A 113275-nucleotide genomic window follows, 5' to 3' on the forward strand; every position below is an offset into this window, starting at 1 on the left:
TTTTCAAAGTTTCCTTTGCAACTTCAACCACTTGCGCTTTCGATCTCTCGTTAGCGGGAGGCGAATTCTACAGCGTTACTCGCTGCTGTCAACACCTCTTTTACACCGCTGCCGACCGAGAAGATCGAATCGTCAACTAGGCAAAAACAGACCGCCTGATCAACTCCTTCTGGGCTTCGATGACCTGAAGCAACTCGCTGTCGAAAACCGCATAACTCATTGTTTACCAATGAGTTTTCCGTTTCGACTGCGCCGGAAGTGGGGCGAATTATAGACTTCCAGAATCTGCCGTCAACCCTTAATTAAGCTTTTCTATCAAACACTTGCAGAACGCCGGAAAACAGCCCGTTTTGCTCTCTATATAGGAGAGTAAAACCACTCCCCTATATAGAAGAAACCCTCAGAGCACCCCGGCCTCTTTGAATGCGGCCACAACGCCAGCATCCAGACCCAACACCCGCTGCAAAACCTCCAGCGTATGCTCCCCTAATAGAGGAGGCGCATTGCGATACTCCACAGGCGTTTCGGACAGACGAATCGGACTCGCCACTTGCGGCACCATCCCGGCCAGCACATGGGGCAGCTCGATCGCCAACCCGCGCGCCTTAACCTGAGGATCCGCAAACATCTGAGCCAGATCATTGATCGGCCCGCACGGCACACCTGCTTGCTCCAACTGCAGCACCCACTCAGCAGTCGTCTTGAACACAGTCGCCTGGCGAATAAGTGGAATCAACACCGCACGATTCGCCACCCGCAACTTGTTGGTCGCAAAGCGTGGATCATCTGCCCACTGCGGCTGACCAGCGACTTCAGCAAACTTGCGAAACTGCCCGTCATTACCCACGGTGAGGATGAAGTCTCCATCCGCCGTAGGAAAGTCCTGATAAGGCACGATATTCGGATGAGCATTACCCAGGCGCTTCGGAGCATTGCCCGTAGTCAGGTAATTCATTGCCTGGTTAGCCAGACATGCCACCTGAACATCCAGCAGCGCCATATCAATATGCTGGCCACCACCGTCATGATCCCGATGCGCAAGCGCTGCAAGGATCGCCACAGTCGAATAGAGACCGGTCAAAATGTCCGTCAGCGCCACGCCGACCTTCACCGGCCCGGCACCCTCATCCCCTTCGGGTCGCCCCGTCAGACTCATCAGGCCGCCCAGCCCCTGGATCATGAAGTCATAACCCGCGCGCTTGGCGTAAGGGCCTGTCTGGCCAAACCCGGTAATCGAGCAATAGATCAGATTCGGATTGATCGCCTTCAGAGACTCATAGTCCAAACCGTATGCCGCCAGCCCACCGACCTTGAAGTTCTCGATCAGGATGTCCGACTTCGCCGCCAGATCGCGCACCAGCTTCTGCCCTTCAGGCCGAGTGAAGTCGATGGTGACCGATTGCTTGTTGCGATTGGCCGACAAGTAATAGGCGGCCTCGCTAGTGTTCTCGCCATAGGCGTCTTTAAGGAAGGGAGGCCCCCAGGCGCGGGTGTCATCGCCATTACCCGGGCGCTCGACCTTGATCACTTCGGCGCCAAGGTCAGCAAGGATCTGCCCGGCCCAAGGCCCGGCCAGCACCCGCGATAAATCCAGTACCCGTAGATGCGAAAGCGCGCCCATGGCCGTTCTCCTATTAATAGAACGCCTGGATGCCAGTCTGCGCACGACCGAGGATCAGCGCATGGACGTCATGCGTACCTTCATAGGTATTCACCACTTCCAGGTTGACCAAGTGGCGAGCAACACCGAACTCATCGGAAATACCGTTACCACCCAGCATGTCGCGCGCCATGCGAGCAATGTCCAGGGACTTGCCGCAAGAGTTACGCTTCATCATCGAAGTGATCTCGACCGCTGCAGTACCCTCGTCCTTCATACGACCCAGACGCAGGCAGCCTTGCAGCGCCATGGTGATCTCGGTCTGCATGTCGGCCAGCTTCTTCTGGATCAGCTGAGTGGCGGCCAATGGGCGACCGAACTGCTTGCGATCCAGAGTGTACTGGCGAGCGGTATGCCAGCAGAACTCGGCAGCACCCAGCGCACCCCAGGAGATGCCATAGCGTGCGGAGTTGAGGCAGGTGAACGGACCTTTCAGACCACGCACATCCGGGAAAATGTTTTCTTCAGGGACAAACACGTTGTCCATGACGATCTCGCCGGTGATGGAGGCACGCAAGCCGACCTTGCCGTGAATCGCCGGAGCGCTCAGGCCTTTCCAGCCCTTCTCCAGAACGAAGCCACGGATGTCACCCGCATCGTCCTTGCCCCATACGACGAACACATCGGCGATCGGGCTGTTGGTGATCCACATCTTGCTGCCGGTCAGGCTGTAGCCGCCTTCCACTTTGCGTGCACGAGTAATCATCGCGCCTGGGTCGGAGCCGTGGTCAGGTTCGGTCAGACCAAAGCAACCGATCCATTCACCCGAGGCCAGTTTCGGCAGGTACTTCTGCTTCTGGGCTTCGGTACCGAATTCATTGATCGGCACCATGACCAGCGAGGACTGCACGCTCATCATCGAGCGGTAGCCGGAGTCGACGCGCTCGACTTCACGGGCGATCAGGCCGTAGCTGACGTAATTCAGGCCGCTGCCACCATACTGCTCAGGGATCGTCGCGCCCAACAGACCTACTTCACCCATCTCGCGGAAGATCGCCGGGTCAGTCTTTTCATGGCGGAAAGCTTCGAGAACACGCGGCGCGAGCTTCTGTTGAGCGAATTGCTCAGCGGTGTCGCGGATCATGCGTTCTTCTTCGGTGAGCTGTTGATCCAGCAGCAGGGGATCGATCCAGTTGAAGCTAGCTTTACCGCCCATGAGTGTGTCCTCTCGAATCGGGTCAAATAACGTGGGCTGATCCTAGGCCGGGTTCGGCGTTACGGCAAACGAGGATTTTGCATACTGTTGTGCTAATTTCTCACTCCGAAACATCGCAAAATAGCTTTTATGCGATGTATTAGTGAGGTTGACGTACATGCGCAGGAAAATCCCCAGCACAACGGCCCTGATCAGCTTTGAAGCGGCGGCTCGCCACGAAAGTTTTACCAAGGCAGCCCAGGAGCTTTCGCTCACTCAGGGCGCCATTTGCCGACAGATCGCCAGCCTTGAGGAGTTCCTCAGCGTAGAACTGTTCCGACGCTCGCGACGCGGGGTCAAGCTGACGGAGGCCGGTCTTTCCTACAGCCGCCGGGTGGCCACCCAACTCGATGCCGTTGAACGGGACACCTTGTCAGTGATGGGCCAGCAAGGTGCCAACGTGATCGAGCTGGCGGTGGTTCCAACCTTTGGCACTCAATGGCTGCTGCCAAGACTCAAGGATTTCCAGCAAAAACACCCGGAAGTGACGGTCAACCTCACCAACCGAACGCGCCCCTTTCTGTTTGCTGATACCGACTTCGATGCCGCGATCTATTTTGGTGACGCGGACTGGTCGGGTACCGAATCCCACAGGCTGATGGGCGAAAATCCGATGCCGGTGTGCAGCCCCAATCTCATGGGGAAAAAGACAACCCTGTCTCCCGGCGAAATCGCCGAATTACCCCTGTTACAGCAAACCACTCGCCCTTATGCCTGGCGCCAGTGGTTCAACTCTCAAAACCTAAATATTCCGCGAGACATGACAGGGCCGCGCTACGAGCTATTCTCCATGCTTGCTCAAGCCGCCATGCACGATATGGGTATAGCGCTGATTCCGCCGTTCCTGATTCAACGCGAACTGGCCGAGAAGCGCCTGGTCATTGCCAACAGCCAGGCGCTATCAAGCATCAAGGCGTATTACTTGATGATTCCCGAGCGAAAGGTCGAATCGGCCTCTTTAAGGGCATTTCGCGATTGGCTGGTCAATCAGGCACAGAGCTACAGCCTAGAAGGATAAAGGATTTTCGCCATTTACTGACTCCGTAGTCAACAAAATCAAAGCACTACAGATATAAGTATTTGTCGCGTATTCGAAAACTGTATGGACAAGCAGTACAAACGTCCCACAAGGGCCTGAAAACGTGGCCTTGAGCCTCTATTACAGAGCAATAACGACTCATTCACCTGACCGATGCGTAAATTCTTCAATTTTCACAAGAATCCTTACAAGGCACGGCCTGCAAGGGATTGAGCCGGTCAGTTGCGACATTCGGTCACGGGGTGACTTGTAGTTAATTTTCCGTCACCCGTCATAAACCCTTGAAGGGCACTAAGTTCGCCTGCAAAATGCCGCGCCCCGCCCTGATTTGGCGGGATCGTGCTGATCGGCCGCCCCAGCCGCACCATCCGAAGTGCCTGGGTTTACTCAATAAGATCACGCAGGAGATTTGACGTGCACATTGGTGTTCCTCTCGAAACCCAGACCGGTGAAACACGGGTTGCTGCAACCCCGGAAACCATCAAGAAGCTGATCGGCCAGGGGCATAAGGTCACTGTGCAAAGCGGCGCCGGCATTAACGCCAGCGTTGTCGACAGTGCCTATGAAGCGGCAGGCGCAATTATTGGCAGCGCCAACGATGCGTTTGGTGCCGAGCTGATTCTCAAGGTGGTCGCCCCCAGTGACAGCGAGCTGACGCTGATAAAGAGCGGCACCGTTGTGGTGGGCATGCTCAACCCGTTCAGCAATGAAACCATTGCCAAGCTGGCTGAGTGCGGCATTACCGCGTTTGCGCTGGAAGCCGCGCCGCGTACTTCCCGCGCTCAGAGCCTGGATGTGCTGTCCTCCCAAGCCAACATCGCCGGCTATAAAGCCGTGTTGTTGGCCGCTCACCACTATCCACGCTTCATGCCGATGCTGATGACTGCTGCGGGTACCGTGAAAGCGGCACGCGTGCTGATTCTCGGGGCTGGCGTGGCCGGTTTGCAGGCGATCGCTACGGCGAAACGTCTGGGTGCAGTGATCGAAGCGTCTGACGTACGTCCTGCGGTAAAAGAGCAGATCGAATCCCTTGGCGCCAAGTTCGTCGACGTGCCTTACGAAACCGATGAAGAGCGCGAATGCGCCGTTGGTGTCGGCGGTTACGCACGACCAATGCCTGCCAGCTGGATGCAACGTCAGGCCCTGGCCGTGCACGAACGCGCCAAACAGGCTGACATTGTCATCACCACCGCACTGATCCCGGGCCGCAAGGCACCGACGCTGTTGAGCGCGGAAACCGTGGCGCAGATGAAGCCGGGTTCGGTGGTCATCGACCTCGCGGCAGCCCAGGGCGGCAACTGCCCGCTGACCGTGGCTGACCAGGTTGTGGTCGAGAATGGCGTGATCATTTGCGGCCCAACCAACCTGGCCGGCGCAGTCGCGGCAGACGCTTCGGCGCTGTACGCACGCAACCTGCTGGACTTCCTGAAGCTGGTCTTCAACAAAGAAGGCCAGTTCGAGATCAACCTCGAAGACGACATCGTCGCCGCGTGCCTGATGTGCCGCGACGGCCAAGTCATCCGCAAAAACGCCTAAGCAGGGATTCAGACGATGGAAGAGCTTATCTCCCCCGGTATCTACAACCTGATCATCTTCGTGCTGGCGATTTATGTCGGTTATCACGTGGTCTGGAACGTTACACCTGCACTGCACACGCCTTTGATGGCGGTGACCAACGCGATCTCGGCGATCGTGATCGTCGGCGCCATGCTGGCCGCGGCTTTGACCGTAACGCCACTGGGCAAAACCATGGGCACCCTGGCGGTAGCTCTGGCAGCGGTGAACGTATTTGGTGGCTTCCTGGTAACCCGCAGGATGCTTGAAATGTTCAAGAAAAAAGCCCCAAAAGCAGTAAAAGAAGAGGCGCCTAAGTAATGAGCATGAATCTTGTAACGACGCTCTACTTGATCGCGTCGATCTGCTTCATCCAGGCGCTTAAAGGCCTGTCGCACCCGACCACGTCGCGGCGCGGCAATGTGTACGGCATGCTCGGCATGGCGCTGGCGATTCTCACCACCGTGGGCCTCGTCTATAAGCTGGGCGCCGAGTTGGCCACCGCCGGCATCGGCTACGTCATCGTAGGTCTGTTGGTCGGCGGCACCGCCGGCTCGATCATGGCCAAGCGCGTTGAAATGACCAAAATGCCGGAACTGGTCGCCTTCATGCACAGCATGATCGGTATGGCCGCGGTGTTCATTGCCATCGCTGCTGTCGTTGAACCGCAATCGCTGGGCATCGTCAAGCAACTGGGTGATTCCATTCCTGCCGGTAACCGCCTGGAACTGTTCCTCGGCGCGGCCATCGGTGCAATCACCTTCTCCGGTTCGGTGATCGCGTTCGGCAAGCTGTCGGGCAAGTACAAGTTCCGCCTGTTCCAGGGCGCACCCGTACAGTTCGGCGGTCAGCACAAGCTGAACCTGTTGCTGGGCCTGGCGACACTGGGCCTCGGCGTGACCTTCATGCTGACCGGTAACCTGAACGCCTTCGCGTTGATGCTGGCCCTGGCCTTCGTGCTGGGCGTGCTGATCATCATCCCGATTGGCGGCGCAGACATGCCGGTGGTTGTGTCGATGCTCAACAGCTACTCCGGCTGGGCAGCGGCGGGCATCGGCTTCTCGCTGAACAACTCGATGCTGATCATCGCCGGTTCGCTGGTGGGTTCGTCCGGTGCGATCCTCTCGTACATTATGTGCAAAGCGATGAACCGTTCGTTCTTCAACGTACTGCTTGGCGGTTTCGGCAATACGGCGGACGCGGCCGGCCCTGCTGGCTCGAAAGAAGCCCGCCCGGTGAAATCCGGTTCGGCTGATGACGCGACCTTCCTGCTGACCAACGCCGACACCGTGATCATCGTTCCAGGCTACGGCCTGGCGGTAGCGCGGGCGCAGCACGCGCTGAAAGAACTGACCGAGAAGCTGACCCATCGCGGCGTGACCGTGAAGTACGCGATCCACCCGGTCGCCGGTCGTATGCCTGGCCACATGAACGTATTGCTGGCCGAGGCCGAAGTGCCTTACGACCAGGTGTTCGAGATGGAAGACATCAACTCCGAGTTTGGCCAGGCCGACGTGGTGCTGGTGTTGGGCGCCAATGACGTGGTCAACCCGGCCGCCAAGAACGATCCGAAATCGCCAATTGCCGGTATGCCGATTCTCGAAGCGTTCAAGGCCAAGACCATCATCGTCAACAAGCGCTCGATGGCCAGCGGCTATGCCGGTCTGGACAACGAACTGTTCTACCTCGACAAAACCATGATGGTCTTCGGCGACGCCAAGAAAGTCATCGAAGACATGGTTAAAGCTGTCGAGTAAAACCTGCTCCAGCGCAATACCCAAAACCTCAGCCTTTAGTAGGCTGGGGTTTTTTATTGCCCGCTAAAAACCGACCAAAGGCTCTAAATCAAGGCTCTGCATTCGACCATGGTAGCGGGAGGAATTTTTTTGAAATCACTAGACTGCATACCTTGCTTTCGTTGCCCGAGATAACAATCCATGTACCGTGATCGTATTCGCTTGCCTTCGTTGTTGGATAAGGTGATGAGCGCCGCTGACGCTGCCGCTCTGATTGAGGACGGCATGACCGTCGGCATGAGTGGTTTCACTCGCGCCGGTGAAGCCAAAGCCGTGCCCCACGCATTGGCCGAGCGCGCCAAAATCACCCCGCTGAAAATCACCCTGATGACCGGCGCGAGCCTGGGCAACGACCTCGATAAACAGCTGACCGAAGCTGGCGTATTGTCACGACGCATGCCCTTCCAGGTCGACAGCACCCTGCGCAAGGCTATTAATGCCGGCGAAGTGATGTTCATTGACCAGCATCTGTCGGAAACCGTGGAGTCGCTGCGCAATCAGCAACTCAAGCTGCCGGACATCGCGGTGATTGAGGCCGTGGCGATCACCGAGCAGGGCCATATCGTGCCGACCACGTCGGTGGGTAACTCGGCCAGCTTCGCGATTTTCGCCAAACAGGTGATCGTCGAGATCAACCTCGCGCACAATCCGAATCTCGAAGGTCTGCACGACATCTATATCCCGACCTATCGGCCGACCCGCACACCGATTCCGCTGGTAAAGGTCGACGATCGCATTGGCAGCACTGCCATCCCGATTCCGCCGGAAAAGATCGTCGCTATCGTGATCACCAATCAGTCTGACTCGCCGTCCACCGTACTGCCGCCGGACGTTGATACCCAAGCCATTGCCGACCACCTGATCGACTTCTTCAAGCAGGAAGTGACTGCAGGGCGCATGACCAACAAGCTCGGCCCGCTGCAGGCCGGGATTGGCAACATCGCCAACTCGGTGATGTGCGGCCTGATCGACTCGCCATTCGAAGACCTGACGATGTACTCCGAAGTGCTTCAGGACTCGACCTTCGACCTGATCGACGCCGGCAAGCTGAGCTTTGCTTCAGGCAGTTCAATCACCTTGTCGAGCCGTCGCAATACCGATGTTTTCGGCAACCTTGAGCGCTACAAGGACAAACTGGTCCTGCGCCCGCAAGAAATTTCCAACCACCCGGAAGTGGTGCGCCGGCTCGGCATCATCGGCATCAACACGGCGCTTGAGTTCGACTTGTACGGCAACGTCAACTCCACCCACATCTGCGGCACGCGGATGATGAACGGCATCGGTGGCTCGGGCGACTTTGCGCGCAATGCGCATTTGGCGATCTTCGTGACCAAATCGATCGCCAAGGGCGGCGCAATTTCCAGCGTGGTGCCGATGGTCAGCCACGTTGATCACACTGAGCATGACGTCGACATCCTTGTCACCGAGATCGGTCTGGCGGACTTGCGGGGCCTGGCGCCGCGAGAGCGTGCTCGAGTCATCATCGATAACTGCGTGCATCCGGACTATCGCCAAGCCCTGAATGACTACTTCACAGCCGCGTGTGCACTCGGCGGACATACGCCGCATATCCTGCGCGATGCCCTGAGCTGGCACATCAACCTGGAAGAAACCGGGCGAATGCTCACGGTGTAATTGGTACAGATAGCAGCTGACGCAAACACAGTTTCGTCAGCTTGCTGTTGCCAGATCAAATCCTGAATAAAACTGTACTGCTGTACCGGTCTTTTCCTACCGTAATTGCCTACCTTTCCGAGTCAATCAAGCAAAAACGCACGATATTGGTGCGGACAAGTACAGTTGCCTCAATTTAGACCAGTACACCACCCTTTAACAGTTAACTGGTACCTCACAATACAGGTGAACTGTATCTAGAGAGACTGGCCAAACGAGAGGATCATTGGCATCAGTTAAACCACTACCTAATCCCGCCATAAGCGGAAGGATGTCAACCATGGAACGTACACTCAGTTCCGAGCTGTTTTTCGAAGACAACGCCGTAAAAACCCAGGCTTCCACGCCTCTTCGCGTTCTCGCCAACCTGATGCTGTGGCAGCGCCGCATCTCCAGCCGCCATCAACTGGCTCGTCTGGATTCGCGTCTGCTGGCTGACGCAGGGATTAGCGAAGCACAACGCTACGAAGAGCTGAGCAAGCCGTTCTGGCGCTAAGTTAGCGTCGCTGGCTCTGACCCACCGGGTCCACCGCCAGCACTCCAAATTGAAAAAACAAAGCCCGTCGTGGGAAACCACGACGGGCTTTGTCGTTTTGGACCCTCAACATGGGTCATACAGTAGAGATTCCGTTTAACAGGTACAGTTTTACTATTTACACAACTGAACCAGTACAATTTCAGCGCAGTGTGTCTGTTGCGACAGAGCGGACGGGATCACCATGAACTCCCGAACTGCCAGCAAAAGGACCGCGCCATGAATCACTTACTGGATGTTTCCGTTTCCACGCGTCAATCAACACCTCGTTTCCTTTGGTTTCGCAGGTTGCTGAGGGGCGTTGCCAACAACCTGGAAAGGGCCCGAACCCGGCGTTTACTGGGCCAACTTGATGACCGGCAACTCTCGGATCTGAACATCAGCCACGCGGATCGTCTCAACGAATTGGATAAACCGTTCTGGCGTTAACTTCCTGCTTGAACAGACGGGACTGTGCGAACCGACACTCATAGGCCTAATATCCAGATGAAACGTGGCGAACGCTGCATGATAGGCGTCTGACTCAACAGACACTGCGCCACCTCTCAATCGGTTTCCAAAGGAGTTTCACCATGTCCCGTCTTCGTCTGCTCAGCGCTGCAGCCCTGCTTGCCGTGGCTGCCAATTCCCACGCCACCAGCTTCATCGTGACTACCGACGCTGTCGTCGGCGCGCTCAAGGCCACGTCCGATGCAACCTCCGATGTCACGTCTTCCTTTCGTGATGACAAAATCGTACGCGCCGCCCGTGACGACGCCGCCAGCTTCGTGGCCAGCGAAGGCGCCATTCGTGGCGTGAAACTGGAAAGTGCACTCGACCATATTCGTCACCAGGCACCTCAGCTGAACGCGACTGATGCACAACTGGCGCAAGCCATACTGACTATCTAAGCGTCATCACTGACGAGGGACACGCCCGCCGTGTCCCAATGTTTCGGCGCTGGCTCTAGACCGGGCGTTGCGCTAGCCTTGCGACTCGCCTTCAGCTATCGAGTCTCATGCGTTTTCTTTCAAATCTGCTGATCTCTCCGCTTTTCGTGGCGGCCTGCTGGGTGGGCTCGGCCCATGCCTATGACGCCTTCAATCTGTCTACACAAGGCATCGTGGCTACCGGCTACGCCACAAGCATGGTGACCTCCGCCCCCTTCGACCGTAAGCTGCTAGTCGCGGCACAAGATGATGCTGCGGCGTTCATCGCCAGTGACGGCCAACTGCGGGGAGCACAATTGGAGTCCGCCCTGAATTATCTGCGCCGCACCCAGCCAAAACTTCATGCAAGCGACCTTGAACTGGCGCAGACAATTCTCGTCCAATAGTTATCCTTGTTCTTGCGGAGTCGTTCCATGCGTAGCCCACTGATTGCTGCCACCCTAGGCCTGTTGTTGTTGGCCGATGTGGCCCAGGCGCAAACCCTGGTAGCCACCAGTAACATCCTCATCAACGCCACCCGGCGCACCCTTGATTTCACCTCCGATACCACGACGTCCATCCGTGACTCGAAGATCGTCCGTGAAGCTCATGACGATGCGGCCAGTTTCGTCGCCAGCGATGGCGATATTCGTGGCGCGCACCTGGAGGCGGCCTTCAACACGTTGCGCACCCGCGTACCGGAAGCTCGCGACGCCAGTGATCAGGTTCTCGCCGAAGCCATCCTCGCACTGTGAGGTCGCCAGGCGCCTGGCTGTTGGCCGGGGTCATGTTGCTGCTCGGCAACACGGCCCAGGCTGACTTGCAATTAAGGCTTAAAACCGAAGGCCTCAGCCCCGCTCAACAGCAGGCCAGTCAGGCGCTGCTCGATGAAGCCATGCAGGCGCTGCCGCCGCGGTTCATCGAGCAGCTCGACCGACGCATCGACGTCGGCTGGACCGATGACATGCCGAGCAACGCTTACGGCCAGGCGTCGCTGGTGTCCGAGCTCGACCTGAACCGCAACCTGCTTGCCGGCCTCACTGACGGCAGCGCCGCGACCAAAAAGACTTATCGCCCCCATGGCACCGTGCGCCGCGAAATGCTTGCCACGGTGTTGCACGAACTCACCCACATTTATGATCGCTCGCGCCTGTGGCCCGACGCAGAGCGCACGCTGATTCAGCGCTGCACCCGGCGCAACAGCAGCTCGGGGCTGGTTGGTATCCCGGATCAATGCCGCGGCCAGTCCGACCGACGCTTTACGCTCAGCGACGACCCGCACCTGCTCGACCTCGCCGGCTGGCCACAGTATGTCGGCCGTCGTGGCGAACGCGAACAGTACAACCGGCAAATTGCCCGCAGCCCGGACATTTACGAGACGAGCAGCCCCAAAGAATTCGTCGCGGTCAACATGGAGTATTTCCTTCTCGACCCCTCCTACGCCTGTCGCCGTCCGGCGCTGTACCGCTACTACAAAGAACATTTTGGCTGGGCGCCCGCCGCTAAAGACACCTGCGGCAAAACCTTCTCCTTCCTCAACGCCGGCAATGATTTCGCCAAAACACCACTGGGCCAGGTCGATCCGGAACGGGTCTACGCCGTCGACTATCTGCTGGCAGAAGCCAACCAGAACTGGGTCAGCCGCTGGGGTCACAGCATGTTGCGGCTGGTGATCTGTGCACCCGGCCGGCCACGCGGGCCGGATTGTCGACTGGATCTGGATCAGCATCTGGTGCTGTCCTACCGCGCCTTCGTCGGTGACGTGCAGCTGTCGAGCTGGGACGGACTGGTGGGCAAATATCCGTCACGCCTGTTTGTCCTGCCGCTGGCCCAGGTCATCGACGAATACACCAAGACCGAACTGCGCAGCCTGGCCTCGGTGCCGCTGAACCTGTCGCGCAGTGAGATCGAAGACGTGGTGGAACACGCCGCCGAAATGCACTGGAGTTACGACGGCAACTACTTCTTCCTGTCCAATAACTGCGCGGTAGAGGGCCTGAAGTTACTGCGTAGCAGTACCAACAATACAAAACTGGTCGGGTTGGACAGCATCATGCCCAACGGTTTGCTGGAAGTGCTCAAGGGCCGCGGACTGGCGGACACCAGCGTGCTGGATGATCCCCGCGAAGCGCTTCGCCTGGGTTATCGTTTCGACTCCTTCCGCGATCGTTATCAAGCGATGTTCGAAGTGCTGAAGAAGCACTTGCCGATCAAGCAGGAAAAGGTCGAAGACTGGCTCGCATTGAAAGCTGAAGAGCGTCGGCAATGGATCGATCAAGCCGATTTGCGCACCAGCGCAGCCTTGCTGTTATTAGAACAGGCAGCCTTCCGCCAACAATTGGTGCTGGCCCAGGACGAAGTAAAGCAACGCTATCTGGGCGCTCGGGAATTGAAGAACGGCGGCATGGACAAGGCCAACGCAACTTTGCAGCAAATCCTTGCCAACAGCGGCTTCCTCAGCCGTCCGGCGGAGCTGCTCGGCACCGGTGGTTATGGATTGCCGCAGCCGAGTGAGTGGCAGCGTCTGGAATCGGAAAGCAGTCTGCGGCAGAAGCAGCTTCAGGCACTGACAGGCGATCTGGACAAAGAGGTAAGAGCGCTGCTTGAACCGAGTCGTGCGGCTGAGATGGCCGCCAATGAAGCCAATGTGAAGCAGGTGGGTGAGCATCTGAGAAAGCTGCACAAAGCGTCAGGCGGGTTGGAGTTGCCATGATAGAAACACCGCAGGACTTGTAATTGAATGGACTCGCCCAAGCTGACGCGTCTGTGCGCCGCGTTGGCATTCTTTTAGAAGCCAACGGCAGCCGGCCCAACGCCCGGTTATCCAGGCGTTCGCCGTAATAGCCGTGAGGCAGCGGTCGGCCACGCACCAGATGAACAGCAAAAAGGGCTTCAGAACGTAGTCCTGAAGCCCTCGGCCTTGCTGTTTAGTCTGTACCGCGAGGCTCTGATTCCTCTGTATCAGGAACTTTACCTTCAGCTGACGCGGGCTTTACGCACGCCGTCTGCCAGCGCCGAGCAAAGGCTCAACACGCCATCAACTGCCTGATCCGGCGTCGATGCATTGGCGATGTGATCGATCAACGCCGACCCCACCACCACACCATCAGCCAGACGCGCGATGGACGCCGCTTGCTCCGGTGTACGAATGCCGAAACCGATGCTGATCGGCAAATCGGTGTGGCGGCGCAGACGGGCAACGGCTTCTTCAACGTGTTCCAGCGTCGCCGCGCCCGCACCGGTCACACCGGCGACAGATACGTAATAGACGAAGCCTGAACTGCCGTTCAGGACGGTCGGCAGGCGTACATCATCGGTCGTCGGGGTGGTCAGACGGATGAAGTCCAGACCGGCAGCCTGGGCCGGGTCGCACAGCTCGCCGTTATGCTCGGGTGGCAGGTCGACCACGATCAAACCGTCAACGCCGGCCTCTTTCGCGTCAGCGATGAAGCGCGGCACGCCATACATGTGAATCGGGTTGAAGTAACCCATCAGCACCAGCGGCGTCTCGGTATTGCCTTCACGGAACTCGCGAACCATTTGCAGGGTTTTCGCCAGGTTCTGCTTGGCGCCGAGGGCGCGGATGTTGGCCAACTGAATTGCCGGGCCATCGGCCATTGGATCGGTGAAGGGCATGCCCAACTCGATCACGTCGGCACCCGCGCCGGGCAAGCCTTTGAGGATCGCCAGCGAGGTGTCATAGCTCGGGTCGCCAGCGGTCACGAAGGTCACCAGGGCGGCACGATTCTGTTCCTTGAGTTCGGCAAAACGCGTTTGCAGGCGGCTCATCAGTGTTTCTCCTGCTTGGATTGTTCCATGTGGTGCATCACGGTTTGCATGTCTTTGTCGCCACGACCGGACAGGTTGACCACCATCAGGTGATCTTTCGGCAGGGTCGGTGCACGCTTGAACACTTCAGCCAGGGCATGGGCGCTTTCCAGTGCAGGAATAATCCCTTCCAGGCGGCAGCATTTGTGGAATGCGTCGAGGGCTTCGTCGTCGGTTACCGAGGTGTATTGAACGCGGCCGATGTCATGCAACCAGGCGTGTTCCGGGCCGATGCCTGGATAGTCGAGGCCGGCAGAGATCGAGTGAGCGTCGATGATCTGGCCATCGTCGTCCTGCAGCAGGAAGGTACGGTTGCCGTGCAGTACGCCCGGTACGCCGCCGTTCAGGCTGGCCGCGTGTTTACCGGTTTCAATGCCGTAACCTGCCGCTTCAACGCCGATAATCTCGACGCTCTTGTCGTCGAGGAACGGGTGAAACAGGCCCATGGCGTTGGATCCGCCACCGATGCACGCCACCAGGCTGTCCGGCAGACGACCTTCCTGGTCTTGCAGTTGAGTACGGGTTTCTTTGCCGATAACGGCCTGGAAGTCGCGAACCATCGCAGGATAAGGGTGCGGGCCGGCCACAGTGCCAATCAAGTAAAAGGTGCTGTCGACGTTGGTCACCCAGTCACGCAGGGCTTCGTTCATCGCATCTTTCAGGGTGCCGGTACCGGCCACGACCGGGATCACTTCGGCGCCCAACAACTTCATGCGGAACACGTTGGCTTGCTGACGTTCGATGTCAGTGGTGCCCATGTAGATCACGCAATCGAGGCCAAAACGCGCAGCCACGGTGGCGGTCGCCACACCGTGCATGCCAGCGCCGGTCTCGGCGATGATGCGTTTCTTGCCCATGCGCCGCGCCAGCAGGATCTGGCCGATGCAGTTGTTGATCTTGTGCGCGCCGGTGTGGTTCAGCTCTTCGCGCTTGAGGTAAATTTTCGCGCCGCCGCAGAACTCTGTCAGACGTTCGGCAAAGTAAAGTGGGCTTGGACGACCCACGTAGTCGCGCTGGAAGTAGGCCAATTCTTCTTTGAATGCAGGATCATCCTTGGCCAATTCGTATTCACGGGCCAGATCGAGGATCAACGGCATCAGGGTTTCAGCGACGTAACGGCCGCCGAACGCGCCAAACAGGCCGTTGGCGTCGGGGCCGTTGCGCAGATTAGTCTGGGTCATGGGTCGCTCCAGTTGAATACGTGGGGTGATGCTTTTGAAGAGAGAGTGGGCTTCACTCTACCCCTGACGCCTCAGGCTGAAAACCGATAAGATCGCTGCAACCTGTCAGGAAAACTCACATATCCCATGAGCCATGACCTTCCCCCGTTGAACGCCCTTCGGGCCTTCGAAGCGACTGCCCGCCTGAACAGCGTCAGCAAGGCCGCCGAACTGCTGCACGTCACCCATGGTGCGGTCAGTCGGCAACTCAAGGTGCTTGAAGAACACTTGGGCGTAAGCCTGTTCATCAAGGACGGACGCGGCCTTAAACTCACAGATTCCGGCATTCGTTTGCGCGATGCCAGCGGTGAGGCGTTCGAGCGTTTACGGACTGTTTGTGCAGAGCTGACCCAAAGCACCGCCGATGCACCGTTCGTACTGGGTTGCTCGGGAAGCTTGTTGGCACGCTGGTTTATTCCCAGGTTGGGACGATTGAATACCGACCTGCCGGACCTGCGCCTGCACCTGTCGGCTGGCGAAGGTGATCTCGATCCACGTCGCCCGGGGCTGGACGCCTTGCTGGTGTTTGCCGAGCCACCGTGGCCAGCGGACATGCAAGTCTATGAGCTGGCGAGCGAACGGATCGGCCCGGTCATGAGCCCACGATTTGCGGGCTACGAACGTCTGCAAAACGCACCGCCCGCAGCGCTGCTGAGTGAGCCATTGCTGCACACCACCTCACGCCCGCAGGCCTGGCCAAGCTGGGCACAGCAAAGCAGCCTCGACACCAAAGCATTGAAGTACGGACAGGGTTTCGAACATTTGTATTATTTGCTGGAGGCTGCAGTGGCCGGCCTGGGTGTGGCGATTGCGCCCGAGCCGCTGGTGGCCGAGGACTTGAAGGCTGGTCGCCTGGTTGCGCCTTGGGGCTTCAGTGAAACCCCGGCGCAACTGGCGTTGTGGCTACCCAAGCGCGCCGCGGACGGGCGCGCTCGGCAACTGGCGCAGTGGCTCAAAAACGAGCTGCGCCAGACGGATTAGTCACCGCGTTTGAACAGCAGATAAGCCGCGAGCAGACCCAATGCACCGACAGCCACACCCGCTGTCGTCCAAGGGTGTTCCTGGGCGTAGTCCCGCGTGGCAATCCCGGTTTCACGGGTTTTGACTTTGACTTCTTCGTACGCATCGCTGAGCAGATGGCGCGAATGCTTCAGCGCGTTCTCGGCGTTGCTTTTCAAGGCTTTAAGGGTTTTACGCGACTCGTCCGAGGCGTCGTCCTTCAGGTTTTCCAAAGACTTCAGCAGACTCTCGATTTCGGCTTCCATGCTTTGCAATGAGGCTTTACGTAAAGAGGTGTTGGCCATGGTGGCTCTCCTGCATTGATTGAGTTGCGTGTGTTGGTTGGGACTTCAGGGGTTCGAGAAAGTGCAGTAAATCTGAACTTCCACTTCAGATTGGCTGACAGAAGTAATACGAAAAATCACTGCTAGGCTGTATTTCACACCCTGAGGAGAACGCCATGACTGACCATCACACCTACAAGAAAGTCGAACTCGTCGGTTCGTCCACCAGCAGCATTGAAGACGCCATCAACAATGCACTGGCCGAGGCCAGCAAAAGCCTCAAATATATGGAATGGTTTGAAGTGACTGAAACCCGCGGGCACATCAAGGACGGTAAGGCAGCGCACTTTCAGGTGACGCTCAAAGTCGGGTTCAGGATTGCCAGTAGCTGAGTTTGAGCTAGTCTTCTGAGCCTGCGCGCTGGCCGAGCGCCATAGGGAATGGCAAAGCGCTACATATTTACATCCGGCTGATTGCTGGGTGGCCCTATTGATCCGACCAGGGAATGCGACCCGATGAAGAATTTTATTTTAACGGTAGGTTTGTTGATTTTTGCGGGATCAGCCCTGGCCCAGGGCAAGTCGTGCGAAGAGCTGAAAGCCGAAATCTCGGCGAAACTTGATGCCAAGGGCATTTCTAATTATTCACTGGAAATCGTCGATAAAGGCACTGCTGCCGGTGGGAAAGTCGTCGGCACCTGTGAGAAAGGCTCCAAGCAAATCGTCTACAAGCAGGGCTGACCTCCCTCGAAAATGAAAAAACCGACGCAATGACGTCGGCTTTTTTGGGCTCGCTGTTTGAGCGTCAGCCCTTCATGACCTGGGCCAGCAGCTCATAGGAGTGCACGCGATCGGCATGTTCGTACAGGTCGCAGGTAAAAATCAGCTCGTCCGCCTGGGTCTGCTCGATCAGCACTTCCAGTTTGGCGCGGATTTTCTGCGGACTGCCAACCATCGCCAAGCCAAGGAAATCGCCGACGGCTTCTTTTTCATGAGGCAGCCACAGGCCGTCCATGGTTTTTACCGGTGGACGTTGCACCAGGCTCTGGCCACGCATCAACGCCAGGATGCGCTGATAGACCGAGGTCGCCAGATAATCGGCCTGCTCGTCGGTGTCGGCAGCCACCAACGGCACACCGAGCATCACGTAGGGCTTATCCAATACCGCTGAAGGCTTGAAGTGATTGCGGTAGACGCGAATGGCCTCATGCATGAAACGCGGTGCGAAATGTGAAGCGAAGGCGTAGGGCAAACCGCGTTCACCCGCCAGTTGTGCACTGAACAAGCTGGAGCCCAGCAGCCAGACCGGGACATTGGTGCCGGTGCCTGGCATTGCGATGATCCGTTGGTCCGGAGTGCGCGGGCCGAGGTAGCGCATCAGTTCCGCCACGTCTTCCGGGAAATCGTCGGCGCTTCCAGAGCGTTCACGACGCAAGGCGCGGGCGGTCATCTGGTCGGAACCGGGGGCACGGCCCAGGCCCAGGTCGATCCGGCCCGGGTACAGACTTTCGAGCGTGCCGAACTGCTCGGCGATCACCAGCGGCGCGTGGTTTGGCAGCATCACACCGCCCGAACCAACACGAATGGTCGAGGTGCCGCCCGCCAGGTAGCCAAGCAGTACCGACGTCGCCGAACTGGCAATGCCGTCCATGTTGTGGTGTTCGGCAACCCAGAAACGGTTGTAGCCGAATTTTTCGACGTGCTGCGCCAGGTCCAGGGAATTGCGCAGCGACTGGGCCGCGCTGCCGTTCTCCCGCACGGGCACCAGATCGAGGGTCGAGAACTTGATATCGGACAGTCGTTTCATAAGCCTGCTTCTCCAATTGAGGGCGCAGGTTTTTCTTACAAACGAAAACCTGCCGAATCTATAAGCGTGATTCATGCAATGAGGGCATATACCCGAGTTTCAATAGCAGAGGCAAAATTCCTACCGAATTTGAAGAAAGATCAGATGAGGTGAACTTTGCAGCGCGGTCTATCCTCAGAACCCTAGCAACCGAAAACCACAAAGGCGCGACCCTTCGCGCCGGATCTTGAGGAGGCATTCATGGCTATCACAAAGAAAGCATCGGCTCATTGGGAAGGTGATCTGAAAACCGGCATCGGCTCTATTTCCACGGAAACCGGTGTCCTCAGAGAAGCACCCTACGGCTTCAAGGCTCGCTTCGAGGGCGGCAAGGGCACCAATCCGGAAGAGTTGATCGGCGCAGCGCACGCAGGCTGCTTCTCCATGGCGTTTTCGATGATTCTCGGCGATGCCGGTCTCAAGGCTGACAGCATCGATACCAATGCCGAGGTCACCCTGGACCAGGTGGACGGCGGATTCGCGATCACAGCAGTGAAACTGATCCTCAAAGCGAAGATTCCTGGGGCGACTCAGGCTCAATTTGAGGAACTGAGCAATAAAGCCAAAGAAGGCTGCCCGGTTTCCAAAGTGCTGAATGCGAAAATCAGCCTGGATGCAACATTGGTCAGCTGATAGTGGGTTGTCGCGCTTCCCGATTAAAGGTCGCAGCCTCGGCCGGCTGCGATCTTTTTTGCGCTGAAACAAAACCTGGCTGGCGAGATTGTGGTCGAATAAATGACAGCAGCTAAAACGCATCATCGTGCGCGCTGCCTCAAAGGAGCTTCAACCATGAAACGTTTTGCCTTGGCGGTTATCTGTTGCGCGCTGGCCACATCGGCCCTGGCGGCAACGAAATCCTGTGAAGAACTCAAGGCCGAGATTGAAGCCAAGATCCAGGCCAATAACGTCTCGTCCTACACGCTGGAAATCGTCACCAACGAGGAAGTACACGATCAGAACATGGTCGTCGGTTCGTGCGAAGGCGGCACGAAGAAAATCATCTACCAGAAGAACGACCGCTGATTCACCTCACATGAGGCAATAGGACTCTCGATCTTCAGCGACAATCTCCCGCTTGGCGTTGTACAGCCGGGCACCGGGAGTAAACGCTATCGACTGACCTACCAGCACATAACGTTGGCCGGCTTCGAAATGATCGTAGTTGATGGTCAGGTAGCACAAGCGTTCCGTGGGGCCGTTCATCAAGCTCAGCCCCCCACCACCGGGCACTTCAAAGTCGAATCGAACAATCAGCTCATGGCTACCGGGGGTGACCTGGAAAAAACGCCCGTCGCGCAACCGCTGATTGTCCAGGCGTTCGGCCATCAGCAATTTATCGTTGGGGAATGGCGTAGAAAACTCGACCCAGGCCATCTGCGGATTAACCGCTGGCAACGGGCTCTGACAGCCAGCAACGACGCTTGCAGCAAGTAACAGCATTAACCTGCGCATGTTGATTTTCTCAAGGACTCGTCCTTTAGAATAACGCCGATCAGGTGCGTTGGCAGCCAGCCGGCACACCTTGGCCAATCACTTTTCGCTGCTGATCATAGAGCTTTGCCCACGGCCGAAAGCCGATATTCCCTGCTTTCAGCTGATACCGTTCGCCGGCGTTGAAGTCGTTGAATTTTACGTTTAGCTGGCAGTCACGCCATAGCGTCTCGGCGTCTGGTCCGATGTTGGTTGGTGCGACCGGGAATTGGTAACGGACTGTCAACTCATGGCTACCCGGCTGAACCTCGAAATAGCGCTTGTCGGTGGCGGCCTTGTCATCGACTTCCAGCGCTTGCAGCGCCGTGTCTTCCTGCTTCGAATCCAGGTCGATCCACGCTTGAGCCGGATCATGGGGGGGTAATCCGAATCCAGCACAACCTGCCAGCATCAACAGGCTTCCTGTCAGCATCAACGTGCGCATAGCGGAGCTCCAGTCAGGCGGGATAGTCTTGCGGGCAGACTCTCCAAGGATGATTCATTTTGATCAGGCCGCTTCCAAGCCTTGGGTTACTTGATCGCGTTTTACGCATTTTGTTTCCGGGTGTTCTGTTTTTGTTTCTCAACGGTTGCGCCGGCGTCAGCTATTACGGCCAATTGGCCAGTGGTCAGCTGCAATTGCTGCGAGCACGCGAGCCGATTTCCAGAGTGATTGCCGATCCCGGTCGCGATCAACTATTGCGTGCGCACCTGATTCAATCGCAAAAGGCCCGCACGTTCGCCAGCCAACAGCTGCGGCTGCCGGATAACCAGAGTTACCGCTTGTACGCCGACATTGGCCGGCCGTTCGTAGTCTGGAACGTGTTTGCCACGCCGGAATTTTCCCTGACACCACAAAACCATTGCTTCCCGATCGCCGGTTGCGTCGCCTATCGCGGTTATTACAGTCAGAGCGCGGCCCGCGGTGAAGCTGCGTTGCAACGATTACAAGGTATGGACGTGTCGATCGGCGGCGTCGAGGCTTATTCGACGCTCGGCTGGTTCAACGATCCGATTATCAGTTCGATGATGGCCTGGGGTGACGAACGATTGGCCACGCTGATCTTCCATGAACTGGCGCATCAACGTTTTTATGTGAAGGACGACACCGAGTTCAATGAGTCTTTCGCCACCTTCGTCGAACAGGAAGGCACCCGCCAATGGCGTGCATTCCGCGGCCTGGCACCGGACAGCGGCGCGCAGGTGCAGCAACGGGACCAGTTCATTCAATTGGTTCTGGAGACCCGCACGCGACTCGAACGGCTGTACACCCTGCCCCTGCCCGCCGACCAGATGCGCCAGCGCAAAGCCGACGAGTTCGAACGACTGCGCGGTGAATACCGGCAACTGCGCGACAGCCGATGGGCTGGGGACAAACGCTATGACGCGTGGATCAATGCGCCGATGAACAATGCCCGGCTGTTGCCATTTGGGCTGTACGACCAATGGGTGCCGGCGTTTGCGGCGTTGTTCAGACAAGAGGGGGGGAATTGGGTGAAGTTTTATGCGGCAGTCGAGCAGCTTGGCGCGTTGCCGGTGGGTGAGCGCAAGGTGGCGTTGAAGGCATTAGCAGACAAAATCTCCGTCGACTGAACTGCCGCCATCGCGGGCAAGCCTTGCTCCTACGGGGCCCGTCGTGCCCACCATTGCGACTTGACGAGAATCTGTAGGAGCAAGGCTTGCCCGCGATGGCGTCCGCAAGGATTCGCTAGCGTTGGTTCACAACCAAATAGCATCCCACAACGGATAATCCCCAACCCTCTCGACCAATCCCGCTCGCAATGGATTGGCGACGATGTATCGCGCAACCGCCTGTAGATCTTCTTCCTTACGAATGGCGCGATCGTGGAGTCCCGGCTGCCAAATCGGACCTTCTCTCTGAAGCGCCCGGTTTAATGTGACCGTTGTACGTGATTTCGTGCGGGCCATCAGGGTCGGCAAGGAAATGTTTTGAAGTTCGATCAGCCAATGGAAATGATCCGGCATGACAACCCAGGCCAATGAGTTGGCGAATTGCTCTTGTTGAGCCTTTTGAAATGCATCGACTACTAATCGACCCGTTTGAAAACTGGAAAAAACAGGCTGGCGGTTTCGAACGACAGCTGTCAGCAAATAGATTTGTCCCTCCTCGGAGTAACGTCCGGAACGTAGTCGGTGGGCATGATGCTGGCTTGGCATTGATGATCCTCCTTGATCGTGGCCTGAGTCAGAGAGGCTAGAACGGCAAAAGAGGATAGGGGGTAAAATAGTTGCTCAGGATGTGTCGGCAAAGACGCCATCGCGAGCAAGCTTTGCTCCTACGGGAGGCGACTTGACGAGAATCTGTAGGAGCAAGGCTTGCCCGCGATGGCGATAGACCTAACGCTGCAAAAACGCCTGATGCATCTCTTCCAGCGTCTCGAAGTGCCAGGTCGGGGCTTCTGCGCTCAACTCTTCCCGGCTGCCAAAACCATAACCAACAGCCGCTGCATCCAGCCCGTTACTGCGCGCACCGATCAGGTCGTGTTTACGGTCACCGATCATCAGGGTGCTGGCCGGGTCCAGGCCTTCTTCAGCCATCAAGTGGGCGATCAGCTCGACTTTGTTAGTCCGGGTTCCATCCAGTTCGCTGCCATAGATCACTTTGAAGTACTTGGCGAAGTCGAAGTGCCGGGCAATTTCCCGGGCAAAGATCCACGGTTTGGACGTCGCGATGTACAGCTGTCGCCCTTGCCCGCCGAGGGTTTCCAACAGGGGTGTGACGCCGTCGAATACGCGGTTCTCATACAGGCCGGTGACCTTGAAGCGTTCGCGATAGAAGTTCACCGCTTCCCAGGCCTTGGGCTCGTCGAAGTCGTAGAACTGCATGAACGCCTGCAACAGCGGCGGACCGATGAAGTGTTCAAGTTTGCTCAGGTCGGGCTCATCGATGCCCAGTTTGCTCAAGGCGAACTGGATCGAACGGGTGATGCCCTCGCGCGGATCGGTCAGGGTGCCATCGAGGTCGAACAATACGGTTTGGTAATGCATGTTGAATCCTGAATAAGGGCGCAGGGTCAGAGCTGGTCGTAGCCTTCGGCCAGATGCAAATTCTTGAGCTTCACGTAGTTCGCCGCGCTGTAGGTGAAAAAGGCTTTTTCCTTGTCAGTCAGTGGCCGGACCTGTTTCACCGGGCTGCCCACATAAAGGAAGCCGCTTTCCAGGCGCTTGCCCGGTGGCACCAGACTGCCAGCGCCGATGATCACATCGTCGTCGACCACCGCACCGTCCATGACGATGCTGCCCATGCCGATCAGAATCCGACTGCCCACGGTGCAGCCGTGGAGCATGACTTTATGCGCGATGGTCACATCGTCGCCGATCAGCAACGGAAAGCCATCGGGATTGAATGGCCCGGCGTGGGTGATGTGCAGCACACAGCCGTCCTGCACGCTGGTGCGCGCGCCGATACGGATGCGGTGCATGTCGCCACGAATCACCGTCAGCGGCCAGACCGAGCTGTCTTCGCCGATTTCAACGTCGCCGATCACCACCGCCGAACCGTCGACAAAGGCGCCTTTGCCCAGTAGCGGCGTGTGGTTCTGATACTTGCGAAGGGTCACGATAGGGTTTCTCTCTGTTGCTGATAGCTGCGGTGAGCGTCGATTGTAATTAAGATGGCGCAATGTTTCTTCCAGCCAAGGTGCCAACCGTGAGCGTGAACAACCCTCTTTTGCAGTCCTACGACCTGCCGCCGTTCTCGGCGATCCGTGCCGAACACGTGCAACCGGCTATTGAACAGATCCTGGCTGACAACCGCGCCGCCATTATCGAGATCCTCAAAGTCCAGGGCAAACAACCGACCTGGGCCGGCCTGGTGCTGGCGATGGACGAACTGAATGATCGACTGGGCGCCGCCTGGAGCCCGGTCAGCCACCTGAATGCTGTGTGCAACAGCGCCGAATTGCGCGAAGCCTACGAGTCCTGCCTGCCGGCCTTGAGCGCCTACTCCACCGAATTGGGCCAGAACCGCGAGTTGTTCGAGGCGTTCGAAGCGCTGGCGAACAGTCCCGAAGCTGCCGGTTTCGAGGTGGCGCAGAAAACTATCCTGGAACACTCCCTGCGCGACTTCCGTCTGTCGGGTATCGACCTGCCGGAAGCCGAACAAAAGCGTTACGCCGAAGTGCAGAGCAAATTGTCGGAGCTGGGCAGCCGCTTCTCCAACCAACTGCTCGACGCCACTCAGGCCTGGACCAAGCACGTCACCGATGAAGCCGCCCTCGCCGGCCTGACCGATTCGGCCAAGGCGCAAATGGCCGCGGCGGCACAGGCCAAAGGCCTGGAAGGCTTCCTGATCACCCTGGAATTCCCGAGCTACTACGCGGTGATGACCTACGCCCAGGACCGCGCCCTGCGCGAAGAAGTCTACGCCGCCTACTGCACCCGTGCGTCGGACCAAGGCCCGAATGCCGGTCAGAACGATAACGGCCCGGTCATGGAAGAAATCCTCGACCTGCGTCAGGAACTTGCAAAACTCTTGGGCTTTGCCAGCTTCTCGGAGCTGAGCCTGGCCACCAAAATGGCCGAATCCAGCGATCAGGTGCTGAGTTTCCTGCGCGATCTGGCCAAGCGCAGCAAACCGTTCGCCGTCCAGGATCTGGAACAGCTCAAGGCGTACGCCGCCGAACAAGGCTGCCCGGACCTGCAAAGCTGGGACAGCGGTTTCTACGGTGAAAAGCTTCGCGAGCAGCGCTACAGCGTGGCCCAGGAAGCCCTTCGCGCGTACTTCCCGATCGATAAAGTGCTGGGCGGTCTGTTCGCTATCGTTCAGCGCCTGTACGGCATCGAAATCGCCGAACTGAAAGGCTTCGACACCTGGCACCCAGATGTTCGCCTGTTCGAAATCAAGGAAAACGGCCAGCACGTCGGCCGCTTCTTCTTCGACCTCTACGCCCGCGCCAACAAGCGTGGCGGTGCCTGGATGGACGGCGCCCGCGACCGTCGCCGCACGATCAGCGGCGTATTGCAAAGTCCGGTGGCGAACCTGGTGTGCAATTTCACCCCGGCCGACAGCGGCAAGCCAGCGCTGTTGACCCACGATGAAGTGACCACCCTGTTCCACGAATTCGGTCACGGCCTGCATCACCTGTTGACCCGCGTTGAACACGCCGGCGTATCCGGCATCAACGGCGTGGCCTGGGATGCGGTCGAGCTGCCAAGCCAGTTCATGGAGAACTGGTGCTGGGAGCCGGAAGGTCTGGCGCTGATCTCCGGTCACTACGAAACCGGCGAACCGCTGCCTCAGGACCTGCTGGAGAAAATGCTCGCCGCGAAGAATTTCCAGTCCGGTCTGATGATGGTCCGTCAGCTGGAGTTCTCGCTGTTCGACTTCGACCTGCACGCCACCCACGGTGACGGCCGTAGCGTGGCGCAGGTACTTGAAGGTGTGCGCGACGAGGTGTCGGTCATGCGTCCACCTGCCTACAACCGCTTCCCTAACAGCTTCGCTCACATCTTCGCCGGCGGTTATGCGGCGGGCTACTACAGCTACAAATGGGCTGAAGTGCTGTCGGCGGATGCCTTCTCGAAATTTGAAGAAGAAGGCGTGCTCAACGCCGAGACCGGCCGCGCCTTCCGCGAAGCGATCCTGGCGCGCGGTGGCTCCCAGGAACCGATGGTGCTGTTCGTCGACTTCCGCGGACGTCCGCCGTCGATTGACGCACTCTTGCGCCACAGCGGCCTGAGTGAGGTCGCGGCAGCATGAGCGAGGGTCCTGTGATCACGAAAAAACGCTTTATCGCCGGGGCAGTCTGCCCGGCCTGCAGCGAGCCGGACAAGTTGATGATGTGGAACGAAGACGAAGTCCCACACCGCGAGTGCGTGGCCTGCGGTTATTCCGACACGTTGAATGAACAAGGCCTGTCGGTACCCAAGGAATTGGGCACGCGGGTCAACACTTCAGCGCTGAAAGTGCCGGACGCCAAGGTTCAGGCCGTGCAGTTTTTCCCGAACCCGAAGCTGAAGAAAAAGCCTGACGAGCAACACTGAGCCAACACCACCTTCCACTCCTGAATCGAGTGGAAGGTGGTATCTATCTACCACCTTTGCCCTGCGCTTCCTTTATAGGCTGACCACATTCAGCCTCTACTCAAGGAAGACGCCATGCCCGACACCAATCCGCTTTTGCAGGCCTGGGACCTGCCGCCCTGGTCGGAGGTCCGCACCGAACACCTCGTGCCGGCAATCACAGCCATCATTACCGACAACCGGCAGGTCATTGCCGAAACCATCATCAGCCAATCCGTACTCCCCAATTGGGATGACCTGGTTCTGGCCATCGATGAAATCGATGCGCGCCTGAGCGAGGCTTTGGGCATCATTCAGACCTTGTCGATGACGAAACACAACGATACCGCCTGGAACACGGCGGCTGCTGCATGCAACGACGCCGGAGCGCAGTACCGATCCGAAAGATTGAGCAATCGTCCGTTGTTTGAGGCATACCGGCGATTGGCGAACAGTTCGATCGCCCTCAACTTCGATGCACCGCGCAAGGCCGCACTGGCCAAGATTCTGCGCAAATTTCAATTGTCGGGAATCGAATTGCCCCTGGCGCAACGGGAAAAGCTGGCCCGGTTGAACCTCGACATTGATCGGCTCGAAAAGCTGTTTCTCATCCATCTGAAAAGCGCCAACGCTGCCTGGACCAAGCACGTCGATGACGTTGCGGTACTGGAAGGTTTATACCCCACCGTAAAAAATCGTCTGAGACACCTGGCCAAAGAAGCAGGACATGAAGGCTGGCTGATTCCCCTGGATGAAAACACCTGCCAGCAAATCATGAGGTACGCCGAAAATCGGGCATTGCGAGAAGAATACTTCGTGGCGTACTCCACGCGTGCGTCCGATCAAGGCCCGCATGCCGACGAATTCGATAATGATCCTGTACTGACGTTGCTGCTTTCGCTGCGCCACCAGAAAGCCGAACTGCTAGGTTTCGATAATTTCGCGCAACTGCCTCTGACCACCGCAGCGGCCGAGTCCACCGATCAAGTTCATCGCTTTCTGCGTCGGCAAGTGACATTGAACACACCGTCCCTTGCACAGGATTCAAAGGAGCTACAAGCGTTTGCGCTCGAACGTGGCATCTCTGAAATACACGCCTGGGACCACGAATTTCTCGCTGAAAAACTGCGCCACCATCGTTTCCCTGAAGCCCTGAAGAATCTGCGCGACTATTTTCCCCTGGACGGCACCTTGCGACGATTCTGCCTGTTCTGCGAACGCCTGTTCGGGATCCGGATCCTCGAGCAGGTTGAATTCAGTCGCTGGCATCACGACGTGCGCCTGTTTGAGATCAGCGAGCATGGTCAGACCATCGGGCATATTTATCTTGACCCGTTCCACCGCAAAGAAGCGCCGGATTATGCCTGGACCGGCACGCTGCGAAACCGACGAAGAAACGCCGAAGGCCGCGTAGCGCTACCGATTGCCGATCTTCACTGCAACTTCACGCCTGGGGTCGACGGCCATCCGTGCCTGCTTGAGCACAAGGATCTGCGGGTGCTTTTTCATGAGTTCGGTCACTGTCTGCAACAGGTGCTGACGAGTTCGCCGCATCACAACCTTTCCGGCATTTCCCAACTGGGGCGCGATACGGCGGAGTTCGCAGGGCAAGTATTCGAGCAGTGGTGTCTGTCACGGGAGTTTCTATTATGGCTGGGTGCCCACCACCAAAGCGCTGAACGCTTGACCGAGGTGCAGGTAGACGCGGCACTGTCAGCCCTCGAAACCCAGGCCAGCCGACAAGCCGCACTCTTGCTGACGGGTGCAATGTTCGATTTCGAAGTGCACCACAGCCAAGGCGATGGTCGTAGCACCCAGCAAGTATTCGAAGACGTTCAGCGTGAGGTTCCCCACGTGCAACTGCCGTCTTATTGTCGGTTCGCAAACAGCTTTGACTACATGGTGACCGGTTACGCAGCCTCCGTTTACGCCTACACGTGGTCAGGCGTACTGGCCATCGAAGCCTTCAAGCGATTCCGTCAGGATTGGGTCTTCAATGCGCAAACAGGGCGAGCCTTTCGCGAGGCGTTTTTTTCTCCGGGCGATTCGCGCTCCTTGCTGACTGCCCTGGAAGCGTTTCTTGAACGGCCGATCGCCGAAGATCTGTTCGCGCTTTCGTCAGAGACCGTTACCCGCTGAGGCAACGGTTTACTCGACGTGGGCCGATTTGAACCAGCTCTTCATCGAGCAACTGGCGAACGGGCTCGTGCTGCAATCGCCGTTGGCCAGCGCGGTGCGGAGCTTGTCGACATCGGCCTGCATCATGTAACGGATGCCGTCCTTGAAATGAGTGCTGTCACCAAAGCCGCCCTGGGTCATTTCGTTCAGGGCGTCTTCCTTGCTCCAACCCTGCACAACAACCCGGTACATAGCCGCCATCAGGCCCGTGCGGTCCGAACCATGCTTGCAGTGCATCAGCACCGGTCCCTTGGCTTCGGCAGTCTTGATCGCGCGTAGGGCTTTGAGTACATCCGCATCATCCACATGGTTGGTGCGATAGGGCAGCTGTACCTGTGCGATTCCTGGCGTCGATAACCAGCTTGAATCCGACTCGGGCAGGAAATTGATAACGGTCCCGACCTTGAGTTTTTCCAGTAACGGCACAGCGCCTCTGTCGGGCAATGCACTGCGATAGAGCGTCGGGGACATTTTGAAGAGGTTGTACTGCACCTCGACCGATTGAGCCCACTCCGCAGGTCGGGGCAATGCACTGTCGTCGGCAAGGGCCAGCGTCAGGTTTAAAAGTGCGGCCAGCGACAGGCAGATCGCTGGGATACAACGCGATAGAGACATGCTCGGGGTGACCGTTCAGGAGAGTTGGAAAGATGACGCCGAGCTTCCCCCCCTAGCAGTCAAAGGCCTGTGAGCCGTCTGTCAAAGAATCGTGAATCAGCCGATCGCTTTCGTCGCAAAACCGAGGTTTTTTAGCTGAATCGGTTCATCTTTATGCTTAGCCTGCTACCATTTGTTTCTCCATATTACCGATGCGCCCTATTGCTCCCCGCTTGCTGGCGATCTTCATCGGTGCCAAAACGAAAAGTCGTCCTGCAAGACGGCTGAAAAACCGCTATGCCTGATGAGGTGCCCCCCCTATGTCCGATCAAGATCGAGACAACCCGCGGCGTGAGTTTTTGCGCAAATCCCTGACCTTGATCCCGGTGGTCACCGTTGCCAGCACCGGTCTGGGCAGCACGGTCCTGATGGCCGCGCCCGAAGCAGCCCCGGCCAGTTCCGGCAAAGCGCCGGTCAGCACCAGCACCTATGAACCCAGCTACTTCACCGCCGAAGAATGGACGTTCATCAAAGCAGCTGTCGCGCAGCTGATTCCGAGCGATGCCCAAGGGCCAGGCGCCCTGGAAGCCGGTGTGCCCGAATACATCGACCGTCAGATGAACACGCCTTACGCGGCCGGCGCGCTGTGGTTCATGCAGGGACCGTTCAACGCAGACGCCGCTCCAGAAATGGGCTGGCAGAGCAAATTGGTGCCCAAAGAGATTTATCGACTGGGTATCGCCGCCACGGATGCTTGGTCGAAAACGCTCAACGGTAAAGTATTTGCTGAGCAAGACAGCGCTACCCGAGACGATTTACTCAAGCAACTAGAGGTCGGAAAACCTCAGTTCGACAGTGTTCCAGCAAAGATTTTCTTCAACCTGCTGCTGCAAAACACCAAAGAAGGGTTCTTCTGCGACCCCATTCATGGCGGCAATAAAGGCATGGTCGGCTGGACCATGATCGGCTTCCCCGGCGCCCGCGCCGATTTCATGGATTGGGTGGAACGCAACGAGCAATACCCCTTCCCGGCAGTTTCGATTCGCGGCGAGAGGGCGTAAGCATGGCAACGGTAATGAAGAAGGTCGACGCAGTGATCGTCGGTTTTGGCTGGACGGGCGCGATCATGGCCAAAGAGCTGACAGAAGCCGGCCTGAATGTGCTGGCGCTGGAGCGCGGGCCGATGCAGGACACTTACCCCGATGGCAACTATCCACAGGTGATCGACGAACTCACCTACAGCGTGCGGAAAAAACTCTTCCAGGACATTTCCAAGGAGACCGTGACCATTCGCCATAGCGTGAATGACATCGCGCTGCCGAACCGCCAACTGGGCGCCTTCCTGCCCGGCAATGGTGTCGGCGGCGCCGGTTTGCACTGGTCCGGCGTGCACTTTCGGGTCGACCCGATCGAGTTGCGCATGCGCAGCCACTATGACGAACGCTACGGCAAAAGCTTCATCCCCAAGGACATGACTATCCAGGACTTCGGCGTCAGCTATGAAGAGCTGGAGCCGTTTTTCGATTACGCCGAGAAGGTCTTCGGTACGTCGGGTCAAGCCTGGACCGTGAAGGGTCAATTGGTCGGCGAAGGCAAGGGCGGCAACCCTTACGCGCCGGATCGTTCGAATCATTTCCCGCTGGAATCGCAGAAGAACACTGTTTCCGCACAGCTGTTTCAGAAAGCGGCCACCGCAGTGGGTTACAAACCCTACAACCTGCCCTCGGCCAATACGTCAGGCCCCTACACCAACCCTTACGGCGCACAGATGGGCCCGTGCAACTTCTGCGGTTTTTGCAGTGGTTATGTCTGTTACATGTATTCCAAGGCATCGCCGAACGTAAACATTCTGCCGGCGCTCAAACCGCTGCCCAATTTCGAGCTGCGGCCCAACTCCCACGTACTGCGGGTCAATCTCGACAGCACCAAGAGCAAGGCGACAGGCGTGACCTACATCGACGGTCAGGGCCGGGAGATCGAGCAGCCGGCAGATCTGGTGATCCTCGGTGCCTTCCAGTTCCACAATGTGCGGCTGATGTTGCTTTCGGGTATCGGCAAACCGTATGACCCGATCAGCGGCGAAGGCGTGGTCGGCAAGAACTTCGCCTACCAGAACATGGCCACCATCAAGGCCTACTTCGACAAAGACACCCACACCAATAACTTTATTGGTGCCGGCGGTAACGGCGTGGCGGTGGACGACTTCAACGCCGACAACTTCGATCACGGGCCCCATGGCTTCGTCGGCGGCTCGCCGATGTGGGTCAACCAGGCCGGCAGCCGACCGATCGCAGGCACATCCAACCCGCCGGGCACTCCGGCCTGGGGCAGTGCCTGGAAACGTGCCACCGCCGATTACTACACCCATCAAGTGTCGATGGATGCCCACGGCGCGCATCAATCCTACCGTGGCAACTACCTCGATCTGGACCCCGTGTACCGCGATGCCTACGGCTTGCCGCTGTTACGGATGACCTTCGACTGGCAGGAAAACGACATCAAGATGAACCGCTTCATGGTCGAGAAAATGGGCAAGATCGCCGAAGCGATGAGCCCCAAGGCCATCGCCGTACTGGGCAAGAAGGTTGGCGATCACTTCAACACCGCGTCTTACCAGACCACCCACCTCAACGGTGGCGCGATCATGGGCACCGACCCGAAAACCAGCGCTCTGAACCGTTATTTGCAGAGCTGGGATGTACACAACGTTTTCGTCCCTGGAGCGTCAGCTTTCCCACAAGGTCTGGGCTACAACCCTACCGGCCTGGTGGCAGCGTTGACCTACTGGTCGGCCCGAGCGATCCGCGAGCAGTACCTGAAAAACCCCGGCCCGCTGGTTCAGGCTTAAGGAGCGATGACCATGAAAGCACTTGTTATCGCGACCCTGGCGCTGCTCGGTTGTGGCTCGGTCAACGCCGCAGAAATCGATCAAAACCTGATCAAACAAGGCGAGTACCTCGCTCGAGCGGGTGATTGCGTGGCCTGCCACACCGCCAAGGACGGCAAGCCGTTCGCCGGTGGCCTGCCGATGGAAACGCCGATCGGGACGATCTACTCCACCAACATCACGCCGGATAAAACCGGGCTGGGCGACTACAGCTTCGAAGAATTCGACAAGGCCGTGCGTCATGGTGTCGCCAAAAACGGTAGTACCTTGTACCCGGCCATGCCCTATCCGTCCTACGCCAGCGTCAACGAAACCGACATGAACGCCTTGTATGCCTACTTCATGCACGGCGTGGCGCCTGTCGCTCAGGAGAACAAGGCCAGCGACATTCCCTGGCCTTTGAGCATGCGCTGGCCGCTTGCGGGTTGGCGCTGGATGTTTGCCCCGGCTGTGGCGGACTACAAAGCGGCACCCGGCGAAGATGCCGTGGTCAGTCGTGGGGCTTATCTGGTGGAAGGCCTCGGACATTGCGGCGCATGCCATACGCCACGCGCCCTGACCATGCAGGAAAAAGCCCTGAATGCAGGCGAAGGCAGCGCATTTCTGTCAGGCAGTGCGCCACTGGAAGGCTGGATCGCGAAAAGTCTGCGCGGCGATCACAAAGACGGCCTCGGCAGCTGGAGCGAAGAACAACTGGTGCAGTTCCTCAAGACCGGTCGCAGTGATCGCAGCGCGGTGTTTGGTGGCATGAGTGACGTGGTGACGCACAGCATGCAGTACATGACCGACAACGATCTGACCGCGATTGCCCGTTACCTCAAGTCCTTGCCGGCGAGTGATCCCAATGATCAGCCGCACCAGTACGACAAACAGGTCGCACAGGCACTGTGGAACGGGGACGACAGCAAGCCCGGCGCTTCGGTGTACATCGACAACTGCGCGGCCTGTCACCGTACCGATGGCCATGGCTACACCAAAGTGTTCCCGGCACTTGCGGGCAACCCGGTGTTGCAGTCACAGGATCCGACGTCGCTGATTCACATCGTGCTCAAGGGCGGCACCTTGCCAGCGACTCACACGGCGCCTTCGACCTTCACGATGCCCGGGTTCGCGTGGCGCTTGTCGGATCAGGAAGTGGCGCATGTGGTGAGTTTCATCCGCAGCAGCTGGGGCAACGGCGGCTCGCCGGTCAAGGCGAGTGAGGTAGCAGACCTGCGCACGAATGATATGAAGACCACGTCGGCCGACGATCTGGGGCAAATCACCCAGCAGAACTGACTGCCCAGCGGCACTAGTCAGATGAAGAGCGCCTCTATACTGTATATAAAAACAGTGCAGAGGCGTTTTCATGTCCACCCCTCTTCCTCCACGCGGCCGCGGCACCGCCACCAACCCGCACAACCGTTTCGCGCCGAATCGCTCGGTGGCCGAGGATGACGGCTGGTATCAGGAAGCGCCGATCACCCAGGGCACCGAGGTGCGCATCGAAACGGCGAAAACCATCATCACTCGCAACAACTCGCCGGACTTGCCCTTCGATCGCTCGATCAATCCCTATCGCGGCTGCGAGCACGGTTGCATCTATTGCTACGCGCGGCCCAGCCACGCTTATTGGGACATGTCGCCAGGGCTGGATTTCGAAACCAAACTGATCGCCAAGACCAACGCCGCCGATGTACTGGAAGAACAACTGTCCAAGCGCGGCTATCAATGTGCGCCGATCAATCTGGGCTCCAATACGGACCCTTATCAACCGATCGAACGCGAACACAAAATCACCCGCAAAACCCTCGAAGTCCTGCTGCGTTATCGTCACCCGGTGACCATCATTACCAAGGGCTCGCTGATTCTTCGGGATCTGGACCTGCTGGCCGAACTCGCCGAGCAAAGGCTGGTGGCGGTGATGATCAGCCTCACCACCCTGGACGACGAACTCAAACGCATCCTCGAACCGCGCGCCGCGGCACCCAAGGCTCGGTTGCGGGCGATCCGCGTGATGCGTGAAGCGGGAATTCCGGTGGGCGTTCTGTGCTCGCCGATGATTCCAATGATCAACGACAGCGAACTCGAAAGCCTGCTCACCGAAGCACATGCCGCTGGGGCGCAAAGTGCGGCCTACATGATGCTGCGCCTGCCACTGGAAGTTGCACCGCTGTTCGAAGAATGGCTGGCGGCCCACTATCCTCAGCGTGCCGCGCATGTGTTGAGCCTGATTCGCCAGAGCCGTGGCGGCGAGCTCTACGACAGTCGCTTCGGTGCCCGGATGCGTGGCGAAGGGCCGTTTGCCGATCTGCTGGCGCAACGATTTGCCAAAACCATCAAACGCCTGGGGCTCAATCGTCGGGAAGGTTTCAATCTGGACTGCGAAGCCTTCTGTCCGCCGGGTCGCCAAATGTCATTGATTTGAGGACAATTGGCCTATGGTTGAGTAGTGGGAAATGCACTTTGCCACTACGCCGGTCACGTTTTTTGTGACCTGGAACACACGTTCTAGAGCGTTTTATTCAGTTTGAGTTAAGTTTCGGCCGCTACCTTGTTCATCGAGTGACTGATGGGTCGAGATTCTCGGCCTGGATGTTTTTTAAACAGCCACTGGCTTCACACCGGACAAAACGGGAAAATTCCCTGACTCCGCCAAAGAGGATGAATCATGAGTGACAAGGATAAACAGCCGTTGGCTGCGTCGGCTTCAGCCCACCCGGAGGCGGAAACCGCCGATGCAGCGCTGCAGCATATCGTTGACGGCTTTTTGCATTTTCATCACGAAGTTTTTCCACAGCAGGAAGAACTCTTCAAAAAACTCGCCACGGCCCAGAGCCCCAGAGCGATGTTCATCGCCTGCGCCGATTCGCGCATCGTTCCTGAGCTGATCACCCAAAGCGCCCCCGGCGATCTGTTCGTCACCCGTAACGTCGGCAACGTTGTGCCGCCTTATGGGCAAATGAACGGCGGTGTTTCCACGGCAATCGAATACGCCGTTCTGGCCCTCGGCGTGCAACACATCATCATTTGCGGGCATTCCGACTGTGGCGCGATGCGCGCAGTGCTCAACCCGCAAAGCCTGGAAAAAATGCCGACGGTCAAAGCCTGGCTGCGTCATGCCGAAGTGGCAAAAACCATGGTCCAGGAAAACTGCCATTGCGCTGACGAAAACGAAAGCATGCACGTCCTCACCGAGGAGAATGTGATCGCCCAGCTGCAGCATTTGCGCACGCACCCGTCGGTAGCCTCGCGCATGGCCAATGGTCAGCTGTTTATCCATGGTTGGATCTACAACATCGAAACCAGCGAAATCAGAGCTTACGACGCGGACAAGGGTTGTTTCCTGCCGCTCGATGGCAGCCATCCGATTCCGGTGGCGACGCCCAAAGCGCGCTTCTAAATCCTCCTAAATTATTGTGTGGTTTAGCCAAGGCTGCCGATCAGGCAGCCTGGCTTCGCCACGCCTGAAGAAAACTTCGGGAGAGTCACCATGCGTGCTGCTCAACTTAAAGCTGTTCTGCCACGGGAGCTGCTGGCGTCCGTGGTTGTGTTTCTCGTCGCCCTGCCCTTGTGCATGGGCATCGCCATCGCCTCGGGGCTGCCGCCGTCCAAAGGCTTGATCACCGGGATCATCGGTGGCTTGGTGGTGGGCTGGATTGCCGGTTCGCCACTGCAAGTCAGCGGCCCGGCGGCTGGTTTGGCGGTTCTGGTGTTCGAACTGGTGCGCCAGCACGGTATCGACATGCTCGGCCCCATCCTGCTACTAGCCGGTTTTCTGCAACTGGTGGCCGGGCGTTTGAAGCTGGGCTGCTGGTTCCGGGTAACGGCGCCGGCGGTGGTCTACGGCATGCTCGCCGGGATTGGCGTGCTGATCGTGTTGTCACAGGTGCATGTGATGCTCGACGCCGTGCCCAAGCCTTCCGGGCTGGATAACCTGGCAGCCTTCCCGGCTGCCGTCGTGCAGGCCTTGCCCTCCTTCGGTTGGCAAGCCGGGTTGCTCGGACTGTCGACGATTGCGGTGATGTGGCTGTGGGAGAAATTCCGCCCCCATTCCCTGCGCTTCATTCCCGGCGCACTGCTTGGGGTAGGCCTGGCGACTGTCGCCAGCCTGGTGCTCGCCTTGCAGGTCAAACGAGTAGAAGTCCCGGCCAACCTAGCGGAGGCCATCGACTGGCTGAAACCCGCAGATTTACTCAACCTGGCGGACCCGACGCTGCTGATTGCCGCATTTGCCGTGGCGTTTATCGCCAGCGCCGAAACCCTGCTCTCGGCCGCCGCGGTGGACCGTATGCACAGCGGCCAGCGCTCAGACTTCGACCGGGAATTGTCGGCTCAAGGCGTAGGCAACATGCTTTGCGGTCTGCTCGGCGCACTACCGATGACCGGCGTGATCGTGCGCAGTTCGGCCAACGTCCAGGCCGGCGCCACCACGCGAATGTCGACGATCTTCCATGGCCTGTGGCTGCTGGCTTTCGTGTTGCTGCTGTCCAGCGTGCTGCAAAGCATTCCGGTGGCGAGCCTGGCGGGCGTTCTGGTTTACACCGGCTTCAAGCTGGTCGACCTCAAGGCCTTCCGCGGTCTGGGCCGTTATGGGCGGATGCCGATGTTCACCTACGCGGCAACAGCCCTGGCGATCATCTTCACCGACCTGCTGACCGGCGTGCTGATCGGCTTCGGCCTGACCCTGGCCAAACTGGCCTGGAAGGCTTCGCGGCTGAAAATCAGCCTGATCGATCTGCCCAAGGACGGCGAAATGGAATTGCGATTGATAGGTGCAGCGACCTTTCTCAAAGTGCCGGCGCTGACCCAAGTGCTGGGGACCATTCCGGCAGGCGCGACGGTGCATGTGCCGCTCAATAACCTGAGCTACATCGATCACTCGTGTCTGGAATTGCTGGAGGAATGGGGTCGGGCCAATGCGGCCAAGGGATCAAAACTGTTGATTGAAGCGCGGGGATTGAAACGCAGGTTGGAAGGGCGATTGCGGACCACTACCGGCGTAGGTTCCACCGCTTGAATCGCCTTGTAGGAGCCGAGCTTGCTCGCGATGACGGATTTACATTCGACATTGATGCCGACTGATACACCGCATCGCGAGCAAGCTCAGCTCCTACAGGGGGATTGCGTTGATCTATGGATCAAGCCGCGGGCTGATCCAGTTCCAGGCCGACGCCCAGTTGGCGCGACAGGCACGGCCAGCGCTTCCATGCAGCGCCGGTGTCCGGGCTGTTGAGTTTCTCGCGGTAGGCCTCCACCGATTCCAGCGCGAAACTGTCTTCGTTGAGCATCTCGTCCACGGCGTGATGCACCGCCTCATCCAGTTGATTGGCGAACTCCTCGCCGATCAGTTGGTGGGCAATCAGGTTGGCAACAGTCATGTCCAAGGGGATCAGTGGCTGGCCAAAATGCTTGATGTACAGGTCATTGACCTCTTCGACCAGGCGGTGCGCCAGATAGGCTTCGTCCAGCAGGCTGTCCAGACCAACGTGACCGGCCATGATCGCCGGTGGCTGGAGGAAGAACTGCTCGGCGATTTTCAGCACCGGTTTGATCTGTGATTCGATACCCGCTTCCCTGGCGACTTCATTGGCTGCATCCAGCAGGTCCGGCACTTGCTCTATATACGCGGCCACAAAACGCGTCATCACGCCGTTGGCGTCGACATCCGGCAATTGGATGGCGGAGTGAAGGTGTGGCAGTTGGGTTTCCAGCTGACGAGTCAGCAGGCCGGTTTCGGCTTCGTGTTGTTGGGCTTTTTGGATCTGCTCGCGCAATGCGGCGGTGTTCATGAAAACTCCAGGAAACAAAGGCAATGAAATAGGGAAGACATAACTTAGCTGGCATACGAAAAATGCTAAGACGCATTTGTCATAATTATTTCATCCTTGAGACATCAAAGTTATATCGGTTTGCCACCACTCGTCTGCATCCTTCTCCATTCGTACCCTGGAACGCAAGTCCCAGCTGTTTCAGATGATTTACGCCCTCACGTTGCGAGGTGGCAGTCGCTGTCTATACTCGGGTGGGAATGGAGTTAGCTGATGACACCCGACTGCACACGCAGCAAGGCTCGGCGATTCAAGTTCGTAGTCTGAAAAAGCCGCTCCCTTGCCGCAGGTGAAAGCCGGCGGGATAAAAAGAACGATAAGGGGAACCCGCAATGATGCGACATCCACACGTCTGGATGGGCCTCCTGTTGTGGTCGATTTTCGGTCAGGCACAAGCGGCCTGGACTGTGAATATGGCGCCTGGAGCGACTGAAATCAGTCACGCAGTATTTGACCTGCACATGACCATTTTCTGGATCTGTGTAGTGATCGGCATCATCGTCTTCGGCGCCATGTTCTGGTCGATGATCCTCCACCGCCGCTCGACCGGGCAGGTGGCCGCAAAATTTCATGAAAGCACCACCGTTGAAATCCTCTGGACCATCGTGCCCTTCCTGATCCTGGTGGCCATGGCGGTTCCCGCGACCGCAACCCTGATCAAAATGTACGACGCCAGTGAGCCGGATATCGATATCCAGGTCACCGGCTATCAGTGGAAGTGGCACTACAAATACCTGGGCCAGGACGTTGAGTTCTTCAGCAACCTGACCACGCCCGCCGATCAGATCCACAACAAGGAAGCCAAGAGCGAGCACTACTTGCTTGAGGTCGACAAGCCTTTGGTGCTGCCGATCGGCGCCAAGGTGCGCTTCCTGGTGACTTCCGCCGACGTCATCCACTCCTGGTGGGTGCCGGCCTTTGCGGTCAAGCGCGATGCGATTCCGGGGTTCGTCAACGAAGCCTGGACCCGCGTCGACAAGCCCGGCCTCTACCGCGGTCAATGCGCCGAATTGTGCGGCAAGGATCACGGCTTCATGCCGATCGTGGTCGAGGTCAAGGAAAAGGCCGATTACGAAAAATGGCTGGCCGAGCGCAAGGCTGAAGCCCTGCAGCTTAAAGAGCTGACCACCAAGGAATGGACCCTCGACGAGCTCAAAGAGCGCGGCGACAAGATCTATCACACCACCTGCGTCGCCTGTCACCAGGCCGAAGGTCAGGGCCTGCCGCCGATGTTCCCGGCGCTCAAGGGCTCGAAAATCGCTACCGGACCGATCAAGGATCACTTGGGCATTGTCTTCCACGGCAAGCCTGGCACCGCCATGGCGGCGTTCGGCAAGCAGCTCTCGGAAGTCGATATCGCAGCGGTCGTGACCTACGAACGTAACGCCTGGGGCAACAACAAAGGCGACATGGTCACTCCTAAAGAAGTGCTGGAGCTGAAACAGGCGGAAAGCAAATGACCCGGTCTATTGCGCACTTAAGGAACCAGTCGGGGCATCGCGCCCCGGCCTGCCCAGCCCATCTGTTTGCAGGAGACAGGACATGACTGCTGTCGTCGATGACCATGTTCATACCGGCACCGCCCACGCCCACGGCCCCGCCAAAGGCCTGATGCGCTGGGTGCTGACTACCAACCACAAGGATATCGGCACGCTGTACCTGTGGTTCGCGTTCTCCATGTTCTTGCTCGGCGGCTCGTTCGCGATGGTGATTCGTGCCGAGTTGTTCCAGCCGGGGTTGCAAATCGTCCAGCCGGAGTTCTTCAACCAGATGACCACCATGCACGGTCTGGTGATGGTCTTCGGTGCGGTGATGCCGGCGTTCGTAGGCCTCGCCAACTGGATGATCCCGTTGATGATCGGCGCGCCGGACATGGCCCTGCCACGGATGAACAACTTCAGCTTCTGGCTATTGCCGGCGGCGTTCATCCTGCTGGTATCGACCCTGTTCACCCCCGGCGGTGGACCGAACTTCGGCTGGACGTTCTATGCCCCGCTGTCGACGACCTACGCACCGGAAAGCGTGACCTTCTTTATCTTCGCCATCCACTTGATGGGGATCAGTTCGATCATGGGCGCGATCAACGTGATCGCCACCATCCTCAACCTGCGCGCCCCCGGCATGACGTTGATGAAAATGCCGCTGTTCGTCTGGACCTGGCTGATTACCGCGTTCCTGCTGATCGCGGTGATGCCGGTACTGGCCGGCTGCGTGACGATGATGTTGATGGACATCCACTTCGGCACCAGCTTCTTCAGTGCCGCAGGTGGCGGTGACCCGGTGTTGTTCCAGCACGTGTTCTGGTTCTTCGGTCACCCCGAGGTGTACATCATGATCCTGCCGGCCTTCGGTGCCGTCAGCTCGATCATTCCGGCCTTCTCACGCAAGCCGCTGTTCGGCTACACCTCGATGGTCTATGCGACGGCGAGTATCGCGTTCCTGTCGTTCATCGTCTGGGCGCACCACATGTTCGTGGTCGGCATTCCGTTGGTGGGCGAGTTGTTCTTCATGTACGCCACGTTGCTGATCGCGGTGCCGACCGGAGTGAAGGTGTTCAACTGGGCCAGCACCATGTGGCAAGGCTCGCTGACCTTCGAGACACCGATGCTGTTTGCGGTGGCGTTCGTGATCCTGTTTTCCATCGGCGGTTTCTCCGGGTTGATGCTGGCCATCGCCCCGGCGGACTTCCAGTACCAGGACACCTACTTTGTGGTCGCCCACTTCCATTACGTACTGGTGCCTGGAGCGATCTTCGGGATCTTCGCCTCGGCCTACTACTGGATGCCGAAATGGACCGGCCACATGTATGACGAAACCCTCGGCAAGCTGCACTTCTGGCTCTCGTTCATCGGCATGAACATGGCGTTCTTCCCGATGCACTTCGTGGGGCTGGCGGGTATGCCACGGCGGATTCCCGACTACAACCTGCAATTCGCCGACTTCAACATGGTGTCGTCGATCGGTGCGTTCATGTTCGGCGCCACGCAGATCTTCTTCCTGTTCATCGTGATCAAGACCATCCGTGGTGGCCCACCCGCACCGGCCAAACCGTGGGATGGGGCCGAAGGCCTGGAATGGAGCATCCCGTCACCGGCGCCGTATCACACCTTCACCACGCCGCCGGAAGTGAAATGAACAGCCTGGCCTTGGGAACTGGTGAAACCTTTGTGGCGAGGGGGTTTACCCCCGTTGGGCTGCGAAGCGGCCCCAAAACTGGTGACCGTGATGTATCAGGCATACCGCAGGCGCTGGTTTTACGACTGCTTCGCAGCCGAACGGGGGTAAACCCCCTCGCCACAGGGTTTTGCAAAGAGGTTAAGCACCGTGGCTGATTCCATCTCGTTGAAGAAGCTGGTCACCCGCCTGTTGCTGGTGGTGGTGGCGATGTTTGTCTTCGGGTTTGCCCTGGTGCCGATCTACGACGTGATGTGCAAGGCGTTCGGCATCAACGGCAAGACCGGCGGGCAGTATGAGGGCGAGCAAACGGTCGACACCTCGCGGCAGGTTCGCGTGCAGTTTCTGTCGACCAATTCCGCCGACATGTCCTGGGATTTCTACCCCAAGAGCGATGAGCTGACGGCTAATCCGGGGGCGGTGAACGAGATGATTTTCATCGCCCATAACCCGACCGATCGCCCGATGAGCGCCCAGGCGGTTCCGAGCATCGCGCCCAGCGCCGCGGCGGCGTACTTCCACAAGACCGAATGTTTCTGCTTTACCCAGCAAGTGCTGCAGCCCGGTCAACGGATCGAGATGCCGGTACGTTTCATCGTTGACCGTGACATGCCCAAGGATGTGAAGCACCTGACGCTTTCCTACACGCTGTTCGATATCACCGCACGTCATCCACCCGCGGCTGTTGCTGCAAACACCGGTGGCTAGGCGTTAAAGCGTGCCCGATAAGGAGAACAATAAATGGCAACTCATGAACATTATTACGTTCCGGCACAGAGCAAATGGCCGATCATTGCCACGGTCGGTATGTTCGTCACCGTGTTCGGCCTGGCCACCTGGTTCAACGACCTGAAGGCGGCGCGGCCGGAGTCCCACGGCCCGCTGATCTTTTTCGTCGGTGGCCTGCTGCTGGCCTACATGCTGTTCGGCTGGTTCGGTACGGTGATCAAGGAAAGCCGTCAGGGGTTGTACAGCGCACAGATGGATCGCTCGTTCCGCTGGGGCATGAGCTGGTTCATCTTCTCGGAGGTGATGTTCTTCATCGCGTTCTTCGGCGCGCTGTTTTATGTGAGAAACATTTCCGGCCCGGCACTCGGGGGTGAAGGAGTCAAAGGCATCGCGCACATGCTCTGGCCGAACTTCCAGTTCGCCTGGCCATTGCTGCATACCCCTGACCCGAAACTCTTTCCGCCACCCAAGGAAGTCATCAGCCCCTGGGGCCTGCCGCTGCTCAACACCGTCTTGCTGGTGAGTTCCAGCGTCACCGTGACCATCGCCCACCACGCCTTGAAAAAGGGCCATCGCGGCGCGCTGAAAATCTGGCTGGCGCTCACCGTGTTACTGGGCTGCGCGTTCCTTGGTTTTCAGGCCGAAGAATACATGCACGCCTACCACGAACTGGGCCTGACGCTCGGTTCGGGCATCTACGGCGCGACCTTCTTCATGCTCACTGGCTTCCACGGCGCCCACGTGACCATCGGCACCATCATCCTGTTTGTGATGTTGATGCGGATCATGCGCGGGCACTTCGACGCCGATCATCAGTTCGCGTTTGAAGCGGCGAGTTGGTACTGGCACTTCGTGGACGTGGTGTGGATCGGTCTGTTCGTTTTCGTCTACGTGCTCTGAGGCTTACCAAGGTACGTGCGACACCAACTGGCCGCTGAAAAAACCCCAGGCAATCAAGCCAACGGTAATAGCGGCCAGCGCCACACGAACACTCAAGGCAATGACGAGGCGGTTCGAGCTGCTGTCGTCCTTGACCAAAAAAAACAGGCCGCTGAACAGGCTGACAACCGTGGCAATCAGCATCAGGACGATGGCTGCTTTGAGCATGGTGAAACTCCGGGGGAAAGGCGATGCACTTGAGTATAGCTATCGCGACTACCGACTTTCTGGCGACGCCATGAAGCGTTTCCGGCCGGGCATCGTGCCGACCCTGGTGGTCGCGGTGTTGTTGCCCATGCTGGTGTCACTCGGGTTCTGGCAATTGAGCCGGGGCGCAGAGAAAAGCGCGCTGCTGCAAAGCTACACCGAGCGCCGTGCCGCCGAACCGATGGCCAGCACCGAGCTGCAACACACCGCAGATCCGGCCTTCCGCCGGGTTCACCTGCACGGCCAGTTCGATACCGCCCACAGCCTGTTGCTGGATAACCGTCAGCGTGGCGGCAAGGTTGGCGTCGAGCTGCTGCAACCGTTTCAGGATCAGGCAACCGGGCTCTGGCTGCTGGTCAATCGCGGCTGGCTGCCGTGGCCGGATCGCCGCACCCCACCGCAATTCACCACACCGACTCAGGCCTTGAGTCTCGTTGCCTGGGTCTACGTCTCCCCCGGCGCCACCTTCCAGTTGCACGCCGACCCGAATACCGCCACGTGGCCACAACTGGTTACCGCAGTTGAACCCGCCAGGCTCTGGACGGCGCTGGATCGCGAAGGTTTTGCCTACGAATTACGCGCAGAAAGCGCTCCCGCGACTTACCAGGCTGACTGGCCGGTAGTCGCCATGGGACCGGAAAAACACCTGGCTTATGCCGTGCAGTGGTTCGCCATGTCGATCGCCCTGTTCGGCCTCTATCTCTATCTCGGCTGGCACAACGCAAAGGAGAAACACCATGGGAGCGGCCATGAATCCACCCAGCATGTCTGAGGCGAAATCGCCGGCGAGTCGGCGCAAGGGTCGCTTGCAGTTGCTGCTGATCCTGCTTGGGGTGATCGGTCCGATGATCCTCGCCACCGGCATGTACAAATTGCAGTTCTGGGTGCCGGAAGGTCGCAGCTATCACGGCGAACTGATCGGCAACGGCCAGACCCGCGCCGACCTCGGCGTGCAGGCGCAGGAGGATCGTTGGCAAATACTGGTGACCGCGCCCAAGGATTGTTCGGTGGACTGCCAGCAACTGGTGTACCTGGCGCGGCAGATCCAGATCGGCCTCGGCCGTGATGCCGGGCGCGCCAGTCATGCCTTGGCCGCAGCGCAACCGCTGAGCAGTGAATACGACGCCAAGCTGAGGCGCGAGTATCCTCAATTGCAGCGCTATCCACTGAGCCTGACCGACTTCCATAAAACTGCCGGCGACCAGGCTGTGCCGCAGCTGTGGATCATCGACCCTCACGGCAATCTGGTGCTGCGCTACGACCCGACGGTGAAGGGTAAGGATCTGCTCAACGACCTGCGCCATTTGCTGAAACTGTCGAACATCGGATAAGGGCATCGTCATGGCCAAACCTGGATTTCGCCTCGCGCTGTTTGCCACCTTGCTGGCACTGATTGTGGTGTTGCTCGGCGCCTACACCCGCCTGACCCACGCCGGCCTCGGCTGCCCGGACTGGCCGGGTTGCTACGGCTTTATCAGCGTGCCGAAAAGCGAAGTTCAATTGGCCCATGCCGAACTGCATTTTCCCGATGCTCCCGTCGAAGCCCATAAGGGCTGGAACGAGATGGTTCACCGCTACTTCGCCGGCACGCTGGGGCTGTTGATCTCGGTGCTGGCGGGGCGCGCCTGGGTTCATCGTCGATATCCAGGGCAGCCGGTGAAGTTGCCGTTGTTTTTGCTGGCCGTGGTGATTGCCCAAGCGGCATTCGGCATGTGGACGGTAACGCTCAAGCTCTGGCCACAAGTGGTCACCGGGCATTTGCTCGGCGGCTTTGCGACGTTGAGCCTGTTGTTTTTGCTGACCTTGCGATTGTCCGGCGTGTTGCCGGCGCTGACCGTGCCACGGCGTTTGCAGTACTGGGCGACCGCCGGGTTACTGCTGGTGATCCTGCAAATTGCCTTGGGTGGCTGGGTCAGTTCCAACTACGCGGCGGTGGCCTGTATCGACTTCCCGACCTGTCACGGTCAGTGGCTGCCGCCCGCGGACTTCGCCAACGGTTTTCACCTGACTCAACACATCGGCCCCAATTACCTCGGCGGGCAACTGGACAGCGATGCCCGCACCGCGATTCATCTGACTCACCGCATCGGCGCTTTGCTGGTGACGCTGGTGCTGCTGGGGCTGGCCTGGCAACTGAAAGTCGTCGGCATGACGCGGTTGGCCGGGTTGGTGCTGATCGCCCTCGCCGCGCAAATCACCCTCGGCATCAGCAATGTGCTGTTTCACCTGCCGTTGCCAGTGGCCGTCGCGCATAACGCGGGCGGCGCGGCACTGTTGCTGACGATGGTGCTGGTCAATTATCACGCGCGAACCAGTCTGGTTCGGGTCAAGCAGCAACCCCCTGCGCGCTGGCGGTTCAGCCCGCGCAAACACTCAGCCGGGCCCATAACAATAAAAGGAGAGATGCCATGGCGACTCTGATCGGCGCACGTCACAGTCAGGCGATCTGGCGTGACTACCTGGAGCTGACCAAGCCGAAAGTGGTGGTGCTGATGCTCATCACCTCGCTGGTCGGCATGTTCCTCGCGACCCGCGCCGGGGTGCCGTGGACGGTGCTCGTGTTCGGCAACCTGGGGATTGCCTTGTGTGCCGGCGGTGCGGCGGCGGTCAACCATGTCGTGGACCGGCGGATCGATGCGGTCATGGCCCGCACGCACAAACGTCCCCTGGCCGAAGGTCGGGTGTCGCCTGCGGCCGCGCTGACATTTGCCTTGGTATTGGCGGTGCTTGGGCAAGCCATACTGCTAGCCTTCACCAATCCGCTCACGGCCTGGCTGACCCTGGCCTCGCTGCTCGGCTATGCGGTGGTCTACACCGGTTTCCTGAAACGCGCGACGCCACAAAACATCGTCATCGGAGGCCTGGCCGGCGCTGCCCCACCACTGCTCGGCTGGACCGCCGCCACTGGGCATGTCAGCGCCGAACCCTTGCTGTTGGTGTTGATCATCTTCGCCTGGACCCCGCCGCACTTCTGGGCGCTGGCCATTCACCGCAAAGAGGAATACGCCAAGGCCGATATTCCGATGCTGCCGGTGACCCATGGCGAGCACTACACCAAGGTCCACATCCTGCTTTATACCTTCGCGCTGCTGGCCGTGAGCTTGATGCCGTACGTGATCCACATGAGCGGTGTGCTCTACCTGATTTGCGCGCTGGGACTTGGCGCGAGGTTTCTGCAATGGGCCGTGGTGCTGTACCGTGGCACTCGGCCGCACGCGGCGATCAACACCTTCAAGTACTCTATTTACTACTTGTTCTTGCTGTTTATCGCGCTGCTCGTAGACCACTACTTACTGTTGAACCTATGACTCGAACCCAGAAAACCGTCTTCATCCTCGTTGCCCTGATCGCGCTGGTCCTGGGCCTGACCATCAACAAAGTGCTGTCCGGCAAGGGCCAGGGCGACCCGACCGCTCTGATCGATGCCGGGATCATTCTGCTGCCGCAAAGCCGCAACCTGCCGGCCGTCACCATGACCGATCAGAACGGCAAGCCAGTGGCGGTCAACGAGCTGAAAGACAAATGGTCGCTGCTGTTCTTCGGCTACACCTTCTGCCCCGACATCTGCCCGACCACCCTCGCCCAACTGCGCCAGATCAAAAGCGAGCTGCCGCCAGAGGCTGTGGCCAAATTGCAGATCATTCTGGTCAGCGTCGACCCGAACCGCGACACGCCCCAGCAGCTCAAGCAGTACCTGGGCTACTTCGATCCGCAGTTCCAGGGGCTGACGGCGGCGTCGGTTGAAGACATTCAGAAACTGGCCAATGCGGTGAGCATTCCGTTTATTCCGGCGGACACCAGCAAGCCGAACTACACCGTCGATCACAGCGGCAACCTGGCGGTGATCGGGCCGGACGGGACGCAGCGTGGGTTCATTCGGGCGCCGTTGAACAACGTGAAACTGGTGGCGCAGTTGCCGGTGATGCTTACCCGTAAATAACCACCACAAAAACCTGTGGGAGCGAGCCTGCTCGCGATGGGGCCATCACACCTGACATCTAAGTTGACTGACCCACCGCAATCGCGAGCAGGCTCGCTCCCACAGTGGTCCGTATTCCAGGCATAAAAAACGGGGACGCAATCAATGCGTCCCCGTTTTCTTATTGCTTGTCAGATCAGAACGCCGGCAACACCGCGCCTTTGTACTTCTCAAGGATGAAGGCTTTCACTTCCGGACTGTGCAGGGCAGCAATCAGCTTCTTCATCGCTTCGCTGTCCTTGTCGTCTGGACGGGCAACGAGAATGTTCACGTAAGGCGAGTCGCTGCCTTCGATGACCAGCGCGTCCTTGGACGGATCAAGCTTGGCTTCCAGCGCGTAGTTGGTGTTGATCAGTGCCAGGTCGACCTGGGTCAGCACGCGCGGGATGGTCGCGGCTTCCAGTTCACGGAATTTCAGGTCCTTGGTGTTCTCGGTGATGTCCTTGACGGTCGCGAGGATGTTGTTCGAATCCTTCAACTTGATCAGGCCAGCCTTCGCCAGCAGCAACAGCGCACGGCCGCCGTTGGTGGCGTCGTTCGGGATCACCACGTTGGCGCCGCCTGGCAGCTCGGTCAGCGCTTTGTACTTGCTGGAGTAAGCGCCCAGTGGTTCCAGGTGCACACCGGCAACGGCCACCAGGTTGGTGCCCTTGGCCTTGTTGAATTCATCGAGGTACGGCTGGTGCTGGAAGAAGTTGGCGTCCAGACGTTTTTCGGCCACCTGCACGTTCGGCTGGATGTAGTCGGTGAAGACTTTGACCTTCAGGTCCACGCCTTCTTTGGCCAGGGCCGGTTTCACGAATTCGAGGATTTCTGCGTGCGGAACCGGGGTGGCCGCGACGGTCAGGGTTTCATCGGCCTGAGCAGAGAACGCTGCAACGGCAGCGAACGCGACGAGTAGTTTTTTCATTCAGCTAACTCCTTGTGAGGCGCCCGTTTGGCGCCTGCCAGCGAATGGCCGGCTCATGTCTTGTTTACGAGAACTGTTTATTTTCTGGAGAAGTGTACGACCAGCTTGTCGCCAACCATTTGCAGAACCTGCACCAGCACAAGCAACAGCACGACGGTGACGATCATCACATCGGTCTGGAAACGCTGGTAGCCGAAACGGATCGCCAGGTCGCCCAACCCACCGGCACCGACTACACCGGCCATCGCCGTGTAGGACACCAGTGTAATAGCCGTCACCGTAATCGCCGCGTAAATGCCCGGACGGGCCTCTGGCAGCAAGGCGTTGAGGATGATCTGCTTGGTGGTCGCGCCCATGGCCTGGGTTGCTTCAATGATGCCGCGATCCACCTCACGCAGAGCGGTTTCCACAAGTCGCCCGAAAAACGGCGTGGCGCCCACCACCAGCGGCGGAATCGCACCGGCGACGCCCAGCGAAGTGCCGGTGATCAGCACGGTGAACGGGATCATCACGATCAGCAGGATGATGAAGGGCAGCGAGCGCAGGATGTTCACCATCAGCGACATCAGCCCATAGGCCACGCGGTTTTCAAGCAACTGGCGCGGGCTGCACAGGAACAACAGCACCCCCAGTGGCAGGCCGAGCAGGATGGTGAACAGCAGCGAACCTCCGAGCATCTGCATCGTGTCGCTGGTGGCCAGGCCGATTTCCGCCCAATCGATGTTTTTGAAGAACTCTTTAGCCGCTTCAATAAATGCGTCGTACGATTCCATCAGCGCAGCACCTCCATGTGGACGTCAGCTGCAGTGAAGTGGGCGAACGCCGCTTCCATGTCGCCACCGGTAACGGCCAGGGTCAACTGCCCGTAGGGCACATCTTTGATGCGGTCGATACGACCGGCCAGGATGCTGTAGTCCACGCCCGTTTCACGAGCGACGGTGCCCAGCAGCGGTGCGTAGGTCGATTCGCCCTGAAAAGTCAGACGCACGATGCGGCCTGGAACGTGAGCGAAGTCGTCGCGCTGTTCGCTTTCGTCGATCTGCTCGTCTTCTTGCACGAAGCGCTTGGTGGTCGGGTGCTTCGGATGCAGGAAGACCTCGGCAACCGAACCTTGCTCGACGATCTCGCCAGCGTCCATCACCGCGACCTGGTCGCAGACCCGGCGGATCACGTCCATCTCGTGGGTGATCAACACGATGGTCAGCTTCAGCTCGCGATTGATCTCGGCCAGCAATTGCAGAACCGACGCGGTGGTCTGCGGGTCCAGTGCGCTGGTGGCTTCGTCGCACAACAGGATTTTCGGCTTGGTCGCCAGGGCGCGGGCAATGCCGACACGCTGCTTCTGGCCACCGGACAACTGCGCCGGGTACTTCTTGGCGTGGTCGGACAGGCCGACTCGCTTCAGCAATTCGGCCACACGCCGGTCAATCTCACTGCGTGACAGCTCACCGGCCAGGGTCAGCGGCAGCGCGACGTTGTCGGCCACGGTCTTGGACGCCAGCAAGTTGAAGTGCTGGAAAATCATCCCGACCTGCTGACGGAAGCGTCGCAGGCTGTTGGCGTCAAGCGCGGTGACTTCTTCGCCGTCGACAAATATCTTGCCGCCACTGGACTCTTCCAGGCGATTGATCAGACGCAGCAGGGTACTTTTTCCCGCACCGGAATGGCCGATCAGGCCGTAGACCTGACCGTTCTCAATCGTCAGATTGGTCGGATGCAGGGCGGGAATATCCTTACCGGCGACGCGGTAGGTTTTGTGGACGTTTTGAAACTCGATCACGTAGCGAACCTTGTGGGGCGCGTTGGAAAAGGATCAGCGGTTAGCCGGGCGCGCATTTTAGCCTGTCCGTATAGAGGTTATTAGCATTTATTCCGCATTCAACCTTCCATTTGGCAATAACGCGATCAAAGGTTAGAAAAAAGGAACGGCGCAAAACGTCGTCAGTCACTAATTAGGCAACTCGAAACGCCCCGGTCCGTGCCTGGGGTATTGCTCAAGAGTCCTGGCTACGGCGGGATCGCAACGAGGAGTTTTGTCTGATGAGTACTAAGAAACCTGCCGCAACCAAAAGCGCACTGGCCGGGACCGATACCCCGGACCGCGGTAACACCAATGCCAAGCTCGACAGCCTGGAGCAATTCCGCTCCGACGCCACTGAACAGGCCCTGCGCACTAACCAGGGCGTGAAAGTCTCGGACAACCAGAACACGTTGAAGGCCGGCGCCCGCGGCCCATCGTTGCTGGAAGATTTCATCATGCGTGAAAAGATCACGCACTTTGACCATGAACGCATTCCCGAGCGCATCGTCCATGCCCGCGGCACCGGCGCACACGGCTATTTCCAGAGCTATGAAACCCATTCCGTGCTGACCAAGGCCGGGTTCCTGCAAGACCCCAGCCAAAAAACCCCGGTCTTCGTCCGCTTCTCCACGGTGCAGGGGCCTCGTGGGTCGGGCGATACCGTGCGGGACGTACGAGGTTTCGCGGTGAAGTTTTTCACCGACGAAGGCAACTTCGACCTGGTGGGCAACAACATGCCGGTGTTTTTCATTCAGGATGCGATCAAGTTTCCTGACTTCGTGCATGCGGTGAAACCCGAGCCGCACAATGAGATACCCACTGGCGGTTCAGCTCACGATACCTTTTGGGATTTTGTCTCTCTGGTACCGGAGTCGGCGCACATGGTGATCTGGACCATGTCCGACCGGGCGATCCCGAAAAGCCTGCGCAGCATGCAAGGCTTCGGCGTGCACACCTTCCGCCTGATCAATGCCGAAGGTAAATCGCGCTTCGTCAAATTCCACTGGCGCCCCACTGCCGGGACCTGTTCGCTGGTGTGGGATGAAGCGCAAAAACTCGCCGGTAAAGACACGGATTTCCACCGCCGCGATCTCTGGGAGTCGATCGAGATGGGCGACTACCCGCAATGGGAACTGGGCGTACAGATCATCGAGGAGGAGAACGAACATACATTCGACTTCGACATCCTCGACCCTACCAAGCTGATCCCGGAAGAACTGGTGCCGATCACCCCACTGGGCAAAATGACCCTCAACCGTAACCCCGATAACTTCTTCGCCGAAACCGAACAGGTCGCCTTCTGCCCTGGGCATATCGTGCCGGGGATCGACTTTTCCAACGATCCATTGCTGCAAGGCCGACTGTTTTCCTACACCGATACGCAAATCAGCCGACTCGGCGGGCCGAACTTTCACGAGATCCCGATCAACCGCCCGGTGGCACCGTTCCACAATGGTCAACGGGATGCGCTGCATCGCACCACCATCGACAAGGGCCGCGCGTCCTACGAGCCGAACTCCATTGATAGCGGCTGGCCAAAAGAAACGCCACCGGCAGCCCAGGATGGCGGCTTTGAAAGTTATCCAGAGCGCATCGACGCCAACAAGATCCGTCAGCGCAGCGAGTCCTTCAGCGACCACTTCTCCCAGGCGCGGCTGTTTTTTCACAGCATGAGCAAGCACGAGCAGGAGCACATCATCTCGGCTTACAGCTTCGAGTTGGGCAAGGTTGAGCGGGCGTTCATCCGCGCGCGCCAGGTGAATGAGATTCTGGCCAACATCGATCTGGATCTGGCCAAGCGCGTGGCGCAGAACCTGGGGTTGCCAGCGCCCAAAGCCGGGACGATCGAAGTACGCAAAACCTCACCGGATCGCTCGCCGGCCCTGAGTCAGGCCAACTTGCTGCCGGCGGATATCAAAACCCGCAAAGTGGCAATCCTGGCCGCCAATGGCGTCGATGGTGCAGCGATTGATGCCATGAAGAAAGCGCTGAAGGCCGAAGGTGCGCACGCCAAACTGCTCGGCCCGACGTCTGCTCCTGTGACCACCGCCGATGGCAAGGCATTGCCGGTCGATGCGTCGATGGAAGGCTTGCCTTCAGTGGCGTTCGATGCGGTGTTTGTGCCCGGTGGCGCGGCGTCGATCAAGGCGTTGAGCACTGACGGCGTGGCGCTGCATTACGTGCTGGAGGCGTACAAGCACTTGAAGGCGATTGCGCTGCAGGGCGAGGCCAAACAGTTGCTGGATGTGTTGAAGCTGGAGGCTGATGCGGGGTTGATCGTGGGGGCGGATGCGAAGTTGATCAAACCGTTTTTTGCCGCGATCGGGCAGCATCGGGTGTGGGACAGGGAGCCTAAGGCCAAGGCGATTCCGGCTTAAGGTTTTGTGTAAATAGTGAGGACGCCATCGCGGGCAAGCCTTGCTCCTACAGGTGTGAACGACTCAAAACCTGTAGGAGCATGGCTTGCCCGCGATGCTTTTAAGGCTTACGAGGGCTCAAAACCATCTGCGCCGGAACGTTACGCAGAATCTGCTTCTCCAGATTCAGGTCAAAATCCGAATCGAGCTTCTTCACGCGTTTGGTCAGCAACGTGGTCAACCAAGGGAAGTCCTGGGTGCGTGGCGCCTGAATGCTCACGTCGCACTGGTAATTCACCACATCGGCGGCGATCGCATCCAGTTGGCGACGAAGCTTGGTCATATCAGTCAGGTTCAACGCAACTGTGGTGCTTTCAGCCGTCGGATCGATGACTTTGGCCTGTGGCTTGGCTTCGGCAGCCATGAGCGCCGCTTCGGCTCTATCCAGTTCAGCTTTGCGGGCATCAACGATGGCGTTGTTGACCCCACCGGTCAGCGCCGGAGCCTTGGGCATCAACGACCGGGCGCGGCTCAGCGCCGTGGCAGCGGCATTCACATCGCCTTTTTGCAGCACGATCTGGCTGCGGCGCAGATAGGCTTCGGCCAGTTGCCGCTGGTATTGCTCCAGGGATTGATCATTGGGCGACTCGGCCTGCAAGGCAGCCAGCTGATCTTCGGCAGTCGCCAGTTCACTGCTGGCCAGGCTTTGTTGCAGCTGTGCGATGGCCGTGGCCCGTGTACCGGTAGCCTCGGTGGCCGCCGGTGGCGTGCTTTGACAAGCGCCCAGTAGCAGCGAAAATGCGACAAGGAGCAGATAACGGGAGGGGAACGGCTTCATTCCTGCGACTCTCTATTTGCGCAAAAAACGAGCAAGTCTACACCCCTCGACGGGGCAGGACAAAACTCAGCAGAAACAGTGCGGCGGCCGTCACAACAATCGATGGGCCCGCCGGGGTGTCCTTGAACCACGACAGCGCCAGTCCGCCACAGACCGCGAGCATACCCAGCAGGCTCGCGCCCAGTGCCATCTGCTCCGGTGACCGGGCGTGACGTTGTGCCGCAGCCGCCGGGATGATCAGCAAGGACGTAATCAGCAACACACCGACGATTTTCATCGCCACTGCGATCACCACGGCGATCAGCAACATCAGGGTCAAGCGCAACGCCGCCACGGGCAGACCTTCAACCCTGGCCAGTTCTTCATGCACCGTGATTGCCAGCAATGGCCGCCACAACGTCACCAGCAAGGCCAGAACGCCCGCGCTGCCGCCGAGTATCCAGGCCAGATCGGTCGGGCTGATCGCCAGCAAGTCGCCGAACAGATAAGCCATCAGGTCGATCCGCACTTCGTGCATGAAGCTTAGTACGACCAAACCCAAAGAGAGCGTGCTCGGTGCGAGAATTCCCAAAAGCGTGTCGGACGCCAGCGGTTGGCGTTGTTGCAAGGTCACCAGCAACACCGCCAACAGCAGGCAGCCTACGGTGACGGCAACGGTCGGGCTGACATCCAGCAGAAAACCCAGCGCCACGCCGAGCAGCGCGGCATGGGAAAGGGTGTCGCCGAAATAGGCCATGCGCCGCCAGACCACGAACGAACCCAGCGGGCCCGCGACCAACGCCAGGGCCAGGCCTGCAAGCAGGGCGTAGAGCAGAAAATCAGCCATGCTTGCAGCTATCTCCATGAACGTGGGTAGGGACCGACGGGGCCGCGCTGACCACCGAGCCATGCAGGTCATGGGCGTGGTCGTGATGGTGGTGATAAATCGCCAGGCTTTGTGCGTTCTTTCCGAACAGCTCGACGAAAGCCGGATCGCCGCTGACCTGCTCGGGATGCCCGGAGCAGCAAACGTGACGGTTGAGGCAGACCACCTGGTCGGTGGTGCTCATCACCAGGTGCAGATCGTGGGACACCATCAACACACCGCAGCCGTGGCGGTCGCGCAATCGTGTGATCAGGCTGTAGAGCTCGGCCTGACCGGCCACATCGACGCCTTGCACAGGTTCATCGAGTACCAGCAATTCCGGCTCGCGCAGCAATGCCCGGGCCAGCAGCACCCGCTGCATTTCGCCACCGGAAACACTTTGCACCGGGCTGTCGATCACCTGTTCGGCACCGACTTCCTTGAGTGCCGACAAGGCCATGGCGCGGTCCACGCCCGGCACCAGACGCAAGAAACGCAGCACCGACAGCGGCAGCGTCGGATCGACGTGAAGTTTTTGCGGCATGTAACCGACCCGCAGTTTCGGCTTGCGCCACACGCTGCCGCTGTCCGGTTTCAACAGACCGAGTACAGCGCGCACCAGCGTGGTCTTGCCGGCGCCGTTAGGGCCGATCAGGGTGACGATCTGCCCGGGCTCGACGCTCAGCTCGATGTTATCCAGCACGTTTTGCCCGGCAAAGGTGACAGCAACCTGCTCGAGGCGGATCAGCGCGTTGCTCATCAAACCCCCTGGCAACCCGAGCAGAGGCCGACCACTTCAACGGTCTGGCCTTCGACGACAAATCCGACATCCTTGGCGCTACTGATGATCGCGTCGCTGATGGATTTCTGTTCGAGCTCGATGGCGGCGTGGCATTCGCGGCAAATCAGGAACTGGCCCTGATGGGCGTGTTCGGGGTGATTGCAGCCGACGAAGGCGTTCAGCGAGGAGATGCGGTGTACGAGGCCGTTTTCCAGCAGGAAGTCCAGCGCACGGTACACGGTCGGTGGCGCCGCACGGCGGCCGTCCTGCTCGCTGAGCACCGCGAGAATGTCGTAGGCACCCAACGGCTTGTGGCTTTGCCAGACCAGTTCCAGCACCCGCCGGCGCAAGGCGGTCAGGCGCAGGCCTTGACGTGCGCACAGAGCATCGGCCTCAGACAATGCGCTATGGACGCAATGAGAGTGGTCGTGGGGACGGCTGGCAATCGGTGTTTTAGGCATGAGCGGCGACGAGTTTTGTGAGAGACGTTATTATGTTACCCGTTCTCGCCTCTTCGAGTGGTCATCGTGTCCCGACTTTTTTCTATCTTTGTCGCATTTGTCGCAAGTTTTCTGCTGATCAGTTCAGCTCACGCCGAAGTCAAAGTTCTCACCAGTATCAAGCCTCTACAGCTGATCGCGGCGGCGGTGCAGGACGGCGTGGCGATTCCGGAAGTCTTGCTGCCGCCTGGCGCCTCGCCTCACAACTATGCCTTGCGCCCATCCGACGTACGGAAGGTGCAATCGGTGGATCTGGTTTACTGGATCGGTCCGAGCATGGAAGGTTTCCTGCCCCGCGTGCTGAATGGTCGTACGCTGCCCAGCGTCGCCGTGCAGGATCTGCCGGGCCTGAAACTGCGACACTTCGCCGAAGATAGCCACTCCCACGCCGAAGAAGCCGACGAACATGATCACGATCACCGTCCCGGCAGTCTGGACGCGCACCTGTGGCTTTCGCCGGTCAACGCCCGTGTCATTGCCACAAAAATGGCCGCAGACCTGAGCGCAGCCGATCCGGCCAATGCCGCGCATTATCAGAGCAACCTCAAGGCGTTCGATGAGCGTCTGGATGCACTGGATCTTCGCTTGAAGGCGCGCCTGGCCGGCATCGCGGGCAAACCGTACTTCGTGTTCCACGAGGCCTTCGACTACTTTGAAGACGCCTACGGCCTCAAGCACGCCGGCGTATTCAGCGTCGCCGCCGAGGTCCAGCCCGGCGCCCAGCACGTCGCGGCGATGCGCACTCGTTTGCAGGAAGTCGGCAAAACCTGCGTGTTCAGCGAACCGCCTCTACGTCCGCGCCTGGCGGAAACCCTGGTGGCGGGTCTGCCGGTGAAGCTGGCGGAACTGGACGCGCTGGGCGGGTACACGCCGGCGACCGCTCAGGGGTATGAGCAGGTGCTGGAGAAATTGGGGAATGATTTGGCGGGGTGTCTGGAGTCGTTGTAAGCGTCCCGTAGAACTGTGGCGAGGGGGCTTGCCCCCGTCGGGCTGCGAAGCAGCCCCACATGAGCCCGCCCAATGAATTGCTGGGGAGCGCTTCGCGCTGGAGCGCCAGCCCGGTCCAACGGGGGCAAGCCCCCTCGCCACAATTTAAAGGGCGAACGGCAGCGGCGTGTTGACCTTCTGCCGCTGCGCCAGACGCTGCTGAAACTCCATCGGATCGTGAATCAGCACGTCCTGCCCGGCAAACGACTCGGCGGCGATCAACCGCGACAACCAGAACCGCACACACGCCACCCGCAGCATGGTCGGCCACAACTCCGCTTCGGCCGCCGTGAACGGTCGCAGCGCTGCATAAGCACCGAGCAACGCCCTCGCCCGTGGCCCGTCGATCAACCCGCTCTCGTCCGAACACCAGTCGTTCAAGGCGATCGCCACGTCGTAGAGCATCGGCCCCGAACACGCGTTATAGAAGTCGATCAGCCCGGTCAGGTGCGTGCCTTCAAACATCGCGTTATCGCGGAACAGGTCGGCGTGGATGTTGGCTCGCGGCAGCGCCAGAATTTTCGTCTTCTGCTGTGTGATTTCGTCCAGCGCCCGTTGCAGCAGATCGCTTTGCTCGGCATTGAGGTGCGACAGCAACTGCGTGCCCTCTTCCAGCATCCAGTCCAGGCCCCGATCGGTCTTGCGCTTGATCATGTTGGCCTGGGTCGCAAGGTGTAGATGGCCGAGCAACTCGCCCACCTGAGCGCAATGCTGCGCATTGGCTTCCTTGATGTGCTTGCCGGCCAGACGTGGCTGCAACAGCGCAGGTTTGCCGGCCAGTTCGCGCAAGGCGACGCCATCAGTGGTGCGCAAGGCATAAGGCACGGGCAGGTCGGCGTCATGCAGCACGTCGAGCAGTTCAATGAAGAATGGCATCTCCTGAACCGGACCGCGCTCAACCAGAGTCAGGACAAATTCGCCCTGCTCCAGGCTGATGAAGAAATTGGTGTTTTCGCTACCGGCGGCAATCCCCTGGAAATCAAGCAGGCGGCCGAGCCCGTAAGGGGCGAGAAAGGTTTCCAGCTCGGGCCGAGCCAGCGGGGTGAACACAGACATGTTTGAACTGCCAGTACGGGCGCCGCTGCTTGAGCCAGCGCCGATTGAAATTAAGAAACTACTTCCACTCAAAGATCTTCCACGACGGAATCAGCATATCCGGCTGATCCGAACGGATGTAGTTTGCATCGGTCCCGTCCGCGCGCACCAGAAAATACGGCGGAGCGCCCTTCGGTGTGACCTTGATCGCATACAGGAAACCGTTTTGACGGTACTCCTGGATGGTTTTATCCCCTTCCGTGCGGATAGTGACTTCCGGCTCCGGTGTCGGTGCATCGTCCGCCGCCATGACGGCCAACGGAACGGATGCAAACAACCCAGCCAGCAACAGGCGATTTAGTGTGCGCATGATAACCTTGTCCCTTTGTCGTCAACGGTCCCGCTATTCTAGCGCCGGACCCGCCGAAAAGGTTGATCCTGCTCATGAGCCAAGCCCCCCTCGTCCTGGTGGACGGTTCTTCTTACCTGTACCGCGCCTTTCACGCCCTGCCACCACTGACCACGTCCAAAGGCCTGCCGACCGGTGCGGTCAAGGGCGTATTGAACATGCTCAAGAGTCTGCGCAAGCAGTACCCGGAAAGTCCGTTTGCCGTGGTGTTCGACGCCAAGGGTGGGACATTTCGCGATGACATGTACGCCGAATACAAGGCCAACCGTCCGAGCATGCCCGACGACATGCGTGTTCAGATCGAGCCGCTGCACCAGAGCGTGATCGCCCTGGGCTTTCCACTGTTGTGCGTCGAAGGCGTCGAAGCCGATGACGTGATCGGCACCCTGGCCCGCAGCAGTGCGGCGGCCGACCGCCCGGTGGTGATCTCCACCGGCGACAAGGACATGGCGCAGCTGGTCGACGGCCACATTACCTTGGTCAATACCATGACCGGTAGCGCGCTGGACGTGGAGGGCGTGAAGGAGAAATTCGGCGTCGCTCCCGAGCAGATCATCGATTACCTGGCTCTGATGGGCGATTCGTCCGACAACATTCCGGGCGTTCCGGGCATTGGTCCGAAGACCGCTTCCGGCCTGTTGGTGGGCGTGAACGGCGGCCTGACCGAGCTCTATGCGCAGCTCGACATCGTCCCGACCCTGCCGATTCGCGGGGCCAAAACCCTGCCGGCCAAGCTCGAAGAACACAAGGAGATGGCGTTTCTCTCCTACCAATTGGCAACCATCAAGATCGACGTGCCGCTGGATATCGGCCTCGACGACCTGCAAATGGGCAAGCCGGATCACGACAAGCTCGCCGAGCTCTATACCCTGCTTGAGTTCAAGAGCTGGTTCGAAGAGAACCAGCGCGACGCCAAGCGTTCCGGCCAGGAAGTCGTCGCTCCGGTGGCTGAAGAAGCGGCTGTCGATACCGAACTCAAATACACAACGATCCTCACCCAGGCTGATTTCGACCTGTGGCTGAAGAAGCTCAACGACGCCAAGCTGATTGCCTTCGATACCGAAACCACCGGCATCGATGCGCAGCAGGCGCAATTGGTGGGCCTGTCTTTTGCGGTACAAGCCAACGAAGCGGCCTACATCCCACTGACCCATTCCTACATGGGCGTGCCGGACCAGCTCGATCGCGACACCGTGCTGCGCGCGCTGAAGCCGATCCTGGAAGATCCGAACAAACTCAAGGTCGGCCAGCACGCCAAGTTCGACATGAACATCCTGGCCAACTGCGCCATCGGTGGCGATCAGAGTTGTGGCATCACCGTGCAAGGCGTCGCTTTCGACACGATGCTCGAATCCTACGTGCTGGACTCCACCGCGACCCGTCACGACATGGACAGCCTGGCGCTCAAGTACCTGAATCACACCACTACCAGTTTTCAGGACATCGCCGGCAAAGGCGCCAAACAGCTGACATTTGACCAGATCTCCCTGGAACTGGCCGGACCTTACGCCGCCGAAGACGCTGACGTAACGCTGCGCCTGCATCAAACCCTGCTGGAAAAACTCAACGCCATCCCGAGCCTGAGCAAGGTTCTGAGCGAAATCGAAATGCCGCTGGTGCCGGTCCTGGCACGGATCGAACGCCAAGGCGCGCTGGTCGATGCCAACCTGCTGGGCATTCAGAGCGTTGAGCTGGGCGAGAAAATGGTCGCCCTCGAGCGTGAGGCGTTCGCCATTGCCGGGGAAGAATTCAACCTCGGCTCGCCGAAGCAATTGGGCGTGATCCTGTACGAAAAGCTCGGCCTGCCAATCCTCAGCAAAACCGCCAAGGGCCAGGCGTCCACCGCCGAAGCCGTGCTGGCGGAACTGGCCGAACAGGATTTCCCGCTGCCCAAAGTGCTGATGCAGTACCGCTCGATGAGCAAGCTGAAAAGCACCTACACCGATCGCCTGCCGGAGCAGATCAACCCGCGCACCGGGCGGATTCATACCTCTTACCATCAGGCCGTCGCGGCAACCGGGCGCTTGTCGTCCAGTGACCCGAACCTGCAGAACATTCCAATCCGCACCGCTGAAGGGCGTCGGATTCGTCAGGCGTTCGTCGCACCCAAAGGCTACAAGCTGCTGGCGGCGGACTATTCGCAAATCGAACTGCGAATCATGGCTCACCTGGCCAAGGACGAAGGTTTGCTGCACGCGTTCCGCAACGATCTGGACGTGCACAAAGCCACCGCAGCGGAAGTCTTCGGGGTTGAACTGGCAGACGTCACCACCGACCAACGGCGTAGCGCCAAGGCGATCAACTTCGGTTTGATCTACGGTATGAGCGCGTTTGGCCTGGCCAAACAGATTGGTGTTGATCGCAAGCAATCCCAGGCTTACATCGACCGATATTTCGCCCGCTACCCAGGCGTACTCGAGTACATGGAGCGCACCCGTGCCCAGGCTGCCGAACAAGGTTTCGTCGAAACCATCTTCGGTCGTCGCTTGTACCTGCCGGAAATCAACGCGAAAAACCCGGCCCTGCGCAAAGGTGCCGAACGCACAGCAATCAACGCCCCGATGCAAGGCACTGCGGCGGACATCATCAAGAAAGCCATGATTGCCGTGGATAGCTGGCTGACAGCGTCAGGCCTCGACGCCAAAGTCATCCTGCAGGTGCACGATGAATTGGTTCTGGAAGTGCGTGAGGATTTGGTCGATCAGGTCCGCGATGAAATTCGCGTGCACATGAGCGACGCGGCGAAGCTTGATGTTCCGCTGCTGGTAGAGGTTGGTGTAGGAAATAACTGGGATGAGGCTCACTGAACCGTCTGAAAAGGTGTTTTCCGCTGCGGCATAGTGCCGCGGCAGAAAGACCGAAGGGCTCTTAGTTCGGAAAATTCGATGGCCTATTCCAAAGGCTTTTTAAAAAATTCTGAACTAATTTCCTGAATCGCCACTCAGAGTTACTGAATGGGTGGTGAAGCCCTTCGATGCTCCTAATGTTGTGTTAAGTGTTGGCAGATATCTGGACCCCGCCCTAGCGGTCCGGAACTTGAACCCCGGAACTTCCCCCTCCCCATAAGAAGTCCGGGGTTTTTTTTGCCCGCGGTTTTGTAAATGAGCTTACTCCGCGAGCTCGGCGCCCTTGTCCGCCAGTTCCATCCAACCCGCCAGTACAGTGTAGGCGTCTTCCAGACCCATGCGTTTTGGCGCCGAGAACAGCTGGATGCTGATCGCATCTCCCCAACCCTTGCGGATGTCTGTCTGAACCTTGAGCAGGACGTTTTTCGCCGCGCCGTAGGTCAGCTTGTCGGCTTTGGTCAGCAAAATGTGCATCGGCATGCCGCTGGCGACAGCCCAGTCGAGCATCAGCAGGTCGAAGTCGGTCATTGGATGACGGATGTCCATCATCAAAATCAGACCTTTCAAACTCTCACGACCACCCAGATAGGCTTCCAGGTGACGCTGCCAGTGCAGCTTCAACGGGATAGGCACTTTCGCGTAACCGTACCCCGGCAGGTCGACCAGACGACGATCATCGTCTAGCTTGAAGAAGTTCAAGAGCTGCGTGCGACCCGGAGTTTTCGAGGTTCGCGCGAGGCTAGCGTGCGTCAGGGTGTTCAGCGCACTGGACTTGCCGGCGTTGGAACGCCCGGCGAAGGCCACTTCAAAGCCTTCGTCGTCGGGACATTGATCGACTTTGGCAGCGCTGAGCATGAAGGTGGACTGTTGGCACAGGCCGAGGATGGGGTTCTTGAGTTGCATGGGATTTCCGATGTGGGCGGCGCCGGGAATGGACGCGGCGAGCAGTGTCGTTTCCGTTTCAGTGACGCCAGTATATAATGCCGCAGATTTTGTGTGCGCTTTGTCCCAGCGTAGGATGAAGTTCACGAGAGCGATTGACCTTGATTGCGCACTAGAACGCAGAACGCTCTCAACCCTGAAAAGGTCGTTTTATGACGAAATGGCTGCTAGCTGCCGGTGTCTTGATGCCGCTTTACAGCGCTCAGGCTACACAGGATCCGGAAGCTGTGTACAACCGTGTTTGTGGTGCCTGTCATTCCGGCCAACTACCCATGGCGCCCAAAAAGGGCGATCAGGAAGCTTGGACGCCGAGGTTGGCGAAAGGTATGGAGACGCTGGTGCAACACGTGACCCAGGGTTTCAAGGCGATGCCGCCGCGTGGTTTGTGCATGGACTGCAGTGCCGAGGATTACCAAGCAATCATCCAGTGGATGAGCGAGTGATCCCGGTCCATAACTCTTTAACCCTTAGCCGTAGTTGGATTAGCTGATGAACAAATTGATCGTGAGTCTGCTGTTGACCGTGGGGATCTCCGGCATTGCCCATGCTGCAGGTGATGCGACTGCTGGTCAGGCGAAAGCCGCAGTATGTGGCGCCTGTCATGGCCCGGATGGCAACAGTATGGCGCCTAACTTTCCGAAACTGGCAGGCCAGGGCGAGCGTTATCTGAACAAGCAGCTACACGACATCAAGTCCGGCAAACGCACGGTACTGGAAATGACCGGCCTGCTGACCAACCTGAGCGATCAGGATCTGGCCGATATCGCCGCCTACTTCGCCAGTCAGAAAGGCAGCGTCGGCGCCGCCGACCCGAAAGTCGTTTCTCGCGGTGAAGCACTGTTCCGCGGCGGCGATCTGGCCAAGGGCCTGCCAGCCTGCACCGGCTGCCACTCGCCGAATGGCGCAGGCAACGCAGCTGCCGGCTTCCCGCACCTGGGCGGTCAACACGCTCAATACATCGCCAAGCAACTGACCGACTTCCGCAAGGAAGAGGCCGGCCGCACTAACGATGGCGATACCAAGCCGATGCAGAGCATTTCCAAAAAGCTGAGCGACGAAGATATCGCAGCGGTGTCCAGCTACATTCAAGGCCTGCACTAAGACCGACAAATCGGGCGTTGCGCGAGGAGTACACCTCCCGCAACGTTAACGCTCGATTAATCCGTCGATGCAAGCATAAAAAGGGTGGCTTTGGCCGCCCTTTTTTGTGGCCGCTGCCGTTACACTACAGAACTCAAGCCCGCCAGTACCTGTCTGAAAACAGGTCGCGCGAGGCGACCAAAATTGTCCAGGAGTAAAGCATGCGTAATCTGATCATCAGCGCCGCACTCGTCGCTGCCAGCCTGTTCGGCATGACCGCCCAAGCTGCTGAAGCACCCGCAGCGCCTTATGTCGAACTGACCAATCCCGTCCCGGTGGCCGTGCCTGGCAAGATCGAAGTGGTGGAGCTGTTCTGGTACGGCTGCCCACACTGCTACGCTTTCGAACCCGTGATCAATCCATGGGTTGAGAAACTGCCTTCCGACGTGAACTTCGTCCGCATTCCGGCCATGTTCGGCGGCCCGTGGAACGCGCACGGCCAGATGTTCCTGACTCTTGAAGCCATGGGCGTCGAAAACAAGGTTCACGCTGCGGTCTTCAACGCGATTCAGAAAGAACACAAGAAGCTGGTCGACAAGAATGAAATGGCCGATTTCCTGGCCACTCAGGGCGTAGACAAGGACAAGTTCCTGGCCACCTTCGACTCCTTTGCCATCAAAGGCCAGATCGTCAAGGCCACTGACCTGGCCAAAAAGTACGAAATCTCCGGAGTTCCGACCATGATCGTCAACGGCAAGTATCGCTTCGACGTGGGCTCCGCCGGCGGCGCCGAGCAAGCATTGCAACTGGCCGACAAGCTGATCGACAAAGAGCGAGCGGCTAACAAGGCTGCTGCCAACTAAGCGCAGCGACTGCCATGCGCCGCTGGGGCACTGAACGCGTCGTTGGCCTGCATGCTCCGCGGGTCAACGAACATCATCTGGAGACGACGGGCCTGCCCGCAGACAGTCGTCTGCGCTTGCTCAGTTTCAATATCCAGGTCGGCATCAGTACCGAGCGCTATCACCACTACCTGACCCGGGGCTGGCAGCATCTGTTGCCGCACACCGGGCGTGCCGACAATCTGCAGAAGATCGGCAATCTGCTGGGCGACTTCGATCTGGTCGCCTTGCAGGAAGCCGATGGCGGCAGCCTGCGATCAGGCTACGTCAACCAGGTCGAACACCTGGCCCAGCTCGGCGCATTCCCCTACTGGTATCAACAACTCAATCGCAATCTCGGACGACTCGGCCAGCACAGCAATGGTGTGCTCAGCCGCCTGCGTCCGTGGGCGATTGAAGATCATCCGCTACCGGGGCCCAAGGGGCGCGGGGCGATTCTGGTGCGCTTTGGCGAAGGGCCTGAGGCGCTGGTGGTGGTCATGATGCACCTGGCGCTCGGCGCTCGCGCCCGCAGCATGCAACTGGCTTACATCCGCGAGTTGATCGGCGGCTATAAACACCAGGTGCTGATGGGCGACATGAATACCCATGCCAGTGACTTGCTGCAAAACTCCCCGTTGCGTGACCTTGGCCTGCTCGCGCCGCAACTGGAAGCGACGTTCCCCAGCTGGCGCCCGCAGCGCTGTCTGGACCATATTCTGCTGAGCCCCACCCTGACCCTTGAAAAGGTCGAGGTGCTGGCACAACCCATTTCCGATCACCTGCCGGTCGCGGTAGAGATTCGTCTGCCGGGTTCGCTCACGGCCGATGCATTGCCCGCGTTGAGTCCTGCCCCTCGCGGATCCCATGAATGAGCGACGAAGCACAGCGCTGGAAAGAGAAATACCTCAAAAGCATCGAACAACAGGAAAAGCTCGAACGTCGATGGGACGCCCGACTCGACCTGCTGCGTCGTGGCCTGGTACGCAGCACGCTGGCAGCCGAGGGCACCGACCGCGTCGTTGACCAATGCATGAAGGAAATGCGTGAAGTCGTGCGCACCGACGACATGGACGCCGGTCTGGCCGCCCTGCTTCCGCGGCTGGAAAAAGCCGTACTCGACTCCGAACAACGCCGGGAAACCCGGATTAATCAGACCAGCGCTGCATTGACCGCACTGGTCTCGCAGCTGCAAACATTACCGCTGCCCCGCGAAGTAAGCCGGCCGCTGAAAAACTTCGCCAAGCAACTGGATGCAAGAGTCGGGCAGGCGCGCGAAATTCCGTTGCTGCTCAGCGAACTGAGCGGCCTGCAAGGCAAAGCCCTGAACCAGCTTGAAAACCCGGCAGAGCCCGGCCGCCCTGGTTTGCTGCAGCGACTCTTCGGTAGCCGTGAAGCGGATGAAGCAGCATTACAGGTTGCCTCCGCCACCGTCCCGACGCCCGCCCCGCCGCTAGCCAAAGCGGTTGCTGTGCCTCATGCCGAGACACCACAGGTCACTGTCGATCTCGCGCCAGAGATCGATAAGCCGCCAGTGGCGGTCGCACAAGTTGCCACGCCCGCTACTGCGTCCGAGCCACCGCCGATCGAGGCTCCGCCCGCAACAGCGCCTTCTCCTGCAGTTGTAGCATTTGTCCCGCCGGTGCTTGAGCCGGAGCGAGCACGCGCCCAGTCTCCAGAGACGCAACCGCAACCGGACATAGAACATCCAGAAGAACCGGCTCCATCAATCATCGAGCCAGAAATACACGCTCAACCAGCAATCAATCCCGACGAACTGACCCCGGTGGTCTATCTCGACAGCCTGCCGTTGCCCCCGGCCATGGCCGAGGCGTTGGCCGCCGTAGACACTGAACAATCCGAGCCGGATGTTCTCTACGCCCTGCCGGACTCACCCGAGCCGTCCTACAGCTCGGTGGCCAAGCATATCGAAGACACGCTACTGGGCCTGCTCGACGACCTGACGCTGCCCGAGCGTCATCGTCCGCAAGCCGAAGCGATGCGTGATCGCCTGCAAAACGGTTTGAACTGGTACGAACTGCTGCCAATCCTCGACGATCTGGCAACCTTGATGCTGGCAATCACCGACAGTGGCCAGCATGAATTCGAAGCCTACTTGCAACAGCTGAACGAACGCCTCGAGTCGTTCCAAAGCAACTTACAGGCCGCCAGCGACGGCCATGCCGACAACCGTTCCGCCGCACGCGAGATGGACACGCAGATCCGCGAGCAGGTCGACGGCTTGCAGAGCAGCATGCAGGAAGCCGCCGACCTGGACGATCTCAAGCACGTTCTGGAAAACCATCTGGAAGGCCTGCTCGGCACCATGGACCAGCACCAGAAGCAGCGTGACGAGCGCGAGCAGGAAGTCGCAGCCCGCCTTCATAGCCTGGCCGAACGCGTTGCGCACATGGAGCAGGAAGCCCTGGGCTACCGCGAGCATCTTGAAGAACAGCGTCAGAAAGCCTTGATCGACCCGCTGACCGGCCTGCCTAACCGGGCAGCCTGGAGCGAACGACTGGATCACGAAATCAGCCAATGGCAGCAACACGGCAACACCCTGTTGCTGGCCATGCTCGACCTCGACCATTTCAAACGCATTAACGATAACTATGGTCACCTGGCGGGCGACAAAGTACTGAAAATCATCGCCAGCGTGCTACGCAAGCGCCTGCGCGGGACGGATTTCATTGCCCGGTTCGGCGGTGAGGAGTTTGTCCTGTTGATGCCAGACACAGCGCCAACTGCTGGTGCGAAACTGCTGGAAAAGCTGCGCGCCTCGATCGAAGCCTGTCCTTTCCACTTCAAGGGTGAGCCGGTAACCATCACCATTTCCATGGGCCTGACTGCATTCAAACCCGGCGAACATAGCGATCTGGTCCTGAAAAGAGCCGATCAGGCGCTATATCGCGCGAAACATGCCGGCCGCAATCAAGTGGCACTGGGCTGACGGTTAATTGTTCCATTTTGTTTAAAACTTCGCGTTGGCCGTCTGCGCGCAAGGCAGTACGTTACACTGTTGCATTACTGTCTTGCGTGTATTGCCTTCTGCCATGAAATATCTAGCTCTCATCGTGTCGCTGATTCTGTTGGCCGGTTGTGCCAGCGGCCCCCGGTTCGACACAAGTCACCCTTCAGCCAATTACGACAGCCGCATTCAATTCGTGGTGGTGCATTACACCTCCGCGTCACTGGAGCGCTCGCTGCAACTGCTGACCCACGGCGACGTCAGTAGCCACTACCTGATTGGCGACAACAAAGGCGCCACCATCTACAAACTGATGGATGAAAACGTCCGAGCCTGGCATGCCGGGGAAAGCGAATGGCAAGGCCGGACCTGGCTGAACTCCAGCTCCATTGGCATCGAAATCGTCAATCCGGGTTTTAAAGACACCCCTACCGGGCGCCTTTGGTACCCCTACAGCGAAGACCAGGTCCAGTCCCTGATCGTCCTGCTCAAAGACATCAGCAAGCGCTACGCCATCAATCCCCGCAGCATCATCGGCCATAGCGACATCGCCCCGCTGCGCAAACTTGATCCGGGGCCGCTGTTCCCGTGGAAGCGTCTGGCTGCCGAAGGCCTGGGAATCTGGCCGAATGAGCAGGCCGTAACGCGTCAGCAAGCACAGTTCGAAGTACAACTGCCCACCATCAGCTGGTTTCAGGCACAGCTGGCCCGCGCGGGTTATCCCACCCCCCAAACCGGCGAACTGGATGTTGCGACACGTCATGTGATTGCGGCCTTCCAGATGCATTTCCGACCGTCACGTTTCGATGGCACACCGGATGCGCAAACCGCGGCGCTTCTACAAGTCTTGAACCAGACAAAATAATGACGCCCGCCCGACGGTAAGCGCTTTTTTTCAATCAGCAGCTATAACTCATTGGTAATACTTCGGATATTCCCTATGCCTGCTGCTCGAGAGACACTTCGTAGTTGGTTCTTTCGCCCTTGGTTTTTGGCGATACTGGCTGCTGCCTTGAGCGCGACACTCCTGATGGCCGGCAGCCTGTTCGTGGCCATGCATCAAGTCGAGCAAAACGAAAGCGAAGTGATGAATGCCCAGGGCGAGCGCTTCCTTGCTCGTCTGGAGCAGCTGTTCGGGCAGTTGCGGGAAAGCCTCGACGACCTGGAAGCCCAGCCGTTACGCGGCTGCGATGACGAAATGATCGCGACCTTGCAACAGGTCAGCTTCAATTACCGTTTCGTTTACGAAGCCGCTTATATGGACGCCTCGCGGATCTGTTCCAACCGCCCCCGCCAGGAAGGGCTGTCGATGATAAGACCGCCAGACATCAAGGGGCCGACCTACAGTTACTGGTTGAACACCACCACCGAACCCGATGAAAACCGCGCCGCGCTGATGCTCGGACGCGGCAATTTTCGTGTCGCGACATCTCGCGGGCATTTGACCGACATGGTCGACTTGCCACCGGGCAGCAGCCTGCTGGTGGTGCTCGACCACGGTACACGCGCGATTCCGGTACTGGGTGTCTCGCAGGCCTGGCCACCCACCGAACCTTGGCCCCCGAAAAGCCTCGACGCGCTACAAGTGACGCATTCCCGCTTGATTTACCGCATGCCCACCAACAATCCGGAATACCAATTGGTGCTGATCAGCCCGCGCACCGGCATGCAGGTGCCCGCCGTCTGGTGGTGGTTGCTGCCGGCCAGCCTGGCACTCGCCTTATGCGTGGGTTTTCTGGTGCTTTTGCTGGTGCGCCAGCGACAGTCACTGGACGCCGAACTGAGTGGTGCCATCCGACGAGGCGAATTGCAGGTGCTGTATCAACCGATTTTCGACCTCGACAGCCGCAACTGTGTCGGGGCAGAAGCCTTGCTGCGCTGGCGAAGACCGGACGGCACCCTGACCAGCCCCGACCTGTTTATTCCGATGGCGGAGAACACCGGCCAGATTCGCCAGATGACCGACTTCGTCCTGCAACGCCTGCTTGAGCAACTGGGTCATTTGTTGCGGGCCAATCCGCAACTGTACATCTCGGTCAACCTGGCGGCCTGCGACGTCATGGTGCCGCGTATCGGTCAGGTAATGGCGCGCCTGCTGACCTTGCACCGCGTCGCGGCAAAGCAAATTGCCTTTGAGGTTACCGAGCGGGGATTGATCGATGTCGTGGTCGCCCGGGAAAACCTGCAAGCCTTGCGGGATGTCGGGCATCAAGTGCTGATCGATGACTTTGGCACCGGCTATTGCAGCCTTGCCTACCTACAAACCCTGCCAGTCGATTGCCTGAAAATCGACAAGGCGTTTATCGATGCGCTGGGTCATGACGCTGCAAGTAGCGGTGTCGCCCCGCACATCATTCACATGGCCCAAGCCCTGCAACTCAAGGTGATTGCCGAGGGCATCGAACTCGAATCCCAGGCGGCGCTTCTGAGCAGCGAAGGCGTGAAGTTCGGTCAGGGTTGGCTATTCGCCCATGCGTTGAGTGCGGTGCAGTTCATCGAGCTGATTACCCGTGGCCGCCGAATGGCCGCCCGACGTCTCGATGACGAAGCCTGAAGCGGCTGCGGCTTAAACCGACAACGCCATATAGAACTGAGTACCCTGCCCCGGTCGCGAATAAACACCCATCCGCCCGCCGTGCAGCTGCACGATTTCCTTGCACAGTGCCAGACCGAGCCCGGCACCGCCCTTCTTGCGACCCACCTGTACAAAGGGTTCGAAAATCCGCCCCTGCTGACCATAGGCAATGCCTTCGCCGTTGTCCTCGACGCTGATAATCACCCGCTCCCCATGGCGTCGAGCCTGCAAACGTATTTGCCCGCCGGAAGCGGTGTGGCGCAACGCGTTGTCGATCAGGTTATCGAGCACCCGGTCCAGCTGCGGCTGATCGGCCTGCAATCGCGGCAATGGCCCTTGCACTTCCACTAGCAGGTCGATGCCCTGCTCTTCTGCCGGGCCGGCAAAACGTGCCCGGGCCTGGTCCAGCAAATCCTCGATGGAGCACGGCGCCAACGTGAGTTTCTGCAATCCGTTCTGGTAGCGAGAGAAGTTCAGCAGGTCGTTGATCAACTGCATCAAGCGCTGCATCTCTTCATTCACGGTGTCCAGCAGATCAGCTTCACGCGAGTCCTTGTCAAAGTGCGCGCGCTCGCGAAACAGGCCGAACGCCATGTGCATCCCGGTCACCGGCGTTCGCAATTCATGGGAGGCGCGCAGCACAAACTCGCTGCGCACCCGTTCAAACGCCCGCTGTTCGGTGACGTCATGCAGCACCATCACGGCGCCGAGAATATGACCCTGCGTATGGCTGACTGGCGTCAGACTGAAGGTCAGCAACCGCGACTCACCATCGACCTCGATACTCAGGTCCTCAGGCGCCCGCTCCAGGGTGCCACCGCGCAGTACCAGTTGCAGCTGATCATCGAGTTCGGGGCGCTCAAGCGCCGTACCCAGACCCTGACCGAGACGATCACTGTCCCAACCCAACTGACGTTGCGCAACCGGGTTGAGGTGTTCCAAACGGCCATCGCGGTCGATCATCAGCAACCCATCGTCGATGCTGTCGAGCACCGCTTGCAACCGCTGCTGGCCTGCGAGCAGCTCATCGACATTGGTGGCCTGATGCTCACGCAGGGCCTCGGCCATGATCCCGAAGCGCTTGGTCAGCTGATTCATTTCCACGGCCGAGGAAATCGGTAGCGTCACTTCGAAATTGCCTTGGCCGATGTTGTCCGCCGCTTGGGCCAGAGCCTCGATCGGCGCACCAAAACGTTGAGCGATAGCGTGGGCGGTGACGAAGCCGATGATCAGCACCGCCAGCCCCACCAGCCCGAGCAGGCCGGCAATCAGCAGCGCCCTCTCCCGAGCCTGCCGTTCGGTGGCATTGATGTTATCCAGCGCACGCTGTTGCTCGACGATCAAACCATTGCGCAGCGCATTGAATTTTTCGGTGAGTTCTTTGTTGCCACTCAACACCTGCGTCGAGTCACGTGACAGGTCGTACACCTGCAGAAAGCTCAGGTAGTCAGTCTTGGCCTGTTCGAAACCGAACTGGCGCTCATCGCCAGCCTGGGCATGGACAATGCCGTCATCAAGCAACTGGAAATAATGCTGCTTGGACGCCTCGAACGCTGCAGGATCCGGCTTCTCGCTGAGCATGATCATCAGCTGATCGCCCAGGGTCTGACGCAATTTCAGTCCCACGTCGAGCGTGGCGAAGTTATTGCGAATCAGCGCTTCCTGAGAACTCGCCATCTGCATCACGCTGACCAGCCCGAGCAACAGCCCAAGCAGCGCCACAGTGATCAGTGCGGAAATACTCAGAAACAGCCGCGTGCGCAACTTCATCGCCAGTCTCATCGGAGACAGCTCACAAGTTGTACTGCTTGCGTTTTCGGTACAACGTCGAGGCATCGATACCCAGGGTCTTGGCGGCCTGGTCCAGCGTATCTGCCGTGGCGAGGACCGCTCCGATGTGGGCTTTTTCCAATTCATCCAGGCTCAGCGCGGCGCCGATGCGAGGAGCGTTGTTGACCGGGGTTTCAGCCATGCCCAAGTGACTGATCTCGACCCGTTCCTGTGGACAAATGATGCTTGCCCGCTCCACAACGTTGCGCAGTTCGCGAATATTCCCCGGCCAGCGGTAGCCGAGCAGCGCTTCACGGGCTTCGTCGCTGAAGCCCCGAGCCGGACGCGCGTATTCCTTGACGAAGCGGGCCAGAAAGCGATCGGCCAGGGTCAGAATATCCTCCCTGCGCTCGCGCAGTGGCGGCAGGTGCAAGGTGATGACGTTCAGGCGGTAGAGCAAATCTTCACGGAAACGGCCGTCGCGGACCATGTCTTCGAGGTTCTGGTTTGTGGCCGCGAGGATGCGCACATCGGCGCGGCGGGTGACCGGGTCGCCCACCCGTTCGTATTCTTTATCCTGGATGAAACGCAGCAGTTTAGGTTGCAAAACCAACGGAAAATCGCCGATCTCGTCAAGAAACAGCGTCCCACCGTCGGCCTGATTGACACGACCCAGAGTACTTTCGCTGGCCCCGGTGAACGCGCCACGGCTGTGGCCGAAGAGCTCGCTTTCCATGAGTTCGGCGGTCAGGGACGGGCAGTTGATCGTGATGCAGGATTTCTTCGAGCGCTTGCTCCAGCCGTGAATGGCCTGGGACAGTTCGCCTTTACCGGTGCCGGACTCGCCGAGAATCAAAATATTGGCATCGGTGTTGGCCACCTGGCGGGCGGTTTCGAGCACGACTTTCATCGCCGGGCTGTGAGAGTCCAGGCCATCCTTGGGTTTGCGCACTTCGCCTTCAAGGGCTTCCAGGCGTGCCGACAGTTGCCGCACTTCCAGCTGCTTGGCGGTGGCCAGGCGCAATTGGTCGGGGCTGCAGGGCTTGACCAGATAGTCGGCGGCCCCGGCCTGAATGGCATCGACCGCCGTGTCCACGGCCGAGTGAGCGGTGACGATCACCACCCTCATCCACGGCGCCTGAATGCGCATTTGGGCCAGCACATCGAGGCCGTTGTCTTCCCCCAGTCGCAGATCGAGGAAACACAGGTCGAACACTTGACGCTGAAGCAGTGCATCCGCCTGAGCGGCGCTGTTGGCGGTAGCGACGCTATAGCCTTCATCTTCGAGGCAATAACGGAAAGTACGCAGGATGGCGGACTCATCGTCCACCAGCAGAATGCGGCCTTGATGCTCAGTGGCTGACTCCATTTTCCTACGCTCCTTAATGAATGATCTTGGTTAGTCCCAGAATAATCGGGCAAGTTGCATGGTTGATTCTGGTCGATTTCAGCCACAGCAGCGTAGCTCTCCCCTCACCCTACGGCTAATCGCCTGATTTTGTTGTTTTTTTATCAGATAGCCGGTTCGCAGGCGATTGGCAGTGTCCCCTTGTGACATCCACACCCTCTTCGCAATTCAAAAATATTGAAAGTTCCCACTCGCCCATCGTGCATTACGCACGACTTCAAAAGGACCATCGTGCAGGATGCGTCCGATCCGGTTTCCACATTATTCATAACTAGTTGATTTTATTGGATTTTATTATCAGCAAAAGCTGGCATGCAGACTGCAACAGTGTGATTGACCGGGGCATTCAAGAAGTCGCCCCCTAACAAGATCACCACAGAGTGGGAGGAGCTTCAGGATGAGTCGCCAACGTGCCGCCCAGTTGCGTATCTCGCCACTGCATATCCAGCAAGGTCTGTTTGCTGTTCTGGCGCTATTGATCACCTTGATCGTCGGCCAGCAGTTTCAGCGTTGGGAGCAGAACCATCAGCAAGAAGCGCCACGCTTGTCGATTCAGCACCCGACCCAAACTCATTTCAGTGCGGCCAGCAGCAACCAGGCTGACAGCCCCCCAATGCGAATGATGGACGTCGACCAGGCTCAACCTGCGGATGAGATGCCTCGCCAGGAACATTGGGTGTTCTAAACACATGAACTTGGCGCTTTCGATGCGCCGGGAAAAGCACCACAAGCAACATCTCTAAATAGAAGCGTAAGGAGAATCACCATGTTGAGCTGGGCAATCACATTCTTGATTATTGCCATCATCGCTGCGGTACTGGGCTTCGGTGGTATCGCGGGCACCGCCACGGGTATCGCCAAGATTCTCTTTGTCGTGTTCCTGGTGATGTTCATTGCTTCCTTCTTCTTTGGCCGTCGCGGTCGAGGGTGAATATGAGCGTTTTGTTAAAGACACTGGCAGCCGCCCTGTTTCTGGGCGGCAGTGCCATGGCAACAGCGGCCAATGACGGCCAGACGCGGGTCAATGAGTTGCTCAATGCAGACCCGCAGTACCGTGAAACCTGGCAAGGCGTGGTGAAGAAGGAGGAACGTCTGCCGGAATGGGTCATGAACCTGTCCGGCGACGCCGAACAAATGAATGCCGTTGAAGAAGATGGCGAAAAGTATCTGGTTGGGCCGTTGTGCGAAACGCAGGCGACATGCCTCAACAAGCGCTTGATCATTGCCGTCAGCTTCGACAAGAAGGATGCCTACGCCATGCTGGTCGAAGTGCCTGCGGGGCTGCCGGCCGACAAGTCGCCCACGCGACATGCCGACTACCGCTTTCTGGGAAAGCCGGACCAGGGCATGCGGGACTTGTTGATGGAACAACTGAAGAAAGATCCACACTGGTACTGAATTCGTAACATGAAAGAAGCAGCATGGCTTCTTTCCACTGCGCTACCCGAGGACGGTAGACGCATGATCAAGGGGCCGGGACGTTCTGCCTGTTTCAGGGGCGGAGTGACCTACGGGTACAGGGAGTACCTGCGCAAGGGCCGGATCAGGCAGAAGCTGCGACGCAAGTTCGTCGGTCACTCATGGATCGACGGACTTGCGAAGAGCTCTTCAGCGCAAAGTATTGTCCTAGAGCGTTCTGCTCGCCTCCTCCGCGCCATCTCCGCTAATCCCTCGCAAAACCATTTCGCGGTGTTTCTTTGGTGACCGTATATCGAGAAAACTGCGCCTTAAAGACCGAGAATTTTCGCGCTCAAACGTAGGCTTTTTCCCAAGTTTTAGTCCTCATTCCCTTGTTCAAAAAACAACCAATCTCCTCTGCAATGGCCGGTTCACGGCACTTATGCCTGCCGAAATGTCGTATTCGAACCGGTTGGGACGCGAGTTTCAGTAAAAAAAGCTCATGCCGATTCGGCATAGGGTAGGCGTTTACGGCATTAGACGTCGCTTCCTTGCATCTGAATAGTTGCGCCTTTTTTCGCCTGCCAGAGAGCCGATAACAAGCGCTCCGGGGCACCTTATACGGGGGTAGATGCACAAGACTTTTTCGCCACAAGCGTTCCAGTTCTTGCATCTGCCTGAGTCAAACGCAAGTAAGGGTAAAGATATGAAGAAGGCAAAGCTTAGCCTCGCCTGGCAGATCCTCATCGGTCTGGTATTGGGGATTGCAATCGGTGCGCTGCTCAACCATTTCAGTGCCGAAAAAGCCTGGTGGGTCAGCAACGTCCTGCAACCAGCAGGCGATATCTTTATCCGTCTGATCAAGATGATTGTGATCCCGATCGTGATCTCTTCGCTGATCGTCGGTATTGCAGGCGTCGGCGACGCGAAAAAGCTTGGGCGTATCGGCCTCAAGACCATCCTCTACTTCGAGATCGTCACCACCATCGCCATCGTGGTCGGTCTGGTGTTGGCCAACGTGTTCCATCCGGGCACCGGCATCGACATGAGCACCCTGGGTACCGTGGATATTTCCAAGTACCAGGCCACGGCCGCCGAGGTTCAGCATGAACATGCGTTCATCCAGACCATCCTCAACCTGATCCCGTCGAACATCTTCGCGGCCATGGCCCGCGGCGAGATGCTGCCGATCATCTTCTTCTCCGTATTGTTCGGTCTCGGTCTGTCGAGCCTGCAATCGGACCTGCGCGAGCCGCTGGTGAAGATGTTCCAGGGCGTGTCGGAAAGCATGTTCAAAGTCACTCACATGATCATGAACTACGCCCCGATCGGCGTTTTCGCACTGATCGCGGTGACTGTGGCCAACTTCGGCTTCGCCTCCCTGTTGCCGCTGGCCAAACTGGTGATCCTGGTTTACGTCGCCATCGCCTTCTTCGCCTTCGTGGTACTGGGCCTGATCGCTCGCCTGTTCGGCTTCTCGGTGATCAAGCTGATGCGCATCTTCAAGGATGAGCTGGTGCTGGCCTACTCCACCGCCAGTTCCGAAACCGTGCTGCCGCGCGTGATCGAGAAAATGGAAGCCTACGGCGCGCCGAAAGCCATTTGCAGCTTCGTGGTACCGACCGGCTACTCGTTCAACCTCGACGGTTCGACCCTGTACCAGAGCATCGCGGCCATCTTCATTGCCCAGCTCTACGGCATCGACCTGTCGATCAGCCAGCAGTTGCTGCTGGTGCTGACCCTGATGGTTACCTCCAAAGGTATCGCCGGCGTACCGGGTGTGTCCTTTGTGGTGCTGCTGGCTACCTTGGGCAGCGTGGGTATTCCGCTCGAAGGCCTGGCGTTCATCGCTGGTGTCGACCGCATCATGGACATGGCCCGTACCGCACTGAACGTGATCGGCAATGCCTTGGCCGTGCTGGTCATCTCCCGCTGGGAAGGCATGTACGACGACGCCAAGGGCCAGCGCTACTGGAACTCCCTGCCGCACTGGCGCAGCAAGGAAAAATTGCCGGTGGGCGAAGTTTCCAGCAACTGATCACGCCCTCTGTAGGAGCATGGCTTGCCCGCGATGAACGATGACGCGGTATAGCTGATAGACCGCAGCGCCCGCATCGCGAGCAAGCTTTGCTCCTACAAGAAGAGCCAAAATAAACCCCGGAGAAATCCGGGGTTTGTCGTTTCTGGCTACCCCGCTATCATTCGCCGCATTCTTCGGGGGATTTGACTGATGCTTAATGGCCTGTGGCTTGGCTTCTTCATCGTGGCTGCCGTTTCGGCACTGGCGCAATGGCTGATCGGCGGAAACGCCGGGATCTTCGCGGCGATGGTGGAAAGCATTTTCGCCATGGCCAAGTTGTCGGTCGAAGTCATGGTCCTGTTGTTCGGCACGCTGACGCTCTGGCTGGGCTTTCTGCGGATTGCCGAGAAGGCCGGGATCGTCGAGTGGCTGGCCAAAGCGCTGGGCCCGTTGTTCCTGCGGTTGATGCCGGAAGTGCCGGCCGGGCACCCAGCCATCGGCCTGATCACGCTGAACTTCGCCGCCAACGGCCTGGGCCTGGACAACGCCGCCACGCCAATCGGCCTTAAAGCCATGAAGGCGCTGCAAGAGCTCAATCCCAGCGACACCATCGCCAGCAACGCGCAAATCCTGTTCCTGGTGCTCAACGCCTCCTCCCTGACCCTGCTGCCGGTGACGATCTTCATGTACCGCGCCCAGCAAGGTGCGCCCGATCCGACCCTGGTGTTCCTGCCAATCCTGCTCGCCACCAGTTGCTCGACATTGGTCGGCCTGCTGTCGGTGGCGTTCATGCAGCGTCTGCGCCTGTGGGACCCGGTGGTGCTCGCGTACCTGATTCCCGGCGCCTTGGCCCTCGGTGCCTTCATGGCGCTGCTGGCGACGCTCTCAGCGACCGCTCTGGCCAGCCTGTCATCGATCCTCGGCAACGTGACGCTGTTCGGGCTGATCATGCTGTTTCTAGTGATCGGCGCGCTGCGCAAAGTGAAGGTGTACGAAGCGTTCGTCGAAGGCGCCAAAGAAGGCTTCGACGTGGCCAAGAACCTGCTGCCGTATCTGGTGGCGATGCTGTGTGCCGTCGGCGTGCTGCGGGCATCCGGAGCGCTGGACTTTGGCCTGGACGGGATCCGGCATCTGGTGGAATGGGCCGGTTGGGACACGCGCTTCGTCGATGCGCTGCCGACCGCCATGGTCAAGCCGTTCTCCGGCAGTGCCGCCCGGGCGATGCTGATCGAAACAATGAAAACGTCTGGCGTGGACAGCTTCCCGGCGCTGGTGGCGGCGACGATTCAGGGCAGTACCGAAACGACGTTCTACGTATTGGCGGTGTACTTCGGCGCAGTGGGAATCCAGCGGGCGCGGCATGCGGTGGGGTGTGCGTTGCTAGCGGAGCTTGCCGGCGTTCTCGGCGCGATCGGCGTTTGTTACTGGTTCTTCGGCTAACCACAAAACCCTGTGGGAGCGAGCCTTTGTGGCGAGGGGACTTGTCCCCGTTGGGTCGCGAAGCGGCCCCAATTTCTGAATTCAAGTTGTATCTGATACACCGAGAACTCAGATTTTGGGACTGCTGCGCAGTCCAACGGGGACAAGTCCCCTCGCCACAAAGGCTCTCTCCCACATTGGGGCTATGTTGGCTTTAAGGGCGGGGAGGCGGAGCGACTTTCTGCCCTTGCTCAACCGCCCAAGCCACCACCTGCACCGTCAACTGGTCACTGGCCTGGCCAAACCCGGCCACCACCGCCGGCACCTTCGCATCGCTCAACGGCTGGCGCACCTCAAAGCGTCGGCTGGCAAGGATTCGCTGGTCATAACCGCGTACCAGCAACGCATCCAGGCGCACGACGACGCTCGCGTTCGTTCCTTGGTACTCAGTCTGGAATGCCTGCAGGCTACCGCCCAGTTCAAGATCCGCCTGGAAGTTGCTGTCGTCGGTGCTCAGCAATGTCACCCGACCATCACGCTGGAAACCATCCAACAGACGATTGCGCAACAACACCGGTGCCGGGTCGCTCCAGCGCGAGGCCTTGTAGCTGCTGATCAGATCACCCTGAGGGATCACGGCGATCTTCGGGCTGTTCAAGGCTTCGCTGGTCTGTGGCTTGGTCAGACGCAGCGACCAGCGCTGCGGCGTCCCGTGACTGGCCGATGCGCTGCTCTGGGCCGAAGGCAACCGATAGACGTCGGACGGCTCGGACTTGGGCAGGATCGAGCAGGCGCTGAGCACAACGAAGCTGGCGAGGAGGGCGAGGTGAGTCAGCTTCATGGCGTGAACTCCTTGTTCTTGTCATTGCCCAGCAAATAACCGGTGGGGTTGGCTTCCAGACGCTGGGAAATAGCCCGTAACGACGTCAGGGTGTCGCGCAGTTCACGCACCGCCGGGGCCAGGCCATTGAGGCCTTGCATGCCGCTGTTGAGCGAATCCTGATTGGTCGTGAGCAACGTGTTGATGGTCGCGCTGCTCTGTTCCAACGACTTCATCGCCTGCTCGGCACTGCCGAACATCTGCTTGCCTTGATCGTTGAGCATGCCATTGGCGTTGCGCATCAGCGCCGACGTCTGTTCCAGCATGGCGCCGGCCTGTTTGCCGACCGAGGCCAGTTGCTGCATCGCCTGGCGGATATCGCCGCGCTGGTCGGCGATGGTGCCGGTGGTTTGTTCCAGATGTTCAAGGGTCTGGCTGATGCGCTCGACGTTCTCCGAAGAAAACATCTTGTTGGCGTTGAGCATCAGCATGTTCACACCGGCCACCAGGTCGCCGCTGTCGTTCAGCAAACGGGCGATGGGTGAGGGCGATGCAATGATCGTCGGCAAATTACCGTCCTTGCCCTTGAGCTTCGGACTCTGCGGCGTACCACCGCTGAGCTGGATGATCGAGGTCCCGGTGATCCCGGTCAGCGCCAATATGGCCCGGGTGTCTTCCTTGATCGGTGTATCGCCGCCCAGGCGGATCCGCGCCAGCACCCGGCGCGGGTCTTTCGGGTCCAGACGCAGGGTCACCACGTCGCCGACCTTGATCCCGCTGTACTGCACGGCGCTGCCCTTGGACAGGCCGCTGACGGCCTCGTTGAAGACAACTTCGTAATCCTTGAACTCGGTGTCGACGCTGGACTTGGCCAGCCACAAGCCGAAGAGCAGGGCGCCCGCCACCACAATCACGGTGAACAGGCCGATCAATACATGATGGGCTCGGGTTTCCATGTCAAACCTCCTTAAGCTGTTGAGCGGCGGTCAACGCCGCGCGGCCGCGAGGGCCATGGAAATATTCGTGAATCCACGGATCGTCAGTTTCCGAGACCTTGTCGATGGCATCCGCCACCAGCACTTTCTTCTGCGCCAGCACCGCCACGCGGTCGGTGATGGTGTAGAGCGTGTCGAGGTCGTGGGTCACCAGAAACACACTCAGGCCCAACGCATCGCGCAGGGTCAGGATCAATTGATCGAACGCGGCCGCGCCAATCGGATCGAGGCCGGCAGTGGGCTCGTCGAGAAACAGGATGTCCGGGTCCAACGCCAGCGCGCGGGCCAGTGCCGCACGCTTGATCATGCCGCCGGACAGCGAAGCGGGGTACTTGTCGGCCGCCGACAGCGGCAACCCGGCCAAGGCCATTTTCACTGCCGCCAGGTGCTCGGCGTCCTCTCGGCTCAAACCGGCATGCTCGATCAGGGGCAGGGCGACGTTCTCGGTGACTGTCAGCGAAGAGAACAGGGCGCCTTTCTGGAACAGCACGCCAAAGCGCCGTTCGACCATCGAACGCTCGTGTTCGGACAGCGTCGGCAGGTTTTTGCCGAAGACCTTCACCACCCCTTCGCTGGGCTGGCGCAAGCCGACGATGCTGCGCAACAGCACTGACTTGCCACTGCCGGAACCGCCGACCACAGCCAGGATTTCACCCTTGTACAAATCCAGATCGAGGTTCTCATGCACGCTCTGGCGACCAAAGCGATTGCACAGATCGCGGACTTCGATCACCGCCTCGGATGGCGCTCGGGTTAGACGACTCACCAGCCCATCTCCATGAAAAACAGCGCAGCCACGGCGTCGAGCACGATCACCACGAAAATAGACTGGACCACGCTCGACGTGGTGTGAGCACCGACGGACTCGGCGCTGCCGCTGACTTTAAAGCCTTCGAGACAGCCGATGGCGGCGATCAGGAACGCAAAGATCGGTGCTTTGACGATCCCCACCAAAAAGTGCTGAACACCGATGTCGGTTTGCAGCAGCGACAGGAACATCGCTGGCGAGATATCCAGCGCCACCGCGCAAACCACACCGCCGCCGACAATCCCCGAAAGCATCGCCAGAAAGGTCAGCATCGGCAGCGCGACCAGCAGGGCCAACACGCGCGGCACCACCAGCAACTCCATCGGGTCGAGGCCCAAGGTGCGGATGGCGTCGATTTCTTCGTTGGCTTTCATCGAACCGATCTGCGCGGTGAACGCACTGGCGGTGCGGCCGGCCATCAGGATCGCGGTCAGCAACACACCGAATTCGCGCAGGAAGGAGAACGCCACCAGGTCCACGGTGAAAATACTCGCGCCGAAACTCGCCAACACCGTCGCCCCGAGAAATGCCACCACGGCGCCCACCAGAAAGGTCAGCAGGGCAACGATGGGCGCGGCGTCGAGGCCGGTCTGTTCGATGTGCGCGACCATCGGCGTAATGCGCCAGCGCTTGGGGCGAAACAGCCCGCGGGCGATGGTTTCCAGAATCAGGCCGACAAAACCCAGCAGTTGCAGGGTGTCCTGCCAGACCGCGTCAACCGCCCGGCCGATGCGGGTCAGCAGTTGAATGCCGACGCTGATTTCCGGTTCCTTGATCGGCACGCAGAAGTCGGTCAGCGAGCAGTACACCGTCTGCAACAAGGCGCGATCAGCGGAAGAAAGGGTGCAATCGGGGTGTTCGGCAGATTTGCCCAGACGCTCGGCCCCCAGCAACTCCACCAGCAATGACGCACCCGCCGTATCGAGTGCGCCGAGGCTATTGAGATCGATGTGGGTGTTGTTGTCGTATTGGCCACGGAGCCTTTCGCTCAGGCGGCTGAGATCGGAATAATGGGCGAGCGTCCAGTCACCCGTGACCCGCAACAGAGCAGGGCTTTGCGAGGTGTCCAGTAGGGCACTGCCGGGCATTGTGCTGCTAGTCATAAACTCCGTGCTTGTTCGGCTATTACGCAGATCTGACTAATAGCACGAACCACGTTACTTTTCTTTGATGGGTGTGCTGTCCATGACCTTGAAGCGCAGCACGCCAATCAACTGACCGTCCTCAGTCAGCACCCGGACCTGCCATTTGCCTGCGGGGTTGCCGGGGAAGTTTTGCTTGTGGGTCCAGGCGCGATAGCCTTCCTTGCGCCCTCCATTGATATCCAGCGGGATACGGTCGACTTCTTTCCCGTTGAACATCCAGACGTGATAAATCCGCTCAGCCAGCCCCCTGGGGGCGTTGATCGCGGTGTACGCGTACAGCCCACCTCCGCGAATCTGCTCGGCGCTGACTTCTTCCAGGCTCTTGCCGGGGGTGCGGTCTTGCATTTGGGTGCTGATCGCCACATCGGTCATCCACAGGGTCGCCGGTGGAACCCAGGATCGCAGCACCCAACCGGCGGCGCCGATACCGACGGTGATGCTGAGGATCGCCAACGCATTGCGCACAGTGCGAATCGGGAAGATCGAGGCTAGGCTCGGGAACGACAGCAACATGGCAATGCCCAGCGCCAGCTTGAAGCTCTGGGCGGTGGTCAGGTGCAAAATGACGGGCAGGGCGGTCAGCAGGGCCGCGAACAGAGTCAGGGTGTGCAGTGCCAGGAACGCCCAGCGGCGCGGTGCCAGCCATTTGTAGTAGAGCGGGTCGATGATCGAAATCAGCGCCGCCATGCTCAGTAATCCAGTGAAGAACAACTGGCCGCTGTTCCAGGTGGTAGTGATTAAAAAGAACGGCAGAACGAAGAATAGGCTTTCCTGGTGGATCATCTGCGTCGCATAACGCAGTAGCGGCTGGGGTATTTCGCGCTTGAAGACCTTGGCGAACAGCTTGGTGAGGCTGTTTTCCAGCATCAGCCAGACCCAGCTGACCAGCATGATGGTGGTGATCCAGGTCGCCAGACCCTGTTGGCGATCCACCAGCATGAAGCTGCCGACCCCGGAAATGAAACCACCGAGCGCAATGACCCCTGGGTAGCGCTTCATCAATTCCAGGATGCGCTGTACGAATAGGGTCAGAGTAGGCATTCGGCGGTTCGCAATAGTCGTGGGAAAAATCCTCGACAGGGTAACCGCCGAGAGGGCGGCGTGGCGAGGGTCCCGGTCACTTTGGCCAAACACAAAACCTGGGCCTAGACGCTTACCTGTGGCGAGGGGGCTTGCCCCCGTTCGGCTGCGTAGCAGTCGCAAAACCGGTTGATGCGGTGTATCTGCCTAAACGGGTCATCAGTTTTGGGGCCGCTTCGCAGCCCAACGGGGGCAAGCCCCCTCGCCACAAAAGTCCCCTCGCCACAAGGATCGGTTACCGTCTGCGATGTACGCGCCAAGCCAACAGACTGAGTACAAGCAAACCGAACACCCCGGCAATCGCCCACATAAACTGATCATCACTGATCAACGGCTGTTCGATCCGCAGGTAGCCCGGCTGCATCAGCAATTCACGCATGGCCTTGTTTGCTTCTTCCAGCGTCACCCCTTGCAGTTCCTTGGCGGGGTTGGCGAAACGGCCGTCCTCGTAGTCCCCAAGGGCACTCCAGTAATAATCGGCCAACGCGCTGTTGCCTTGCACGGCCCAGGCCTGGCGGGCGATGGCGGCCTGCTTGATGCGGTTGAAGGTGCCGGCATTGAGACCGTCCCTGAGCAACCCGGCCTTCAGATTATCCAGCACCCGTTCAGCCTCGGGCACGTCGTCGCGCTCAAGGTCCGCATTCAGGCTCATGAAACCCACACCGCCAAACACCTCGCGCTCGACCGAAGGCCCGTAGGACAAGCCATGGGCCAGGCGCAATTGGCGGTAGAGCGCCCAGTCCAGATAGTCCTTGAGCAAGTCGAAGGTTTCGTCGTGCTGATCTTCCAGCACCGGCTCTGGCACCAGCCAATGCAACTTGGCACTGCCGCCAACAAAACCATGACTCAGGGTGCGCTCATGGGCAGCACTGGCCTGGATCGCCGGCAGGGGCGGGTGATCGGTCGGATCGACCGCTTCAAGCGCGCCATAAGACCGTTCCAGATAGGCCGGCAGCAACCGCTCAAGGTCGCCGACGACGATCAGGGTCATGTTGTTGGGCGCGTACCAGGCCTTGCGTACCTTTTCCAGCTGATCGCGGGTCAGGTGATCGACTTCGGCGCGTTCGGGGCATTTGAGGCCCAGTTCCACTGCCAGCTGATTACTCGCCGTGTGGCCAAGGTCCTGACGATCCAGAAAGCGTTGCAGGTGCGAGTAATGGCCGCCATCTTCGCGCTCGACCACTTGTTTGGCGGCGTTGATGGCGTTGTCGTCGATTCGGGTCTGGGTCAGCAGCGCCAGCAGCAGGTCGAGGACCTTGCGCTGGTTTTTCGCCGGGGCTTCGATGACGAACGTCGTGTCGGCATTGCTGGTGTAGGCGTTCCACTCGCCACCCAAGGCCTGCATGCGCTCTTCCAGCCCGCCTTCGCCCGTGGCGTCGATGCCGCTGAACAGCAAGTGCTCAAGCAGGTGCGGCAGCTCCTTGTCGGCGCAGCTGAAATCATCGATGCCGACGCCGACCACCAGACGAATCGCCACATGCCCGCGCTCGGTACCGGGTTTGAGCAGCAATTGCAGGCCGTTGGGCAGCGTGTAGCCCTCGACCTGAAAGCGATCCAGGGCAAATGAAGGGAATGAGCCAAGCAACAGACAAGCGAACAACAAACAACGCATAGCAAGCTTCCAGGCAACCAATCGGAGATCCGTGTCGTCAGCCAGGCCGTCTTCGCGAGCAGGCTCACTCCCAAAGTGGATCTTCGGTGTAATCGGAAATTGTGTCCGACTCAGATCACCTGTGGGAGCGAGCCTGCTCGCGATGGCGGCCTTCATGCTGAATCAATGTTACTGACTGATCACTCTGCCAGACGTTCAAGGTGAATGAGTAATGTCAGCGAATTCGTCGGCCGCCAGGGCGCCGGTGTCGGAAGTTTCCAGCACCACATAGGCGCTGCTGCAAAACAGTGAATTCAGACGCTTCATGTCGGCAATCAACTCAAGGTGCAACGAGCTGGTCTCGATACTCTGCACGATCTTACGTTGCAATCGGCTGACGTGAGCATGGGCCAGGCGCCGTTCCTGTGCGCGAAAGCGACGTTTCTCACGCAGTAACTGGCGGGCACTTTCCTTATCGGCACTGAGGAATACCGACAACCCCAGGCGCAGGTTGGAGATCAACTGACTGTGCAGCCCCGCCAACTCTTCCAGGCCGACCTCGGAAAAAGACCGGCGCTGCGAGGTTTTCTGTTGCTGGACCTTGCGCAGCATGCGTTCGATGAGGTCACTGGCGAGTTTAAGGTTGATCGCCAGCTCGATGATTTCCGCCCAGCGCCGGCTGTCCTGCTCGCTGAGGTCTTCGCGGGGCATTTGCGCCAGATACAGTTTGATCGCGCCATAGAGCGATTCCACATCATCGGTCAGGCGCCGCATTTCCTGGGTAACGGCGGTTTGCTTGCCGTTCAGCACGTCGAGCATGGCCTCGAGCATGTTGTCGATCAGGTCGCCGATGCGCAGGGTTTCCCGGGCGGCATTGGCCAGCGCCAGACTGGGCGTGACCAGCGCTGTGGGATCAAGATGCCGCGGTTTGGCAGTGCCATTGATTTGCGGGCGCTCCGGCAGCACCCACGCACAGAACCTGGCCATCGGTCCGACACTCGGCAGCAAGAGCAGGCAACGCGCGGTGTTGTAGAGCAGGTGAAAGCCGATGACCATTTCCTGAGGGCTGAAGTCCAGGCTGTCGATCCAGTGCACCAACGGGTCGAGCACCGGGATGATCAGCAACAGGCCGATCAGTTTGTAGAGCAGGCTGCCCAGCGCCACCTGGCGGCCGGCGGCGTTCTGCATGCTGGTGCTGAGGAAGGCAAGGATGCCGCTGCCGATGTTGGCGCCGATCACCAGGCCGATGGCAACGGGCAGGCTGATCACCGCAGCACCGGCCAGGGTCGCGGTCAGCAGGACGGCGGCCAGGCTGGAGTAGGAAACCATCGCAAACAGCGCGCCGACCAGGGCATCGAGCAAGATGTCGCCGGTCAGCGAGGCGAAAATAACCTTCACGCCTTGGGCCTGGGTAATCGGCGCGGCAGCCTCGACGATCAGTTGCAGCGCCAGGATGATCAGCCCCAGCCCGATACAGACCCGGCCCATCTGTCCGACCCGGGTCTGTTTGCGCGACAGAAAGAAAATCACCCCAAGAAAGATCAGCAGCGGCGACAACCATGACAGGTCGAAGGTCAGCACCCGCGCCATCAGCGCGGTACCGACGTCGGCCCCGAGCATGGTCGCCAGGGCCGGGGTCAACGCCATCAGGCCCTGACCGACAAAGGAGGTGACGAGCATGGCGGTGGCGTTGCTGCTCTGGACCATCGCCGTCACGACGATCCCCGAGATGAACGCCAGCCAGCGCTTGGACATGTTCCGGCCAATCACATGGCGCAGGTTGGAACCGTAGACCCGCAAGATGCCGGTTCGGACGATGTGCGTGCCCCAAATCAACAAGGCCACGGCAGATAACAAATTGAGCAGGGTGAGCATGCAGGCCCCCTGTGGTGGTAGCGCCCCATTGGGGCAAGTTGACGGTGCCGCGCGTTCTTCTACGTTCTGTACTTAAGCTGTAGTTGGCTAACGGTCTGCGCGCCAGCATCGCACAGCTAAAGAAGCGATTGAAACAAAACCGTCATGAAAACAGGTTCATGCAGATATGAAAAAGGGGCCCGAAGGCCCCTTTGTCATCACATGGCATTCGGGTTACTGACCCGGAATGTCCTTGCGCAGCTTCACCGGATCCTGCTGCTTGCGCTTTTTCGCCATCGCGGTACGCATCTTGATGTTGATTGCTTCCACCGCCAGCGAGAACGCCATGGCGAAGTAGACGTAGCCTTTTGGCACGTGAACGTCGAGGGATTCAGCAATCAGCACAGTACCGACTATCAACAGGAACGACAGCGCCAGCATCTTCAGCGATGGGTGCTTGTCGATGAACTCGCTGATGGTGCCGGAAGCCCACATCATCACCAGCACGGCAACGACGATCGCCGCGACCATGACCGGTACGTGGGACACCATGCCCACGGCGGTGATGACCGAGTCCAGCGAGAACACGATGTCGATGATCGCGATCTGAACGATGGTGTAGAGGAAGTTGCCGCCCTTGCCGCCCGGCTCCTCATTGGTTTCGTCTTCACCTTCCAGCGCGTGGTACATCTCTTGCGAGCTCTTCCACAGCAGGAACAGACCACCGAAGAACAGGATCAGGTCACGCCCGGAAATACCCTGGCCGAACACTTCGAACAAGTCGGCGGTAAGGCGCATGACCCAGGTGATCGACAGCAGCAACAGGATCCGCGTGACCATGGCCAGCGCCAGGCCGAAAATCCGCGTGCGCGCCTGCATGTGCTTGGGCATGCGGCTGACCAGGATCGAAATCATGATGATGTTATCGATACCCAGAACGATTTCCAGGGCGGTCAGGGTGAAGAAGGCAACCCAGATTTCAGGGTTGGTCAGCCATTCCATGTGTATTCCTTTGTGCGAGTGTTAAACCACGAAGGGCCCAGGCTTCAAACAACAAAGCCTGGACCCGTCATGGTGAGTCTTGGGCTTATAGAGTGCTGAACAGCGGAAAAATCCCCATCAGCAAAGCGGCGACCAGTATGCACATGCAAACCAGCACTGCCCACTTCAGGGTGAAACGCTGGTGATCACCGAAGTCGATACCGGCCAGGGCCACCAACAGGTAGGTCGATGGTACCAGCGGGCTCAGCAAGTGGACGGGCTGACCGACGATCGAGGCACGTGCCATTTCAACCGCGGTTATACCGTAATGACTGGCGGCTTCCGCAAGTACCGGTAACACGCCGTAATAAAATGCATCGTTCGACATGAAGAACGTGAACGGCATGCTCACCAGTGCAGTGATCACCGCCAGGTACGGACCGAGGAAGTCCGGGATGACCGACAACAGGCTTTTCGACATCGCATCGACCATGCCGGTGCCCGACAGGATGCCGGTGAAGATACCGGCCGCGAAGATCAAACCGACCACCGCCAGCACGCTACCGGCGTGGGCCGCGACGCGGTCCTTTTGCTGTTGCATGCACGGGTAGTTGACGATCATCGCGATACTGAACGCCACCATGAACAGCACCGGCAGCGGCAACAGACCGGCGACCAGGGTGCACATCAGGACCAGGGTCAGGGCGCCGTTGAACCAGATTAACTTCGGACGACGGGCATCCGGGAATTGCGAAACGCTGATTTCACTGTGGTCGATTTCCTCGCCCACCAGGTGCAGCTCACCCAGACGTGCACGCTCACGCATGCCGTAGAAGTAGGCAATCACGAGGATAGCCAGCACCCCGAAAGCCATCGCCGGAATCATGGGTACGAAGATGTCGGACGGGTCCACGTGCAGCGCACTGGCCGCACGAGCGGTCGGGCCGCCCCATGGCGTCATGTTCATCACGCCACCGGCGAGGATGATCAAGCCGGCCATGATCCGCGGGCTCATGCCGATACGGGCGTAGAGCGGCAACATGGCGGCCACGCAGATCATATAAGTGGTCGCGCCGTCCCCATCGAGGGAGACGACGAGCGCCAGTACGGCGGTGCCGACCGAAACTTTCAACGGGTCGCCCTTGACCAGTTTGAGGATCTTGCGCACGGCCGGGTCGAACAGGCCGGAATCGATCATCAGGGCGAAGTACAGAATGGCGAACATCAGCATCACACCGGTCGGTGCGAGCTTGGTGATGCCTTCGAGCATCATCGGGCCGATCTTCGGCGCAAAACCACCGAACAGCGCGAACAGGATCGGGATGATGATCAAAGCGATCAGCGCGGAAAGGCGCTTGGTCATGATCAGGAACATGAACGTGATGACCATGGCAAAGCCAAGGAAAGTCAGCATGGGAATACTCCAGGCATAGCGCGTCTAGGGAATGGGCGAACCGGGTGGGTCAGCGCAGAACGGGAAGCACGAGGCGTATGGGTGGAGTGACAGCGAAGTGGCGGGTAGTAGAGGACATCAGGATCACCATTGTTGTTGTTAAATGGGCTGTGCGAGCGATAAAACACTGGCATTGGCCGACCGGTCTGTTGCCGGTAGTGGGGGCGATCCTAATCGCGGAAGCTTTCAGCCAGCTTTCGCGGATGAAAGCATTGACCAGATGTGCAACCGGTCGTCGGACGGTTTGAAGTCCCTGAAAACAGGGCAGGAGGACAAAACATGGCCGAAATTCATACGGGCGGCTGCCACTGCGGACATCTGCGCTATCAATTCAGCGGGCCTTTGCACGACATCGCCCACTGTCATTGTTCGATTTGCAGACGAGTCAGCGGCGGGATCGTGACCACCTGGATCACCGTGCCCGCGTCAGCCTTTGAATGGGTGAAAGGAACGCCGGCGCAGTACGACTCTTCAACCACCTGCGTGCGGTATTTCTGCGGCAACTGTGGGGCGCAGCTGGCGCTGGTCACGCACCTGAGCCCGGACAGCATCGATGTGACCATCGCCACCCTCGATCATCCCGAGCACGCACCCGCCGAAAGGCATATCTGGACTGACAACCGACTGCCGTGGCTGCATCTGGATGAACATTTGCCCGGCGAAGCCGAGGAACAGTTGTAAACTGATCAAAAAATAGACAGATCCAGTGGCCGAATCGCACCCATCCAGATCGCATGCTCGGTGTGGTCGAGCAGATCGTCGCCGGTGTCCGGGTGCAGGAACACCACCAAGCCTTTGCGGTTGAGCGCAAGCCAGGGCAGCACGTCGCCGATGTATTGCGGCTCGAAGGCCAACTGGCAACTCCAGTCCGGGTGCGGGCCCACCGGCCGTTCATGGACGCGGCCCATCCTCACTGGAAACAGTTGCGCCGCCTGCTCACACAAGGCGCGCGCCTGAGGAAGGGTACTGGCGTCGAAGTAGACATGGGCGTGGTAGCCCTTGATCTGCTGCATTTGAAACCCTCTGAACCGAGTCGAACCGGCGTTGTTTCCCACAGGTCACACGCCATAGAGATAGGAAGAACGGAGCACGGCCATGAAAAATGCCGAAACCCCGGTGGTGAAAGTAGTGCTTTATGGTGCCATGAGTAGCCTGGGCAGTGCGCTGATGGCTGAAATGCTGCGGCGCCAACATGAAGTGATCGCGATTCTTGATGACCTGACGGCGCTCGCGCCGCGTCCGGGACTGCGGACCAAGACCGGTGACTTGTTCGACGCCAAGCGGGTCAAGCAGAGCGTCGCCGGGTGTTCGGCGGTGATCTGTCTGCTGGATGCACCCGGATTGCCGATGAACAGCGAGCACGTGGAAAAATCCATCGTGCCCGGCCCGGTCGAGCAAGTGCTGGCGGTGGATGCCCTGATCGATGGCATGCAGGCCTCAGGGATTGCCCGACTGTTTCTGGTCGGAGATTTCGAGGCACTGGACGATCCGGAGATAGAAGATCGACTGCAACGCCACGCCGCCGAAGAAATCCGCGAAGCCCTGCAAAGCAGCACCTTGCACTGGACGCTGGTGAATGCGCCGCGCGGGGTGCCAGGGTTGACCATCGAACATTTCAGCCACGTCAGCAGCAGCCTGGAGCCGGGCCTCGCCGAACCGCTTGGACGGTTGAGCCGGGTGGCCGTCGGGATTGCCGATGAGTTGCGGTTGAACCTGCATGTCGGCGAACACGTGACCTTTGTCGCGACCGAGGCTATACAGCAATAGACGGCAACGGCAGGCCGTTCAGCGATTGCGCACTGCTGGCCTGCTCAGCCATCAGCCAGTCCACAAACTGTTGAATCAGCGCTCCACGCCGTTTCCGCTGGGGCAGGACCACGTAGTAGCCGAGCCTGGAAATCACCGTTTCCGCAATCGGTCGGCACAACAAACCTTGCGCCAGCAAGTTATCCACAAGGTGCCGCCACCCAATCGCCACACCTTGACCGCCAATGGCCGCTTGAATCAACAGCGTGTAATTGTCGAAGCGCAATTGCCCTGGCGCCGGTGCCGAAGCGATCCCCAATTCCCGAAATACGCCGCTCCAGTCGAACCAGTTGCTGCTGTTCTCGCCGCGAAGGTGCAGCAGCGGGAACTCGAGCAATGACTGGGATGGCAAGGGCAGGGGACGATCCTTCAACAGCAGCGGACTGCACACTGGAAACACTTCTTCGCTGAACAGCCAATGGCTTTCGCCCTGTTTGAATCGGCCATCTCCAAACAACACCGCCACATCAATATCGGTGCGCAGCATGTTGAGGCTGCGTTCGCTGGTGACCAGGCTGACGTCCACTTGAGGATTGGCGGCATGGAAGCGGTGCAGGCGCGGCATCAGCCAATACGCGGCGAAAGCGAAATCGGTGGCGACCTGCAACACTTCATGTTGCTGCTGTGCGCTGATCGCGCTCAATCCTGCGTCGATATTCTGCAATCCGAGCTGAACCTGCTCAAACAGGATCGTCCCGGCCTCGGTCAGTTCGATGCCGCGATAGATCCGGTCGAACAGCCGCGTCCCGAGTTGTTCTTCCAACCGTTTGATCTGCTGGCTGATGGCCGGTTGCGTGGTGCCAAGCTCCACTGCAGCCGCCGTGAAGCTGCGCTGACGGGCCGCAGCTTCAAAGGCGCGAAGCAAATCCAGAGACAAATCACCAAGGGCGTCATACATAAGCTGTGCTTATCCTAGTCATTGCCGCGCATGGGCTTTACCACAAATTGCGTGGGCTACATGCTCGATTGCAGCACTCTCGCATAAATATTCACTATGGAATGCCGCGATCACATGAAGCGCAAGAATATTCTTTTCATCATGGCCGATCAGATGGCCGCGCCAATGTTGCCGTTCTACGGCCCTTCGCCCATCAAACTGCCGAATCTCAGCCGCCTCGCCGCCCAAGGCGTGGTGTTCGACGCCGCTTATTGCAACAGTCCATTGTGTGCGCCGTCGCGTTTTACCCTGGTCAGCGGTCAGTTGCCGAGCAAGATCGGCGCCTACGACAACGCGGCCGATTTCCCCGCCGATGTACCGACTTATGCCCACTACCTGCGTCGACTCGGCTACCGCACCGCGCTATCGGGCAAGATGCATTTTTGCGGCCCGGATCAGCTGCACGGCTATGAAGAACGCCTGACCAGCGACATCTACCCGGCCGATTACGGCTGGTCTGTGAACTGGGACGAGCCGGACGTGCGTCCAACCTGGTTTCACAACATGTCTTCGGTACTGCAGGCCGGACCGTGCGTACGCACCAATCAGCTGGATTTCGACGAAGAAGTGGTGTTCAAGGCCCAGCAGTATTTGTTCGATCACATCCGCGAGGATGGCGATCAGCCGTTCTGCCTGACCGTTTCGATGACTCACCCACACGACCCGTACACCATTCCCAAGGCCTTCTGGGATATGTACGACGACGCCGACATCCCGTTGCCTGAAACCCCGGCGCAGACCGAACTTGATCCGCATTCCCAGCGTTTACTCAAAGTGTATGACCTGTGGGACAAACCACTGCCTGTGGATAAGATTCGCGATGCACGCCGTGCGTACTTCGGTGCGTGCAGCTATATCGACAGCAACGTCGGCAAACTCCTGCAAACACTCGAGGAAACCGGCCTGATCGACGACACCATCATTGTGTTCTCCGGCGACCACGGCGACATGCTCGGCGAGCGTGGGCTCTGGTACAAAATGCACTGGTACGAAATGGCCGCCCGCGTACCGCTGTTGATCAGTGCGCCGGGGCAATTCGGCGCCGGCCGGGTCAGCGCGGCGGTGTCCACTGCCGATCTGTTGCCGACCTTCGTGGAACTGGCCGGCGGTTCGCTGGAGCCGGGGCTGCCGCTGGATGGCCGCTCACTGGTCTCGCACCTGCAAGGGCAGGGCGGTCATGACGAGGTCTTCGGCGAGTACATGGCTGAAGGCACTATCAGCCCGCTGATGATGATTCGCCGTGGCGCCTACAAATTCATCTACAGCGAAGACGACCCTTGCCTACTCTTCGACGTACACAACGACCCGCGCGAACTGGAAGAACTCAGCCAATCGCCACAACATCGGTCGATTTTCGATGAATTTCTCGCCGAAGCCCGGGCCAAATGGGATATCCCGGCGATCCACCAACAAGTGCTCGCCAGCCAACGGCGCCGACGTTTTGTCGCCGAGGCATTAACCATCGGCAAGCTGAAGAGCTGGGATCACCAGCCGCTGGTGGACGCCAGTCAGCAGTACATGCGCAACCACATCGACCTCGACGATCTGGAGCGTAAAGCACGTTATCCACAACCCTGCCAAAACCAATAATGTTAAGGGGAATGCCATGCGTAGGTTATCCACAGCAATGACGGTCGGGCTTCTGGCTCTGGGCAGTGCATCGGCGTATGCCGATCAGAGTTGCGAGACGGTGAAAATGGCCGACCCTGGCTGGAGCGACATTGCCGCCACCAACGCCATCACCGGGTTTCTGCTGGACGGCATGGGCTACAAGGCCAAGGTCGACACGCTTGCCGTGCCGATCACCTTTGGCGGCTTGAAAGATGGCCAGGTCGACGTGTTTCTCGGTAACTGGATGCCGGCACAACAGGGTTTCTACGACAAGTTCGTGGCCACCGGCGATGTCACGCAACTGGCGAAGAACCTCGACGGCACCGAATTCACCCTCGCGGTCCCGGATTACGTCTGGGACGCGGGTGTGCATAACTTTTCCGACCTGAACAAATACGCCGACAAGTTCGACAAGAAGATCTACGGCATCGGCTCCGGCGCTCCGGCCAACATCTCGTTGCAGGAAATTATCAAAAAGAACGACTTCGACATGGGCCAGTGGAAACTGGTCGAATCCAGCGAGCAGGCAATGCTGGCCGAAGTGTCGCGCGCGGTGAAAAAACAGAAGTTCGTGACCTTCCTCGGCTGGACCCCGCACCCGATGAACGTGCAGCTGAAAATGCATTACCTCAAGGGTGGCGAGAAGTACTTTGGCGATACCGGCAGCGTTCATACGCTGACCCGCAAAGGTTATGCACAGGCCTGCCCGAACGTCGGCAAACTGCTCACCAACCTGAGTTTCACCCAGGAAATGGAGAACAGCATCATGGCCGAGGTGGTGAACAAGAAGGTCAGCAATGCTGATGCGGCGAAGGCGTGGATCAAGGCTAATCCGGCGGTGCTGGATAAGTGGCTTGATGGGGTGAAGACAGTGGATGGGAAGGATGCGCTGGGGGCGGTGAAGGCGAAGCTTTGATCGGGTGATGCTGGATTCTGTGTCTGGTTCAGGATCGACCCCTCACCCTAACCCTCTCCCCAGAGGGTAGAGGGGACTGACCGAGGTGACAGTAAGGAATCCTGCGACCTGAATTACCGAGTCGAACACCAGATTTAATAACAACACAGATCGGCCCCCTTTCCCCCTCTCCCCCGTGGGGAGAGGGCTGGGGTGAGGGGTGGATTCATCTGACACCCCTCACAACCCTGCTACCCTTGCGCAAAATCCCACCCGAGAGGACCCATGGCCTTCCCAAGCCGCCATTCGCTCTTCCCCTTCCTCAGCTGGATGCCTCGGCAAACCCGCGCCAGCGTCGGTCGTGACCTGATTGTCGGTCTCAGTGGCGCGATTCTCGCGTTGCCGCAATCCATTGCCTACGCGCTGATCGCCGGTCTCCCACCTGAATACGGTCTGTATGCTGCGATTATCCCAGTGCTGATCGCCTGTCTCTGGGGTTCTTCGTGGCATTTGATCTGCGGTCCTACGGCGGCGATTTCTATCGTCTTGTACGCCAGCGTTAGTCCTCTGGCCGTTCCGGCGTCAGGGGACTACGTCACCCTGATCCTGTTGCTGACGCTGCTTGCCGGCATTTTCCAGTGGCTGCTCGGTTTGCTGCGCTTCGGCGCCTTGGTGAATTTCGTCTCGCACTCGGTGGTGCTGGGTTTCACCCTCGGCGCGGCGGTGGTGATTGCCATTGGCCAACTGCCGAATCTGTTGGGGCTGGAATTGCCCAACCAGGCAACAGCGCTGAACAGCTTGATGATGCTCTTCAGTCACCTCGGCGAAGTGGATAAACCGTCGCTAATGCTGGGCCTGGCGACGGTCGTCGTCGGCGTGATCCTGAAACTGCTCCTGCCGCGCTGGCCGACGCTATTGATCACCCTGGTGCTGAGCGGATTGCTGGTCTGGTTCTGGCCATCGATGTTCGGCCATGTGAAGTTGGTCAGCGCATTTGTCGGCCGACTGCCGCCCTTCAGCCCGCTGCCGCTGGATCTGGAGCTGATTCTGCGCTTGCTACCCAGCGCAGTGGCGGTGGGCATGCTAGGGCTAGTGACCAGCCTGTCGATTGCCCGATCCTTGTCGGCCCGCTCCCAGCAGTTGCTCGACGCCAACCAAGAGGTCCGCGCCCAGGGTTTATCGAACATGGTCGGTGCGTTTTTTTCCGGATCGCTGTCAGCCGGTTCCTTCACCCGCTCGGGCCTGAGCTACGAAGCGGGCGCCTGCTCGCCGATGGCCGGCGTTTTTTCGGCAGCGTGGGTGGCGCTGTTCGCCATCTTCGGCGCGAATTTGATCGCGCACATTCCGATCCCGGCCATGGCCGGCAGCATTCTGTTGATCGCCTGGGGGCTGGTGGATCATCGCGGCATTCGCGCATTGTTGCGCGTCAGCCGCGCCGAGTTCCTGGTCATGGCACTGACCTGTGTCGCCACGCTGCTGCTGGAATTGCAGACCGCGATCTACGCCGGGGTGTTGGCTTCGCTGTTCTTCTACCTCAAACGCACCTCGCAACCGCGGGTCCAGCATTGGCGGGATGGGGATGAAGACATTCTGCGGGTTGGCGGTTCGATCTTTTTTGGCGCCAGCCATTACCTGCAAGTACGCCTGCAGCGAATGCACGGCGCGCGCGTGGTGATCGAAGCGCAACAGATCAACTTCATCGACTATTCAGGCGTGGAGATGCTGCACCAGGAAGCGCGGCGGCTGCTGCGGCAGGATCGCAGCCTGACCCTGCGGCGCGCGCGGCCGCAGGTGGTGGAAGAGTTGCGGAAGCTGGAAGGGGCGGAGAAATGCCCGATCCGTTTCGAAGATTGAACACACACCCTGTAGGAGCATGGCTTGCCCGCGATTGAGGCGCCGCGCCGTATCAGGCACACCGCGTAATCGTTCATCGCGGGCAAGCCTTGCTCCTACAGGTTATATCGCGAGTTGACGGCGAAGTTCAGCCAGCACCGGCGCCGTATCCGGGCGCACGCCGCGCCACAGGAAGAACGCTTCTGCCGCTTGTTCAGCGAGCATCCCCAAGCCATCCATCGACACCGCCGCGCCATGTTCACTGGCCCAGCGACAGAACGAGGTCGGCTCCTTGCTATACATCATGTCGTAGCACACCGTTTTACCCGGCTCGATAAAACTGCTGGCAATCGGCGGTACATCCCCTGACAGACTGGCGGACGTCGCGTTGATGATCAGGTCCACCGACTCCTTCAACCAATCAAAACCACTGGCCGACACCGGCCCCAGGTCCGCGAACAATTCCGCCAACAGTTCGGCTTTTTCCACCGTGCGGTTGGCGATGATCACCGAGGCGGGTTGCTCGGCCAGCAACGGCTCCAGCGCACCGCGCACCGCGCCACCGGCACCGAGCAGCAGGATGCGTTTGCCTTTGAGGCTGAAACCAGCGTTGACCGTCAGGTCCCGCACCAGTCCGGCGCCATCGGTGTTGTCGCCCAGCAGGCTTCCATCAGCGAGTTTGCTCAAGGTGTTCACCGCACCGGCGCGTTGCGCCCGCGCCGTCAGACTGTTCGCCAGACGATAGGCCTCTTCCTTGAACGGCACCGTCACATTCGCCCCGCGACCTTCGAGGAAAAACGTCCGGGCGCAGGTGGAAAAATCGTCAAGGGGCGCCAGCAACGTGCTGTAGTCCAGTTTTTGAGCCGTCTGCTCGGCGAACAGACGGTGGATCAGCGGCGACTTGCTGTGGCCAATCGGGTTACCGAATACGACGTAACGGTCCATCAGAATTCCTCGTTCAGGCCTTGGCCAACCAATCGCGGTCTTGCAGGAAGTATTCGGTCAGCCGCGCTTCTTCGCTGCCCGGCTCGGCTTTCCAATCGTAACTCCAGCGAACTTGCGGCGGCAGGGACATCAGGATCGACTCGGTACGCCCACCCGATTGCAGACCGAACAGCGTGCCGCGGTCGTAGACCAGGTTGAATTCAACGTAGCGCCCACGGCGGAATTCCTGGAATTCACGCTGTTTGGCGGTAAACGCATCGTTTTTGCGGCGCTGCACGATCGGCAGATAGGCGTCGATGAACGCGTCACCGATGGCACGCATGAAGGCGAAACTGGTGTCGAAGTCCCACTCGTTCAAGTCATCAAAGAACAGGCCGCCGATGCCGCGCGGCTCGTGGCGATGCTTGATGTGGAAGTAGCTGTCGCACCAGGCCTTGTAGCGCGAGTAAACGTCCGGACCGAACGGCGCGCAGGCCTGCTCGGCGACGCGGTGCCAATGCACGCAGTCTTCTTCATTGCCGTAGTAAGGGGTCAGGTCGAAGCCACCGCCGAACCACCAGACCGGTTCTTCGCCTTCTTTTTCAGCGATGAAAAAGCGCACGTTGGCGTGGGACGTCGGCACATGCGGGTTGTGCGGGTGAATGACCAAAGACACGCCAAGGGCTTCGAAGCCACGGCCGGCCAACTCTGGCCGATGGGCGCTGGCGGACGGTGGGAGGCCGCTGCCGAAGACGTGGGAAAAGTTGACGCCGCCCTTTTCGATGACAGCACCATTTTCGATCACCCGGGTGCGACCGCCACCACCGGCAGGCCGGGTCCAGGCGTCTTCGACGAACTGCGTGCCGCCGTCTTCAGCTTCGAGGGCCGCGCAAATGCGGTCTTGCAGGTCGAGCAGGTAGGCTTTTACGGCCTCGGTGCGGGTCGTCATGTCATCACCTTGAATCGGGCAAAGCTACGCGGCGCTCCATGGGAGCGGGGCCGGCGCAAATGGGCGCGTAGCATAACATCGCAGATGGGCCTGCCGCAGTTGACGAAGATCAAGCATGGGAGTTCGATAGGGAGCTTCGCGCTACAACTCCAGTAGCCAAGACCTAAGGAGAGTTCTGATGGCTAAGCGTATCCAGTTCCGCGCCCATGGCGGCCCCGAAGTGCTCGAATATGTCGATTACCAACCCGCTGAGCCCGGCCCGCAGCAAGTTCGCGTCACCAATAAGGCCATCGGCCTGAATTTCATCGACACCTATTACCGCAGCGGTCTCTATGCACCGCCGGCCCTGCCATCGGGTGTGGGCTCGGAAGGCGCGGGCGTGGTCGAGGCAGTGGGCAGTGAAGTCACCCGGTTCAAAGTGGGTGATCGCGTGGCATACGGCAGCGGTCCATTGGGCGCTTACAGCGATGTTCACGTGTTGCCGGAGGCCAATCTGGTGCACCTGCCGGACGCGATCAGCTTCGAACAGGCCGCCGGCGTGATGCTCAAGGGCCTGACCGTGCAGTACCTGTTGCGTCAGACCTATGAACTCAAGGGTGGCGAAACCATCCTGTTTCACGCTGCCGCGGGTGGCGTCGGCTCCCTGGCTTGCCAATGGGCCAAGGCCTTGGGGGTGAAGTTGATCGGCACGGTCAGCTCACCGGAGAAAGCTGCACTGGCCAAGGCCAACGGCGCTTGGGCGACCATCGATTACAGCCATGAAAACGTCGCACAGCGCGTACTGGAATTGACTGACGGGAAAAAAGTCCCGGTGGTGTACGACGGCGTAGGCAAGGACACTTGGCTGACTTCGCTGGATAGCGCGTCGCCTCGCGGACTGGTGGTGAGCTTCGGCAATGCGTCGGGCGCGGTAGACGGGGTGAACCTGGGGATTCTGTCGGCGAAGGGTTCGTTGTACGTGACCCGGCCAACCCTGGCGACTTACGCCAACAACGCTGAAAACCTGCAGCGTATGGCGGATGAACTGTTCGAGATGATCATCAGCGGCAAACTGAAAGTGGACATTAGCCAGACGTATCCATTGGCCGAAGCGGCGAAGGCGCAGACCGAGTTGTCGGCGCGACGTACAACTGGCTCGACTGTTTTGTTGCCTTGAAGACGCCATCGCGGGCAAGCCTTGCTCCTACAGGGGATCGCATACTACCTGTAGGAGCAAGGCTTGCCCGCGATGAACGATGACGCGGTCTCAATCCGGGCGGATGACGTTGCCCGTCGCCAGATCGCGAATCACGCTCGGATTCTTGCGCCCACCCAGATTCCCACCCAACACGTAATCCACCTGCCCACGGAAATACTGCTCGACGCGAATCCGCGTCCGCGCCGCCGGTTGGCCCTGCGGGTTGGCCGACGTTGAAACCAACGGCCCGACCACCGCGCACAAATCCCGCACCAATGGGTGATCGCTGACCCGCAATGCCACCGTTTCATGCACACCGGTAATCCACTGCGGCAACATATTCTGATGCGGCACCAGCCAGGTGTTCGGCCCTGGCCAGGTGCTGGCCATGCGATCCATCCACAATTCAGGAAAGTCTTCGAAGAGGAAGTCGAACTGGCGAATATTGTCGGCCACCAGAATCAACCCTTTTTCCACCGACCGCCCCTTGATCGCCAGCAGACGATAGACCGCCTCTTCGTCCCACGGGTCGCAACCCAGGCCCCAGACCGCTTCGGTTGGGTAGGCAATCACCGCGCCTGCGCGAATGGCTCGTGCGGCTTGTTGCACACGCCAACTGTTGACCATGAAAAACTCTCCGGAATAAGGCTCTGCGCAGTTTACCGATCTTCCTTATAAAACCTAGCTCACCCGCGCAAACCAACGCCCGCTTTCGCAGACCGCCCGGCCGTCCATTTCCAGCTCCGTCAGCGCTGCCAGCACTTTGGGCAAGGCCCAGCCGCTGGAGGCGGACAACGCTTCACTGGTGTGGGGCGCGGCATGCAGCAGCATGAGCAACGGATGTGTCACTGATGGTGTCGCTGTGGATAACGGCAACTGCTGCCAGCCGCGCAACGCTTCGAGGATATGCTCGATGGTTTCCACCAGCACCGCACCGTCGCGGATCAGCTGATGACAACCCTTTGCGCCCGGGTGATGAATCGATCCGGGAATCGCATACACCTCACGCCCTTGTTCCGCCGCCAGCCTCGCGGTGATCAATGAACCGCTGGCGACACTCGCCTCAACCACCAGCACGCCCAGGGATAAACCGCTGATGATCCGATTGCGCCGGGGGAAGTTACTGGCGGTCGGTCCGGCATCCAGCGGGAACTCCGAAAGCACTGCACTGCCCGAGGCGATCATGGCGTCTGCCAGCCGTCGATTGCGCTGTGGATAAAACTTTTCAAGTCCCGTGCCAAGTACACCTACCGTTCGCCCGCCCACGTCCAAAGCGGCTTGATGGGCGGCGGCATCAATGCCCAGCGCCAGACCGCTGGTAATGACAAACCCGGCGCCGGCCAGACTGCGGGAAAAGGCGGCGGCGGTGTCCATACCCGGCCGTGAAGCGCGACGGCTGCCGACCATCGCCAGTTGCGGTTTTTCCAGAATGCCGGGATCGCCTGCTACGAATAACAGTGGCGGCGCATCACTGATTTCCGCCAACAGTGCCGGATAGTCAGGTTGGTCCCACATCAGTAAATGCTGGCCCGGACGCTCTAACCAGGCCAATGCATGGCTCGCGCCATCACGGATTTCACTGGAGCGCCTGGCCTCCGCGCAAGCGAGGGGCAAACCCAACGAACGCCAGGCACTGGCCGGCGCGCTGATAGCCTTGGACGCCGAGCCGAAGGCCTCAAGCAATTTCTTGAATCGCACAGGACCGAGTTCCGGCAGGCGATGCAAACGTAAACGAGCTTCCAGTTCCGCAGGGGAAACCGGTGCAAAAGCAGACAGCGACATGGATCATCCTTGATCGTTATGAGCCCCGTTCAAACGGGAATAAGCTGTGGATAACTCTGTTGGTAACTTGTGGAGCCTGTTAAGGATTTCGCACCTTGTCCAGCACCGCCAGGGAGCGTGATGCGTAGAGCACCAGCCCGTAACTGAGCTTGTCATAGGTGCGGAAAACCATCAGCAGACCGGCGCGCTCATCCGGGATTTTCAGTGGCTGACCGGTGATCCGGTCACGCACGGTTTCACCGGTTTTCAACACCACCAACACGTTGCCTTCGACCAAGCCATCGCGCTGGCCCTTGTTCAGCGTGACCACATCCATCGCGCCAATTTGGGTAACCCCGCGCGGCACGTCGATGATCAACCCGTTGACCTGGGTTTTTGGCGCACTGGGCATGAAGGTCGAATTGATGGAGCGCTCTTCACCGCTGAACAAGCGGTCGCCGATGCGGACTTCCTGGGTGGTGCGTTGCAGCGCCAGGGTGGCAACGTCGCCTTCGGTGGCCACAATCTCGCCACCGCCGATGTCGTCGGCATTGATCCCCAAAAATTCTTTACTGACAGGATCGATGTAGACCTTGCCCTGACGGAAGATGCCGTAAACCGGTTGAGCCGGGTCGAAATGGCCGCGAGCGAAGATTCGGTCACCGGTGCCACTGAGCACGCGTTCGGCATCGCCGGCGACGATATAAGGCGCCTTGTCGAAGTCCTCGGCCTTGTCGACGATGCGGTTGCTCAGCAGAAAGCTGTTGATCGATTGCAGCGGAATGCTTGGGATCGCATCGGCAACCGGGCTGCTGCGCACGCGTGGCGACAGCTTGATGGTGCCCCTGGAAGCGCCGCGATTGAGGGTCAGGCGTGGCTGCCCATTGACGTAGACCAGCGACAGCGAGTCGCCGGGATAGATGAGATTGGGGTTTTCGATCTGTGGATTGGCCTGCCAGAGCTCCGGCCATTTCCACGGCTCACGAAGGAATTTCCCCGATATGTCCCAGAGTGTGTCACCGGATTCCACGGTGTATTGCTGTGGAAAACCTTCCTTGAGTTGCACTTGCCCGTGCGCCAAACCGGCCGAGGCCAGAAGGAGCAAGGCGAGTAGTGATTTCCTCATGCGGTGAATCCCTTTATTATGTGCATTCGCGTAGAACGCCAGAGCCCTCGTGGCTCGCTCCTGACTCTTCAGCAAAAAGAGAAGGAAGCTACGTTTTACAACGGTAGCCTGCATCTTCGGACCCGCCAGGCCATCGACCCGACATTACCTCACATGTGCAGCAATTGAGCTTATGGCCATTTTAGACATCCTCGAATTCCCCGATTCGCGCCTGCGCACTATCGCCAAACCAGTGGCCGTAGTGGACGACGAAGTGCGTCAGTTGGTCGATGATATGTTTGAAACAATGTATGAAGCGCCAGGCATCGGCCTCGCCGCGACCCAGGTCAACGTGCACAAACGTATCGTCGTGATGGACCTCTCCGAAGACCGCAGCGAACCGCGGGTGTTCATCAACCCCGAGTTCGAAACCCTGACCGACGAGATGGAGCAATACCAGGAAGGCTGCCTCTCGGTGCCGGGCTTCTACGAAAACGTCGATCGCCCACAGAAGGTCAAGGTCAAGGCCCTGGACCGCGACGGCCAGCCTTACGAACTGATCGCCGAAGGCCTGCTCGCCGTGTGCATCCAGCATGAATGCGACCACCTGAATGGCAAATTGTTCGTCGACTACCTGTCCAATCTCAAACGCGACCGAATCAAGAAGAAACTGGAAAAGCTCCATCGCCAGAACGCTTGATGCCCTCCTTTCAAAGGCTTGCTGCGGCAAGCCTTTTTCTTTTGCGAGACCTTTTGAATGACTGAGCCACTGCGCATCGTCTTTGCCGGCACCCCGGAATTCGCCGCCGAACACCTCAAGGCCCTGCTCGACAGCCCTTACGAGATCGTCGCGGTCTACACTCAACCGGACCGTCCGGCGGGTCGCGGGCAAAAGTTGATGCCTAGTCCGGTCAAGCAGTTGGCTCTGGAAAACAACATCCCGGTGCTGCAACCGCCAACCCTGCGCAACGAAGACGCTCAGGCTGAACTGGCTGCGCTCAAGCCGGACTTGCTGGTGGTGGTCGCCTACGGCCTGATCCTGCCGCAAGTGGTGCTGGATATTCCGCGTTTGGGCTGCATCAACAGCCACGCCTCCTTGCTGCCACGCTGGCGCGGTGCGGCGCCGATCCAGCGCGCCGTCGAAGCGGGCGACAGCGAAAGCGGCGTGACTGTCATGCGCATGGAACTGGGCCTCGACACCGGGCCAATGCTGCTCAAAGTCACCACCCCGATCACCGGTGAAGACACCGGCGGCAGCCTCCACGACCGTCTGGCGGAAATGGGTCCGCCAGCGGTAATTCAGGCGATTGCCGGCCTCGCTGCCGGGACGCTGGAAGGCGACGTGCAGGACGACAGCCTCGCCACTTATGCTCACAAATTGAACAAAGATGAAGCGCGCATCGACTGGAGCCGCCCGGCGGTTGAGCTGGAACGCCTGGTTCGCGCCTTCAATCCGTGGCCGATCTGCCACAGCACGCTGAATGGCGAAGCATTGAAAGTGCTGGCCGCCAGCCTCGCTGAAGGGCAGGGCGCTCCCGGTGAAATCCTCAGCGCCAGCAAGGACGGTTTGATCGTCGCTTGCGGTGAGCAAGCCCTGTGTCTGACTCGTCTGCAATTGCCCGGCGGCAAGGCGCTGAACTTCAGCGACTTGTTCAACAGCCGTCGTGAGAAATTCGCCGTCGGCACCGTCCTCGGTCAAGCGGCGGCCGCTCAATGAATCCACGTCTGGCCGCCGCCAAGGCACTTGCTGCTGTTCTTAACGGAAAAGCCTCACTCAACAGTTCCCTGCCGACACAGATGGATAAGGTCGAAGACCGCGACCGCGGCTTCACCCAGGACCTGGCGTTCGGCACCGCGCGCTGGCAGCCGCGTCTGTCGGCGCTGGCGGCCAAGTTGCTGCAGAAGCCGTTCAAGGCAGCCGACGCTGATGTCGAAGCGCTGTTGCTGGTCGGTCTCTACCAGTTGCTCTACACACGGGTTCCGGCCCATGCCGCCATCGGTGAAACCGTGGGTTGCGCCGATAAGCTGAAAAAGCCCTGGGCCAAGGCCTTGCTCAATGCCGTGCTGCGCCGCGCCCAGCGTGAAAGCGAAGCGCTGCTAGCGGAGCTGGAGCACGATCCAGTGGTGCGCACTGCCCACCCGCGCTGGCTGCAAAAATCCCTGAAAGCCTTCTGGCCTGAACAATGGGAAGCCATTTGCGCGGCGAACAACGCGCATCCGCCGATGATCCTGCGGGTCAACCGTCGTCATCACAGCCGTGATGCTTATCTCGGGTTGCTGACCGACGCCGGCATCGCCGCCACGCCGTGTGTTTACAGTCAGGACGGCATCATTCTCGACGCCGCTTCCGACGTGCGCAGCTTGCCGGGTTTCGCCGAAGGCTGGATCAGCGTGCAGGACGAAGCCGCGCAACTGGCCGCCGATCTGCTCGACCTGGCACCGGGCCAACGGGTGCTGGACGCCTGCTGCGCACCGGGCGGCAAGACCTGCCACATCCTTGAAGCCGAGCCGGCACTCGCCGGCGTGGTCGCGGTGGACCTGGAAGCCAAGCGTCTGGTGCGCGTGCGCGAGAACCTCGCACGCCTGGGCCTGAGCGCCGAACTGATCGCCGCCGACGGCCGCGACACCGCGACCTGGTGGGACGGCAAACCGTTCCAGCGCATTCTGCTCGACGCGCCGTGCTCGGCCACCGGTGTGATTCGTCGTCACCCGGACATCAAGCTGACTCGCCAACCTGACGACATCGCCGCACTCGCAGTTCTCCAGGGCGAACTGCTCGATGCCATGTGGATAACTTTGGAGGTCGGCGGCATCCTGCTTTACGCCACCTGCTCCACGCTGCCGACCGAGAACACCGAAGTCATCGAAGCCTTCCTCGCCCGCACGCCGGGCGCCCGTGAACTGGACCTCGCGACTCAAGCCGGTATCAAGCAACCTCACGGTCGCCAATTGCTGGCCCAGGAAGGCGGCCACGACGGGTTCTACTACGCCAAGCTAATCAAGATCGCCGCCGCGCGCGGTTAAACGGATTCAATGGAGTGACTGGATGAAAATCATCATCCTCGGCGCAGGGCAGGTCGGCGGTTCGCTGGCAGAACACTTGGCCAGCGAGGCCAACGACATCACCGTGGTCGACACCGACGGCGAACGCCTGCGCGACCTTGGCGATCGGCTGGACATCCGCACCGTGCAGGGCCGTGGCTCGCTGCCGACGGTGCTGCGTCAGGCTGGCGCGGACGACGCCGACATGCTGGTGGCGGTGACCAACAGCGACGAAACCAACATGGTTGCCTGCCAGGTTGCCCACACCCTGTTTCACACCCCGACCAAAATTGCCCGGGTTCGCGAAGCGGCCTACCTGACTCGCTCCGAGCTGTTCGATAACGAAGCGATCCCAGTGGACGTGCTGATCAGCCCGGAGCAAGTGGTCACCAATTACATCAAGCGCCTGATCCAGCATCCGGGCGCGTTGCAGGTGATCGACTTCGCCGAAGGCAAAGCCCAATTGGTGGCGGTCAAGGCGTACTACGGCGGCCCGCTGGTGGGCCAGCAACTGCGTCAGTTGCGCGAACACATGCCGAATGTAGAAACCCGTGTGGCGGCGATTTTCCGTCGTGATCGGCCGATCCTGCCGCAGGGCGATACGGTGATCGAGGCCGACGACGAAGTCTTTTTCATCGCCGCCAAGGCGAATATTCGCGCCGTGATGAGCGAAATGCGCCGTCTCGACGAGAGCTACAAGCGCATCGTCATCGCTGGCGGCGGGCAGATCGGTGAACGTCTGGCCGAGGCCATCGAAAGCCGTTATCAAGTGAAGATCATCGAGATGAACCCGGCGCGCTGCCGTCATCTCTCGGACACCCTCGATAGCACTGTGGTGTTGCAGGGCAGTGCGTCCGACCGCGACTTGCTGATGGAAGAGAACATCGCCGACGCCGACCTTTTCCTGGCCCTGACCAACGACGACGAAGCCAACATCATGTCTTCGCTGCTGGCCAAGCGCCTGGGTGCGAAGAAGGTAATGACCATCATCAACAACCCGGCGTACGTTGACCTGATCCAGGGCGGCGATATCGACATCGCCATCAGCCCGCAATTGGCAACCATCGGCACCTTACTGGCCCACGTGCGCCGCGGCGATATCGTCAGCGTGCACTCATTGCGCCGGGGCGCGGCGGAAGCCATCGAAGCGATTGCCCACGGTGATGAGAAGTCGAGTAAGGTCATCGGCAAGGCCATTGAGAACATCGGCCTGCCGCCGGGCACCACTATTGGCGCAATCATCCGCGACGAAGAGGTGATCATTGCCCACGACGACACCGTGATTGCGGCGGGCGACCATGTGATTCTGTTCCTTGTGGATAAGAAGCATATTCGGGATGTGGAAAAGCTGTTCCATGTGGGATTGAGCTTCTTCTGATCCGGATTCTGTTGTGACGGGGAAGGCCTCATCGCGGGCAAGCCTTGCTCCTACAGGATTTTTGTCGTTCGGATGTTTTGTGTACGACGCGGACCTGTAGGAGCAAGGCTTGCCCGCGATGGCGATCTGGAAACCACCCATCACTCACAGGAAATACCAATGCTCGAATCCCTGGAAAAAATGCTCGCCAAGGGTGTGGATAACTCATTGCTGCGCTTCGGCCTGGGCAAGGGCTATCTGGATCTTGGGGAATACGCCAAGGCCGCTGAGCATTTCCAGCGTTGCGTCGAATTCGATCCGAAGTATTCGGCAGCCTGGAAGCTATTGGGCAAAGCCCAGCTGGGGCTGGAGGATTTCGCGTCCGCACGTCAGGCGTGGGAACAGGGTCTGGAAGCCGCTCGCGCCCATGGCGACAAGCAGGCCGAGAAGGAAATGACCGTGTTTCTGAAGAAGCTTGAGCGTCAGGCTCACTGATCAGAGGTATCGCAGGCCAATGCCCTCGGCATCCACCAGCACCACTTCCATGCGCACCCGCGGCGCGCCTGTGGGTAAGTCCTGCACCTGACCGTAAACCACCGCGCCCTTGGGCAACGCCGACAAGCCCGGATGCTTGACGTAGACGCCTGTCGTCGACAGGTTACGCGTCTGGCCCAGGCATTCGCCGAAGCTGTGGTGGCTGATCTTGATGCGAAACGATTTGCGGTGTTCGGACATCTTCTGCGCCCTTTATTGAACGGTTGTGGATAACCCTGGCCCCTGGGTTACCCACAGATCATGCCAATCGATTCAGTACCAGCGTTCTTCACCCGGCGGCCGCTTCTTGAAGCGTTTCATGCTCCACATGTACTGGCTCGGATACGCCCGCACATAGCGCTCGACCACCTGGCTCATGGCCGCGCAGGACGTTTCGGTATCGGTGCTGTACATGGCCTCTGGCGCGGCTTCGAGGATCACTTTGTAACCCGAACCGTCCGGCAGACGTAGTGCATGCAGGAACACGCCAACCGCTTTGCCGCCCGCGAGCATGTTCGGTACGAACTTGCTGGTTAGCGCCTGAGTAGCGAAGAACGGCACGAAGATCCCGGCGGATTCGGCCGGTTCCGGGTCAGCGGGAATGCCCACTGCACCACCTTTGCGCACTTCCTTGATGACACTGAGAATGCCTTCCTTGGTGGAAGCGGCCACCCGATTGCCCAATTGCACCCGTTGCTTGCGCAGCAAATCATCCACAGCCTTCAGCTTTGGTGGACGATAAAAGATGATCGGTTTGCACTGGCTGCAATAGAAGTGGTTCAACACTTCCCAGTTGCCCAAGTGACTGGTGATGCCGACGACACCTTTGCCGGAGGCGAGGGCGTCCTTTAATACGTCGAGCCCTTCGACTTCACGCACCAGGTCGATGGAGCGCTGGGCCGGCCAGATCCAGGCGCAGGCGCTTTCGGTCAGGGATTTGCCGATGTCTTTCAGGCTCTGGCCTACCAGACGCTCACGCTCGGCCGGGTCCATGTCCGGGAAACACTTGGCGAGATTGATCCTCACCACGTCGCGGGAACGGTTAGGGGTTTTCCACATGACCCAGCCGATGACCGAGCCCACTGCCTGCACTGCCCGCCACGGAAGCAGGGCAAACAGCCGCAGAGCGCCTACCAGCAAGGCGCCTTTAAACTTATCCACAGGTCACTCCTGATTTTGTGCTGTGCGCGAGGCGGCTATTCTAACCGCCGTTCGCCAGCACCGCGTAGCGATCGCAATCCTGGGTGTGGTCCATGACCATGCCCGAGGCCTGCATCAGCGCGTAACAAATAGTCGGGCCGACGAAGGTGAAGCCGGCCTTTTTCAGGCCTTTGCTCATCTCCACGGCGGTCGGCGTCACGGCCGGCACTTCGCTGCGATCCTTGAAATGATTGATCACAGGCTTGCCATCGACGAAGGACCAGAGAAACTCCACCGGATCCTCCAGCGCCAGCCAGGCCTGGGCGTTGCGCCGGGCCGCATTGAGTTTGAGGCGATTGCGAATGATGCCCGGATCGAGCATCAATTCGTCGATTTCGGCGTCGCTCATCTGCGCCACGCGTTGTACGTCGAAGCCGAACATTACCTCGCGATAACGCTCACGTTTACGCAGCACGGTGATCCAGGAAAGGCCGGCCTGGAACCCTTCGAGCAAAAGCAACTCGAACAATCCCTGCGCATCGCGTAGCGGCGTGCCCCACTCCTGATCGTGATAAGCCATGTACAGCGGATCTTCGGAACACCAAAAGCAGCGTGGCATAAGGCTCCAGGGGGCGTGCGCAGGACCGAATCGGGTATACTCCCGCTCTTTAAATCGCAGCCCAAGAAACAGGTGAATTTCGTGAGCCAGCCTACGCCAGCCGTGCGTACCTTCCAAGACTTGATCCTCGCCCTCCAGCAATACTGGGCCGAGCAAGGTTGTGTGGTACTTCAGCCCTACGATATGGAAGTAGGCGCCGGGACTTTCCACACTGCCACGTTTCTGCGCGCCATTGGCCCGGAAACCTGGAACGCCGCTTATGTGCAGCCCAGTCGTCGCCCGACTGACGGCCGCTACGGCGAAAACCCGAACCGTCTGCAGCACTACTACCAGTTCCAGGTAGTCCTGAAGCCGAACCCGGACAACTTCCAGGAACTGTACCTGGGCTCCCTCAAGCACGTCGGCCTGGACCCATTGGTCCACGACATTCGCTTCGTTGAAGACAACTGGGAATCGCCAACACTGGGCGCCTGGGGTCTGGGTTGGGAAGTCTGGCTCAACGGCATGGAAGTGACGCAGTTCACTTACTTCCAGCAAGCGGGCGGCATCGAGTGCTACCCGGTGACCGGCGAGATCACTTACGGCCTCGAGCGCCTGGCCATGTACCTGCAAGGCGTGGACTCGGTCTACGACCTGGTCTGGGCTGACGGTCCGATGGGCAAAGTGACCTACGGCGACGTGTTCCACCAGAACGAAGTGGAGCAGTCGACCTACAACTTCGAACACGCCAACGTCGAGAAGCTGTTCGAACTGTTCGATTTCTACGAAAGCGAAGCCAAGCGCCTGATCGAACTCGACCAGCCGCTGCCGTTGCCGAGCTACGAAATGGTGTTGAAGGCCTCCCATACCTTCAACCTGCTGGATGCGCGCCGGGCAATCTCGGTGACCGCGCGTCAGCAATACATTCTGCGTGTCCGCACCCTGGCGCGTTCCGTTGCGCAAGCTTACCTGCTGGCTCGCGCCAAGCTGGGCTTCCCAATGGCGACCCCGGACCTGCGTGACGAAGTACTGGCCAAGCTGGAGGCAGCACAATGAGTGCTCTGGATTTTCTGGTTGAACTGGGCACCGAAGAACTGCCACCCAAAGCCCTGAACACCCTGGCCGAGGCGTTTCTTGCCGGTATCGACAAGGGTCTGCAAGCCGCTGGCCTGAACTACGAGACCAAAACCGTCTACGCCGCACCACGTCGTCTGGCTGTGCTGATCACCGATCTGGCGACTCAGCAGCCGGATCGCAGCATCAACCTCGACGGCCCGCCACGTCAGGCCGCATTCGATGCCGAAGGCAACCCGACTCAAGCGGCATTGGGTTTCGCCAAAAAGTGTGGCGTCGACCTGAGCGAAATCGATCAAAGCGGCCCGAAACTGCGTTACAGCCAAAGCATCGCCGGCAAACCGACCGCGAGCCTGCTGCCGACCATCGTCGAAGATTCCCTGAACGACCTGCCGATTCCCAAGCGCATGCGCTGGGGTGCTCGCAAGGAAGAATTCGTTCGTCCGACCCAGTGGCTGGTGATGCTGCTCGGTGACCAGATCATCGATTGCACCATCCTCGCCCAGAAGGCGGGTCGCGATTCCCGTGGTCACCGCTTCCATCACCCGCAAAGCGTGCGAATCACCTCGCCGGCCAACTACCTGACTGACCTGCGTGCTGCTTACGTACTCGCCGACACAAACGAGCGTCGCGAACTGATCAGCAAGCGCGTAGATGAGCTGGCGACAATGCAGGAAGGCACGGCGATCGTACCGCCAGCCTTGCTGGATGAAGTGACCGCGCTGGTTGAATGGCCGGTGCCGCTGGTGTGCTCGTTCGAAGAACGTTTCCTCGACGTGCCGCAAGAAGCCCTGATCACCACCATGCAGGACAACCAGAAGTATTTCTGCCTGCTGGATGCCGACGGCAAGTTGCTGCCACGTTTCATTACCGTGGCCAACATCGAAAGCAAAGACCCGCAGCAGATCATCGCCGGTAACGAGAAAGTGGTTCGCCCACGCCTGACCGACGCCGAGTTCTTCTTCAAGCAAGACAAGAAGCAGAAACTCGAAGACTTCAACCTGCGTCTGCAAAACGTGGTGTTCCAGGAAAAACTCGGCAGCGTCTACGACAAGGCCGAGCGCGTTTCCAAACTCGCTGCGTTCATCGCTCAACGCATTGGCGGTAACGCCGCGTGGGCTTCCCGTGCAGGCCTGCTGTCCAAGTGCGACCTGGCGACCGAGATGGTCGGTGAGTTCCCGGAGATGCAAGGTGTCGCCGGTTACTACTACGCCCTCAACGACGGCGAGCCGGAAGAAGTCGCTCTGGCACTGAACGAGCAGTACATGCCGCGCGGTGCCGGTGCTGAACTGCCGGCCACCCTGACCGGTGCGGCCGTGGCCATCGCTGACAAGCTCGACACACTGGTGGGCATTTTCGGTATCGGCATGCTGCCAACCGGTAGCAAAGACCCGTATGCCTTGCGTCGTGCTGCACTCGGCGTGTTGCGCATCCTGATCGACAAGAAGCTCGACCTCGACTTGAACGATGCCGTGGCGTTCGCCGTGAATGCGTTCGGTACCAAGGTCAAGACTGCCGGCCTCAACGATTCGGTGCTGGAGTTCATCTTCGACCGTCTGCGTGCCCGTTACGAAGACGAAGGCGTTGATGTCGGGACTTACCTGTCGGTGCGTGCCCTGAAACCGGGTTCGGCACTGGACTTCGATCAGCGCGTACAAGCGGTAGAAGCTTTCCGCAAATTGCCGGAAGCCGCTGCCCTGGCCGCGGTGAACAAGCGCGTTTCGAACTTGCTGAGCAAGGTCGAAGGCTCTGTTCCTTCGGTCGTGGAAGCCAAGTACTTCGACAATGCCAACGAGTTCTCCCTGTATTCGGCGATCCAGCAGGCTGACCAGGCTGTCCAGCCGATGGCTGCGGCGCGTCAGTACAGCGAATCGCTGGCACGTCTGGCTGCCTTGCGCGAGCCGGTGGATGCGTTCTTCGAAGCCGTGATGGTCAACGCTGAAGATGCCAAGGTCCGCGCCAACCGTTATGCGCTGCTGTCGCGTCTGCGTGGGCTGTTCCTCGGCGTCGCCGACATTTCGCTGCTGGGTTGAGGGGCTGCCGTTGAAACTGCTGATTCTCGATCGGGACGGGGTGATCAATTACGACTCCGACGCTTACATCAAGTCGGTGGAGGAGTGGATTCCGCTCCCGGGTTCGATCGAAGCCATCGCGCAGTTGAGCAAGGCCGGCTGGACGGTAGCGGTGGCTACCAACCAGTCGGGCATCGCTCGCGGCTATTACGACATCGCCACCCTGGACGCCATGCACGAGCGCTTGCGCTCGTTGGTGGCGGAGCAGGGCGGTGAAGTCGGGCTGATCGTCTATTGCCCGCACGGGCCGGACGATGGCTGCGATTGCCGCAAACCAAAACCCGGGATGTTGAAAACCATCGCCGCGCATTACAACGTATCGCTGACCAATCTTTGGTTCGTCGGCGATACCCTTGGTGACCTGGAGGCCGCCAAAGCCGTCGATTCTCAGCCAGTTTTGGTAAAGACCGGGAAAGGCGAAAAGACTTTGGGCAAGACCCTACCGGTAGGCACCTTGATTTTTGACGATCTGGCGGCGATTGCCGCAGAACTTGTGCACAACTGCACTTAAATAAGTCCTGCGCTTCTGATATTCCTGTCCAAGGATGAATGGGAAGTGCGCTTTAAATAGGCGGGCAGTGCCCGCAACGGTAAATGTCGCCATGTCGATACTGCAGGCCATCAGAACTTTCCTCTTTTATCTGTTGCTGGGCACCACCTCCTTGCTCTGGTGCAGCCTGAGCTTTTTTATCGCGCCTTTTCTGCCGTTCAAGGCGCGGTATCGCTTCATCAATGTGTACTGGTGCCGCTGCGCGTTGTGGCTGAGCAAAGTCTTTCTGGGCATCAGCTATGAAGTGAAGGGCGCCGAGAACGTGCCCGACCAGCCCTGCGTGATTCAGTCGAACCACCAGAGCACGTGGGAGACGTTCTTTCTATCCGCCTACTTTGAGCCATTGAGCCAGGTACTTAAGCGCGAACTGCTCTACGTTCCTTTTTTCGGCTGGGCCATGGCCATGCTGCGACCCATCGCCATCGACCGCGACAACCCGAAAGCGGCGCTCAAGCATGTGGCGAAGAAGGGCGATGAACTGCTGAAGGATGGTGTCTGGGTTCTGATCTTCCCTGAGGGAACGCGCGTTCCTTACGGCACCATCGGCAAGTTCTCTCGGGGTGGTACCGCGTTAGCCGTCAACGCCGCACTTCCCGTGCTGCCGATTGCGCACAATGCTGGCAAGTTCTGGCCGAAAACCGGTTGGGCGAAGAAGCAGGGCGTCATTACCGTGATCATCGGCGCACCCATGTATGCCGAGGGTAGCGGGCCGCGTGCCATTGCTGACCTGAATGACCGGGTGCAGAGCTGGAACGAGCAGATGCAGCGGGAAATGGGTTCGATTCCAGCAGCCCCTGCGGCCCCCTCGGCCAACGATCAGATGGCTGTCTGAGATTCTGTGGATAACCTGTGTACCGTTTTGTCGAAAAGTAGCGTTTTTTGTTTTTAAGCTTATGATTTATATACATATTTCTTAAACACATAAAACGCCGAAAATGGTGCATAAGTTTTTTTCGGGCGCAAAAAAACCGGTTGATATAGCCGGTTTTTTTATGCCTGCGATTTGTTGGATTTCAGGTTTCGAAAAGGCTGAAGAGGGAAGTGATCTCAGGGAATTGCAGGTAATAAAAAAGGCCAACGCTTGAGCGTTGGCCTTTTTCGTTTGGCAGGTTCGCTGATCAGAAGTCCAGGTTGGAAACCGCCAGGGCGTTGCTTTCGATGAAGTCACGACGAGGCTCGACCGCATCACCCATCAGGGTGTTGAAGATCTGGTCCGCGCCAATGGCGTCTTCGATGGTCACTTTGAGCATCCGGCGCTGACTTGGGTCCATCGTGGTTTCCCACAGCTGATCCGGGTTCATCTCACCCAGACCTTTGTATCGCTGGATGGTATGACGCTTGGTGCTTTCGGCCATCAGCCATTCAAGGGCTTCCTTGAACTCGGTGACCGGCTTCTTGCGCTCGCCACGCTGGATATACGCGCCGTCGTCCAGCAAGGTGCTTAGTTGAGCGCCCAGAGAAACAACAGTCTTGTAATCGTTGCTGCCGAAGAAGTCGCGGTTGAAGGTGACGTAGTTCGACAAGCCGTGGGAGATCAGTTCGACCTCAGGCAGCCAGACATTACGTTCACGGTCTTCACGCAGGCTGGCTTTGTAAACCAGGCCGGACTTCTCGACGGTGCGCAGGCGAACTTCGTACTGGGCCATCCAATCCTGCATCGCTGCGTGATCGGAGAGTTGCTCCAGGCTGACGGCAGGCAGGTAGATGAAGTGCTCGGTCAGCTCCTGTGGGTACAGGCGCGACAGACGCTTGAGCGTCTTCATTACCAGACGGAAGTCATTCACCAGACGCTCAAGAGCCGGTCCGGAAATACCCGGTGCTTCCTCGTTCAGGTGCAGGCTCGCATCTTCCAGGGCCGACTGCGTCATGTACTCTTCCATGGCGTCGTCGTCTTTGATGTATTGCTCTTGCTTGCCTTTCTTGACCTTGTACAGCGGTGGCTGGGCGATGTAGATGTAGCCGCGCTCGATCAGCTCCGGCAACTGACGGAAGAAGAAGGTCAGCAGCAGGGTACGGATGTGCGAACCGTCGACGTCAGCATCGGTCATGATGATGATGTTGTGGTAACGCAGCTTCGCGATGTTGTACTCATCGCGGCCAATGCCACAGCCTAGCGCGGTGATCAAGGTGCCCACTTCTTGCGAAGAAATCATCTTGTCGAAGCGCGCCTTCTCGACGTTCAGGATCTTGCCCTTGAGAGGCAGGATGGCTTGGGTCCGACGGTTGCGTCCCTGCTTGGCGGAGCCGCCAGCAGAGTCACCTTCCACGAGGTACAGTTCGGAAAGGGCAGGGTCTTTTTCCTGGCAGTCAGCCAGTTTGCCCGGCAGGCCGGCGATATCCAGCGCGCCTTTACGACGTGTCATCTCACGGGCTTTACGCGCCGCTTCACGAGCGCGAGCCGCATCGATCATCTTGCCGACGACCAGCTTGGCTTCGTTCGGGTTTTCCAGCAGGAAGTCGGAGAAGTACTTGCCCATTTCCTGTTCGACCGCGGTCTTCACTTCGGAAGAAACCAGCTTGTCTTTGGTCTGGGAGCTGAACTTCGGATCCGGCACTTTTACCGAGATGATCGCGGTCAGGCCTTCACGGGCATCGTCACCGGTGGTCGCGACTTTGTGCTTCTTCGCCAGACCTTCAGCTTCGATGTAGGTGTTCAGGTTACGCGTCAGAGCGGAACGGAAACCCACCAGGTGAGTACCGCCATCGCGCTGTGGAATGTTGTTGGTGAAGCACAACAGGTTCTCGTTGAAGCTGTCGTTCCACTGCAAGGCGATTTCCACGCCGATGCCGTCTTCACGCTGGATGTTGAAGTGGAACACCTGGTTGACCGGAGTCTTGTTGGTGTTCAGGTATTCAACGAACGCACGCAGGCCACCCTCGTACTTG

At 59.2% G+C, this 113275-nt stretch carries 111 protein-coding genes and 1 pseudogene (1 of these 112 cut by a window edge); 65 read left to right on the top strand and 47 right to left on the bottom strand.

The annotated features are described in order from the left end of the window. Positions 1 to 400 precede the first annotated feature (400 nt). A complete protein-coding gene (locus PMI27_RS14460) occupies positions 401 to 1621 on the bottom strand; it encodes a CaiB/BaiF CoA transferase family protein (RefSeq protein ID WP_008154477.1) in 1221 nt (406 codons plus the stop codon). 13 nt (positions 1622 to 1634) lie between these two features. Next, positions 1635 to 2816, bottom strand: coding sequence for an acyl-CoA dehydrogenase (locus tag PMI27_RS14455; protein WP_008154475.1), 1182 nt, complete (start codon positions 2814 to 2816; stop codon positions 1635 to 1637). Positions 2817 to 2973: 157 nt separating this feature from the next. On the opposite strand from PMI27_RS14455, the gene PMI27_RS14450 reads away from it, so the two are divergent. From PMI27_RS14450 to PMI27_RS14405, 11 genes are all read left to right on the top strand, one after another. After that, entirely contained in the window at positions 2974 to 3873 is a 900-nt protein-coding gene (locus PMI27_RS14450; RefSeq protein WP_008154473.1) for a LysR family transcriptional regulator, read from the top strand. Positions 3874 to 4308: 435 nt separating this feature from the next. Next, positions 4309 to 5430 (top strand): Re/Si-specific NAD(P)(+) transhydrogenase subunit alpha, encoded by a 1122-nt coding sequence (locus tag PMI27_RS14445; protein ID WP_008154472.1) that lies wholly within the window; start codon positions 4309 to 4311, stop codon positions 5428 to 5430. 15 nt (positions 5431 to 5445) lie between these two features. Next, on the top strand, positions 5446 to 5769 hold the full coding sequence (locus PMI27_RS14440) for an NAD(P) transhydrogenase subunit alpha (protein ID WP_003187010.1): 324 nt from the start codon (positions 5446 to 5448) through the stop codon (positions 5767 to 5769). Then, complete coding sequence (locus PMI27_RS14435) at positions 5769 to 7205, top strand: NAD(P)(+) transhydrogenase (Re/Si-specific) subunit beta (protein ID WP_008154469.1); 1437 nt, start codon at positions 5769 to 5771, stop codon at positions 7203 to 7205. The genes PMI27_RS14440 and PMI27_RS14435 overlap by 1 nt, the downstream gene beginning before the upstream one ends. Before the next feature lie 180 nt (positions 7206 to 7385). Beyond that, positions 7386 to 8879, top strand: a complete 1494-nt coding sequence (locus tag PMI27_RS14430; RefSeq protein WP_008154467.1) for an acetyl-CoA hydrolase/transferase family protein — start codon at positions 7386 to 7388, stop codon at positions 8877 to 8879. A gap of 319 nt (positions 8880 to 9198) precedes the next feature. Continuing rightward, on the top strand, positions 9199 to 9414 hold the full coding sequence (locus PMI27_RS14425; RefSeq protein ID WP_008154465.1) for a DUF1127 domain-containing protein: 216 nt from the start codon (positions 9199 to 9201) through the stop codon (positions 9412 to 9414). 258 nt (positions 9415 to 9672) lie between these two features. Continuing rightward, complete coding sequence (locus PMI27_RS30490; protein WP_008154463.1) at positions 9673 to 9882, top strand: DUF1127 domain-containing protein; 210 nt, start codon at positions 9673 to 9675, stop codon at positions 9880 to 9882. Positions 9883 to 10025: 143 nt separating this feature from the next. Continuing rightward, positions 10026 to 10343 carry a DUF2388 domain-containing protein gene (locus PMI27_RS14420; protein ID WP_008044656.1) on the top strand — a complete coding sequence of 106 codons (318 nt, stop codon included), beginning with the start codon at positions 10026 to 10028 and terminating at the stop codon, positions 10341 to 10343. A 107-nt stretch (positions 10344 to 10450) separates the two neighbouring features. Beyond that, positions 10451 to 10768: a DUF2388 domain-containing protein gene (locus tag PMI27_RS14415; RefSeq protein ID WP_008154461.1), complete on the top strand. Its 318-nt coding sequence runs from the start codon at positions 10451 to 10453 to the stop codon at positions 10766 to 10768. A gap of 27 nt (positions 10769 to 10795) precedes the next feature. Then, complete coding sequence (locus PMI27_RS14410) at positions 10796 to 11116, top strand: DUF2388 domain-containing protein (protein WP_008154459.1); 321 nt, start codon at positions 10796 to 10798, stop codon at positions 11114 to 11116. Then, positions 11113 to 13074 carry a DUF7844 domain-containing protein gene (locus tag PMI27_RS14405; protein WP_008154458.1) on the top strand — a complete coding sequence of 654 codons (1962 nt, stop codon included), beginning with the start codon at positions 11113 to 11115 and terminating at the stop codon, positions 13072 to 13074. The genes PMI27_RS14410 and PMI27_RS14405 overlap by 4 nt, the downstream gene beginning before the upstream one ends. An 85-nt stretch (positions 13075 to 13159) precedes the next feature. Here PMI27_RS14405 and PMI27_RS32500 read toward each other — a convergent pair. The 3 genes and pseudogenes from PMI27_RS32500 to trpB all read right to left on the bottom strand — a co-directional run. Next, positions 13160 to 13240, bottom strand: a pseudogene (locus tag PMI27_RS32500) (anti-virulence regulator CigR family protein); the annotation flags it as partial. A 97-nt stretch (positions 13241 to 13337) separates the two neighbouring features. Then, positions 13338 to 14150 carry a tryptophan synthase subunit alpha gene (gene trpA, locus PMI27_RS14400; protein ID WP_008152530.1) on the bottom strand — a complete coding sequence of 271 codons (813 nt, stop codon included), beginning with the start codon at positions 14148 to 14150 and terminating at the stop codon, positions 13338 to 13340. Beyond that, positions 14150 to 15370, bottom strand: coding sequence for a tryptophan synthase subunit beta (trpB, locus tag PMI27_RS14395; protein WP_008152527.1), 1221 nt, complete (start codon positions 15368 to 15370; stop codon positions 14150 to 14152). Before trpB ends, trpA begins: the two co-directional genes overlap by 1 nt. Positions 15371 to 15496: 126 nt before the next feature. On the opposite strand from trpB, the gene PMI27_RS14390 reads away from it, so the two are divergent. Continuing rightward, complete coding sequence (locus PMI27_RS14390; protein WP_008152525.1) at positions 15497 to 16390, top strand: LysR family transcriptional regulator; 894 nt, start codon at positions 15497 to 15499, stop codon at positions 16388 to 16390. On the opposite strand, the gene PMI27_RS14385 is transcribed toward PMI27_RS14390, so the two are convergent. Beyond that, positions 16387 to 16713, bottom strand: coding sequence for a DUF883 family protein (locus PMI27_RS14385; protein ID WP_008152522.1), 327 nt, complete (start codon positions 16711 to 16713; stop codon positions 16387 to 16389). The genes PMI27_RS14390 and PMI27_RS14385 overlap by 4 nt on opposite strands. A gap of 155 nt (positions 16714 to 16868) precedes the next feature. Between PMI27_RS14385 and PMI27_RS14380 the strand changes: the two genes are divergently transcribed. Next, positions 16869 to 17084, top strand: a complete 216-nt coding sequence (locus tag PMI27_RS14380; protein WP_008027736.1) for a dodecin — start codon at positions 16869 to 16871, stop codon at positions 17082 to 17084. A 123-nt stretch (positions 17085 to 17207) separates the two neighbouring features. Further along, positions 17208 to 17432: a DUF1161 domain-containing protein gene (locus PMI27_RS14375; RefSeq protein WP_008152520.1), complete on the top strand. Its 225-nt coding sequence runs from the start codon at positions 17208 to 17210 to the stop codon at positions 17430 to 17432. Between the two features lie 64 nt (positions 17433 to 17496). On the opposite strand, the gene PMI27_RS14370 is transcribed toward PMI27_RS14375, so the two are convergent. Next, positions 17497 to 18498 carry an LLM class flavin-dependent oxidoreductase gene (locus PMI27_RS14370; RefSeq protein WP_008152518.1) on the bottom strand — a complete coding sequence of 334 codons (1002 nt, stop codon included), beginning with the start codon at positions 18496 to 18498 and terminating at the stop codon, positions 17497 to 17499. 240 nt (positions 18499 to 18738) lie between these two features. On the opposite strand from PMI27_RS14370, the gene PMI27_RS14365 reads away from it, so the two are divergent. Beyond that, positions 18739 to 19170, top strand: a complete 432-nt coding sequence (locus PMI27_RS14365) for an OsmC family protein (RefSeq protein ID WP_008152515.1) — start codon at positions 18739 to 18741, stop codon at positions 19168 to 19170. A 156-nt stretch (positions 19171 to 19326) separates the two neighbouring features. Next, positions 19327 to 19560 (top strand): DUF1161 domain-containing protein, encoded by a 234-nt coding sequence (locus tag PMI27_RS14360; RefSeq protein WP_008152512.1) that lies wholly within the window; start codon positions 19327 to 19329, stop codon positions 19558 to 19560. 6 nt (positions 19561 to 19566) lie between these two features. Here PMI27_RS14360 and PMI27_RS14355 read toward each other — a convergent pair whose 3' ends face one another. After that, positions 19567 to 19989 (bottom strand): PA0061/PA0062 family lipoprotein, encoded by a 423-nt coding sequence (locus PMI27_RS14355; protein WP_008152510.1) that lies wholly within the window; start codon positions 19987 to 19989, stop codon positions 19567 to 19569. A 40-nt stretch (positions 19990 to 20029) separates the two neighbouring features. Beyond that, positions 20030 to 20452, bottom strand: a complete 423-nt coding sequence (locus PMI27_RS14350; RefSeq protein WP_008152509.1) for a PA0061/PA0062 family lipoprotein — start codon at positions 20450 to 20452, stop codon at positions 20030 to 20032. Between the two features lie 59 nt (positions 20453 to 20511). Between PMI27_RS14350 and PMI27_RS14345 the strand changes: the two genes are divergently transcribed. Further along, entirely contained in the window at positions 20512 to 21600 is a 1089-nt protein-coding gene (locus PMI27_RS14345) for an aminopeptidase (protein WP_008152507.1), read from the top strand. 126 nt (positions 21601 to 21726) lie between these two features. Here the strand turns inward: PMI27_RS14345 and PMI27_RS14340 are convergent, their stop codons facing one another. The 3 genes from PMI27_RS14340 to PMI27_RS14330 all read right to left on the bottom strand — a co-directional run bounded on the left by PMI27_RS14340 (position 21727) and on the right by PMI27_RS14330 (position 23588). Continuing rightward, positions 21727 to 22185 carry an REP-associated tyrosine transposase gene (locus tag PMI27_RS14340; RefSeq protein ID WP_008152504.1) on the bottom strand — a complete coding sequence of 153 codons (459 nt, stop codon included), beginning with the start codon at positions 22183 to 22185 and terminating at the stop codon, positions 21727 to 21729. A 180-nt stretch (positions 22186 to 22365) separates the two neighbouring features. Further along, positions 22366 to 23016 (bottom strand): HAD family hydrolase, encoded by a 651-nt coding sequence (locus PMI27_RS14335; protein ID WP_008152502.1) that lies wholly within the window; start codon positions 23014 to 23016, stop codon positions 22366 to 22368. Between the two features lie 26 nt (positions 23017 to 23042). Further along, positions 23043 to 23588, bottom strand: coding sequence for a gamma carbonic anhydrase family protein (locus PMI27_RS14330; RefSeq protein WP_008152500.1), 546 nt, complete (start codon positions 23586 to 23588; stop codon positions 23043 to 23045). A 62-nt stretch (positions 23589 to 23650) separates the two neighbouring features. On the opposite strand from PMI27_RS14330, the gene prlC reads away from it, so the two are divergent. The 3 genes from prlC to PMI27_RS14315 all read left to right on the top strand — a co-directional run bounded on the left by prlC (position 23651) and on the right by PMI27_RS14315 (position 28170). Next, positions 23651 to 25729 carry an oligopeptidase A gene (gene prlC, locus PMI27_RS14325; protein ID WP_177327863.1) on the top strand — a complete coding sequence of 693 codons (2079 nt, stop codon included), beginning with the start codon at positions 23651 to 23653 and terminating at the stop codon, positions 25727 to 25729. After that, on the top strand, positions 25726 to 26013 hold the full coding sequence (locus PMI27_RS14320; protein ID WP_008152496.1) for a YheV family putative zinc ribbon protein: 288 nt from the start codon (positions 25726 to 25728) through the stop codon (positions 26011 to 26013). Before prlC ends, PMI27_RS14320 begins: the two co-directional genes overlap by 4 nt. Before the next feature lie 114 nt (positions 26014 to 26127). Then, positions 26128 to 28170 carry a M3 family metallopeptidase gene (locus PMI27_RS14315; protein ID WP_008152494.1) on the top strand — a complete coding sequence of 681 codons (2043 nt, stop codon included), beginning with the start codon at positions 26128 to 26130 and terminating at the stop codon, positions 28168 to 28170. 9 nt (positions 28171 to 28179) lie between these two features. Here PMI27_RS14315 and PMI27_RS14310 read toward each other — a convergent pair whose 3' ends face one another. Further along, positions 28180 to 28824 (bottom strand): phosphatase domain-containing protein, encoded by a 645-nt coding sequence (locus tag PMI27_RS14310; protein WP_008152493.1) that lies wholly within the window; start codon positions 28822 to 28824, stop codon positions 28180 to 28182. Between the two features lie 299 nt (positions 28825 to 29123). Here PMI27_RS14310 and PMI27_RS14305 point away from each other — a divergent pair, with 299 nt between their 5' ends. From PMI27_RS14305 to PMI27_RS14280, 6 genes are all read left to right on the top strand, one after another. Beyond that, entirely contained in the window at positions 29124 to 29864 is a 741-nt protein-coding gene (locus PMI27_RS14305) for a gluconate 2-dehydrogenase subunit 3 family protein (protein ID WP_008152491.1), read from the top strand. A 2-nt stretch (positions 29865 to 29866) separates the two neighbouring features. Then, complete coding sequence (locus tag PMI27_RS14300) at positions 29867 to 31651, top strand: GMC family oxidoreductase (protein ID WP_008152489.1); 1785 nt, start codon at positions 29867 to 29869, stop codon at positions 31649 to 31651. A gap of 12 nt (positions 31652 to 31663) precedes the next feature. Continuing rightward, positions 31664 to 32968, top strand: coding sequence for a c-type cytochrome (locus tag PMI27_RS14295; protein WP_008152487.1), 1305 nt, complete (start codon positions 31664 to 31666; stop codon positions 32966 to 32968). A gap of 70 nt (positions 32969 to 33038) precedes the next feature. Beyond that, positions 33039 to 34097, top strand: coding sequence for a PA0069 family radical SAM protein (locus tag PMI27_RS14290; protein ID WP_008152485.1), 1059 nt, complete (start codon positions 33039 to 33041; stop codon positions 34095 to 34097). A gap of 243 nt (positions 34098 to 34340) precedes the next feature. Beyond that, a complete protein-coding gene (locus PMI27_RS14285; RefSeq protein ID WP_008152483.1) occupies positions 34341 to 35072 on the top strand; it encodes a carbonic anhydrase in 732 nt (243 codons plus the stop codon). Positions 35073 to 35162: 90 nt separating this feature from the next. Continuing rightward, complete coding sequence (locus PMI27_RS14280; protein ID WP_008152482.1) at positions 35163 to 36689, top strand: SulP family inorganic anion transporter; 1527 nt, start codon at positions 35163 to 35165, stop codon at positions 36687 to 36689. Between the two features lie 121 nt (positions 36690 to 36810). On the opposite strand, the gene PMI27_RS14275 is transcribed toward PMI27_RS14280, so the two are convergent. Further along, complete coding sequence (locus PMI27_RS14275; RefSeq protein WP_008152480.1) at positions 36811 to 37461, bottom strand: hypothetical protein; 651 nt, start codon at positions 37459 to 37461, stop codon at positions 36811 to 36813. Between the two features lie 371 nt (positions 37462 to 37832). On the opposite strand from PMI27_RS14275, the gene coxB reads away from it, so the two are divergent. The 4 genes from coxB (at position 37833) to PMI27_RS14255 (ending at position 42303) form a co-directional block, all read left to right on the top strand. Continuing rightward, complete coding sequence (gene coxB / locus PMI27_RS14270; RefSeq protein WP_008152478.1) at positions 37833 to 38960, top strand: cytochrome c oxidase subunit II; 1128 nt, start codon at positions 37833 to 37835, stop codon at positions 38958 to 38960. A gap of 82 nt (positions 38961 to 39042) precedes the next feature. Beyond that, positions 39043 to 40635, top strand: a complete 1593-nt coding sequence (ctaD, locus tag PMI27_RS14265) for a cytochrome c oxidase subunit I (RefSeq protein ID WP_008152477.1) — start codon at positions 39043 to 39045, stop codon at positions 40633 to 40635. A 189-nt stretch (positions 40636 to 40824) separates the two neighbouring features. Further along, a complete protein-coding gene (locus PMI27_RS14260) occupies positions 40825 to 41382 on the top strand; it encodes a cytochrome c oxidase assembly protein (protein ID WP_008152475.1) in 558 nt (185 codons plus the stop codon). 33 nt (positions 41383 to 41415) lie between these two features. Next, the gene (locus tag PMI27_RS14255; protein WP_008152473.1) at positions 41416 to 42303 is read left to right on the top strand and encodes a cytochrome c oxidase subunit 3; all 888 of its coding nucleotides are present in this window, start codon (positions 41416 to 41418) and stop codon (positions 42301 to 42303) included. Positions 42304 to 42306: 3 nt separating this feature from the next. On the opposite strand, the gene PMI27_RS14250 is transcribed toward PMI27_RS14255, so the two are convergent. Continuing rightward, complete coding sequence (locus PMI27_RS14250; protein WP_008152470.1) at positions 42307 to 42510, bottom strand: twin transmembrane helix small protein; 204 nt, start codon at positions 42508 to 42510, stop codon at positions 42307 to 42309. Positions 42511 to 42580: 70 nt separating this feature from the next. Between PMI27_RS14250 and PMI27_RS14245 the strand changes: the two genes are divergently transcribed. The 5 genes from PMI27_RS14245 to PMI27_RS14225 are packed head-to-tail and all read left to right on the top strand — an operon-like array spanning position 42581 to position 46489. Next, on the top strand, positions 42581 to 43321 hold the full coding sequence (locus PMI27_RS14245) for an SURF1 family protein (protein WP_008152469.1): 741 nt from the start codon (positions 42581 to 42583) through the stop codon (positions 43319 to 43321). Then, positions 43287 to 43880: a hypothetical protein gene (locus PMI27_RS14240; RefSeq protein WP_008152467.1), complete on the top strand. Its 594-nt coding sequence runs from the start codon at positions 43287 to 43289 to the stop codon at positions 43878 to 43880. The genes PMI27_RS14245 and PMI27_RS14240 overlap by 35 nt, the downstream gene beginning before the upstream one ends. Before the next feature lie 10 nt (positions 43881 to 43890). Next, positions 43891 to 44970 (top strand): COX15/CtaA family protein, encoded by a 1080-nt coding sequence (locus PMI27_RS14235; RefSeq protein ID WP_008152465.1) that lies wholly within the window; start codon positions 43891 to 43893, stop codon positions 44968 to 44970. Continuing rightward, positions 44958 to 45857, top strand: coding sequence for a heme o synthase (gene cyoE / locus PMI27_RS14230; protein WP_008152463.1), 900 nt, complete (start codon positions 44958 to 44960; stop codon positions 45855 to 45857). The genes PMI27_RS14235 and cyoE overlap by 13 nt, the downstream gene beginning before the upstream one ends. After that, positions 45854 to 46489 carry an SCO family protein gene (locus tag PMI27_RS14225; RefSeq protein ID WP_008152461.1) on the top strand — a complete coding sequence of 212 codons (636 nt, stop codon included), beginning with the start codon at positions 45854 to 45856 and terminating at the stop codon, positions 46487 to 46489. The genes cyoE and PMI27_RS14225 overlap by 4 nt, the downstream gene beginning before the upstream one ends. A gap of 175 nt (positions 46490 to 46664) precedes the next feature. Here PMI27_RS14225 and PMI27_RS14220 read toward each other — a convergent pair whose 3' ends face one another. From PMI27_RS14220 to PMI27_RS14210, 3 genes are all read right to left on the bottom strand, one after another. Continuing rightward, positions 46665 to 47438, bottom strand: coding sequence for a MetQ/NlpA family ABC transporter substrate-binding protein (locus tag PMI27_RS14220; RefSeq protein ID WP_008152460.1), 774 nt, complete (start codon positions 47436 to 47438; stop codon positions 46665 to 46667). A gap of 77 nt (positions 47439 to 47515) precedes the next feature. After that, entirely contained in the window at positions 47516 to 48211 is a 696-nt protein-coding gene (locus tag PMI27_RS14215; protein WP_008152458.1) for a methionine ABC transporter permease, read from the bottom strand. Next, on the bottom strand, positions 48211 to 49218 hold the full coding sequence (locus PMI27_RS14210) for a methionine ABC transporter ATP-binding protein (RefSeq protein ID WP_008152457.1): 1008 nt from the start codon (positions 49216 to 49218) through the stop codon (positions 48211 to 48213). The genes PMI27_RS14215 and PMI27_RS14210 overlap by 1 nt, the downstream gene beginning before the upstream one ends. A 260-nt stretch (positions 49219 to 49478) precedes the next feature. On the opposite strand from PMI27_RS14210, the gene katE reads away from it, so the two are divergent. After that, a complete protein-coding gene (gene katE, locus PMI27_RS14205) occupies positions 49479 to 51617 on the top strand; it encodes a catalase HPII (RefSeq protein WP_008152454.1) in 2139 nt (712 codons plus the stop codon). A 100-nt stretch (positions 51618 to 51717) separates the two neighbouring features. On the opposite strand, the gene PMI27_RS14200 is transcribed toward katE, so the two are convergent. Genes PMI27_RS14200 through zur form a run of 4 tightly spaced genes read right to left on the bottom strand, consistent with a single transcriptional unit; the run spans position 51718 to position 54520 of the window. After that, positions 51718 to 52434, bottom strand: coding sequence for a PA5502 family lipoprotein (locus PMI27_RS14200; RefSeq protein ID WP_024164575.1), 717 nt, complete (start codon positions 52432 to 52434; stop codon positions 51718 to 51720). A 37-nt stretch (positions 52435 to 52471) separates the two neighbouring features. Further along, positions 52472 to 53260, bottom strand: coding sequence for a zinc ABC transporter permease subunit ZnuB (gene znuB, locus PMI27_RS14195; RefSeq protein WP_008155991.1), 789 nt, complete (start codon positions 53258 to 53260; stop codon positions 52472 to 52474). Next, positions 53253 to 54038 (bottom strand): zinc ABC transporter ATP-binding protein ZnuC, encoded by a 786-nt coding sequence (gene znuC / locus PMI27_RS14190; protein ID WP_008155993.1) that lies wholly within the window; start codon positions 54036 to 54038, stop codon positions 53253 to 53255. The genes znuB and znuC overlap by 8 nt, the downstream gene beginning before the upstream one ends. Further along, entirely contained in the window at positions 54038 to 54520 is a 483-nt protein-coding gene (zur, locus tag PMI27_RS14185) for a zinc uptake transcriptional repressor Zur (RefSeq protein ID WP_008155995.1), read from the bottom strand. The genes znuC and zur overlap by 1 nt, the downstream gene beginning before the upstream one ends. A gap of 66 nt (positions 54521 to 54586) precedes the next feature. On the opposite strand from zur, the gene PMI27_RS14180 reads away from it, so the two are divergent. Next, complete coding sequence (locus PMI27_RS14180) at positions 54587 to 55507, top strand: zinc ABC transporter substrate-binding protein ZnuA (RefSeq protein ID WP_008155997.1); 921 nt, start codon at positions 54587 to 54589, stop codon at positions 55505 to 55507. Positions 55508 to 55651: 144 nt separating this feature from the next. Here the strand turns inward: PMI27_RS14180 and PMI27_RS14175 are convergent, their stop codons facing one another. Continuing rightward, positions 55652 to 56602 carry a homoserine kinase gene (locus tag PMI27_RS14175; protein WP_008155999.1) on the bottom strand — a complete coding sequence of 317 codons (951 nt, stop codon included), beginning with the start codon at positions 56600 to 56602 and terminating at the stop codon, positions 55652 to 55654. Positions 56603 to 56660: 58 nt separating this feature from the next. After that, positions 56661 to 56951 (bottom strand): DUF2782 domain-containing protein, encoded by a 291-nt coding sequence (locus PMI27_RS14170; RefSeq protein WP_008156001.1) that lies wholly within the window; start codon positions 56949 to 56951, stop codon positions 56661 to 56663. 74 nt (positions 56952 to 57025) lie between these two features. On the opposite strand from PMI27_RS14170, the gene polA reads away from it, so the two are divergent. Beyond that, the gene (polA, locus tag PMI27_RS14165) at positions 57026 to 59797 is read left to right on the top strand and encodes a DNA polymerase I (protein ID WP_008156003.1); all 2772 of its coding nucleotides are present in this window, start codon (positions 57026 to 57028) and stop codon (positions 59795 to 59797) included. Between the two features lie 300 nt (positions 59798 to 60097). Here the strand turns inward: polA and yihA are convergent, their stop codons facing one another. Next, entirely contained in the window at positions 60098 to 60739 is a 642-nt protein-coding gene (yihA, locus tag PMI27_RS14160) for a ribosome biogenesis GTP-binding protein YihA/YsxC (protein ID WP_008156006.1), read from the bottom strand. A gap of 191 nt (positions 60740 to 60930) precedes the next feature. Here yihA and PMI27_RS14155 point away from each other — a divergent pair, with 191 nt between their 5' ends. The 7 genes from PMI27_RS14155 (at position 60931) to PMI27_RS14125 (ending at position 68261) form a co-directional block, all read left to right on the top strand. Then, the gene (locus tag PMI27_RS14155; protein ID WP_008156007.1) at positions 60931 to 61221 is read left to right on the top strand and encodes a c-type cytochrome; all 291 of its coding nucleotides are present in this window, start codon (positions 60931 to 60933) and stop codon (positions 61219 to 61221) included. Positions 61222 to 61267: 46 nt separating this feature from the next. Next, positions 61268 to 61879 (top strand): c-type cytochrome, encoded by a 612-nt coding sequence (locus PMI27_RS14150; protein WP_008156009.1) that lies wholly within the window; start codon positions 61268 to 61270, stop codon positions 61877 to 61879. A gap of 200 nt (positions 61880 to 62079) precedes the next feature. Next, positions 62080 to 62721 (top strand): thiol:disulfide interchange protein DsbA/DsbL, encoded by a 642-nt coding sequence (locus tag PMI27_RS14145; RefSeq protein ID WP_008156010.1) that lies wholly within the window; start codon positions 62080 to 62082, stop codon positions 62719 to 62721. Positions 62722 to 62735: 14 nt separating this feature from the next. Continuing rightward, positions 62736 to 63614 (top strand): endonuclease/exonuclease/phosphatase family protein, encoded by an 879-nt coding sequence (locus tag PMI27_RS14140; RefSeq protein ID WP_008156012.1) that lies wholly within the window; start codon positions 62736 to 62738, stop codon positions 63612 to 63614. Then, on the top strand, positions 63611 to 65689 hold the full coding sequence (locus PMI27_RS14135; protein WP_024164576.1) for a diguanylate cyclase: 2079 nt from the start codon (positions 63611 to 63613) through the stop codon (positions 65687 to 65689). The genes PMI27_RS14140 and PMI27_RS14135 overlap by 4 nt, the downstream gene beginning before the upstream one ends. A gap of 103 nt (positions 65690 to 65792) precedes the next feature. Then, entirely contained in the window at positions 65793 to 66572 is a 780-nt protein-coding gene (locus tag PMI27_RS14130; protein WP_008155609.1) for an N-acetylmuramoyl-L-alanine amidase, read from the top strand. 75 nt (positions 66573 to 66647) lie between these two features. Further along, complete coding sequence (locus PMI27_RS14125; protein ID WP_008155611.1) at positions 66648 to 68261, top strand: EAL domain-containing protein; 1614 nt, start codon at positions 66648 to 66650, stop codon at positions 68259 to 68261. 12 nt (positions 68262 to 68273) lie between these two features. Here PMI27_RS14125 and PMI27_RS14120 read toward each other — a convergent pair whose 3' ends face one another. Together PMI27_RS14120 and algB are read right to left on the bottom strand one after the other, a co-directional pair. Further along, the gene (locus PMI27_RS14120) at positions 68274 to 70064 is read right to left on the bottom strand and encodes a KinB sensor domain-containing domain (RefSeq protein WP_008155612.1); all 1791 of its coding nucleotides are present in this window, start codon (positions 70062 to 70064) and stop codon (positions 68274 to 68276) included. 10 nt (positions 70065 to 70074) lie between these two features. Then, entirely contained in the window at positions 70075 to 71421 is a 1347-nt protein-coding gene (gene algB, locus PMI27_RS14115; protein WP_008155614.1) for a sigma-54-dependent response regulator transcription factor AlgB, read from the bottom strand. 436 nt (positions 71422 to 71857) lie between these two features. Here algB and PMI27_RS14110 point away from each other — a divergent pair, with 436 nt between their 5' ends. The 5 genes from PMI27_RS14110 (at position 71858) to PMI27_RS14085 (ending at position 76318) form a co-directional block, all read left to right on the top strand. After that, positions 71858 to 72145, top strand: coding sequence for a hypothetical protein (locus PMI27_RS14110; protein ID WP_008155616.1), 288 nt, complete (start codon positions 71858 to 71860; stop codon positions 72143 to 72145). A gap of 81 nt (positions 72146 to 72226) precedes the next feature. Next, positions 72227 to 72391 carry a DUF1328 domain-containing protein gene (locus tag PMI27_RS30500; RefSeq protein ID WP_003177151.1) on the top strand — a complete coding sequence of 55 codons (165 nt, stop codon included), beginning with the start codon at positions 72227 to 72229 and terminating at the stop codon, positions 72389 to 72391. Between the two features lie 2 nt (positions 72392 to 72393). Continuing rightward, positions 72394 to 72858 carry an inhibitor of vertebrate lysozyme family protein gene (locus PMI27_RS14100; protein WP_008155618.1) on the top strand — a complete coding sequence of 155 codons (465 nt, stop codon included), beginning with the start codon at positions 72394 to 72396 and terminating at the stop codon, positions 72856 to 72858. A gap of 706 nt (positions 72859 to 73564) precedes the next feature. Next, positions 73565 to 74896, top strand: a complete 1332-nt coding sequence (gene gltP / locus PMI27_RS14090) for a glutamate/aspartate:proton symporter GltP (RefSeq protein ID WP_008155623.1) — start codon at positions 73565 to 73567, stop codon at positions 74894 to 74896. A 192-nt stretch (positions 74897 to 75088) separates the two neighbouring features. After that, positions 75089 to 76318 carry a nucleoside recognition domain-containing protein gene (locus PMI27_RS14085; RefSeq protein ID WP_008155625.1) on the top strand — a complete coding sequence of 410 codons (1230 nt, stop codon included), beginning with the start codon at positions 75089 to 75091 and terminating at the stop codon, positions 76316 to 76318. 193 nt (positions 76319 to 76511) lie between these two features. Here PMI27_RS14085 and PMI27_RS14080 read toward each other — a convergent pair whose 3' ends face one another. The 9 genes from PMI27_RS14080 to PMI27_RS14040 form a co-directional block, all read right to left on the bottom strand. Next, complete coding sequence (locus PMI27_RS14080; RefSeq protein ID WP_008155628.1) at positions 76512 to 77138, bottom strand: ABC-type transport auxiliary lipoprotein family protein; 627 nt, start codon at positions 77136 to 77138, stop codon at positions 76512 to 76514. Beyond that, a complete protein-coding gene (locus PMI27_RS14075; RefSeq protein ID WP_008155630.1) occupies positions 77135 to 78073 on the bottom strand; it encodes an MlaD family protein in 939 nt (312 codons plus the stop codon). The genes PMI27_RS14080 and PMI27_RS14075 overlap by 4 nt, the downstream gene beginning before the upstream one ends. A 1-nt stretch (position 78074) precedes the next feature. Then, complete coding sequence (locus PMI27_RS14070; RefSeq protein WP_008155632.1) at positions 78075 to 78878, bottom strand: ABC transporter ATP-binding protein; 804 nt, start codon at positions 78876 to 78878, stop codon at positions 78075 to 78077. Further along, entirely contained in the window at positions 78875 to 80023 is a 1149-nt protein-coding gene (locus PMI27_RS14065) for an MlaE family ABC transporter permease (protein WP_008155634.1), read from the bottom strand. The genes PMI27_RS14070 and PMI27_RS14065 overlap by 4 nt, the downstream gene beginning before the upstream one ends. Before the next feature lie 54 nt (positions 80024 to 80077). Next, positions 80078 to 81106: a DUF5924 family protein gene (locus PMI27_RS14060; protein WP_008155637.1), complete on the bottom strand. Its 1029-nt coding sequence runs from the start codon at positions 81104 to 81106 to the stop codon at positions 80078 to 80080. Between the two features lie 274 nt (positions 81107 to 81380). Continuing rightward, positions 81381 to 82757, bottom strand: a complete 1377-nt coding sequence (locus tag PMI27_RS14055; protein WP_008155638.1) for a M16 family metallopeptidase — start codon at positions 82755 to 82757, stop codon at positions 81381 to 81383. Positions 82758 to 82952: 195 nt separating this feature from the next. Beyond that, a complete protein-coding gene (locus PMI27_RS14050; protein ID WP_008155640.1) occupies positions 82953 to 84611 on the bottom strand; it encodes a Na/Pi cotransporter family protein in 1659 nt (552 codons plus the stop codon). A gap of 213 nt (positions 84612 to 84824) precedes the next feature. Next, a complete protein-coding gene (locus tag PMI27_RS14045) occupies positions 84825 to 85592 on the bottom strand; it encodes a TerC family protein (protein ID WP_008155643.1) in 768 nt (255 codons plus the stop codon). Between the two features lie 85 nt (positions 85593 to 85677). After that, a complete protein-coding gene (locus PMI27_RS14040) occupies positions 85678 to 86985 on the bottom strand; it encodes a CitMHS family transporter (protein WP_008155646.1) in 1308 nt (435 codons plus the stop codon). A 318-nt stretch (positions 86986 to 87303) separates the two neighbouring features. Here PMI27_RS14040 and PMI27_RS14035 point away from each other — a divergent pair, with 318 nt between their 5' ends. Then, on the top strand, positions 87304 to 87705 hold the full coding sequence (locus tag PMI27_RS14035) for a GFA family protein (protein ID WP_008155649.1): 402 nt from the start codon (positions 87304 to 87306) through the stop codon (positions 87703 to 87705). A 5-nt stretch (positions 87706 to 87710) separates the two neighbouring features. Here PMI27_RS14035 and PMI27_RS14030 read toward each other — a convergent pair whose 3' ends face one another. Then, the gene (locus PMI27_RS14030; protein ID WP_008155651.1) at positions 87711 to 88037 is read right to left on the bottom strand and encodes a DOPA 4,5-dioxygenase family protein; all 327 of its coding nucleotides are present in this window, start codon (positions 88035 to 88037) and stop codon (positions 87711 to 87713) included. An 82-nt stretch (positions 88038 to 88119) separates the two neighbouring features. On the opposite strand from PMI27_RS14030, the gene PMI27_RS14025 reads away from it, so the two are divergent. Further along, a complete protein-coding gene (locus PMI27_RS14025; RefSeq protein WP_008155653.1) occupies positions 88120 to 88791 on the top strand; it encodes an NAD(P)-dependent oxidoreductase in 672 nt (223 codons plus the stop codon). On the opposite strand, the gene PMI27_RS14020 is transcribed toward PMI27_RS14025, so the two are convergent. Continuing rightward, positions 88778 to 89728, bottom strand: coding sequence for a choline sulfate utilization transcriptional regulator (locus PMI27_RS14020; protein WP_008155654.1), 951 nt, complete (start codon positions 89726 to 89728; stop codon positions 88778 to 88780). The two genes, PMI27_RS14025 and PMI27_RS14020, sit on opposite strands and share 14 nt — an antisense overlap. Before the next feature lie 114 nt (positions 89729 to 89842). Between PMI27_RS14020 and betC the strand changes: the two genes are divergently transcribed. The 3 genes from betC to PMI27_RS14005 all read left to right on the top strand — a co-directional run bounded on the left by betC (position 89843) and on the right by PMI27_RS14005 (position 94127). Continuing rightward, a complete protein-coding gene (gene betC, locus PMI27_RS14015; protein ID WP_008155656.1) occupies positions 89843 to 91357 on the top strand; it encodes a choline-sulfatase in 1515 nt (504 codons plus the stop codon). Positions 91358 to 91373: 16 nt separating this feature from the next. Then, on the top strand, positions 91374 to 92294 hold the full coding sequence (choX, locus tag PMI27_RS14010) for a choline ABC transporter substrate-binding protein (RefSeq protein WP_008155658.1): 921 nt from the start codon (positions 91374 to 91376) through the stop codon (positions 92292 to 92294). A 264-nt stretch (positions 92295 to 92558) separates the two neighbouring features. Next, a complete protein-coding gene (locus tag PMI27_RS14005; RefSeq protein WP_008155660.1) occupies positions 92559 to 94127 on the top strand; it encodes a SulP family inorganic anion transporter in 1569 nt (522 codons plus the stop codon). A gap of 102 nt (positions 94128 to 94229) precedes the next feature. Here PMI27_RS14005 and aroE read toward each other — a convergent pair whose 3' ends face one another. Together aroE and hemF are read right to left on the bottom strand one after the other, a co-directional pair. Then, a complete protein-coding gene (gene aroE, locus PMI27_RS14000; protein ID WP_008155663.1) occupies positions 94230 to 95051 on the bottom strand; it encodes a shikimate dehydrogenase in 822 nt (273 codons plus the stop codon). Between the two features lie 13 nt (positions 95052 to 95064). After that, complete coding sequence (hemF, locus tag PMI27_RS13995) at positions 95065 to 95979, bottom strand: oxygen-dependent coproporphyrinogen oxidase (protein ID WP_008155665.1); 915 nt, start codon at positions 95977 to 95979, stop codon at positions 95065 to 95067. Positions 95980 to 96157: 178 nt separating this feature from the next. Between hemF and PMI27_RS13990 the strand changes: the two genes are divergently transcribed. After that, positions 96158 to 97135: an NADPH:quinone reductase gene (locus tag PMI27_RS13990; RefSeq protein WP_008155667.1), complete on the top strand. Its 978-nt coding sequence runs from the start codon at positions 96158 to 96160 to the stop codon at positions 97133 to 97135. Positions 97136 to 97225: 90 nt separating this feature from the next. Here PMI27_RS13990 and PMI27_RS13985 read toward each other — a convergent pair whose 3' ends face one another. The 3 genes from PMI27_RS13985 to PMI27_RS13975 form a co-directional block, all read right to left on the bottom strand. Further along, positions 97226 to 97783, bottom strand: coding sequence for an L-threonylcarbamoyladenylate synthase (locus tag PMI27_RS13985; protein ID WP_008155669.1), 558 nt, complete (start codon positions 97781 to 97783; stop codon positions 97226 to 97228). A 54-nt stretch (positions 97784 to 97837) separates the two neighbouring features. Then, on the bottom strand, positions 97838 to 98938 hold the full coding sequence (gene dprA, locus PMI27_RS13980; protein ID WP_008155672.1) for a DNA-processing protein DprA: 1101 nt from the start codon (positions 98936 to 98938) through the stop codon (positions 97838 to 97840). A gap of 79 nt (positions 98939 to 99017) precedes the next feature. Beyond that, a complete protein-coding gene (locus tag PMI27_RS13975) occupies positions 99018 to 100043 on the bottom strand; it encodes a LysM peptidoglycan-binding domain-containing protein (protein ID WP_008155674.1) in 1026 nt (341 codons plus the stop codon). 172 nt (positions 100044 to 100215) lie between these two features. Between PMI27_RS13975 and def the strand changes: the two genes are divergently transcribed. The 5 genes from def (at position 100216) to PMI27_RS13950 (ending at position 104916) form a co-directional block, all read left to right on the top strand. Continuing rightward, positions 100216 to 100722: a peptide deformylase gene (gene def / locus PMI27_RS13970; RefSeq protein WP_008155676.1), complete on the top strand. Its 507-nt coding sequence runs from the start codon at positions 100216 to 100218 to the stop codon at positions 100720 to 100722. 57 nt (positions 100723 to 100779) lie between these two features. Beyond that, complete coding sequence (gene fmt / locus PMI27_RS13965) at positions 100780 to 101739, top strand: methionyl-tRNA formyltransferase (RefSeq protein WP_008155678.1); 960 nt, start codon at positions 100780 to 100782, stop codon at positions 101737 to 101739. Beyond that, complete coding sequence (rsmB, locus tag PMI27_RS13960; RefSeq protein ID WP_008155681.1) at positions 101736 to 103046, top strand: 16S rRNA (cytosine(967)-C(5))-methyltransferase RsmB; 1311 nt, start codon at positions 101736 to 101738, stop codon at positions 103044 to 103046. The genes fmt and rsmB overlap by 4 nt, the downstream gene beginning before the upstream one ends. 22 nt (positions 103047 to 103068) lie before the next feature. Continuing rightward, positions 103069 to 104442, top strand: coding sequence for a Trk system potassium transporter TrkA (trkA, locus tag PMI27_RS13955; RefSeq protein ID WP_008155683.1), 1374 nt, complete (start codon positions 103069 to 103071; stop codon positions 104440 to 104442). Positions 104443 to 104601: 159 nt separating this feature from the next. After that, positions 104602 to 104916, top strand: coding sequence for a tetratricopeptide repeat protein (locus PMI27_RS13950; RefSeq protein WP_008155685.1), 315 nt, complete (start codon positions 104602 to 104604; stop codon positions 104914 to 104916). Here the strand turns inward: PMI27_RS13950 and PMI27_RS13945 are convergent, their stop codons facing one another. From PMI27_RS13945 to tag, 3 genes are all read right to left on the bottom strand, one after another. Beyond that, a complete protein-coding gene (locus PMI27_RS13945; protein ID WP_008155688.1) occupies positions 104917 to 105156 on the bottom strand; it encodes a PilZ domain-containing protein in 240 nt (79 codons plus the stop codon). Between the two features lie 72 nt (positions 105157 to 105228). Beyond that, positions 105229 to 106116, bottom strand: coding sequence for a lysophospholipid acyltransferase (locus PMI27_RS13940; protein WP_008155690.1), 888 nt, complete (start codon positions 106114 to 106116; stop codon positions 105229 to 105231). Positions 106117 to 106156: 40 nt separating this feature from the next. Further along, positions 106157 to 106714 carry a DNA-3-methyladenine glycosylase I gene (gene tag / locus PMI27_RS13935; RefSeq protein WP_008155692.1) on the bottom strand — a complete coding sequence of 186 codons (558 nt, stop codon included), beginning with the start codon at positions 106712 to 106714 and terminating at the stop codon, positions 106157 to 106159. Positions 106715 to 106795: 81 nt separating this feature from the next. Between tag and glyQ the strand changes: the two genes are divergently transcribed. The 4 genes from glyQ (at position 106796) to PMI27_RS13915 (ending at position 111221) form a co-directional block, all read left to right on the top strand. Continuing rightward, complete coding sequence (gene glyQ / locus PMI27_RS13930; protein ID WP_008155694.1) at positions 106796 to 107749, top strand: glycine--tRNA ligase subunit alpha; 954 nt, start codon at positions 106796 to 106798, stop codon at positions 107747 to 107749. Then, complete coding sequence (glyS, locus tag PMI27_RS13925; protein ID WP_008155697.1) at positions 107746 to 109800, top strand: glycine--tRNA ligase subunit beta; 2055 nt, start codon at positions 107746 to 107748, stop codon at positions 109798 to 109800. The genes glyQ and glyS overlap by 4 nt, the downstream gene beginning before the upstream one ends. Positions 109801 to 109804: 4 nt before the next feature. Further along, on the top strand, positions 109805 to 110350 hold the full coding sequence (gmhB, locus tag PMI27_RS13920) for a D-glycero-beta-D-manno-heptose 1,7-bisphosphate 7-phosphatase (RefSeq protein WP_166675834.1): 546 nt from the start codon (positions 109805 to 109807) through the stop codon (positions 110348 to 110350). 91 nt (positions 110351 to 110441) lie between these two features. Then, positions 110442 to 111221, top strand: coding sequence for a lysophospholipid acyltransferase family protein (locus tag PMI27_RS13915; protein ID WP_008155699.1), 780 nt, complete (start codon positions 110442 to 110444; stop codon positions 111219 to 111221). Positions 111222 to 111507: 286 nt separating this feature from the next. Here PMI27_RS13915 and gyrB read toward each other — a convergent pair whose 3' ends face one another. Further along, on the bottom strand, positions 111508 to 113275 hold the 3' portion of the coding sequence (gene gyrB / locus PMI27_RS13910; protein WP_008155700.1) for a DNA topoisomerase (ATP-hydrolyzing) subunit B. The gene runs 656 nt beyond the window's last position; the window shows 1768 of its 2424 coding nt (coding positions 657-2424); its start codon lies beyond the right edge, outside the window; it ends in the stop codon at positions 111508 to 111510.

It is taken from the genome of Pseudomonas sp. GM41(2012), from assembly GCF_000282315.2.
Lineage (GTDB): Bacteria > Pseudomonadota > Gammaproteobacteria > Pseudomonadales > Pseudomonadaceae > Aquipseudomonas.

Bases quoted from the DNA above. Each gene is read 5' to 3' on its own strand.
- PMI27_RS14460 (WP_008154477.1), bottom strand. From the start codon at position 1,621: ATGGGCGCGCTTTCGCATCTACGGGTACTGGATTTATCGCGGGTGCTG.
- PMI27_RS14455 (WP_008154475.1), bottom strand. From the start codon at position 2,816: ATGGGCGGTAAAGCTAGCTTCAACTGGATCGATCCCCTGCTGCTGGAT.
- PMI27_RS14450 (WP_008154473.1), top strand. From the start codon at position 2,974: ATGCGCAGGAAAATCCCCAGCACAACGGCCCTGATCAGCTTTGAAGCG.
- PMI27_RS14440 (WP_003187010.1), top strand. From the start codon at position 5,446: ATGGAAGAGCTTATCTCCCCCGGTATCTACAACCTGATCATCTTCGTG.
- PMI27_RS14435 (WP_008154469.1), top strand. From the start codon at position 5,769: ATGAGCATGAATCTTGTAACGACGCTCTACTTGATCGCGTCGATCTGC.
- PMI27_RS14430 (WP_008154467.1), top strand. From the start codon at position 7,386: ATGTACCGTGATCGTATTCGCTTGCCTTCGTTGTTGGATAAGGTGATG.
- PMI27_RS14425 (WP_008154465.1), top strand. From the start codon at position 9,199: ATGGAACGTACACTCAGTTCCGAGCTGTTTTTCGAAGACAACGCCGTA.
- PMI27_RS30490 (WP_008154463.1), top strand. From the start codon at position 9,673: ATGAATCACTTACTGGATGTTTCCGTTTCCACGCGTCAATCAACACCT.
- PMI27_RS14420 (WP_008044656.1), top strand. From the start codon at position 10,026: ATGTCCCGTCTTCGTCTGCTCAGCGCTGCAGCCCTGCTTGCCGTGGCT.
- PMI27_RS14415 (WP_008154461.1), top strand. From the start codon at position 10,451: ATGCGTTTTCTTTCAAATCTGCTGATCTCTCCGCTTTTCGTGGCGGCC.
- PMI27_RS14410 (WP_008154459.1), top strand. From the start codon at position 10,796: ATGCGTAGCCCACTGATTGCTGCCACCCTAGGCCTGTTGTTGTTGGCC.
- trpA (WP_008152530.1), bottom strand. From the start codon at position 14,150: ATGAGCCGCCTGCAAACGCGTTTTGCCGAACTCAAGGAACAGAATCGT.
- trpB (WP_008152527.1), bottom strand. From the start codon at position 15,370: ATGACCCAGACTAATCTGCGCAACGGCCCCGACGCCAACGGCCTGTTT.
- PMI27_RS14390 (WP_008152525.1), top strand. From the start codon at position 15,497: ATGAGCCATGACCTTCCCCCGTTGAACGCCCTTCGGGCCTTCGAAGCG.
- PMI27_RS14385 (WP_008152522.1), bottom strand. From the start codon at position 16,713: ATGGCCAACACCTCTTTACGTAAAGCCTCATTGCAAAGCATGGAAGCC.
- PMI27_RS14380 (WP_008027736.1), top strand. From the start codon at position 16,869: ATGACTGACCATCACACCTACAAGAAAGTCGAACTCGTCGGTTCGTCC.
- PMI27_RS14375 (WP_008152520.1), top strand. From the start codon at position 17,208: ATGAAGAATTTTATTTTAACGGTAGGTTTGTTGATTTTTGCGGGATCA.
- PMI27_RS14370 (WP_008152518.1), bottom strand. From the start codon at position 18,498: ATGAAACGACTGTCCGATATCAAGTTCTCGACCCTCGATCTGGTGCCC.
- PMI27_RS14365 (WP_008152515.1), top strand. From the start codon at position 18,739: ATGGCTATCACAAAGAAAGCATCGGCTCATTGGGAAGGTGATCTGAAA.
- PMI27_RS14360 (WP_008152512.1), top strand. From the start codon at position 19,327: ATGAAACGTTTTGCCTTGGCGGTTATCTGTTGCGCGCTGGCCACATCG.
- PMI27_RS14355 (WP_008152510.1), bottom strand. From the start codon at position 19,989: ATGCGCAGGTTAATGCTGTTACTTGCTGCAAGCGTCGTTGCTGGCTGT.
- PMI27_RS14350 (WP_008152509.1), bottom strand. From the start codon at position 20,452: ATGCGCACGTTGATGCTGACAGGAAGCCTGTTGATGCTGGCAGGTTGT.
- PMI27_RS14340 (WP_008152504.1), bottom strand. From the start codon at position 22,185: ATGCCAAGCCAGCATCATGCCCACCGACTACGTTCCGGACGTTACTCC.
- PMI27_RS14335 (WP_008152502.1), bottom strand. From the start codon at position 23,016: ATGCATTACCAAACCGTATTGTTCGACCTCGATGGCACCCTGACCGAT.
- prlC (WP_177327863.1), top strand. From the start codon at position 23,651: ATGTTTCTTCCAGCCAAGGTGCCAACCGTGAGCGTGAACAACCCTCTT.
- PMI27_RS14320 (WP_008152496.1), top strand. From the start codon at position 25,726: ATGAGCGAGGGTCCTGTGATCACGAAAAAACGCTTTATCGCCGGGGCA.
- PMI27_RS14315 (WP_008152494.1), top strand. From the start codon at position 26,128: ATGCCCGACACCAATCCGCTTTTGCAGGCCTGGGACCTGCCGCCCTGG.
- PMI27_RS14310 (WP_008152493.1), bottom strand. From the start codon at position 28,824: ATGTCTCTATCGCGTTGTATCCCAGCGATCTGCCTGTCGCTGGCCGCA.
- PMI27_RS14305 (WP_008152491.1), top strand. From the start codon at position 29,124: ATGTCCGATCAAGATCGAGACAACCCGCGGCGTGAGTTTTTGCGCAAA.
- PMI27_RS14300 (WP_008152489.1), top strand. From the start codon at position 29,867: ATGGCAACGGTAATGAAGAAGGTCGACGCAGTGATCGTCGGTTTTGGC.
- PMI27_RS14295 (WP_008152487.1), top strand. From the start codon at position 31,664: ATGAAAGCACTTGTTATCGCGACCCTGGCGCTGCTCGGTTGTGGCTCG.
- PMI27_RS14290 (WP_008152485.1), top strand. From the start codon at position 33,039: ATGTCCACCCCTCTTCCTCCACGCGGCCGCGGCACCGCCACCAACCCG.
- PMI27_RS14285 (WP_008152483.1), top strand. From the start codon at position 34,341: ATGAGTGACAAGGATAAACAGCCGTTGGCTGCGTCGGCTTCAGCCCAC.
- PMI27_RS14280 (WP_008152482.1), top strand. From the start codon at position 35,163: ATGCGTGCTGCTCAACTTAAAGCTGTTCTGCCACGGGAGCTGCTGGCG.
- PMI27_RS14275 (WP_008152480.1), bottom strand. From the start codon at position 37,461: ATGAACACCGCCGCATTGCGCGAGCAGATCCAAAAAGCCCAACAACAC.
- coxB (WP_008152478.1), top strand. From the start codon at position 37,833: ATGATGCGACATCCACACGTCTGGATGGGCCTCCTGTTGTGGTCGATT.
- ctaD (WP_008152477.1), top strand. From the start codon at position 39,043: ATGACTGCTGTCGTCGATGACCATGTTCATACCGGCACCGCCCACGCC.
- PMI27_RS14255 (WP_008152473.1), top strand. From the start codon at position 41,416: ATGGCAACTCATGAACATTATTACGTTCCGGCACAGAGCAAATGGCCG.
- PMI27_RS14250 (WP_008152470.1), bottom strand. From the start codon at position 42,510: ATGCTCAAAGCAGCCATCGTCCTGATGCTGATTGCCACGGTTGTCAGC.
- PMI27_RS14245 (WP_008152469.1), top strand. From the start codon at position 42,581: ATGAAGCGTTTCCGGCCGGGCATCGTGCCGACCCTGGTGGTCGCGGTG.
- PMI27_RS14240 (WP_008152467.1), top strand. From the start codon at position 43,287: ATGGGAGCGGCCATGAATCCACCCAGCATGTCTGAGGCGAAATCGCCG.
- PMI27_RS14235 (WP_008152465.1), top strand. From the start codon at position 43,891: ATGGCCAAACCTGGATTTCGCCTCGCGCTGTTTGCCACCTTGCTGGCA.
- cyoE (WP_008152463.1), top strand. From the start codon at position 44,958: ATGGCGACTCTGATCGGCGCACGTCACAGTCAGGCGATCTGGCGTGAC.
- PMI27_RS14225 (WP_008152461.1), top strand. From the start codon at position 45,854: ATGACTCGAACCCAGAAAACCGTCTTCATCCTCGTTGCCCTGATCGCG.
- PMI27_RS14220 (WP_008152460.1), bottom strand. From the start codon at position 47,438: ATGAAAAAACTACTCGTCGCGTTCGCTGCCGTTGCAGCGTTCTCTGCT.
- PMI27_RS14215 (WP_008152458.1), bottom strand. From the start codon at position 48,211: ATGGAATCGTACGACGCATTTATTGAAGCGGCTAAAGAGTTCTTCAAA.
- katE (WP_008152454.1), top strand. From the start codon at position 49,479: ATGAGTACTAAGAAACCTGCCGCAACCAAAAGCGCACTGGCCGGGACC.
- PMI27_RS14200 (WP_024164575.1), bottom strand. From the start codon at position 52,434: ATGAAGCCGTTCCCCTCCCGTTATCTGCTCCTTGTCGCATTTTCGCTG.
- znuB (WP_008155991.1), bottom strand. From the start codon at position 53,260: ATGGCTGATTTTCTGCTCTACGCCCTGCTTGCAGGCCTGGCCCTGGCG.
- znuC (WP_008155993.1), bottom strand. From the start codon at position 54,038: ATGAGCAACGCGCTGATCCGCCTCGAGCAGGTTGCTGTCACCTTTGCC.
- zur (WP_008155995.1), bottom strand. From the start codon at position 54,520: ATGCCTAAAACACCGATTGCCAGCCGTCCCCACGACCACTCTCATTGC.
- PMI27_RS14175 (WP_008155999.1), bottom strand. From the start codon at position 56,602: ATGTCTGTGTTCACCCCGCTGGCTCGGCCCGAGCTGGAAACCTTTCTC.
- PMI27_RS14170 (WP_008156001.1), bottom strand. From the start codon at position 56,951: ATGCGCACACTAAATCGCCTGTTGCTGGCTGGGTTGTTTGCATCCGTT.
- polA (WP_008156003.1), top strand. From the start codon at position 57,026: ATGAGCCAAGCCCCCCTCGTCCTGGTGGACGGTTCTTCTTACCTGTAC.
- yihA (WP_008156006.1), bottom strand. From the start codon at position 60,739: ATGCAACTCAAGAACCCCATCCTCGGCCTGTGCCAACAGTCCACCTTC.
- PMI27_RS14155 (WP_008156007.1), top strand. From the start codon at position 60,931: ATGACGAAATGGCTGCTAGCTGCCGGTGTCTTGATGCCGCTTTACAGC.
- PMI27_RS14150 (WP_008156009.1), top strand. From the start codon at position 61,268: ATGAACAAATTGATCGTGAGTCTGCTGTTGACCGTGGGGATCTCCGGC.
- PMI27_RS14145 (WP_008156010.1), top strand. From the start codon at position 62,080: ATGCGTAATCTGATCATCAGCGCCGCACTCGTCGCTGCCAGCCTGTTC.
- PMI27_RS14140 (WP_008156012.1), top strand. From the start codon at position 62,736: ATGCGCCGCTGGGGCACTGAACGCGTCGTTGGCCTGCATGCTCCGCGG.
- PMI27_RS14135 (WP_024164576.1), top strand. From the start codon at position 63,611: ATGAGCGACGAAGCACAGCGCTGGAAAGAGAAATACCTCAAAAGCATC.
- PMI27_RS14130 (WP_008155609.1), top strand. From the start codon at position 65,793: ATGAAATATCTAGCTCTCATCGTGTCGCTGATTCTGTTGGCCGGTTGT.
- PMI27_RS14125 (WP_008155611.1), top strand. From the start codon at position 66,648: ATGCCTGCTGCTCGAGAGACACTTCGTAGTTGGTTCTTTCGCCCTTGG.
- PMI27_RS14120 (WP_008155612.1), bottom strand. From the start codon at position 70,064: ATGAGACTGGCGATGAAGTTGCGCACGCGGCTGTTTCTGAGTATTTCC.
- algB (WP_008155614.1), bottom strand. From the start codon at position 71,421: ATGGAGTCAGCCACTGAGCATCAAGGCCGCATTCTGCTGGTGGACGAT.
- PMI27_RS14110 (WP_008155616.1), top strand. From the start codon at position 71,858: ATGAGTCGCCAACGTGCCGCCCAGTTGCGTATCTCGCCACTGCATATC.
- PMI27_RS30500 (WP_003177151.1), top strand. From the start codon at position 72,227: ATGTTGAGCTGGGCAATCACATTCTTGATTATTGCCATCATCGCTGCG.
- PMI27_RS14100 (WP_008155618.1), top strand. From the start codon at position 72,394: ATGAGCGTTTTGTTAAAGACACTGGCAGCCGCCCTGTTTCTGGGCGGC.
- gltP (WP_008155623.1), top strand. From the start codon at position 73,565: ATGAAGAAGGCAAAGCTTAGCCTCGCCTGGCAGATCCTCATCGGTCTG.
- PMI27_RS14085 (WP_008155625.1), top strand. From the start codon at position 75,089: ATGCTTAATGGCCTGTGGCTTGGCTTCTTCATCGTGGCTGCCGTTTCG.
- PMI27_RS14080 (WP_008155628.1), bottom strand. From the start codon at position 77,138: ATGAAGCTGACTCACCTCGCCCTCCTCGCCAGCTTCGTTGTGCTCAGC.
- PMI27_RS14075 (WP_008155630.1), bottom strand. From the start codon at position 78,073: ATGGAAACCCGAGCCCATCATGTATTGATCGGCCTGTTCACCGTGATT.
- PMI27_RS14065 (WP_008155634.1), bottom strand. From the start codon at position 80,023: ATGACTAGCAGCACAATGCCCGGCAGTGCCCTACTGGACACCTCGCAA.
- PMI27_RS14060 (WP_008155637.1), bottom strand. From the start codon at position 81,106: ATGCCTACTCTGACCCTATTCGTACAGCGCATCCTGGAATTGATGAAG.
- PMI27_RS14055 (WP_008155638.1), bottom strand. From the start codon at position 82,757: ATGCGTTGTTTGTTGTTCGCTTGTCTGTTGCTTGGCTCATTCCCTTCA.
- PMI27_RS14050 (WP_008155640.1), bottom strand. From the start codon at position 84,611: ATGCTCACCCTGCTCAATTTGTTATCTGCCGTGGCCTTGTTGATTTGG.
- PMI27_RS14045 (WP_008155643.1), bottom strand. From the start codon at position 85,592: ATGGAATGGCTGACCAACCCTGAAATCTGGGTTGCCTTCTTCACCCTG.
- PMI27_RS14040 (WP_008155646.1), bottom strand. From the start codon at position 86,985: ATGCTGACTTTCCTTGGCTTTGCCATGGTCATCACGTTCATGTTCCTG.
- PMI27_RS14035 (WP_008155649.1), top strand. From the start codon at position 87,304: ATGGCCGAAATTCATACGGGCGGCTGCCACTGCGGACATCTGCGCTAT.
- PMI27_RS14030 (WP_008155651.1), bottom strand. From the start codon at position 88,037: ATGCAGCAGATCAAGGGCTACCACGCCCATGTCTACTTCGACGCCAGT.
- PMI27_RS14025 (WP_008155653.1), top strand. From the start codon at position 88,120: ATGAAAAATGCCGAAACCCCGGTGGTGAAAGTAGTGCTTTATGGTGCC.
- PMI27_RS14020 (WP_008155654.1), bottom strand. From the start codon at position 89,728: ATGTATGACGCCCTTGGTGATTTGTCTCTGGATTTGCTTCGCGCCTTT.
- betC (WP_008155656.1), top strand. From the start codon at position 89,843: ATGAAGCGCAAGAATATTCTTTTCATCATGGCCGATCAGATGGCCGCG.
- choX (WP_008155658.1), top strand. From the start codon at position 91,374: ATGCGTAGGTTATCCACAGCAATGACGGTCGGGCTTCTGGCTCTGGGC.
- PMI27_RS14005 (WP_008155660.1), top strand. From the start codon at position 92,559: ATGGCCTTCCCAAGCCGCCATTCGCTCTTCCCCTTCCTCAGCTGGATG.
- aroE (WP_008155663.1), bottom strand. From the start codon at position 95,051: ATGGACCGTTACGTCGTATTCGGTAACCCGATTGGCCACAGCAAGTCG.
- hemF (WP_008155665.1), bottom strand. From the start codon at position 95,979: ATGACGACCCGCACCGAGGCCGTAAAAGCCTACCTGCTCGACCTGCAA.
- PMI27_RS13990 (WP_008155667.1), top strand. From the start codon at position 96,158: ATGGCTAAGCGTATCCAGTTCCGCGCCCATGGCGGCCCCGAAGTGCTC.
- PMI27_RS13985 (WP_008155669.1), bottom strand. From the start codon at position 97,783: ATGGTCAACAGTTGGCGTGTGCAACAAGCCGCACGAGCCATTCGCGCA.
- dprA (WP_008155672.1), bottom strand. From the start codon at position 98,938: ATGTCGCTGTCTGCTTTTGCACCGGTTTCCCCTGCGGAACTGGAAGCT.
- PMI27_RS13975 (WP_008155674.1), bottom strand. From the start codon at position 100,043: ATGAGGAAATCACTACTCGCCTTGCTCCTTCTGGCCTCGGCCGGTTTG.
- def (WP_008155676.1), top strand. From the start codon at position 100,216: ATGGCCATTTTAGACATCCTCGAATTCCCCGATTCGCGCCTGCGCACT.
- fmt (WP_008155678.1), top strand. From the start codon at position 100,780: ATGACTGAGCCACTGCGCATCGTCTTTGCCGGCACCCCGGAATTCGCC.
- rsmB (WP_008155681.1), top strand. From the start codon at position 101,736: ATGAATCCACGTCTGGCCGCCGCCAAGGCACTTGCTGCTGTTCTTAAC.
- trkA (WP_008155683.1), top strand. From the start codon at position 103,069: ATGAAAATCATCATCCTCGGCGCAGGGCAGGTCGGCGGTTCGCTGGCA.
- PMI27_RS13950 (WP_008155685.1), top strand. From the start codon at position 104,602: ATGCTCGAATCCCTGGAAAAAATGCTCGCCAAGGGTGTGGATAACTCA.
- PMI27_RS13945 (WP_008155688.1), bottom strand. From the start codon at position 105,156: ATGTCCGAACACCGCAAATCGTTTCGCATCAAGATCAGCCACCACAGC.
- tag (WP_008155692.1), bottom strand. From the start codon at position 106,714: ATGCCACGCTGCTTTTGGTGTTCCGAAGATCCGCTGTACATGGCTTAT.
- glyS (WP_008155697.1), top strand. From the start codon at position 107,746: ATGAGTGCTCTGGATTTTCTGGTTGAACTGGGCACCGAAGAACTGCCA.
- PMI27_RS13915 (WP_008155699.1), top strand. From the start codon at position 110,442: ATGTCGATACTGCAGGCCATCAGAACTTTCCTCTTTTATCTGTTGCTG.